The organism is Flavobacteriales bacterium (assembly GCA_026129465.1).
In the GTDB taxonomy this organism is placed as follows: Bacteria; Bacteroidota; Bacteroidia; order Flavobacteriales_F; family PHOS-HE28; genus PHOS-HE28.
Window position 1 is genome coordinate 921,435 of sequence record JAHCIA010000001.1, and the last position, 115,343, is coordinate 1,036,777.

The window sequence follows — 115,343 nt, forward strand, 5'->3', positions numbered from 1 at the left end:
CGGCGGGCCCTACGAAGTGCAGCGCGGCTGGGGCGTGTTCGACGATGTCTTCTGCGCTGGCAACGACAGTGTGTTCACCTTCCTGGAGGACGTGCTCACCGAGGTGATGGACCTCTTCCCCGGGGAGTACATCCACATCGGCGGCGACGAGTGCCCCAAGACCCGTTGGAAGAGCTGCCCCAAGTGCCAGGCCCGCATGAAGGCCGAAGGGCTGAAGGACGAGCACGAGCTGCAGTCGTACTTCATCCGGCGGATCGAGCGGTTCGTGAACAGCAAGGGGCGGAAGATCATCGGCTGGGACGAGATCCTGGAGGGCGGCCTGGCACCCAACGCGGCGGTGATGAGCTGGCGCGGCACCGAAGGCGGCATCGCGGCGGCGCGTGCTGGGCACCACGCGGTGATGAGCCCCGGCAGCCACTGCTACTTCGACCATTACCAGGGCGACCCAGCCAATGAGCGTGTGGCAATCGGTGGCTACACCACGGTGCAGAAGGTATACGGCTACGAGCCCATCCCTGCGGAATTGAAGCCTGGGGAACAGCGCTACATCCTCGGCGCGCAGGGCAACGTGTGGACCGAGTACATCCTTTCACCGGAGCACGTGGAGTACATGGCTGTGCCACGTATGCTGGCGCTGGCCGAAGTATTGTGGACACCCGAGGAGAAACGCGATGAGGCGGACTTCCTCCGGCGGTTGGAGGCGGAGTTCCCGAGGCTGGATGACTTGGATGTCCATGCGAGCAGAGCGGTCTACGAGGTGCGGATCAACCCTTCACAGGGTAGTGCACCTGGGAGGATCAGGATCGAGATGGTATCACCGCTCCAACGACCGATCACCTATTCCATCATCCACGTTCCCGGCACCAGCACATATACGGGTCCGTTCGAGATCGACCGGGAGCGTGTCATTGGTGCCGGCCTGACGGAGCACGAAGGAGGGGAACACCAACACCGCACGATCCGGAGCTTCCATTTCAACATGGCCACCGCAAGGCCGATCACCCTCAGCAGCCCACCGCATGAGCGGTACAGTGGCTATGGCGCCTTCACCTTGGTGGACGGCGTACGCGGCGGTCCTGCACGAGGGGGCAACGAATGGCTGGCCTGGAAAAACGATGTGACCATCACCGTGGACCTTGGCGAAGAGAAGGACATCACACGCATCGGCATTGGTGCGCTGGGCGATACGCACAGCTGGATCCACCTGCCCCGGGAAGTGGTCTTCAGCACCAGCTCGGATGGTACCCTTTTCACCACTGTGGGAACCGCACAGCCCAAGTCGGGCGACAGCGGGAAGGTGGAATTGGTTTCTTCGACGAGGACCAAAGCCCGGTATGTGCGAGCGGAGGTGCGCTCGGCGGGCGCGATCCCCGACGGCCTGCCTGGTGCGGGGCATCCGGCGTGGTTGTTCCTGGATGAGGTGGAAGTGAGGTAAGGCCAGACCTACGCGAACGATGCCGCTGCGACCCACCCTCCTGCTCTTGTACGTGGTCCCACTGGGCCTGTGTGGCCAATTGGGGAACACCATGAAGACCTTCACCCGCGCCGACACCCTGCGCGGCAGCATCGGCCCCGAACGCGCGTGGTGGAATGCGCTTCACTACGATGTGCGCGTGAAGCCCGACTTCGCTTCGCGCGGCATCCAGGGCCATACCACCATCACCTTCGAGGCGATCGATGAAGGAAAGCGCATGCAGATCGATCTGCAACAGCCTTTGGTGGTGGACAGCATCGTGGCGGAGATCAGCACCTTCTGGGACAGTGGCGGTGGTTACAGCACGCCGAAGCTGGACTTTGACCGCGAAGGCGATGTTCTTTGGGTGGACTTCCCGAAGGAACTACCGGCCGATGTGCGCATGCCGGTGCACGTGTACTACCACGGTGTACCCCGTGCCGCGAAGAACCCGCCTTGGGATGGCGGCTGGGTCTGGGCGAAGGACCCGAAAGGCCACCCCTGGATGACCGTGGCCTGCCAGGGACTCGGTGCCAGCGTGTGGTATCCCTGCAAGGACCACCAGAGCGACGAACCCGACAACGGCGCCACCCTGCGCATCACCGTGCCCGACAGCCTGCAAGCCATCGGCAATGGCCGCCTGAAGGGCATCATCAAGCATGGCGATGGCACCAGCACCTGGCATTGGTCCGTCTCCTCCCCCATCAACACCTACAACCTGGTGCCCTACATCGGCAAATACAGCCACTTCGGCGAGGTGTACGATGGGCTGGACGGCCCGCTGGACCTGGACTACTGGGTGATCGCCGGCAACGAGGAGAAAGCGCGGAGGCAGTTCGCGCAGGTACCGGGCATGCTCGCCTGCTTCGAGGAGTGGTTCGGCCCCTTCCCCTTCTACAGCGATGGTTTCAAGCTGGTGGAATCGCCGCATCTGGGCATGGAACACCAGAGCGCCATCGCCTATGGCAACCGCTATGTGAACGGCTACATGGGCCAGGATCTCAGCGGCACCGGCCATGGGCTGCACTGGGACTACATCATCGTGCATGAGAGCGGCCACGAATGGTACGGCAACAACATCACCACGGCCGACATCGCCGACATGTGGGTGCATGAGGGCTTCACCATGTACAGTGAAGTGCTCCATGTGGAATGCACCAAGGGCCTGGAAGCCGCCCGGGAATACGCGCGCGGTGTGCGGCGAAACATCAGCAATGACGGCCCGGTGATCGGCCCCTATGGCGTGAACAAGGAGGGCAGTGGCGACATGTACCCCAAGGGTGCCAACGTGGTGCACATGGTGCGCCGCATCATGGATGACGACACGGCATTCAAGACCATGCTGCGCGATATGAACCGCGACCACCGCCACGGCATCGTCACCAGCGCCATGATCGAGGCATACATGGACCAGCGAGAGACCTTCGACCTGCGCCCGCTCTTCGCCCAATACCTGCGCGATGTGCGGATCCCCATGCTGCAATGGGGCCGCTACAAGGGCCGCGCCTACCTGCGCTGGACCAACACCATCGAAGGATTCAGCATGCCACTGCGGTTCCGGGCCGGGCGCGCCGAAGAGTTCCTGGAGATAACCACCCTCTGGTCCGCGCCCGAGGGTGGCATACGCCGGCGGGACCGCGTGGAGCCCGATCCCGACTGGTACATCGGTGTGGAGCGCATACCGACCAGGACGCTGAAGAAGGAGGTCTCCCTGGCGCCGAAGCGCTACATCAAGGTCAAGCCGTAGCGATCATCGCCTGGCGCAACCGGCTCGCCGCCATGCCCTGTACCTTCCGCTCCACGGCGGGTGTCCAGCCGAGCAATAGCCCGGACAGCCCCAGGGCCTGCCGGCTCCAGCGCCAGAAGTTGAAGCGATCGCGCTGCGTATGGATGAGGCCTTCCTTGAAGGTGAAGTCCGACGTGATGATGTTGTGGACCTTTCGCTTCTTCCTGCCGAAAGTGTAGAAGGCTTCCCAGCGCGCACGACCGCCCTTTTCATTCTCATGTTCCACGGTGAAGCTGATACAGAGATCGGTATCACCGCTCAGCAACATGCGCCACATGGCCCGCACCTCCCCGGCATCCAGATCGGGAAAGACCGGATCACTGAACCGTGCTTCGCCGTGGTAGCAGGCGCCCATCACCGCGTGGTCGCGCTGCGCGAAGGCGGTATAGAAGGTGTGGAGCAGGGACATGATGCGAAGATGACTCCAACACGGGCCATATCCCATAAGGGAAGCCGCGGCACGCTCGGAACCTCCATTCGCCGCCAGGACCTGGCCCTTGTATAGAACGAAAGTTAGGTTGATATGGGCCTTTCGCGTGGATTCCTTTGATAGGCACTTTCATTCACCAAAACCCATATATCATGGCGAACCGCTTCCACCCCAGCCTGCCGGTGCTGCTCATGCATATCTCCGCGGTCGTGGTCCATGGCCAGGTCCAGCATGATCTGATCGACATCAAGGAGTCCATCGTGGGTACCGGCACGAATTACTACGACCTGTATACGGACAACGCAGGGAACTCCTACGCGGTGGGCCTGATCAACGGCACGGTCGTCTTCGGGCCGGACACCCTCATCTATTCCGGCGACAACAACCGGCGGCTGTTCGTGGTGAAGCACGATGCCGATCTGGAACTGATCTGGTACAGGACCATCGGTCCGGTGACCATCTTCAGCGGCGACGGGTACTACGACTTCGCCCGCCATGAGGAGAATGATGAGGTCTTCGTGTCCCTGCAGATCAACAACGACAACCTGGTGATGAGCGGGAGCGATATCGCGGACACCACCGTGACCATGGCCACCAACGCCAAGGTGCTGCGCTTCGGCAACGACGGCACGCTCCTTCATGTGTATCCCATGGTCGCCTCGGCCAAGGTGGATGTCCGCGGGGAGCACCTGTACACCATGGACGGCAACACGAACCAGGTCATCCGAAGGATCCGGCTGGATGACGGTACCCAGGACTGGCAGACCACGCTTGGCAGCTCCTTCAAGGAGCATATCCGGGTGGCCGCTTCCGGGGAATACCTCTACGCGATCGCCAATCCGAACGGGAACACGAACATCATCTCCTGCCAGGGACAGGTGGCGGGGCCGTTGCCGAACGGCATGGGCGTGGTGAAGCTGGATACCGCCGGTGTGTGCCAGTGGGTGAACATTTACGGCCCGTTCAACTTGGGCAGCGCCGGCACGTTCGATTGTGCCAGCGTCAGCATGGCCGATGACCGGCTCTTCGTCCTCGCCCGCAATCCCAATACGATCACTTTCGGCCCCGACGTCTTGCAGGGCGGCGGCAATGCGCAAGGCCATCTGGTGGCCATCGGCAACGACGGATCGGCGTTATGGGGCCGGTCCGTGAACGCCACCACCACCGGCGGCTACATGCTGAAGCCCTATGATGCGGGCAGCTTCCTGCTCTCGATCCACATCAACAGCGCCCAGGTGACCATCGCCGACACCACGATCACCATTCCCTTGGCCCAATCGGCCAATGCGGGGGTCGCCCGCTTCGGCATCAATGGGCAGCGGCTCTTCGCCGATTGCTCCTTCCGCGCATTGGACCCCGCGGCCTGCTGCCGCATGCCCAATGGCCGATACCTCATCGCCGGGCGCAAGACGAACACCACGACATTCGGCAACAGTTGCACCACTTGGACCGGTCTGCCCAATGGCCCCACGTTGGTCAAGGCCACGGAGGTGAGCGCGCTGGAGGATCCACCACCGGTGATCACGCAGAATGGCGCCGACCTCGTGGCCGAGACCTTCGGTGATGGCCCCTACACCTATGTGTGGCGTCGCAACGGGGTCGTCGTCGCCGGGGCCACCGAGGCCGTGTTCACCCCCACACAGAACGGCGGCTACACCGTCACGGTCACCAATCCCTGGGGCTGTAGCGCGCAGAGCGGGATCTTCGACCTGTTGAACGTAGGGACCATGGAGCTCGACCATGAGCATACGCTGTCGCTCTTCCCTGTACCGACGACCGGTATCCTGTTCTTCGCGACACCGATGCGCGCTGGACTTGTAGCCACCGTGCTGGATGGCCATGGCCGCGTGGTGATGCGCCCATCCGTACATGCCGGTTCGATCGATATCAGCCCGCTGGCCGATGGGCTCTACTTCGTGGGAGCAACGATCGATGGGCGGACATACATCCAACGTGTCATGTTCCAACGGTGACAGGGACGCTGAACAACATCCCGCTCAGAACCGAAGCGTGTACTGCAGCACCGGCAGCATCGCCAGTTGGTTGATGGTCTCGATGCGCTGTGTGCGGTTGTTGTAGTACTCGTACACGGGGGTCTGGGCGTTGAGGACGTTCTGCACATCGGCCTTGACCTCATGGCTCACACGGGCGCGGCCCACGCGGTAGGCCACCACCATGTCCACCTTGTGGATGGGGTCGCCCTTCACGCTCCAGGGATCGCCGCTTTCCTTGTGCGTGCCTGCCGCGATGCTGGCCTCCAGATCGATGGGCGTGCGCCACTGGCCGCCCATCACACTGTAGCGGATACCTGTGAGCAGCACCTTGTCCCTGGCTTCGCCGCCAAGTTTCCATTCCCTGCCGGCCAGCGCATTCGCCACGGCGCCCAGGTTGTAGCGTGAGTTGCGCCACACCCCGTCCATCGCCCTGTACTTCGACTCGAAGAGGGACACCGTGGCCAGCGCATGCCAACCGCGGGTGAAGAACTTCTCCAGGCCCAGCTCCAGGCCGGCATTGTAGGCGTCGCCTTCGTTCACCAGTGGCTTGGTGGTGAACCAGCCATCGTAGTTGCCGAGCCAGAAGGCACTGGCAGGGTCGCTGGCCTGGCCGGCAGCCCGGTTCTCCACGGGTTGCCCGTAGAGCCGCTGGTAGTAGGCTTCGGCCTTGAACTGGATGTCCTCGGTGAGCATCTGCTCGTAGCCGAGTACGGCGTGCGCGGCGCGGCTGAGCCCCAGGTCACGATTCGGCTGGAACACCCGGCCGTCGGCATCCACATCCTGCGCCTGATAGGTCATCACGTTCTCGGTGCGGCTGTGGAGCCCGGCGCCGAGCGTGATGGCCCGTGAAGCGTCCACCTGATAGCGCAAGGCCGCGCGCGGTTCCACGCTGGTGGAATTGTTCATGGCATAGTGCAGCACATGCACCCCGCTGGTGATCGAGAGATGCTCGTTCAGCCGCCACTTCCAACTGCTGAAGGCCTGCAGTGTGGTGGCACCGCCGTCGCGGTCCAGCTGCCGGTCCAAGCGCTGGTCCTCGGCGTTCCAACTGTCCACCAGCATGCGGAACTGGTCATGGGAGACGATCACGCCGGAACGCAGCTTGTGCGCCGCGCTGACGCGGGTGTTGAGCGTGCTGGTGAACCGCCAGGTCCAACGGCGCAGATCGTCCACATGGCGCTGTAGCAGGTCCGTTTCGCCCGGCGCATCGGTGGCGTAGTGGTCCGTTTCGCTGCCGTTTCCGCTGAGCGATAGTGTGGTGTAGAGGAAGTTGTTGTCGCTGATGAGCTTGGTGTGCGTGAGGCCCACGATGCCCATGCGCGATCCGAAGTCGGTGCGTGCGAAGGTGGTGTCGCCCGTCACACCCTTGTCCTCCTGCGCGATGCTGCTGCGCCCACCCAGGCCGAAGAGCGAGAAGGTCCCCACCTTCCCCGCAGGCAGTTTCACTTTGAAAGCGGCGTCCTGGTACTTCGGCACACCTTGGAAATCGACGATGCCAGCGCCATCCAGCAGGGCCAGGGAGCTGTAGCGGTAGTTGGCGAGATAGCTTCCACCCTGAACGCCGGTGATCGGTCCTTCGGCGGTGAGGTCCGTGCCGAGCACGCCCACCTTGAGCGTGTATTCGCGCTTGCGGTCGTTGCCGTCACGCAGTTTCATGTCGAAGACGGCGCTGGTGACGTTGCCGTACTCCGCCGCGAAGGCCCCGGTGTAGAAGTCGCTGTTGTCGATCACATCGCTGTTGAGCACATTGATGGGACCGCCGGTGGCGCCATCATCCGAGAAGTGGTTGGGGTTGGGGATCTCCATCCCTTCCAGCCGCCACAGCACGCCTTTGGGCGAATTGCCCCGCACGATGATGGTGTTGTCGCCCGCCGGATCGTTGGCCACACCGGGAAAGGTGCTCACCATGCGGGAGGGGTCGTTGATGCCACCGGCGATGCGCGAGGTCTCCTCCACACTGATCTTGCGGGCGCTCATCACGGCCATGTCGTTGCGCACCTCGCCATGCCCCTTCCTCCCGCTGATCACCACCTCCTGCAACTGGGTCAGCGACTCCTGCATCTTCACGTCGAGCACCAATTCCTTGGCGCTGTTCACAAGCAGGTTGGCCAGGACCTGCTCGTCATAGCCGAGCATGCGCACCTGCAGGGCGATGCGGCCCACAGGGACATGTTGAAGCGCGAAGCGGCCATCCAGATCGGTGGTGGTGCCGACCAGCGGATCGCTGTCCAGCAATACCACCGTGGCGCCGATCAAGGGTTGGCGGGTGTCACCGTCCACGATGGTGCCGCGGACGGTTTGTGTGTGGCCCTGGGCCATCAACAGGCCTGCGGTCAGCATCATGAGGATCGCCAGAGAGGAACGGTGCAGTGACATGGTGAAGGAGTGTGATGGATGGGCATGGGACATAGGCATGCCGCGAAGTGTTACAGACGGATCGGTGGCGTTGTGTTGAGCGGTCATCGGCCGGGATGTTCGGAGGTTGATCCGTGACCGCGGTCAGAAGCGGCCCACCTTCACGCTGAGACCCATGTTGAAGCCGTGCAGCGCGTCCTTCGCCGTGGCGGGCAGGTCCAGGTCGCTGGTGTAGCGGTAGCTGGCACCCACGCCAAGCCGGAGCAGCGGGATCACATTGAACTCCAGTTCGATGCCGGGCTCCAACAGAAAGAAGGCCTGCACGTCCTCGCGGTAGTCGAGCTGCTCGATGCCTTCGGGGAAGCGGCTGTTCCAGGCATAGCCCACGCCACCGGCACCCACGATCAGGGGCAGTGTGATGTGCACCGGTGAGCGGTAGGCGATGACCGGCTCGATCAGCAGGCCAGCGTAGCCCATGTGCAGGTTGCTCTTGCGGCGGAGTTCCTCACCCGAAGCGATCAGGTGCGCATCGTACGCGACGTTCGAGACCGGTGTCACCAGGCCGTGGCCGGCGATGCCTATTGTGACGCGATGGTCGATGAGCCAGCCGCCTCGGGCGCCCACCAGCAGGGCGTCCTGGCCATTGATGCGCGTGTGGTGCGCGGTGGGCGCCCCCCAGCCGCCGTGGTGGAGCTGCTTGTCGCCGCCCAGCAGCGTGCGCATGGGCTGGTCGTCGGTAGGCTGTGCGCTGGCGGGCAGCGCCAGGATCGCCGCGGCGATCAGTGTATGAAGATGCTGTAAGGTCATGGTCGTCACGTTTCGTTTCCCCTGTGACAACCAGCAGTTCCGATACCCCTACGACATGGTGATGGAACGTTTCGTCATGTGAGAGGTAATGCGAGCGTGCGAAGGGCAAGCTTGCGAGGCGATCGACGCTCGCACGCTCGCGACCTAGCTACCCTGTCCCATGCTTCAGAACCGCACCCCCGCTCCCGCCTTCCAGCCCCACCAGCCGTGTACCATGGTGGTGCCCGAGCGCTGCTGGTAAGGCGGTGCGGCCGGTGGCAACGCGCTCAGGTAGTCCCCTGTCTCCGCATCGCGCCAGTCGGTGGCCAGCAGATTGAACACCGGCCCGGCGAAGAGGAAGAAGCGGTCGGAGAAACGCCAGCCCGGTGTGAGACCGATCCGCCCAAGTACGTTCCAGGCGTCCACCCAGGCACGCTGCTCCACCACCTGCTCCGCAGTGATGTCGATGTTGGCGAAGAAGTGTTCCCCGAACCGTGGCTCGAAGCCGATGCCGTAGAGGAAGCCCCAGCGCTCATCGGCGCTCACAGGCGGCGAGTAGCCCAGAATGTTGTGGAACGGGCGTGTACCGGTGCGGATGTGCAGGCTCAGGGGCATCACATCGCCGGTGACCAGATCGAAGCGGTGATAGCCCTTCAAGGAGATGGTGAGCAGGCCCACGGCACCGCCAGCCAGCGTATCGCTGAGGTTGATGAAGCCGACCTGGCCACCCAACGCCCGTCGTGCAAAGTTCAGCGCGCCCACCTGGCCGCCGCTGGCCGTGCCGGGCACCACGTTGGCACCGAAGGAGAACTGCCCGCCTGTGACGTGGCCGGCGTAGTTGAGGCCGAAGCCCACCTGGCCGCCACTCACGGAATCGGGCACCACGTTCGCCCCGAAGGAGAACTGGCCACCCGAGACACTTCGCGCGTAGTTCGCCCCAAAGCCCACCTGTCCGCCACCGACATCGCCCAGTACCACGTTGACGCCGCCGGCGACCTGCCCTCCCCTCACGCTGTGCGCGTAGTTCACCGCACCGGCCACCTGCGCCTTGTCCACCGCGCCTTGCGCCACATTGACACCGCCGGTGATCTGTACACCATCCAGATCGCCCAGCGAGACATTGCCGGTGCCGGATACCTGTGTTCCGCTCATGCCGCGCTTCACCACGTTGACACCACCGGCCACCTGCCACCCCGTGAGGGTATCCCACACGGTGTTCGCGAGTCCAGCCAATTGCAGTCCCTCCAGCGAGCGCATGCTGTGGTTGATGGCCCCGCCGATCTGCACGCCACGTGTATGCCCACCGACCAGGTTGGCCAGGCCACCGACCTGCAGGCCTTTCATGTCATCGCGCAGCATATTGAAACCACCGCCCACTTCCACACCTTCCACGCCTGCCGCGTAGCCGCCGATGATGTTCACGGAGAACCTGTTCACCATGGTCCCCGCGAGCGGGCCGTTGGTGCTGACGCTGGGGATCAGGGACAACTGGAAGGTGCGCCGCTCCGTGAGATCCAGGTTGGCGGCCTGGTCCATGCGCGCAACGGGTACGAGCAGTCGGGTCATGCCGAGATCCTCCACGGCGCACCGCTCGAACGCGCAGATGGTGGCGATCCGCTCCAGGTCCTCGAGGGGCCGCAACGCGATGCGCAAAACAGGACCCTCACGTGGCACATGCACGATGGTGTCACGATAGCCGTGACGGGCGACGAGCAATGGGGTGCGCTCCAGATCGCCCGTGAGTGGAATATGGAAAGCTCCCCGGTCATCGGTGGTGGCGACGCTGGTCCTGCCGGTCTCGAAGACCGTGGCCCCGGCGATCGGGGCATTGGTGCGGGCATCGGTCACATGGCCGCTGGCGGTGAATTTCCGCTTGCGGCCCGCGGCACCGGTGATGATGAGATGGCCGCCGCTTTCCTTCCAGCGCAGGCCAGCGGGCAACAGGCGCTTCAGCACAAGGTCCACCCGCTCATCGTCCGCGTGTATCGTCACGCTGCTGTCGCCCGGCACCGCGGCGGCGTTGTAGCTCAACCTGAACGAGCCCTCCCTGGCGATGAGCGACAGCGCACTGGAGAGACGCACCTGTTCCGCATGGACGGTGACGCGGCGCTGGAGGATGGGTTGGGCGTGGAGGAAGGAAGGGAAGAGGGTGAGAAAGGTGAGGGTAGTGAGAAAGGTGAAGGAGGAGAGAAGTGACCGGCGAGGGAGACGGCTTCGAAGAGCGAGGAGATCGGGCGTATCCGGTCCCGGGGTCCGCAGGGATGACGACCCGGAGTGACAGTACCGCTCAGCACCCATCACCATCGAGCGTATAGGATCCATCCGGCGCGCGTTCCACCTGCAGCGAGAAGGTATCGGCGATCAATCCGAGAATGGTGTCGATGGTCTCGTCATCGAACTCGGCCGTGAGGGTGCAGCGTGCGATGCCGTCGTGTCGCAAGCTGATGCGCACCTTGTAGATGCGTTGAAGCTGATCGGCCACCTGCCGCAGTGTGGCGCCCTCGAACTGCAGCACCCGCAGACCCCAGACCTCGGCCGGTGGTGCGGGCCTGCGCTCCAGGAAGTGGCGCTCCTTGTTGAAGCGGGCGTGTTCACCGGCGCCCAATTCCAAGGTCTCAACACCGGCCTCCACGCGCACACGGCCGCTGCGCACACGCACCTGGACGAACTCGGATGTGTCGTACGCGCTCACCTCGAAGGCGGTGCCCAGCACGGTGACCAGCAGATCACCGGCTTCCACGGTGAAGGGCCGTTGCTCATCGCGCCGCACCTCGAAGTAGGCTTCACCTTCCAAGCGGATCGCGCGGCGCTTGCCCATGCGTTCCTCCATGCGCGAGCCCGGCGACAGCACGCCGCGGCTGTTGTCGGCCAGCAGCAGTTCCACCGCTTCGGCCTGCGCGACATGCTCCACGGCCTTGGGTTGCAGGAACCATCGCGCCGCGAAGACGAGGCCAGCCACCACGGCCGCAGCGGCCAGCCAGCGCGTCCAAGTGCCACTACCTCCTCTGATGGACCGTACGCGTCCCTTCCCTTCCGCCTCGGCAATGCGCGCCTCCACCCTGGCCCAGGCGCGATCCTCCATCAGTCGTGCCCGTGCCTCCGCCGCTGCGCCCAAGGCCCAGGCTCGATCCTCCGCCGCCTTCGCTTTGGCCATGGCTTCCGCACCGGTGGCCCAGGCCCGCATTTCCGCCGCGAAGGCGGTGGATCCCGCATCGGCGGTGATCGACCAGATGCGCTGCATACGCTCCAACTCCTGCGCATTCGTCCGGCTCGCGCCCGCCCAGGCCTCCACTTGACCGCGCTGCCACGGATCGGCCTCCCCGGCAACGTACCGTGCCAGCAGATCGCTATCGATGCCGTGATGATCCATGTATCCTGTTGATGACAACCGACCTTGCGAATACCCCTATCCGCCCCCCTCCCCCAGCCAGAACAGCCAGGGCAGCAGGGACACCAGGTCCTTCAGCTCATGTCTCAGTGTCTTCAGGGCGCTGCCCATCTGGTTCTCCACGGTCTTCACGCTGATACCCAGCCGCGCGGCGATCTCGTGGTACTTCAGCCCTTCGTAGCGGCTCAGCTTGAACACCTTCCTGCGCTCTTCCGGAAGGGCCTCGATCGCGGCCTGCACACGGGCGATGCGCTCAGCGTGCTCGTCCTCGCTCCGCTCCTCCTCTTCCAGCCGATCGTCCACCTCATCGTTCAACACGCGCACCTTGGAGCCGGCCTTCAACACGTTGAGGCAGCGGTTGCGCACCGAAGCGTAGAGGTAGGCCTTCACGCTGGTGGTGATGTTGACCTTCTCGCGATCGAGCCAAAGTCGGAAGAAGAGGTCCTGCACGAGGTCCTCGGCCTTGTCGCTGTCCTTCACATAGCCCATGGCGAAGACGCAGAGCGGCCGGTAGTGCAGGCGGAAAAGCGCCTCGAAGGCGGCACGGTCACCGGCGGCGATGGGTGCGAAGTCCATGGCGATGGGCCGAAAGTAGACCGGCAGCCGCACCAGGTGGCAGGCCCGTGACTACTGCAAATGGAAATAGCCCGCCCTGCTGATCACACTGCCGTCGGACCGCATGAGGTCGATGACGTAGTAGTACACCCCATCGGCGCAGGGCGTGCTGTTGCGGAAATGCCGTCCATCCCAAGGTTTCACCAGCATGTCGCCCTCGTAGACCAGGTTGCCCCAACGGCTCCTGATCTCGGTCATGGCCTTGACGAAGCCACCGGAAGGGAACCAGGTGTCGTTGATGCCATCGCCATTGGGCGAGAATACGTTGGGGATGGTGATCTCGCAGTCCTCCTCCACCACCAATACCATGGCCTCCATGGCGCACCCGTTCGGATCGTGGGCCGTGACCGACAGCGCCATGCCGGTTGTGACCACCACGGACGGCGAGGTGCTACCATTGGACCACAGGATGCTGGAGAAGCCTCCCGGCAGGTTGAAGGTGACCGCACCACCTGTGCAAAGCATCACCTCTTCAGGCAGACTGGGATCCATGGGCACGAAAACAACGAGCGTGTGCTCCGCTGAAGGACCTGCGCAACCTTGGTAGAGCGCCACACAAGCGTACAGGCCCGCGTCATGCACCGTCACGGAGGGAATGTCGATGGCATCGCCTTGAACCGGTCCTGTCGGCGTGGACCACAGGTACGTGAGTGTATCCGACTCGAGGAGGGTCAGTAGGAATGGATCGCCCAGGCAAACGCTTGTTGGACCGGCAAGTATGGGCGCTTCGGGCCGAGGGGTCACAAGGAGGGTCACGGCTTGCGATCCACCCACACAACCATCCTGCTCCTGTTGGACATGGATCACCATGCTCTCCATGCCGGGCATGCTGATGGTGCCGCCTGTTCCGAGCCATTGCGTGAATGCCGCATCGGCGTACCAGACCATGGTGCCCGACCCCGTGGCGGTGAAGACCGCCATATCGCCCTGGCAGACGGTATCACCCCAAGCGATGAGCGGTTCCGGGAACGCGACCTGCGTGATGATGATCGCCGCCGACGTATCCCGGCATCCGAATTCGTTGCTCACCACCACCTGGTAGGTTCCTGCAGCATCGATCCACAGACCACTTTCCGCGCCCGGTCCGGGCAGCCACTCGTAGCTGCCAGCGCCGGGTGCGGCCTGCAGCAGAAGACTGTCCTCCGGGCAAAGCGTGAACGGCCCTGGTGTGAGCAATTCAGCTTCAGCCGGTGCCAGGACCACCTCCACGCTCAATTGTGTGGTGATGCCACATGCCGACACACTGCATGCATAGATGCCCGGCGATGTCACCACTTGTGAAGGCGATGAACCGAAGAGTGGCGCGAGCCATTGGATCACCGAACCGGGTGCCGTCACCACTTGAATGGTCACGGCGTCGCCTGGGAAGCACATCACGGGCGGCACCGCGATATCGATGAAGGGCGTGCCGTAGTTCGAAAGCAGGACGCTATTGCTCGTGACCGGGCAACCTTGCACGATCATCGCCAGGGAATAGGATCCCGCCACATCCGTGGTGAGCGAGGGTCCTTGCCCGAAGATGGGTCCCTGCGGGCCGAACCAAAGGTGGTCCGCACCCTGCACGCTGGTGAAGATGGTGGCCGTTTCTCCAGGACAGATGATCCCGTCCGGAGGGTCGATCAGCAGCACGGGTCCCATGGGTTGTTGCACCACCACCGTGTCCATGTCCGAATACACGCATCCGAAACCGTCTTCCACTTGGGCCGTGACGATGAACATGCCGGCACTCCAGATCTGCACGGTAAGCCCATCGATCGGTTCGAAGGCCGGCCCCTGCCAAGTGAGCTCACCACATCCGGTACAATTGGCCACCACGGTGATGGTGTCTCCATCGCAGACCACCGACGGCCCGCTCAGATCCACCTGGATCGCCAATGGCGGATGCACCACCACGTAGATGCTGTCGATGGCGGAGAAGTACAAAGTGTCCTCACCGCAGGGACTGTTGTCCACCATCACGATGATCTCCAGCGCATACCAGCCCGTACCCTGCGGCACGAACGCGGATTGCTGTGGGCCGCTGTCCGCCACCTGGGTAGGCGGGTCGGGTGCCACGCCCCAATGGATGTGGAGGCCCGGTGGTAGCTCCTCCACCACTTCTCCATCCACGATCCAGGTGGGCACATAAGCGTAGCCGACCGCCTCGTTGACGCAGACGAAGAGCGTGTCGTTCTGGTCCGTATCCTGCTCGAACACGATGTCGATCAGCACCTCGATGCTAGGCATGGGCAGTATGGGATCGTCCACCACCATCACGGGCACCAGGCGCACACAACCGAACTCGTTCATCACGTGGAAGGTGTAGACACCCGTGGTGTCCACCTGGATGGAGTCGTTGAAGATCTGGGCGCCACCGCCAAAGGGCGTGGTCCACCAGAAGGTGGTTCCCGGTGGCATGTTCGTGCCCCACACCCATTGGGTCTGAGGATCGCAGAGATGGATCATCTCCGGCGCGGGTGTGCCGCTGTTCAGCACGATGTCGTCGTGGATCAGTGGGAAAGGCGGCAGGGGGTCCACCTGCACCACGATGGTGTCGGTCCATTGCCAGCAACCGTTCAACGAGGTGATGGTGACCGAATAGGTGCCGCTGGTGGTGACCAGGATGTTGGTGCCCGTGCTGCCCGTGGACCAGAGGTATTGTACTGGCGGCCCCACGAAATGCGGAATTGGGTTGGTCACATGGGGAAACTTCAGCAGCACGCCCAAGGTGGTGCCCTGGCATACACTGATGGTATCCTGACAGACCGTGGAGGTCACAGCGCGGATGCAGGGTTCCAGTGCGGGCCGGTCACAGGCGCCTCCCTCCCGGATCCACCAGTCGTAGGGTTGGCGGCCCTGCACGTAGCCCCTGGCCACGAATCCGTCCATGCCGCCGGCGCCCACGCTCGCCGCGAATGCGCCGTAATCCTGGTCGCCGCAGAGGGCGCCGTTGCCCGTGCCCACCAGGCCGCCGCCGAAGGTGGCCACATCGGCCGTGAAGCCTGGTACCGCGGGGAACACCAGGGTCTGTTGGAATGATCCGCAGAACACCGCGTTCCCTTCCGGCATGAAGGCGATGGCGCCCGCCGCTTTGGCCGATCGTCCGCCGAATTGCTGCGCTTCGGTCAGGGCCAGGCTTCCCAAGGCATGCATGGACACGAACAGATCCTCGGTGCCGGTGGCCATGAAGAGGCCGGCGCCGTTGTACAAGGCGCTCAGTCCGGTGAACTGGCAATCGAACTCCCCGACCACCGCCACAGTGGAGGCACGCACCGCGATGCCCCGCACGGTGACGCCCTCGGCGGATCCCATCGTGCTGTGGCTTGCCAGTTGACCGCTGCTATTCACCGACAACAGATAGTAGGCGTAGGTCTGCGTGGCGGCCACATTCACCGAAGGCGGACCGACGTAGGTCATCTGGCCCTGCAGATCGCCGGTGAGCAGGATCTCACCACCGGGACCGATGGTCATGTCGCGCACATGGTTGAAAACACCGCCGCCGAAACGACGGAACCAGACGTCATTGCCCGCCGCATCCAGCCGAAGCAGGAAGCTGGCATTGATCATCGGGTTGGCGTAGGTCTGGCCGAAGGTGATGTCGTGGCTGAACTGGCCGGTGACGAGGATGTTGCCTCCGGCATCGTGTACCACCTCCACCACGTGGTCATTGGCCGGAGCGGAACCGTGCTTCAACCAGAGCAATGCACCGGCCGGGCTGTAGGTGGCGATGAAAATGTCCGCGCCGGGTTGGCTGGTGCCCGGATCGATCATGCTCGTGAGCGAACTCCCTTCCCATTGCGCGGTGCCCCGGAACTCACCCGCCACCGTCACCCGGCCATCCGCGCCCACGCTCACCCCGCCGGGGCTGTCCGTGCCTGTGGCACCACCGCCTTGCCGGATCCAGATCGGGTCGCCTGTGGTCTTGTCCAGCAGTGCCACGAACATGTCGGCCGTGCCGCCCGCGCTGGTCAGCGCGGTGCCGAACAGATCCGCCTGGCCCATGAACTCACCGGCCACGGCCAGGGTGCCTGCCGCTCCCAATGCCAGCTTCCTGCCCCGGTCGATGCTCGACCCTCCGCCCTGCTTGAACCACAGCACGGCACCTGTGGGCGAAAGGCGCGCCGCGAAGGCATCTATGCCGCCGATGCTCACATAGGACTGCCCACCGAATTGGATCGTGCCACCGAACTCACCCACGACGTAGACCGATCCATCCAGATCCACCTTCACATCGGCCACATGCTCATTGCCCACACCGCCCACATCCTGCACCCAGTAGGGTTGCGCCAGTACCTCGGAGAAGGGGTCCGCCGCCCCGGCCAACATGGCCATCCATGTCAGGACGGTAGATCGTGGGGGCCAACTCATGCGCAGGGATCGGGAATGATCGCCGCATCACATTCCCACGACAAGATATCCCTGAAGGCCGAATCGCTGCCTGGGGATGTCACATGGGGTCATCCCGTGGCGGACAGTAAGGCGCATCGGCACTCGGTACTTGGGACTTTCTGGCACCGCACACGATCCTCACCTGCCACTTCTGCCGGTTCCACCCAACGGATCGATGCTTGAGAAGCCCGAAGTCGTTGTCAGTTGGCCGTTGTCGGTTGTCGGTCTCACGACCCAACGCACGAATACCACGACAGCCAGACAACTGAGAACCGACAACCACCGAGGACACCAACCCTCAACTTCATCAACCTGCAACCCCCAACCGTCCGCTTAACATGGACCTCAACAAATTCACCATCCGCTCCCAGCAGGCCATCCAACAGGCGCAGACCATCGCCACCGGATACGGCCAGCAGATGCTCGAGAACGGCCACCTGCTCAAGGGCATCCTGGAGGTGGACCCCGACGTCACGCCCTTCCTGCTGAAGAAGCTCAACGTCAACGTGCCCGCCATGACGCAGGCGCTCGACCGTATCGTTCAGGGTTATCCCAAAGTGAGCGGTGGACAGATCAGCCTCTCGCGCTACAGTAGCGATGCACTCACCAAGGCGCTGGCCGCGCTGAAGGAGTTCGGCGACGAGTTCGCCAGCGTGGAGCACATGCTGATCGGCATCCTCGACAGCGGCGACACGGTTTCGCAACTGCTGAAGGACAACGGCGTCACCAAGAAGGACCTGATCGCCGCCATCAAGGACCTGCGCAAAGGCAGCAAGGTGACCAGCCAGAGCCAGGAGGAGACCTACAACGCGCTGAACAAGTACGCCAAGAACCTCAACCAGCTCGCCAAGGACAACAAGCTCGATCCCGTGATCGGCCGCGACGAGGAGATCCGCCGCGTGTTGCAGATCCTCAGCCGCCGCACCAAGAACAACCCGATCCTGATCGGCGAGCCCGGCGTGGGCAAGACCGCCATCGCCGAGGGCATCGCGCAACGCATCGTGAGCGGCGACATCCCGGAGGACCTCAAGGGCAAGCAGGTGTACAGCCTGGACATCTCCGCGCTGATCGCCGGCGCGAAGTACAAAGGCGAATTCGAGGAGCGCCTCAAAGCCGTGGTGAAGGAGGTGATCAGCGCTGAGGGCAGCATCATCCTCTTCATCGACGAGATCCACACCCTGGTGGGCGCGGGCGGTGGCGAAGGCGCCATGGACGCCGCCAACATCCTGAAGCCAGCTCTAGCTCGCGGCGAATTGCGCAGCATCGGCGCCACCACGCTCAACGAGTACCAGAAGTACTTCGAGAAGGACAAGGCCCTGGAGCGCCGCTTCCAGAAGGTGATGGTCGATGAACCCTCCCGCGAGGATGCCATCTCCATCCTGCGCGGCCTCAAGGAGAAGTACGAGAGCCACCACAAGGTGCTGATCAAGGATGCGGCGATCATCGCCGCCGTGGAACTGAGCACGCGCTACATCGCCGACCGCTTCCTGCCGGACAAGGCCATCGACCTGATCGACGAGGCCGCCAGCAAACTGCGCATGGAGATCAACTCCAAGCCCGAGGAGCTCGACGAGATCGACCGCCGCATCATGCAGCTGGAGATCGAGCGCGAGGCCATCAAGCGCGAGAACGACGAGGCCAAACTCGCCGAGCTGAACAAGGAGCTTGCGGAGCTCAGCGGCCAGCGCGACGGCTTCAAGGCCCGCTGGGAAAGCGAGCGCGCGCTGGTGGAACGCATCAACAGCGCCAAGGACCAGATCGAGGACCTGAAGCACCAGGCCGCGCAATACGAGCGCGAGGGAGACTTCGGCAAGGTGGCCGAGATCCGCTACGGCCGCATCCAGGAGACCGAGAAGGAACTGGCCGCCGCGAAAGCGGAACTGGTCACGCTCCAGAGCGAGAGCAAAATGATCAAGGAGGAGGTGGACGTGGAGGAGATCGCCGCCGTGGTGAGCCGCTGGACCGGCGTGCCCGTGACGCGCATGCTCGAAGCCGAACGCACCAAACTCCTGAAGCTGGAGGACGAATTGCACAAGCGCGTGATCGGTCAGGACGAAGCCGTGCGCGCCGTGGCTGACGCCGTGCGCCGCAACCGCGCAGGCATGGGCGATGAGAAACGGCCGATCGGCTCCTTCATCTTCCTCGGCACCACCGGCGTGGGCAAGACCGAGCTGGCCAAGGCGCTCAGCGAGATCCTCTTCAACGACGAGCACGCCATGACGCGCATCGACATGAGCGAGTACCAGGAGCGCCACAGCGTGAGCCGCCTCGTGGGCGCGCCTCCGGGCTACGTGGGCTACGATGAAGGCGGCCAGCTCACCGAGGCCGTGCGCCGCAAGCCGTACAGCGTGGTGCTGCTCGACGAGATCGAGAAGGCCCACCCCGACGTGTGGAACATCCTGCTGCAAGTGCTGGACGATGGCCGCCTCACCGACAACAAGGGCCGCGTGGTCAACTTCAAGAACACGCTCATCATCATGACGAGCAACATCGGCTCGCACATCATCCAGGAGAATTTCGAGGGCCTCGAGCGCAAGAACCTCGAAGAGGTGATCGAGAAGACCCAGCGCGAGGTGATGGACCTGCTGCGCAAGACCGTGCGCCCCGAGTTCCTCAACCGCGTGGACGAGCTGATCATGTTCCGTCCGCTGAGCCAGGGGGATGTACGGGAGATCGTGAAGCTGCAGCTGCACCAGTTGCTCGCCAAGCTCGAGGAGAAAGGCTACCTGTTGATCCCGAGTGAAGAGTTGATCGAGCACATCGGCTCAGCAGGCTTCGACCCGCAATTCGGTGCTCGCCCCGTGAAGCGCCTCATCCAGAAAGAACTCCTGAACGAGATGAGCCGTCAGATCATCGCAGGTACATTGGAGCAGGGCGTGGAGCAGGTGATCGATGTCTTCGATGGGAAGATCGTGGTGCGGAAACCCATTGCGGAGAGGGAAAAGGGAAACGGGAAGGCGAGGAAGAGCAAGGCGGAGGTCTGAGCGCGCTGCCCGTATCTTCGTCATGTCATGCACGCCTCAGAGCACAATCTACCGATCTCCATCAGCCAGGTGCTGGCGTGGATCCGGCAATGCTCCACCCAGGAGAAGAAGGTGCTCCTGAGGGAACTTCTCGATGACACGGCAGCCCTGACCATTGCCAGCGAGCCGAGCCTGAGCAAGGATTGGGAGAGCGAGGAGGAGGACCAAGCGTGGGCCGGGCTATGAAAGGCGATGTCGTCGTCATTCCCTTTCCATTCTCGGACTTGACCGGCAGTAAGCGTCGTCCGGCACTCGTTATAGCCGATTGGGGTGGTGATGACGTGATGCTCTGCCAGATAACCAGCCAAGCCAAACGCGACGGGCTGGAAGTGCCGCTGACCGATTTGGACTTCGCATCCGGTCGGCTACCCATCGCCAGCCACATCAGGCCGAATAAAGTGTTCACAGCGGATAGGCGGATCATTCGGTATGTGGCGGGGAAGGTCAACTCGGACAAGTATCGCGAAGTGGCAGCTCGCATCGTCGAGTTGGTTTCTTGATGTGAAGGACATCCACCTCATCCCCAGCGCGCCTGCCTGACGGCAGTCAGGCGCCCCATAGCGCATGATCCAGATGGAACTGCTCAACGAGCTGAGCAGCGCCGATCATCGCGGGCACGCGGGAAACTGGAAAAACCTGCCTCTCCGGTAGGCGCAGGGTCGGCACCCCTTACAACCCTTTCCATGCCGTGTGGCCCAGTATCGCGGAAGCGCTCAGGCACCGATCCCTCCGAGCAACCCGACCTACCTTCAGGCTCGTCCCCAATGCAACGGCCCCTTCTCATGCGCAACGCCCTACTCCTTTCCTGCTGCCTCCTCGCGTCGTTGATGCACGCCCAAGTGCCCATCATCGACTACGACTTCCTGGCCGTGCCACCCAGTGTGCAGGTGAACAAGGTGGTGCCGCTGCCCGATGGCCGGATCCTCGTGGGCGGCTTCTTCATGAACTACGCGGGCAGCGGCAAGAACCATCTGGTGCGGCTGAACAACGATGGCACGGTGGACGCCTCCTGGAACACCAGTGGCGCGGGACCCTCCAACCAGGTGATGGACATCGCCGTGATGAGCGACGGCCGCATCGTGATCGCGGGCAATTTCGTCACCTACAACGGGGTGAACAGCTACTTCATCACGCGCCTGCTGCCCAACGGCGACCGGGATCCCACCTTCAACATACCGCCCAACGCCATCAACGGCGCGGTGCTGGCCATCGATGTCCAGAGCCACAACAAGGTGGTGGCCGTGGGCGAGTTCTTCGTGTGCTACGGGCACAGCATGCCATATATCGCCCGCTTCCTCGTCGATGGGGCGGTGGATCTGGCCTTCGACATCGGCTCAGGCTTCAATGCGGTGACACGCGATGTGCTGGTGCTGCCCGATGACCGCATCCTGGTGGGCGGCGACTTCGGCAGTTACAACGGCAACAGCAGCTGGGGGCTGGCCTTGCTCACGGCTGAGGGGCCCTACGACACCGGCATGGTGATGGACCCCGGCTTCACCGGAGGCTTCGGCACGGTGCGCAAGGTGATGCGCCAGCCCAACGGGAAGATCATCGTGGGAGGCTCCTTCGCCTTCCACAATGGGCAGCCCTCGCATGCCCTGGCACGCATCCACCTGGACGGATCGCGCGATCCCGCGTTCACCTCGCCGTTCTATCCCTTTGCGGGCATCCTCGCACTGGCGGTGGATGATGCGGGCCACGTCTTCGCCGGCGGCGAGTTCACCGACGGGATGTACGACCCCAACGTGCCCGGACCAGGCCGTTTCATCCGTCTGCAGCCCAATGGAACGCGCGACGATGTTGCTTACGACGTGGGTGAAGGACCCGGCCCCGGCCAGGAGCCCACCTCGTTCGTGCGCGACATCGCCATCCAAACTGATGGAAAGGTCCTGTTGGGCGGCTTCTTCGGCAGCTTTCACAACCCAGCCGAGACGCAATACCGCAACCTGATCCGCCTGCACCCGGAGGCCGCCACCGGCATCGACGAAAGCGGCGCGGCGCTCAATCTGCATGTACTGGTGGATACCAACACCGGTGAACTCCTCGTCACCGACCCCTTCGGCACACCCGGCAGCACCCTTCGCCTGCACGATGCCGTTGGACGGCTACTGCTTGAGCGCAGCCTGCCTCCTACTGACGGCGCACCGGTACGCGTCGGCCACGGGCTGCCCGCAGGCACTTACGTGGTGGGTATCACCAACGGAGGGCGACTGGCCCACGCCAGGGTGGTGACGGGTACTTGGTGAGTGTACAGGCTCCCTTCTTCCAGCCTTGGATGCGGTGCATGGAGGTGGTTCATGCGCTGCCACCGACAAGGCAGCAAGCTCATCCGAACGGAACCAGCCGTCGACGTGTTCCAAGCAGCCCACCTATGCGCTTGCTGCCACGAAGTGCATCTCCATCTCCCCCTTGCCCTTCGCCTGCACTTATCCGCGGGGGTGAAGGTGAATGCCTTGGTTGTCGGTTGTCCGTTGCCGGTTGTCAGGCAGCCTGACAACTGGGAACGGACAACTGACAACTCGCTCTTGCGTACATCCTTCAGGAGCCGGTGTGGCCGGTGCGGGTCAGGAAGAAGGGTGGACCTGCGGCGAGAGCCTGCTGGACGGGTAGGCGGGGCAGGTGCGCCTCAAGGTCCTTTCCCGAGAGGGGGGCCGTGGTGCAAGCCAGCAAGAGCCGAAACTTGCTGGATCACCCTTCAGTCCTCGTCCTCCTCCTCGTGGTCCTCTTGCTGATCATACGATCCAGGCGGGACGTCCTTGGCGGGCTCCTCCTGCTCCTGCTCCTCTTCTCCACCTGCCGCTTGCAGCCCATTGAACCAGTCCATCACGGCCTGGTGTTGCGCCGGTGTGAGCCGCGCATGGTCATGCATCCAGGTGTAGTTCTTCGGCGGCATCTCGTCTTCGGCCATCTCCTCCCCGCTTTCCGCGGCCGCCTCGCTGCCCCGGTACTGGTCCCAGCGTGAGAAGTTGAGCACCTCCCGCCCCTCGTCGATGTGGCGCTGCAGCCACCAGTTCACCGGTGTGATGCCCGCGTACCACGGGTATTCCGTCGCGTAGCTGTGGCAGTCGTAGCAGGCGCCCTTCACCCACGCCTGTATATCGGGTGGCGCCTGTTCCATGGCGAAGAGGTCCGCGGCCGGATCCACAGCGGGCACACTGCGGTCGGGGCGGATGAACTGTGCGACGAGCAGCACACCGAGGAGGATCGATAGCAGGCGCTTCAGCATGATCAAGGGTATTGTTGACCAAAGCTCGACCGTCCGGACCGCCGCCATGTATGACAACCGTCAGGCAGGTACACGACCAACCTCTCACGTGTACACCATTGATACGGTCAGGATCGCACCGTACACTTGATGCCCCTTCCCACCGCCCATGCAACCTGTACCGGTCGCCACCGCGGAGCGCATCGGCTCCCTCGATGCCCTGCGTGGCTTCGCGCTGCTGGGCATCCTGTTGATGAACATCCCCTTCTTCGGGCTGCCGCACCAGACCGTGGAGGACCTGACGATCCGCGATGAGTTCAGCGGGCCGGACCACTGGACCTGGTGGATCGTGAACCTCTTCTTCGAGGGCTCCATGCGCGGGCTGTTCTCGCTGCTCTTCGGCGCCAGCATGGTGCTGCTGATCTCGCGCCTGGTGCCGAGAAGCGATACCGTCAGCGCGGCCGACATCTACTACCGCCGCATCATCTGGCTGCTGCTCTTCGGGCTGTTCGACGCCTACATTCTGATGTGGCCGGGCGACATCCTCTTCCGCTATGCCATCGCGGGCCTCTTCCTCTTTCCGCTGCGGAACCTGAAGCCTGTGCACTTGTTCGGCATCGCGGGCACTTTGCTGGTGCTGATGAGCGCCAAGTACAGCTACGACCGCGCCGAGCCTCTGCGCCTGCGCGATAAGGCCGAAACCGTGTCCGCCATCGATACCACCGTGACGCCCTTGACCGAGGACCAGCAAGGCGCCTTGCAGGCCTGGCAAGCCTTCCAGGACAAACAAAGAGTGGAAGCCAAACGTGCCGAAGCCGCCGCTACCGCGCGTCTCACGAAAGGCCCGCTGCCGGTGGTGTTCGCACACCATGCCGGCATCACTTCCTGGCTGCAAAGCACCGAATACTACCGCCATGGCTTCCTCGATGCTTTCGTCTTCATGGTCATCGGCATCGGGCTGTACCACTTGGGCATTTTGCAGGGGCGCAGGCGGAAGCGTTTCTACCTGCTGCTGGCGCTTGCGGGTTATGCGCTGTCGCTTCCGGTCGCCTACTGGATGATGCGCACACAGGTGGAGACGCGTTTCGATCCGGTCGCCTTCGCCGAGCGATTCCCCATCCAGCTATATGACCTCCGGCGGCTGGCCCTCACCTTCGGCCACCTCGGGTTGTTCATGCTGGTGTTCAAGCTGGGCTGGTTCGGCTGGATACAGTCCCTTTTCGCCAAGGTGGGCCGTATGGCCTTCAGCAACTACATGCTGCAGAACTTGCTGGGCAGCGTGCTCTTCTTCGGATACGGCTTCAACCTGTTCGACGAGCTGCCGCGCCACCAGCTCTACTATGTGCTGGCCGGCATCTGGCTGGTGAACATCGTCTTCAGCGTGCTGTGGCTTCGCTGGTATGGTATGGGGCCGCTGGAATGGGTCTGGCGAAGTCTGACGTACTGGAAACGTTTGCCCTTGCGGTAGGACCTTTGTCCGGCATGCCGGTCACCTCCATGATCCGTGCGTCCTGCATCCTTGCGATTCTCGGCCTATGCGTCGCTGCCCTGCACGCACAGGAACCGGAGCGTAAGGGACGATTGGAATTGTGCTGGGGCTGGAACCGCAGCGCCTACACCCGCAGCGACATCCGCTTCCATGGACGCGACCACGACTTCACGCTGCGGCGGGTGCTGGCGCGCGACAGCCCGGAGCCGCTCGGCCTGGACCCCTACCTGAACCCGGTGAAGCTCACCATCCCCCAGACCAACGCCAGCATCGCGTGGTTCTTCCACGATCGCTGGTCGGTGGCCTGGCGCTTCGACCACATGAAGTATGTGCTGGTGCAGGACCAGGAGGTCGCCATCGATGGTGTGATCCACACCGATGTCACCGGCCACGCGGGCACGTATGCGGGCGAGCGCGTCGCCATCACCGAGGACCTGCTGACCTACGAGAACTCCGACGGGCTCAACTACATCAACCTGGAAATCGCCCGCCATGGACGTCTGGCGGAAAGCAGGCGGCACGCTTTGGCCTTGGATGGCACTGCAGCTTTGGCGGTTGGTGCGCTTGTACCCCGCACCGCCGCACGCCTGCTGGGCCGCCCGCTGAACGACCGCTACCACCTGAGCGGCGCCGGTGCCAGCTTGAAACTGGGTGCGGCGGTGGTATACCGCCGCACCTGGACCCTGCGCACCGAAATGCTCGGCGGCTTCATCGCCCTGCCGGACATCCGCCCATCGCGCGACCGCAACGACCGGGCGTCGCACAAATTCTGGTTCACCCAGGCCAACGTGCAGTTCGGCGCCCGGATACGGCTGGTGAAGGCGCGCGTGGTGCCGGTCACCAATTGAGTCCGGCGGCCGCCGCGATCAACCGATCTTGATCTCCTTCGCCTTGCTCTCAGTGGCGGCCTTGGTCTTCTTCAGCGTGAGCTTCAGCACGCCGTCATCGTACTTGGCCTTCAGGCTGTCGGCATCGGTGTTCTCCGGCAGGACGAAGGCCCGGCTGAAGGAGGCGAAGCTCCACTCCTTCCGGGTGTAGCCCTTCTTCTCCTCCTCGTGCTCGGCCTTCCTTTCGCTGCTGATGGTGAGCACACCGTCCTTCAACTGCACCTTCAGGTCGTCCTTCTTGAAGCCCGGCACGGCCAGGTCGATGGCGAAGTGGTCCGTGTTGTCCTGGATGTTCACGGCGGGCATCTTCATCTCCTTGAAGAAGGGACGCTCGAAGAGGCGGGCCGGCATGAAACGGTCATCGTCGAGGAATCCCTCGGGGAAGCCGAAGGCATCATCGTCGAAGAAGCGTGAAAGCAGCGACTTGCGGGTGGGGATCAGGGTTGACATGGCATCAGGTATTGGGGGGTTACTTGACGCGAAATGAGCACGATCGGAAGCCGTTTGGAATGATGCGCGTCAGTCTTCCGCAAGACAGCCGTCAAGGATGCGGGGTTAGCTTCGCCACATGGCCGATCACCGGGATGCGATGGACGCGAACCGCCAGTTGTGGAACGCCCGCGTGGCGCCGCACCTGGCCTCTGCGCTGTACGATGTGGACGGCTTCGTCGCCGGGCGCGGCAGCCTCACCGCCTTGGAATTGGAGTTGCTGGGCGAGGTGCGCGGCAGGCGTGTGCTCCACCTCCAATGCCACTTCGGGCAGGACACGCTGGACCTCGCCCGCCGGGGCGCTGAAATGACCGGGCTGGACATCAGCGACACCGCGATCGACGAGGCCCGGATACTGGCGGACCGCATGGGCCTGCAAGCGAAATGGATCCGCGCCGATGTGCAGGAACGGCAACCGAGCTTGGAGGGCCGCTTCGACATGGTCTTCACCAGCTATGGTGTGCTGGGCTGGCTGCCCGAGCTGGAGGGTTGGGCGGCCAACATCCGCGACTATCTCAAGCCCGGTGGCAAGCTCGTCCTGGTGGAATTCCACCCCATCGTGTGGATGTTCAACGACGACTTCACGCGCATCACCTTTCCCTGGTCGAGCCGCGCACCGATCGTGGAGGAACGCAAGGGCAGCTACGCCGACGTGGAGCGGCCGGGCAACTTCACCTCGCATTGGTGGGACCATGGCCTGGGCGACATCCTGGGTGCCTTGCTCGGGGCGGGCCTGCGCATCGACCGCTATGTGGAACTGGACGGTTCACCACATGACATTTTTCCGCGCAGCGTGAAGGGCGAGGATGGCCTGTACCGCATCGGCGGGCTGGCCGGGACGATCCCCATGGTCTTCGGACTGACGGCCACCGCACCGGAAGCCTGATCGCCGTTTCTTTGCCGCCCCATGGGCAAAAAGAAAAAGATCGAGCACCGCGATTCGAAGATCCACGGCCGCGGCGTGTTCGCCGTCAAGCGCATCAAGAAGGGCGAACCGATCGTGGAGTACAAGGGCCAGCTCATCCGGCACGAAGAGGCCGACGAGCGCTACTACAGCGATGTGGAGACCGGCCACACCTTCCTCTTCACGCTGAACGACAAGTGGATCGTGGACGCCAACGTGGACGGCAACATCGCCAAGTGGATCAACCACAGTTGCGCGCCCAACGCGGTGGCCTTCATACACGGCCACAAGAGCGGCAAGCCGAAGAAGGACCGCGTGATCATCGAGGCCCGCCGCAAGATCGAACCCGGCGAGGAGATCACTTACGACTATGGCTTCGAGTTCGAGGTGCCCTACACGAAGAAGCTGTTGAAGACCTGGGCCTGCCGCTGCGGGGCGCCCAACTGCATCGGCACCATGCTGAAGCCGAAGAAGAAGGCGCGGAAGTAGGCTTACCGGTCGCATGGTCCGCCGGCCAACGGCATGCTCCACCCCGGGCTGGCACAGCCTTTGACAACCGGTGCGCCAAGTACCTTCGCACCATCATGCTTCGCACCCTGGTCCTTCCCCTCCTCCTGCTGTCCTGCACGGCCTTCGCACAATCGGGTCCACCGGCCGACGACGACCCCCGGGCCCGCGCCATCGTGGACAAACTGATGGCCAAGGCCAAGGCCTGGAAGTCCTTCGAGGGCGATTTCACCAGCCGACTGGAAAGCACGCGTGACAAGCTGGACGTGAAACAGAGCGGCACCATGAAGGTGAAGGACAAGCGCTTCCACCTGACCCTGGACAAGAACACGGTGATCAGCGATGGCAAGACCATCTGGACCTACAACCGCGACAACAACGAGGTGACGCTGTCCGACCCCGCCGAAATGGACCAGGAGCTCGACCCGAGCAAGATCTTCACCCAGTACGAGAAGGGGTTCAAGACCCAATTCGTGGAAGAGAAGACCGAGGGCGGCACAGCGATGCAGGTGGTGAAACTTTTCCCCCTGGAGCCGGTGAAGAAGCCCTACCACACGGTGGTGCTGACCGTGGACAAGGCGAAGAACGAGCCGCGCGGTGTGCAGATCCTGTACAAGGACGGCAACAAGGTCACCTACACGCTATCGCGCTTCGTGGCCGACCCGCCACTGCCTGACGCGCTCTTCAACTTCGACAAGAGCAAGTATCCGGGCGTGGAGGTGAACGACATGCGCTGAGCGCCGGGTAATTTGGTGGCATGATCGCCCTGGCCGCCGCCACGCTCCTATTCCTCGTCACCCACAGCCTTTTCGCCTCGGACAAGGCCAAGGCCATCGCGGCTGAGCGACTGCGCCTGGCACGCTGGTACCGGCTGGCCTATTCGCTTTGGTCCTCGCTCACCCTGGCCCTCGTCCTTCTCCTGTGGTGGCCATCGGCACAAGAGCTCCTCTTCGAGGTCTCCATGGCCGTTCGATCCCTGGCCTGGGTCCTGATCCTGCTGGGCGCATCGATCGCCTTGCTGGCCATCACGCGTTTCGGCGCGGCGGGCTTCATCGGTCTGGCGCCCGAACGTGAGGGCGGTCTGGTCCGCACCGGGCTCCACGCGCGGGTGCGGCACCCGATCTACACCGGCATCATCGTCATGCTGTTGGGCTGGTGCCTGGCCTGGCCCGCGATGGGCACCCTGCTCGTGGCCGCGATGATGCTCGCCTATCTTCCCATCGGCATGCGGCTGGAGGAAAGGAAGCTCATCGCGCTGTTCGGTGGGGAATACGAACGCTACCGCCGCGAGGTCCCTGCCCTGTGGCCACGCCTGCTTGCGGGTCGCTGATCATTTCCTTTCCCATGGACCACCCGCCGCGCCCTGCATGCCGGTGAGGTACACATGGTCCGCCAACACGGCCTGCAGGAACTCCATCGCCTTGAGTCCACTTCCCTCGTCGCCCACGATGCGGCGCACCTTGCTGGCGAGTTCCTCCATCAAGGCCCAGCGATCGCCTTGCGTGTTGTGGAGCACATCGCGGACCATCCGGGCCTGCGCATCGCTGAGGCGGATGGCGCCGGGGAAGCGCACCCGGTGTTCGGGCTCCACCTCCGCCATGAGCGTGTCGCGCAGCCGCAACCGCGGCTTGAGGCTCACCACCGTGGTGCCTGCGGCGATGTCGCCCAGCCGCTGTCCCTTGCCGTTGACCAGGATCACCACGAAGCCCAGCAGGTAGAAGCCGTCGATCAGCCGCAGCACCCAGCGCAACAGGTACTGGCCCAGCCGGGGTTTGCCGCCGTCCATGCGCGCCACGCGGATCTTGCGGTGGATCTTGCCGATGCTCTTGCCATCGAGCACCAGTTCGCAGATGAGGTGATAGAAGAAGTATGGCAGGAGGACCAGCAGGAAGAAGACCACCGCCCAGACACCCTCAGGAGCGCCCGAGATGCCCAGGATGAAGATCCAGGTGATGGACCAGGCGAAGATCACCAGCTTGTCGATGACCCACGCCCAGATGCGGTCGCCCAAGGGGGCCACCTCATGGCTGAGCACCACGTTCTGCGCTGATTCGATGCCGACCTCGTCCATATATGACCGTTGCGGGGACGCTCCCGGGGCGAAGATGCGCAATGGCTATGTTTGGCCGTTGCCCCGACCGTACGCATGCGCGAAGCCGCCTTCATCCATCGCAACAAGGCCCGGTGGCAGCGGCTGGAGGAGATGCTCACGGGCCTGCACCGGCTCAGCGGCGATGAAGCGGCCGAGCTCTACATCGCGCTGAACGACGACCTGGGCTACGCGCGCACCTTCTACCCCGCCAGCGACCTGCCTGCCTACCTCAACGGCCTGGCGGTGCGGCTGCACCAGCACATCCACCGCAACGAGCGCACCCCGCGTGGGCGCTTCATCACCTTCTGGCGCCGCGAGGTGCCACTGGCCATGGCCGCCACCCGCCGGGAACTGCTGACAAGCTCCGCCATCTTCATCACCGCCGCGCTCATCGGCGCGCTCTCGGCCATGCACGATCCCACCTTCGTGCGCCTGATCCTGGGCGACCATTATGTGGACATGACCCTGGAGAACATCCGCAACGGCGAACCCATGGCCGTGTATGGCCGCGAAAGCCAGGAGCTCATGTTCCTGGGGATCACGATCAACAACATCCGGGTGGCCATGCTGTGCTTCGCGGCCGGGCTACTGGCGGGCCTGGGCACGGCTTGCATCCTGGTCTTCAACGGCATCATGGTGGGCGCTTTCCAATGGTTCTTCCATGAACAGGGGGTGCTGCGCGAAAGCCTGCTGAGCATCTGGATGCACGGCACGCTGGAGATCGGGGCCATCGTCATCGCCGGTGCGGCCGGACTGGTCCTGGGCAATGGCATGCTCTTCCCCGGCACCTATACCCGCGCGGAGCGATTCCGCCACAACGCCAGGCTGGGCCTGAAGGTGGTGATGGGCCTGGTACCGATCTTCATCATCGCCGGCTTCATCGAGAGTTTCCTCACGCGCCATGCGCTCGCCATGCCCAGCTGGGCGGCAGCGCTCATCATCGGTCTTTCCCTCGCCTTCCTCCTCTGGTACTTCATCCTCCTACCCCACCATGCAGCCCGCACAGCCCATCCTGCTGAGACAGGTCCGTGACTTCGGACAGATCGTGACCGACACCTTCCGCTTCCTGCGCCAGGAGGGGCGGCCGCTCTTCAGCGCCATCGCCGCCACCTGCCTGCCCCTGGCCCTGCTGGCGGGTTTCCTGGTGGGCAAGACCGTGGGCGACTTCCAGCGCATGATCATGGCGGGCGGCTTCGAAGACTTCGACAATTTCGGTCAACTGGGCCTGGCCTTGCTCGGCTATTTCGGGATCATCCTGGTGTATGTGCAGCTCATCGCCATGGTGAACGAATATCTACGTGCCTACCACCTGGGCGAGCACCACGGCATGCGGGCGGGCGACCTGTGGCGGCGCGGCGCATCGCAATGGGGCAGCTACTTCGGCATCACCTTCCTCATCGGTCTGCTGTCGGTGGTGGGCATCATCCTGTGCATCCTGCCCGGCATCTGGATCGGTGTCGCGCTGGTCCTCGCCAATGCCTCGCACGCCATCGAACGCACCGGGGCCACCGGTGGTCTCAAGCGCAGCTTTGCACTGATGAAGGACCGCTGGTGGGAGACCTTCGGCCTGGTCATCGTCGTGACACTGATCCAGAGTGTCATCGCCATGGCGTTGATGCTGCCGTTGACGATCATCTCCTTCGCCGTGGGGATCAACACGGCGATGGATGATGGCGGACCCGATGCGATGCTGGGCTGGTACGGCACCTACATGGCCGTCAGCACCATGGTGCAGACGGGACTGAACATGCTCACCTATCCGATCGTGATCGTGGCGGTCGCCATGAAGTACTTCACCGTCGTGGAGGAGAAGGAAGGCCTGGGCCTGAAGCAGCGGATCGAAGGATTCGACCAGGCCTGAGGCGATGACCCGGTGGTGCCTCCTGTTGCTGGCCGTGGGCGCGTTCCTGACAGGACCCGTTCCGCTGCGCGCGCAAGCACCACCCGACGCGCCTGTGGAACTGCGGTCCTTCGATGGCGGCGAACTGGAGAAGCTGCGGAACGATCCGGCATACCAGTACGAACGCGATCTGCGCCGCGCACCCACACCCTGGGAGCGTTTCAAGGAATGGATGAGGGAATGGCTGCGGCGCATCCTCGGTTCGCGCGCCGGCGGCTGGGTGGCTGAGCACATCATCTACATCATCGTCATCGTGGTGATCGTCTTCGCCGTGGTGATGCTGAGCCGCAGTGGCCTGCAACGCGTGTTCCACGGCGCGCCGCGCGCCCAGGCCCGGGTGCAGGCCGTGGAGGAGGACATCCGTGAACTGGACCTGCGGGCCCTGCTGGGGGAAGCGGAACGATCGGGCGACCTGCGCCGTGCCATACGGTTGCACTATCTGCTGGTGCTGCGCGCGCTGGTGGACCGCGGCCTGCTGGAATGGAGTCCCGACCATACGGACCGCGAGTACGCCGCACAGCTGCAGGATGGTGCGCTGCGTGCGGCCTTCCAGCGCTCGGCACGCGTGTTCCAATGGGTGTGGTACGGTGAACTGCCGCTGGACCGCGCACGCTATGAGGTGCTGCGCGCATCCTTCCAAGGCCTGCACGAAAAGGACGCCGCATGAACCGCACGGAGAAACGGCTGCTCATCGGCCTGGCCGGGCTCATCATCGCCCTGGCCGTATTCGAGGCGTCCATTCCGCGCCCGGTGGACTGGTCGCCCTCCTTCAGCCGCCACCACACCAGGCCCTACGGTGCGAAGCTGGTGTATGAACGCCTCACGGACCTGTTCCCCGCCGTGGTGCCCGTGACGGACCCACCCTACCTGGCCACGCGGCAAAGGCTGCATGCGGGCGAGGCCGATCGTCACCCGGTGAACCACCTCTACATCAACAACGGCTTCCAGGTGGAGCGCGGCCCGGCCGAGAACCTGCTCGCGCTGGTGGAAGCCGGCGATCACCTGCTCATCGCCGCGGAATGGTTCGCGGGAGCGTTCGCCGATACGCTCCACCTGGACACCGATCGCCTCCGCTGGGGCTGGACCGAGGACACCACGGAGATCCGCTTCGTGGGCGAGCCGCGCATCGCGCCCGGCGTGTTCCGCTTCTCCCGCGGCTTCCCCGGTGCGCACTTCACCCGCTACGACAGCAGCCGCACGCGTGTGCTGGCCGTGGATGGCGCATCCAACCCCGTGCTGCTGGAAATGGCGCATGGCGCAGGACGCATCGTGCTGTGCAGCGCGCCACTCGCCTTCACCAACCACAACCTGCTGAAGGACCGCAACGCCACCTTCCTGGCCGGGGCGCTCAGCGTATTGCCGGAGTACCCCGTGCATTGGGACGAGCACCTGAAGGTGGGCCGCATGGAGGCGAGCACGCCCCTGCGTTACATCCTCTCGCAACCCGCGCTGCGCTGGGCCTGGTACCTGGCGCTGGCACTGATCGCCCTGTACATGGTGCTGCACGCCCGCAGGCGCCAGCGCGCGATACCCGTGGTGAAGCCGCCGCGCAACGCCTCGCGCGAACTGCTCGGAAACATCGGACGCCTCTATTGGCACCAGGCCGACCACCAGGACATGGCGCGCCGCATGATCCTCCACTTCAAGGAGGAGGTGAAACTGCGCACACACCTGCGCACCTTCGCCTACGACCAGGCCACCTTCCACCACCTGGCCGCCAAGACCGGTCTGCCGGAGGGCGAAGTGGAGCAACGCCTGCGCATGTTGGAGGGGATCGAAGCGGGGAACCGCATTAACGAGGAACAACTGCTCCGGCTGAGCAACGAACTGCACGACCTACGACAACAGCTATGACGATGACCGAAGACACGAACACACCAGCGGGCAACGGCCCCGAGGAGTTCAAGCCCTCCCTCCCGCTTACCGAGCTGCAACAGGCCACACAACGCCTTCGCGCAGCGATCGCCACGGTGATCGTGGGCCAGGACCATGTGGTGGACCTCTTGCTCACCGCCTTGTTGAGCGACGGCCATGTGCTGATCGAGGGCAATCCGGGGCTGGCCAAGACGCTTACGGCGAAGCTTCTGGCCCGATGCGTGGACACCGGCTTCGCGCGAATCCAGTTCACGCCCGACCTGATGCCCAGCGACCTGATCGGCACCAGCGTCTTCGACCCGCGCACCACCGAGTTCACCTTCCGCCCCGGTCCCATCTTCAGCAACATCGTGCTGGTGGACGAGATCAACCGGGCGCCCGCGAAAACGCAGAGCGCGCTGTTCGAGGCCATGGAGGAACGGCAGATCACCGTGGATGGCCGCACCTGGCCACTGCCTCCACCTTTCATGATCGTGGCCACGCAGAACCCCATCGAACAGGAGGGCACCTACCGCCTGCCGGAGGCGCAACTGGACCGCTTCTTCTTCAAGATCACCGTGGACTACCCTTCGCTGGCCGAGGAGCTACTCATTCTGGAACGCGCCGCGGCACCGGGCGACCTGCTGAAGGTGGACCCCGTGAAGCCGGTGATCACCACCGCGGAACTGGCCCATGCACGAGCGCTCGCCCGCCAGGTGCACGTGGAACCCGCGCTGCTGAAGTACATCGCCACCATCGTGGACCGCACCCGGCACGACGGTGCCTTGATGCTGGGCGCTTCGCCCCGCGCCTCACTCGCGATACTCGCCGCCGCACGCGCCACGGCGGCCATGGACGGACGTGATTTCGTCACCCCCGAGGATGTCCGCTTCGTGGCCGTGCATGTGCTGCGCCACCGTGTGCAACTCACGCCCGAACGCGAGATGGAAGGCCTCACACCGGACCAGGTGATCGACCTGCTGGTGAAAGGCATCGAAGTGCCACGATGATCCCCTTCCTCCGATCGCTCTTCCTCACCCGCCGTGCCTTCCTGGCCGGATGGGCCTGCGTCTTGCTGGCCCTGGTGGGTTGGGTGTGGGCGCCCGCGTTCGTCATCGCCAAGCTGGCACTGCTGCTGCTGGTGCTCGCGTTCGGCGCCGATCTGTTCATGCTCTTCGGACGTCGCACGGGCCTGTCCGCGAAACGACGTACGCTGGAGCGCTGGAGCAATGGCGACCCCAACCCGGTGGACCTGCTCCTGGAAAGCGGCTACGGCACGGACATGCGGGTGCGCATCCTGGACGAACTGCCGATCCAATTGCAGAAGCGCGACCTGGTGCTGGGCGGTCCGCTGCCAGCCTGGGGCCGTGCCACCTACAGCTATACGGTACGCCCCGTGCGGCGCGGCGTATACCGGTACGGTGCCATCCGTGCTTTCGTCACCGGCCCTGTCGGTCTGGCGGAGCGGCGCTTCAGCCTGGCGCAGGACCAGGAGGTGGCGGTCTATCCCAGCTACCTGCAACTGAGGCGCTACGAGCTGCTCGCCATCCACGACCGGCTGGTGATGGCCGGTGTGAAGCGCATCCGCCGTATCGCGCAGCACGCCGAGTTCGAGCGCATCAAGGATTATGTGCCCGGCGATGACCGCCGCACGGTGAACTGGAAGGCGAGCGCGCGCCGCGGCCGCCTGATGGTGAACCAGTACCAGGACGAAAAAGCGCAACAGGTCTTCGCACTGGTGGACGGCGGCCGCGTGATGAAGATGCCCTTCGGCGGCATGAGCCTGCAGGACCACGCGATCAACGCGGCGCTCACCATCAGCAGCATCGCCATGCGCAAGGAGGACAAGGCGGGGCTGATCACTTTCAGCGACAAGGTGCACGACGTGGTGCAGGCTTCCCGCCAGCGCGGACACATGCGCCGCATCATGGAAGTGCTCTACCGTCAGGAGACCGACCACCGCGAGACCGATGTGGAGGCCCTCTTCGCCACCGTGCGCCGCTGGATACACCAACGCAGTCTGCTGCTGCTCTTCACCAATTTCGAGAGCACCATCGCCCTCCACCGCCAACTGCCCTACCTGCAACGTCTCGCACGCCAGCACCTGGTGGTGCCGATCTTCTTCCTCAACACCGAACTGGACGCCGATCTGCGCAGCAAGCCCCTGGACACCGAGGAGGTCTATGTGCGCACCATCATTGAACAAGCGGTGCATGAAAAGCGCCTCATCGCGCGCGAGCTGGAGCGCCATGGCATGCCAGCCATCCTCTGCCGCCCGGAGGACCTCACCGTGAGTGTGATCAACCGCTATCTGGAGATCAAGGCCAGGGGGGTGCTGTAGCAGGCCCATCCCCGATGCCCCTCGTCGCCTTCCAGGACGACCTGTGACATGCGTGAAAAGTCGCTCCGAAGGCGGAAAGCAGAGGGTGGAATGATGATTATGAAAGGTCGAAGGACCGGTCAGAAGGCGTAGCGCAAGGCCACGACCACGTTCCTGCCCGGCGCGCTGATGCCGGAGGAATAAGGCCGGTAGCGCTGGTCGGTGATATTCTCCACTCCGGCGGTGATCTCGAACCCGCGCGTGATGAGATAGCGGCCCCGCAGGTCCACCGCATACCAGGCGGGTGCGTGCGGACGGCCTTGTTCGTCCCGCGCATAGATGGGGAACTTGGCCTGTTCGGTGGGTGGCAGATCATCGAAGGTGAAGCCCCCGCTGAAACGCAGCAGGCCTTGCACCCGCCAACGCCCGCGCTCCCGATCCAGTCCCACGCGGCCGAAGGACGGTGGTGCGTGGCGCAGCGGTACGTCGTCCGGTCCGGCATCGTCCTGTTCCACGCCATCCTGCCAGTTGTAGCGCAAGGTGAAAAGCCAGTCCCGCGCGATGCGGACATCCGCACCGATGAACACGCCGAACACCTTTGCCCGCGCGGCGTTCACGATGGCTTCCACGCGGCTCGGCTCGCCGTCGAAGAGGATGCTGTCGGCGCCATCGAGCGTGAAGGGCCTGCGCACCATGGCATCCTCCAACAACACCGCGTAGCCGCCCACACGCACCCTGGCACGGCTGGCGAAGGTGCGTTCCACGGCGACCTCACCGCTGTACGCGTACTCGGGACGCAGGTCCGGGTCGGGCACCACCACCATGCCCGGCGCACTGTCGAACACCTTTCCCATGTCGTCGATGTTGGGCGCGCGGAAGCCGGTGGAGAGATCGGCGGAGAGCTTCCAGCCTTCACCCGGCCGGTAGGCCGCGCCCAGGTTGCCGGTGAGGGCGCCGGTGCCCAAGGTTGCACTTCTGACGGGATACGGGAACAGGGTGGTGTCGAAGGTGAGATCCAGACCGGCGATGTTGTAGCGCAGGCCGGCGGAAAGGTTGAGCGCTTCCGTCAGATCATGCAGCACGCCCGCGTAGGCTGATGCGGTGTACCAGGTGGAGCCATCCGGGTAGCGGCTGTTGACCGGCAGTTCCGCACCGGTGACGATGCCGTCGTAGAAACCTGTGCTCCCGACCATGTTGTGGACCGTCTCTGCACCATACAGTAGCACGGTGCGCGTGCCGAAGCTCTTCTCCGCATCCAGGTTGGTCCAGAGTCCCTGGACATTCTCCTGCTGGACACGAAGACGGTCGATGCCGAAGTTGCGGTCGTGGCGGCTTTCGGTGTGGTCCTGCCAGGCGATGCGCAATCGGGCCTCGTCGTAAGCGGCACCCCCGGCCTTGTGGCGCACATCCAAGGCGGCCATCATCCAGGTCTGCGGGCCGTAGTACCATTCCGCGCTGCGGGGAAGTCCGTTGGGCCGTAATTCGATCAGACGGTCGTAGCGCGGAATGTCGCTGGTGGTGCTGTAGTAGCCGTTGAGACCGATCTCCCATGCGCTTGCTGGCCGCCATGCCAGCTTGGCCATCGCCATGGCATTGGTATACGCGCTGCCCACCTGGACCCTGGGATCGCTGTTGACGACCATGCTGTCACGGCCATCCACGCGTTCCACATACCACGGGCGCAGGTAGTCGTCCGGGCCATGGCTGCCCGTGCGCAGGTCGCCGAATCCGCTCAGCGAGCCGCTGGCCACGAAAGCGATACGCCGGCCACCGAGGCCATAGTGCAGGTGGGCCGACCTTTCATGGGCCGCACTGCCGTAGCGCATCATGGCGCCGCCCCGTGCCAACTTGGTGGTATCCTGGGAGAACCGCGGTCGCAGCAGGTGGAAGTCCATCACACCCCCGATGGCATCGCTGCCGTAGGTCATGGCGCCGGGGCCGTGCAGCACCTCGGCGCGTTCCAGTGCACTGGCGTCCACGCCGATCACGTTCTGCAGGTTGCCGCCTCGGTATATGGCGTTGTTCATGCGCACGCCGTCCACCACGATCAGCACGCGGTTGGCCGCGAAGCCCCGCAGCATGGGGCTTCCGCCACCCAGTTGGCTGCGTTGCATGAAGACCTCGCCACTGCTTTCGAGCAGGTCGGCCGCTGTACCGGGGTTGTTGAAGGCCACATCGCGCGGCCGCATCACACTCACCTGGCGTGGAACGCGCGTGGCGTCCTGCTCCCAGCGGTGGGCGCTCACCACGAACTCCTCCAGTGCGAAGGGCTGCCGCTCCAGAGCCACGCGGTACGCGGCGGCGATCACCTGTGCGGGAGCAAGCACCTGGGGGCGATAGCCGATCATGCGGAAATGGATGCTGTCCGCCGAGGCGAAGGGTGCGAAAGCTGTGCGCCCCTTGGCGTCCGTGATGGCCGAAACACCGCCGGTGGGATGGTGAAGCGTGGCGGCCTCCAACGGAGCGCGGGTGACCGCATCCACCACGGTGATGGTCTGCGCCACGGCCTGGGGAACCCATAGAGCGAGTACCGCGATGCAGGACGATCGGAGGGAGCGCATGGCCGATCGCGAAGGAACGGCGATCGCGCAGCACCGCCATTCCATGACCAATGTTGCCCCCGGCGATGCCCGGTCCGCTAACTTTGCGGTCCCCGCTGCTCACGATGATCGTCCAGGACCCCGAACGCATCCAGCTGAGCCCGGCCCACAAGGCCCGGCGCATCAACCGCGACCCGCACCTCTATGGCACCTTCGCCGAGATCGGCGCCGGGCAGGAGACCGTGCGCCACTTCTTCCGCTCGGGCTGGGCGTCGCAGACCATCGCCAAGGCGATGAGCGCCTACGACAAGGACTTCAGCAATGCCATCTACGGCCCCGAGCCGGGCAACCGCTTTGTTTGCGAAAGCCGCCTGCAGAACATGCTGCGGCACGAGTACGGCCTCATCGTGGAACGCCTCAGCCGCGCCGACCACCCCGAGAAGAAGTTCTTCTCCTTCGCCAACACGGTGGCCACCAGCACCTTCGAGCGAAAGCACAGCGGCCATGGCTGGCTGGGGGTGCGCTTCCAGACGGCGCCGGACAAGCCCACCAACGACGTCATCATCCACATCCGCCTGCACGATCCCGACATCTCCCTGCAACAGGAGAACATCGGCATCATGGGCGTGAACCTGCTCTACGGCTGCCTGATGCACCACGACAACCCGGACGAGATCATGACCGGGCTGTACGACAACGTGAGCCGACACGTGGTGGAGGTGGACATGATCCAGATGAACGGGCCGGACTTCGAGCAGGTGGACAACCGCCTGCTGAGCCTGCAACTGGTGAAACGCGGCTATACCGACGCGGTGATCTTCGGCCCCGACGGCCAGAACCTGCAGGCCAGCGAAGCCCTCTACCGCAAGAACATCCTCGCCATCCGCGGCAGCTTCAGGCCCGTGACGAAGGTGAACATCGACATGATCATGAACGGCTACAACATGTTCATCAAGGAACATCGCGTGGACCGCCAGAACATGCAGGTGCTCTTCGAGATCACGTTGAACAACCTGCGCTCCGACACCGGCGACGTGGACGAGAAGGACTTCATCGACCGCGCCGACATACTCTGTTCGCTGGGGCAGACCGTGCTCATCAGCAACTACCAGGAGTACTACAAGCTGGTGGAGTACTTCAGCCGCTACACCAAGGCGCGCATGGGCCTGATAATGGGCGTGAACAACCTGATCGACGTGTTCGACGAGCGCTACTACCGCCACCTGAACGGCGGCATGCTGGAGGCCTTCGGCATCCTCTTCACTCGCGACCTGAAGATCTACGTCTACCCCAGCCTTGCGGAGGAACACGGCGAGATCATGACCACGGCGAGCATGCCGGTGCATCCGCGCCTGAAGCCGCTGTACGACTACCTGCTCTTCAACAAGCGCATCACCGACATCGACAGCTACGACCCCCAGGTGCTGCACATCTTCAGCAAGCAGGTGCTGACCATGATCCGCAACGGCGAGGCCGGCTGGGAGGACATGGTGCCGCCCTATGTGGACAACATGATCAAGGACAACCGCCTCTTCGGCTACCAGCCCACGCAGCAGGACAAGCTGGCGCGCCAGGAGAAGGAGGCGGCGAAGGCCTGACAACGGCCATCGCGCACCATCGGCGCGTTCCCCCACGTTACTTCCAGCGGACCCCGCATTCCTTGTCCGATGCGCATCCGCAGCCTGCTGCCCGCACTTCTGATCGGCACCGGATCCCTGGCGGCCCAAGGGCTGGCCGATCGCTTTCCGCCACCACAGGGCTTTGTGCGCGCCGCCGCCGATCAGGCTTCCTTCGCCAACTACCTGCGCCAGCTTCCGCTACGCCCGCAGGGCACGCCCGTGCTGCTGCACAATGGCCGGCCCAAGGCGCGGCAGGACGTGCACGTCGCCGTGGTGGACCTGAGCGTGGGCACCAAGGACCTGCAGCAATGCGCCGACGCCGTCATCCGCCTTCGGGCCGAATACCTCTTCGCCAACGGGCGTGAGCAGGACATCGCCTTTGATCTCACCAACGGCTTCCGGGTACCCTGGCCGCGCTGGAAGCAAGGGGATCGCGTGCGGGTGCAAGGGAACCAATGCACCTGGGTCGCGGGCGGTACCGCGGACGCTTCGCACACCCAACTGCTGCGCTACCTCGACTTCGTGTTCACCTATGCCGGCACGCTGAGCCTGCACCGCGAACTGAAGGCCGCCGCCCACGTGCCCTTGGAAGCGGGCGATGTCTTCATCCAGGGCGGCAGCCCCGGCCATGCGGTGCTGGTGCTGGATGTGGCCCGCCATGCGGATGGCCGCACCGCTTTCCTCCTCGGCCAGAGCTACATGCCCGCACAGGACTTCCATGTGCTGCGCGACCCGCGCGGAACCGGCGCCTGGTATATGCTGGACGAAGGCGAGCGACTCGTCACGCCGGAATGGACTTTCCTTTGGAGCGACCGGCGGCGTTGGGCAGCGCCTTGATCGCTCGCATGGCGATCTTCGCCACGCCATGCGAGCGATCCACATCCATGATGGTCACCGGGGGCCGGTGTATGCTTTGGCCACCGGTGCGGAGGCGGCCACCTTCCTCAGTGGCAGCGGCGATGGATTGGTGGTGCGATGGCGCGTCGGCGAACCCGATGCGGGCGAGGTGCTGGCCAACGTGACCCACGCCGTGTTCAGCCTGCTGCTGCTCCAACATGAAGGACTTCTGCTGATCGGCACGGAAGGCGGCGCGCTGCATGTGACGGACCTGTCCCAGGTGCGTGAGATCCGGCTTTTCGAAGCGCATCGCCGTGGCATCTTCCGCATGCTGCGTTTGCCAGGTGACCGGCTGGCCTGCGCGGGCGGCGATGGGAACCTGAGCGTCTGGACCTTGGGCGGGCCGGGACGCTTGGAGCACCTGCGCACCATCCCCGTGGTGGAGCAGAAACTCCGCGACCTGGCGCTTTCACCCGACGGCGCTTCATTGGCCGTGGCCTGCGGCGATGGCAGCGTGCGCCTGTTCGATACCACGCTGTTCAATGAGGTGCATACCATCGTCGCCCATCCCGCACCCGTTGGAAGCGACCTCCAGGCCGGTGCCACCAGCTTGTGCTTCCACCCGGCCAAACCTGTGCTGCTGAGCGGTGGCAAGGATGGCCACCTGCGGCTGTGGCGATCCGATGCGGGCTTCACGGCCCTGCATGCTTTCCCGGCTCACCAGGGCGGCATCTACCGCATCGCCTTCGCCCCCGCCGGCGAACGCATCGCCACGGCCAGCCGCGACAAGACCGCCAAGGTGTGGGACGCCCGCACACTGGATCCCATCGCCCGGCTGGACCGGCAAGCGGGCGGACATACCCACAGCGTGAACGATGTGCGCTGGGCCGATGGCTTGCTGCTGACCGCCAGTGACGATCGCCGCATCATCGCATGGGCGTAATGGTGTAACAGGGCCAAGGGATGGACGTTGGAATGATCGGAGCTCCTGACCGGAAATGGACGGTGATGAACGTGGATGCACTTCCAATAGATGACGGAGAACGCAGGACATCGCCGTTCATTTCCGTCCATCCATGGTGAAATGGCTTCAGGCGCAAAGTCCGTGTGGGGCTGAGAACCGCTGGACCCGCACACCTCCACCCTGTACCTTCGGCGGCCCATGAAGCAGCGCCTGATAGCACTTTACGCCCAGGAACTCTTCCGGCCGGGCCTGCTCGGGTTCTTCATCAATCCCTTCTTCATCATCCGCCGCGGTCTTTTCCGCGGCATCAGGCACCACGCGCCCGCGCTGAAGGGCCGCATGTTGGATTTCGGCTGTGGCGAAAAGCCCTACCGCGATCTCTTCCAGGTGGACGAGTACATCGGCGTGGACCTGGCCGTGAGCGGGCACGGCACCGAAGGCAGCGAGGTGGACGTGTACTACGACGGCCGCCACATCCCCTTCCCCGATGCGCATTTCGATGCCGTGCTCGCTTCGGAAGTCTTCGAGCACGTCTTCAACCTCGACGAGATCATGGCCGAATTGCACCGGGTGATGAAGCCCGGCGCGCGCATGCTCATCACCGCACCCTTCGGATGGGACGAACACGAGAAGCCATATGACTTCGCCCGCTACACCTGCTTCGCGTGGGACGCCATCCTGCAGCGCCACGGCTTCCGCGTGATCGAGGCCGGCAAGAACGGCCATTATGTGTCCACGGTGACCCAGCTGTGGATCGCCTACCTCTTCCAGCACATCCTGCCCAAGCGCCCCTTCCTGCGCATCCTGCTGAACCCGCTGCTGATCACGCCATGGACGCTGCTGGGGCTGATGACCGGCGCAGTTCTGCCGAAGAACCGGGACTACTACCTGAACAACGTGCTGCTGGTGGAGCGTGTGTAAGCGCGGGCGGCACCCACGGTACTTTCGCACTCCTTTCCCATGCCTTTCCAGCTCGTTTCCGAATTCACCCCCACGGGCGACCAGCCCGAGGCCATCCGCCAGTTGGTGGAGGGGCTCAACGAAGGGGTGCCCGCGCAGACCCTGCTGGGCGTCACCGGCAGCGGCAAGACCTTCACGGTGGCCAACGTCATCGCCCAGGTGGACAGACCCACGCTGGTGCTGAGCCACAACAAGACCCTGGCGGCGCAGCTCTACGGGGAGTTCAAGCACTTCTTCCCGCACGACCGGGTGGAGTACTTCGTGAGCTACTACGACTACTACCAGCCGGAGGCCTACCTGCCCACGACGAACACCTACATCGAGAAGGACCTCTCGATCAACGACGAGATCGAGAAGCTGCGATTGAGCGCCACCGGTGCCTTGCTCAGCGGTCGCCGCAACGTGATCGTGGTGGCCAGTGTGAGTTGCATCTACGGCATCGGCAACCCGGTGGAGTTCCACAAGACCATGGTGGAACTGCGGGTGGGCCAGCGGATCACGCGCAACATGCTGTTGCACCAGTTGGTCACCGCGCTGTACAGCCGCCGCGACCAGGACCCGGCGCGCGGCCACTTCCGCGTGCGCGGCGATGTGGTGGAGGTGTATCTGGCCAATGCCGACGAGGGCATCCGCATCCATTTCTGGGGCGACGAGATCGAACGCATGGAACGCTTCGGGATCCCCGACACGCGCACCATCGAGGTGGAGGAGCAGGTGACGATCTACCCGGCGAACATCTTCGTGACCAGCAAGGACACGATGAACGCCGCGCTGGATGCCATCCGGGAGGACATGGAGAAGCAGGTGGCCTTCTTCAAGGAGATCGGCAAGCACCTGGAAGCGAAACGGCTGGAGGAGCGCGTGCTGTACGATCTGGAGATGATGCGCGAACTGGGCTACTGCAGCGGCATCGAGAACTACAGCCGCTATTTCGACCAGCGCCAGACCGGACAGCGCCCCTTTTGTTTGCTGGACTACTTCCCGGACGACTACCTGATGGTGATCGACGAGAGCCACGTGACGGTGAGCCAGGTGAACGCCATGTACGGCGGGGACAGGAGTCGCAAGCGGAACCTGGTGGAGTATGGCTTCCGCCTGCCCAGCGCCATGGACAACCGGCCGCTGAAATTCGAGGAATTCGAGGGCATGTTCGGCCAGGTGATCTTCGTGAGCGCCACCCCGGCCGACTATGAGCTGGAGCGCAGCGAGGGCGTGGTGGTGGAACAGGTGGTGCGCCCCACCGGCCTGTTGGACCCACCGATCGAAGTGCGCCCCAGCCACGACCAGATCGACGACCTGCTGGACGAGATCCGCCACCGGGCCAAGCGCGACGAACGCGTGCTGGTGACCACCCTCACCAAGCGCATGGCCGAGGAGCTCGACGAGTTCCTGAAGAAGAACGGCGTGAAGTGCAAGTACATCCACAGCGACGTGGAGACCCTGGAGCGCATCGAGATCCTTCGCCAGTTGCGGCTGGGCATGATCGACGTGCTGGTGGGCGTGAACCTGCTGCGCGAAGGGCTGGACCTGCCCGAGGTGAGCCTGGTGGCCGTGCTGGACGCCGACAAGGAGGGCTTTTTGCGCAGCGGCCGGTCATTGACCCAGACCGCCGGCCGCGCGGCCCGCAACGTGAACGGCCTGGTGATCTTCTACGCCGACAAGGTCACCGAAAGCATGCGGCAGACCATCGACGAGACCGAGCGGCGCCGCGCCAAGCAACTGGCCTACAACGCCGAGCATGGCATCACCCCCACGCAGATACGCCGCGACCGGGGCGATGTGATGAAGCAGACCGCCGTGATCGACATCCACGACACGGAGAAGAAGCGCGCCTATTATGTGGAGCCCGAGGAACTGAGCCTGGCGGCCGATCCGGTGATGGCCTACATGACCGCCGACCAGTTGGAGAAGAATGTGCAGTTGTTGGAGAGCCAGATGCGCAAGGCCGCCAGGGAACTGGACTTCATCGCCGCGGCGCAATTGCGAGACGAGCTCTTCGCCATGCGCAAGCTGCTGGAGGAAAGACAGAAGGTCTCCAAGGAACAGCCCTGATCGCGGCGCGGCCCCTGTTCCCACAGGATCTATCTTGGCTCCGTGCCCGGGCCACCTGCAAGGCCGGCGACCTGAACCTTCAAGACCCAGAACGATGATGAAAACCCTACCCTTTTCCCGCCTCCTGGCCCTCGGGCTCGTGCTTCCCTTCACCCTGCATGCCTTCGCGCAGGAATCTTTCGGTGGCATTCCCGCAGTGGAGCGCGTCGGCGCCCAACTCCCGGATGCCCCCCTGGCGGTGATGCCCGCCGTGGATGTGGACGCGTTGCTGGCCGAGGACGAGGCCCGCATCGCCCAAGGCATCAAGGGTCCTTACCGCTTCGGATTCGACCATCAAGTGGAGCTTTCCGTGGAGAACAGCGGCGCCTGGCACACGATGCCCAATGGCGACCGGGTGTGGCGGCTGGCGATCCAGTGCCCGGGTGCCTTGAGCGTGAACTTCGAGTTCCACGATTACTTCCTGCCCGAAGGTGCGGAGGTGTTCGTGTACAACGAATACGAGACGCTCGGCGCCTTCACCATGGCCAGTTCCGGCGGCCAGGAAAGCATGGGCGTGACGCCGATCCCGGGGGAGACCATCACCATCGAGTACATCGAGCCCGCTGCTGTATCGGGCCAGGGCCGTTTGATGATCGGCCAGGTGACGCACGCCTACCGCGACGTCTTCGGCCTCTCCAAGGGCTTCGGCGACAGCGGTGCCTGCAACAACAACGTGAAGTGCCCGATGGGCGATCCCTGGCGCGACCAGATCCGCTCGGTGGCCATCATCGTGGCCGGTGGTGGCATCTGCACGGGACAGATGGTGAACAATTGCGCGCAGGACGCCACGCCCTACTTCCTCACCGCGCGCCACTGCCTGCCCAGCAACCAGAACGTGAACAACTGGGTGTACCGCTTCAACTGGGAAAGCCCCGCCTGCACCCCCTCGCAGAACGGCCCCACCAACCAGACGGTGAGCGGTTCCCAACTGCTGGCCCAGGTGGCCAATGCCGATGCGGCACTGATCCGCTTCAACAACCCGGTACCCGTCGGTTACAATGTGTTCTACAGCGGTTGGGACAAGAGTGGCACGGCGCCCACCAACTCCATCGCCATCCACCACCCCAGCGGCGACGTGAAGAAGATCAGCTTCGACAACAACGCCGCGGTCACGGCCACCTTCGGCGGTGCGCAGTGCTGGCGCATCCTCAACTGGGAGAGCGGCACCACAGAGCCCGGCTCCAGTGGCAGCGGACTTTGGAACCAAGCGGGTCTGTTGGTAGGCCAACTCTACGGCGGCCAGGCCAGCTGCGCCAACAACGTGAACGACTACTACGGCAAGCTGAGCGTGAGCTACCCCTCCTTCCAGCAGTGGCTGGGCAATTGCGGCAACACCCTGTTGGGCTACCCGATCAACGTGGGCATCGATGACCTGGCCGGGACGGACGGCGGCCCGGTGCTGGCACCCAACCCCACGGACGGCTTGGTCACTCTCGCCTGGGACGAACCGCTGAACTCCGCGGGCGTGCTGCTGGTGCGCGATGCCACGGGCCGCGTGCTGCAGGAGCGCAACCTGCCCGGTGGGCTGGACCGCCTGGCGCTGGACCTGCGCAGCTACGCGCCGGGCTTGTACCTGTTGGAGACCCGGCAGGGTGGCCTCAGCGTCACGCAGCGCCTGGTGATCGAGCGCTGAGCGAGCAAAGAATGATGTGAACGGCACCTGTCCAGGGCAACGAAGCCCGGGCAGGTGCCGTCCCACTTCCGGCCCGGGCCGAGGTGCCCGCCTATCTTCACGCCACAAACCGAACCCCATGCACCGCACGTTGCGCAACCTGGCGATCGCGGCCTTCGCGCTTCCCTGCACCACCACCATGGCCCAGCAGGCCTTTGGCGGCCAGCCCTTCGGCCTGATGCCCCATTTGACCGGCCTGCCCGCGCCACCCGTGGTGACCGTGGACCAGCCCACCAGCGGCCACACGCGCGCCCTGTCACTGGACCTTTTGACCGAGGCGATCGAGCATACCATGCCCAACGGCGATCGGCTTTGGCGGCTCTCGCTGCATGCACCAGGTGCCGTGGCGCTGGGCATCTCCTTCGATGCCTTCGAGGTGCCCTATGGCGGTCTTGTCTTCCTCTACAATGAAGCCGGCCAACAACTTGGCGCCTACATGACGGCCAGCTTGGATGGTGCTCCCATCTTGCGCACACCGCGGCTGCCGGGTAACCGCATCACCGTGGAGTACTATGAGCCCCTGGAGGTGCAGGGCGAAGGAGCGATCCGCATCGGAGCGGTGCACCTGCTGGACGCCAACAACGGCCCCGGACGTGCGATGACGGAACAGGAGGACGGCGCGCCCAAGGGTGCCGGTTGCACCGTGACCCCTCCACCCGAAGTGGACATCCTGAGCATCGAATACCAGATCGTCATCGCGCAGGACCCCTTCTGCTGTTTCGACGATTGGGATGACATGTGCCAGGAAGCCTACGATCTGCTCACAGGCGGATGCCCCGCCGTGCCACCTTCCACGGTGGACACCAACAGCCAGGCCTACCTGCTCACCATCCTGGAAGACCCCTACTGCTGCGAGGTGGAGTGGGACGCCATCTGCCAGACCGCCTACGAAGGTTTCGGCGGCACCACGCCTGTGGAATGCGCGGTGGTCCCACCGGCCGAAGTGGATGTGGCGAGCGCGGAATACCTGCTGGTGATCGCGGCCTATCCGGGATGTTGCACCACGGCCTGGACCAGCGAATGCACGGACGCCTACAACGATCTGGTGACGCCGCCCGTGCCCGACCTGGATGCGGCCATCACCTCCATCGTGGACCTTCCCGATCTGGTCTGCGGTGAGGACCATATCGCGCCCCGTGTCACCATCAAGAACAACGGCACCACGGTGATCACCTCCGTGATCGTGATCTATGGCATTGGCGGCCAGGCACCGGCCCTGGATGTCTGGAACGGCTCACTCCTGCCGGGCCAGACCTACAACCACGACCTGCCACCCTACACGGTGCCATCCGCCGAGAATCTACTCACCGTCTCCAGCAATTCCCCCAACGGTCTCCCCGACCAGGTGCCGGACAATGACACGTGGAGCAAGGAGTTCTTCATGAGCTTCCCTTCGGAGAACATGGACCTGCTGCTCACTCCCGACAATTGGGGATCGGATATCACGTGGACGCTGCATTCGGAGGCCGGCACCCTGCTATACAGCGGCGGGCCCTACGCCAACAACCAGAGCGGGCAGACCATGACGATCCCCTTCTGCCTGACGAACGGTTGCTTCACCTTCACCATCAACGACCTTTTCGGCGATGGCATCTGCTGCAGCAGTGGCCAGGGCGAATATGTGATCGTGAACGAGGAGGGCCACGTCTATGCGCAGAGCGACGGCCAGTATGGCTTGCAGAACATCGATGAGATCTGCCTCAGCGCGGTCTCGGTACCGGAAGTGGCGGGCATGGGCGCGCTGGGCGTGTACCCCAATCCCACCGATGGCCTGGTGACGGTGACGCTGGCCGGGCTGGAGGGTCCGGTGGCGCTGCAACTGACCGATGGCACGGGCCGTCTGGTCCGCGAAACGATGCTGCCACAAGCCGCTCCATGGACCACGGTGGATCTGCGCGGACTGGCGCGTGGGGTCTACCTCCTCACCGCGATGCATGCGCAGGGCCGCGTGGCGCAACGCGTGGTGCTGGACCGGTGACGGACGTTCAGTAGCGAAGCAGGTAGTACACCAGCTTCACGTACTCGTTGTTCACCATCAGGAGGCCCTCCTCACTACGCCACCATTGGCGGTGATCGTAACGGTCGCTGGTGGCACCATGCAACAGCACGGTCATGCCTTCCTTCGCGAAGCGCTTGCGGAAAACGCGCCGCACCCGCCTGAGGTGGAACTCCGTGGACACGACGGTGATGGTGTCGTGCCCCAGCATCCAGGCATGCAGGAATATCGCGTTGGATTCCTCCCAGGTGCTGGTGCCCCTTGGCAACAGCTGCACGCGGGCGCTGTCCGCCCCGGCCCGGAGGGCGGCCATGCGGCTGAGCTCCGCCTCGTTCCATGTGAAGCCCGCCGCCTCCAGCACGGTGGGGATGTTCGAGCCCGTGCAGTAGGCCACTGGCGCCAGGCCGCGATCCAGCAGGTGGGCCGCCGCAAGGCCACGCTCCAACGGCGATCCGCCCAGCACATAGATGGCGTCGCATCGCATCTGGGGGTCGGGCGTGATGAGGTGGTCGCCTACCGCGCGCAACAAAGGCCGCCGCACCAGCCAGCAGGTGGTCAGCAACAATAATAGGCCGATGACCGATAGCACCAAGCGGCCAGAGAAACGCTCGCGCAGACCGCTGAGGCGGCCGGCAGGTCCATCATGTTTCATATGGGAAATGTAGTACGGCCTCAATAGGCGCCATGGCGGCGGCGAAGCACCCACTCCAACGCGAGCAGTCCCAGCAGCACGAAGAACAACCACCGCAGGCCGATGAGGTCGCTGAAGCTGGCCTGCACGTAGGAACGCGCCACCAGCCCGGGACGCTCCCTGATCGCCGCTTCCAGCGCTTCCATCGCCTCGGGCGCGAACATCATTCCTCCGGTGCGCACCGCCAGGTCCTCCAACAGACCATGGTCGGCCGCTGTATTGAGTCGCTCCGCCACCAGGCCCTTCACAAGCAGTTCGCCCTTCGCGGTGAAGCGTTGTCCGTCGAATGGGGCGGACGCCTGCCAGGCATAGCGGCCAGGAGGAAGGCGGCCGGCATCCAGGCGATAGGCATTGCCTGCGCGGAGGAAGGCGTAGGGGTAGTCGCGCCCGTCCTCATCGGTGAGCGTGATCGCGGCCTCCGGCGTGTTCACCAGCTCATAGGTGGCATCATAGAGTTCGGCCCGCATGAGGATCCGCTCATTCTCCAGGAATACCGGCGCATGGTCCACGCGGAAGCGGCTCCGATCGGCCTTCAGCGCCAGGTATTGTGCGAGTTTGTGCACGAGCCGGTCGAAGCGTACATGCGAGCCGTTCTGCTGCAGGTCCGCCGAGCGCCAACGCCAAAGACCTTCCCCGGCGAAGACCGCCGTGCGCCTTTCGCCCTGCTGCTGCACCACGAGCAGGGGCTGCTCCGTGCGTACCGCGCCGATCCGTTGGCGCATCATGGCCGTGGCGGAGCGTCCCAGTTCGTACTGGCCAAAAGGCGCCTGCAACGGCGGGAAACGTTCGAAGGCCCGCACCTGGTCCTCGTCCAGCGCGAAGGCCGTGGCGCCGCGGTCCACCAGCGCATGCACATCGCTGTGCGCGGCGCGGCCGCCCATGACGCGCATGCCGGCGCCCTGCGCATTGAAAGCGTTGAGGTCCATGCCCGGCCCCAGGATGAACAGCACCGGAATGCCCTTCTCGCGCGCCCGGGCGAGCAGCCCTTCGACAGGGTGCTTCGGCGATGGCAACCGGTGCAGCACGATGAGATCGAAGGCCTCGGCGCTGCCGGTGAAGTCCGCCGCGAAACGCAGCTCCGAACCGTAACCCTCCATACCACCGAGCGCCAGCCGCAAGGCGCCCAGGTCGGGATGTGGCGCATCGCCAAGCAACAGGATCTTCTGCCGGTCGTCCAGCACGTCGATGTACACGTCCATGCTGTTGTTCAGGTCGGTGTCCTCCCGGTCCAGCGGGCGCACCGTCACCGTGTAGCGCTGCAGGCCGGGTTTCTCCGTGCGGATGGTGAAGGGCAGCTCGGCGATGAAGGGATCACCGGTGATGCGTACCTCCTGCGAGGCGATCTCGCGGCCACTGCTGCTGACCGTCACGCGCGTGGAAGCACCCACCAACCGCCGCGCCTCGATGCGGGCCAGCAGGGGGAAGTCATTGCCGAGATAGCTGATGCGGTTGTGCTCCACGTCCTTCAGCAGCAGGTCCGGCCGCACGGTGGTATCGCCCAGCGCGATGGTGAAAACGGGCACACCAAGGCGCGCTGCCTCCAGGCGCGGATCACGTCCCCGGTTGTGGATGCCATCGCCGGTCAGCACCACGGCGCCCAGATCGGGTCCGCTGAAACGATCGTAGGCTTCGCGCAGCAATTGGCTGATGTCGGTGAGCGCGTCCCCCTGTTCAAAGGACAGACCCTCGCGCACGTGGTCGCCATAGGTGAAGGTGCGCACGAGGAAACGGTCGGAAAGGCGCTCGGCCAGGTCTTCCAAAGCACTGCGGTAGGTGGTGCGCAAACGGGTCGTATCCCCGGCGAAGCGAAGTGAGGAAGAACCGTCGTGCGCGATCACCAGCACCGGCTTGCGCACATCGCGAAGCATGGTACGCACCATGGGTTCCAACAGGAAGAAGGCGATGAGCGCGATGGCCAACGCGCGCACCACCGCCAACCCGCGGGCCAGCCCCGGAGAAAAACCATCCCTGGCTCCCGCGCGCCGATACAGCCACCATGCCAGGGCCACGCCCAGCGCCAGACAAAGCGGCGCCAGCCAGAGGCTGTGGGCGGTGGTGAGGTCCATTGGTCTATTTGGTTGAAGGTTGAGGGCTTGGAGGCTGGAGGTTGAATGCGGGGGGCCGGAACGGGCGACAAAGGTCCGCTATCGACGTGGACAAGCGGCGCGGGATCGTTCACGGAACAACATCCGGCCCCTCAACTGCCCGGCATCCAATGGCAGCATCAGGTCAACATGCCGCCACACACATGCAGTGTCTGGCCGGTGATGTAGGCGCTGAGGTCGCTGCCGAGGAAGACGCAGGCATTGGCCACGTCCGTGGGTGTTCCGCCGCGTTTCAGGGGGATGCCTTCGCGCCATTGCTCCACCACTTTGGGGTCGAGTGCGCCGGTCATCTCCGTTTCGATGAAACCGGGCGCGATGGCGTTGCTGCGGATGTTGCGGCTGCCCAGTTCCAGCGCCACGCTCTTGGTGAAGCCGATGATGCCCGCCTTGCTGGCGGCGTAGTTGGCCTGGCCGGCGTTGCCCTTCACCCCCACCACGCTGCTCATGTTGATGATGCTGCCGCTGCGTTGTTTAAGCATGGTGCGCATCACCGCCTTGGTCATATTGAAGACGCTCTTCAGGTTGGTGGCCATCACGGCATCCCAATCCGCCTCGCTCATGCGCATGAGCAGTTGGTCCTTGGTGATGCCGGCATTGTTCACCAGCACGTCCAGCCGCTCCCATGCGGCCACCACCTGGTCCACCGCGTTCTGGGCCTGGGCGAAGTCGCCCGCGTCGCTCTGGATGGCGAGCACCCTGCGACCATGCTTGGCCGCCAGTTCCGCGGCCAGCGCGCCGGCCTTGTCGGGGCTGCTCACATAGGTGAAGGCCACGTCGGCGCCCTCTTCGAGAAAACGTTCCACGATGCCGCGGCCGATGCCGCGCGAGCCGCCGGTGACGAGGGCGGTCTTGCCATTCAGTAGTGCCATGCGGCGAAGGTAGCGGCGATGGACGAGCCGCGCTTCACACCGGCATCTCCAGCTCCTTCGCAGCGGGCGCATCCGGGAAATGGATCGAGTGGGGCATGCCTCGTGGCGGTGCGATCCACATGTTCATGGGGGTTCCTGAGCATCGGCAGGACAATAGGTTCGCCCGCATACCGTGACCGCCATGACCCGACCGACACGACATACACGATCGCTGGCTTTCATCTGCCTCCTGGCCCTGTCAGGCCCCATGGATGCACAGCACATCATGCCATTGTTGCCAACGCCGGCCGGCGAAAGGCCATTTCCGACCGGCGATGCCGAACGATCGGCGATGCTGACGGCCGAACCGCTGGGTGTGGCCGGCGTGGGTGAACCCGCCATACGCTGGTCAGCGAAGGTCTCACGGGTCGGAGCATTCACCCATGGGCTGCCCGAAGTGGCGGAGATCAAGGCCGCGAAGCAGGCGGAAAGGTCGCGCAACGACCTGCCGGTACCCGAGGGGGAAGCCGGTGTACCGAAAAGCCTTCAGCCCTTGGTGGGGGCCAATTTCGAGGCGAACTGGTCCGTGGCACAGACACCTCCCGACAATTCCATGGCCATCTCGAATGGCGGATCCATCGTCACCGCCAACAACGACGAGGTGCTCTACATGAACACCTCGGGGACCGTGCTCCAGTACTACGCCTGGCACGACTTCTTCAATGATCCGCAGCTCAACGCGAACATCTACGACCCCAAGGTGGTCTACGACAGCCAGGCCGATCGTTTCATCATGACGGTCCTGCATGGAAGCACCGCGGCGAACTCCATCGTGCTGTTGTGCTTCTCCCAGAGCAACAATCCGACCATTGGATGGTGGGTCTACAGTCTTCCGGGCAACGTGCTGCAGAACAATACCTGGTTCGACTACCCCGGGCTGGGTGTTTCCACACATGATGTCTTCATCACCGGCAACATGTTCACTAGCGGGAACAACCAGTTCAACCAGGCCCTGGTATTCCAAGTGGCCAAGGCGCAGGGCTACGTCGGCCAGTCGCTGAACTATCTGTACTGGTCGAACCTGAGCGGCCAACCCTACGCGGCCTTCACCCTGCAGCCGGCCGGTTGGGGGCACCAGGGCAACTCCGGACCTGGCATGCTGTTCGTGAGCAGCAGCGCTGGGGGCGCCAGTACGATCCGCATCTGGCAGATCACCAATGCGGTGGGTTCCAACCCGCAAATGAACGCCTACACCAGCCCGGTACCCGCCTATGCGCCAGGGGCCAACGCCAACCAGATGGGGACCAACGACCTGCTGGACACCGGCGACTCACGCATCCTGGCCGCCTTCTTTCTCGGCGACCGCATCCACTTCGTGCATCACGCGGATATCGGAGGTACGTGGAACGGCATCCGGTACGGGCGCACCAACGTGAACGACCTGCAGACGCAAACGGCCAACTGGGGGAACCAAGGCACAAGCGACCTGGCCTACCCGGCCCTGGCGGCCTTCAGCAACGATGCGAGCGATCCGGGTGTGATGATGGCCTATGTCCGAAGTTCACCGTCGCTCTATCCTGAAGCCAGGGTGGTCTACTGCGATCAGAACCTCACCTTCAGCAACGGGGTCCTGGTGAAGCAGGGCGAAACCTTCGTGAACTTCCAACAAGGCAATATTGAACGCTGGGGGGACTATACCGGCATGGCACGAAGACACAATGCGCCTACACCGAAGGTCTGGATGGCGGCCTGCTACGGTGCCCACGCGCAGGGATCGCTCAACAACACGTGGAAGACCTGGGTGGCCGAGATCGGTTCCATCGGCAATGTCGGCATCGAAGAGACCGGTTCGGGGCCGGGGATGCGTGTGTTCCCCAACCCGGTGACCGACCACTTCCAACTACGATTCATGCTGCAAGAGACCACCGCCTTGCGAGTGGAGATCATCGATGCCCGGGGAGCGATGGTGAAACTGTTGCACGAGGATACCCGCAAACCCGGGGAGTACCTGCTCACCTTCAACCGCGGCGCGCTCACCAGCGGCACCTATCAGCTTGTGGTCCGCGGCACCAACACCATCATCGGCCATGAAACGATCGTTGTGCAATAGCCTGTTGTTGAGTGCCGGTCTTCTGCTGCTGACCTGCGGCCCGGGCAAGCGGGCGAAGCACGACGACGGCGGTGAGGTCCCGCGCGCTCGGGATGGGAGGGGCATCCGGCAGGAGGCCCCGCACCACCATGCGCCCGACCAGGACCGTATCGACAGCCTTAAGGAGGAGAAGCAGCGGGAACGCGATCGGCCCCGCGAACCATAGCGCCAAGCGACCCTGGCGCGGCAGAAGACCTGGCCTTACCCCAGCACCTCCTTCACCTTCGCGCCGATCTGCGCCGGGCTGTCCACCACGTGGATGCCGCATTCGCGCATCACCTTCTTCTTGGCGGCCGCGCTTTCATCGGCACCACTGACGATCGCGCCGGCATGGCCCATGGTGCGTCCCACGGGGGCTGTTTCACCGGCGATGAAGCCGATGACCGGTTTCTTGCAGTGGGCCTTGACCCAATGGGCCGCCTCGATCTCCAAGGCACCGCCGATCTCGCCGATCATGACGATGGCCTTGGTATCAGGATCATTGGCGAAGAGCTTAACGGCTTCCAATGTGGTGGTGCCGATGATGGGATCGCCGCCGATGCCGATGGCCGTGGTGATGCCCAGCCCCGCTTTCACCACCTGGTCGGCCGCTTCGTAGGTGAGGGTGCCGCTCTTGCTCACGATGCCCACCGGGCCCTTCTTGAACACGAAGCCCGGCATGATGCCCACCTTGCACTCGTCGGCGGTGATCACGCCCGGGCAATTGGGGCCCACCAGCACGCAACCCTTGCCATTCAAGTATTCGCGGGCCTGCACCATGTCCTTCACGGGAATGCCCTCGGTGATGCACACGACCACCTTGATCCCCGCCTCGGCCGCCTCCATGATCGCATCCGCAGCAAAGGCGGGCGGAACGAAGATGATGCTCACATCAGCGCCGGTCTTCGCCACGGCCTCGCTCACCGTCTCGAAGACGGGCCTGTCCAGATGCTTCTGCCCGCCCTTGCCGGGCGTGACGCCGCCCACCACGTTGGTGCCGTACTCGATCATCTGCGTGGCGTGGAAGGTGCCCTCGCTGCCGGTGAAGCCCTGCACGATGACCTTGGAGTTCTTGTTGACGAGGACGCTCATGCTGGATGAAGTTGGGAAGTTGAGCCGTTGGAGCCTGCCTGCCGAAGGTCAGGGTTGAAGGTTGGTGGTGCGACAATTGACCCGTTGGCGGGCGGCGAAAATAGCCCATGCGCGGAAAGCGCCTGCCAAGGGTCCGTGCGAAGCGGATCACAGGTCCCTGCGTAGCACCAATGACCGCCGGTAGGCCAGCACAAAGGCCAGCGCACCGCCCATGAGCACCGCGCCCACCACGTAGGGCCCGCGGAAGTGCCAGCCATAGAGCAAGCCACCCAGGGTGGGACCGGCGATGCGCGCCAGCGACATGAAGCTCTGGTTCATGCCCAGCACCTGGCCCTGCTCCTTCTCGGTGGCATGGCGGCTCAGCTGCGAAGTGAGGCTGGGCATGAGGCAGCCGTTGGCCAGGGCCAGCAGCGCCATGGGCAGCAGGGCCCAGGGCAGGAAGGGGTCGATGGGCATGAAGGGGATGATGGCCAGACCCAGCGCGGCCAGCACACAGCCGTACACCATGAGCCGCTCCTCGCCGAAGGTGCGCGCCAGCCAGCCCACCATGGTGCCCTGCACCAGCGCGGAGGAGAAACCGATGAAGGCGAACATGTATCCGATGTGCGCCTCGGAGAGACCGTATCGCTGCTCCCACAGCAGGGCCACGGTCACCTGCATCATGCTGAACGCGCTGATGTAGATGAAGCTCGTGAGGAAGAGGTCGCGGAAGCGGGCATTGCGCAGGGCCTGCAGCGTCTGGGTCACGGGCTTCATGCGCACCTTGGCGGCGGTATCCCGCTCGCGCAACGATTCAGGCAGGAAGAGCAGCACCAGCATCAGGTTCAGCGCGCTGAGGGCCATGGCGCTGTAGCCCACGGCGTCCATGCCGAAGTGCTCCTTGATGAGCCCCCCGGCGGGTGGACCGAAGATGAAGCCCAGCCCGAAGGCCGCGCCGATCAGTCCCAGGGTCTTGGCGCGGCGTTCCACGGGCGTCACGTCCGTGATGTAGGCCTGCGAGGCGGCGATGTTGGCCGAGCCGATCCCCGCGAGCATGCGCGCCGCGAAGAGCAGCGCCAGGCTGTGCGCGTTGGCCAGCAGCAGGAAGGCCAGCATGGTGATGGCCACCGTGAAGGCGATCACCGGGCGGCGGCCGTAGCGATCGCTCAACGAGCCCCAGAAGGGCGAGAAGATGAAATTCATCAGCGCATAGAGCGCCATCACCAGGCCCACCTCGAAGGAGGAGGCGCCCAGTTCCACCGCATAGGTGGGCAGGATGGGGATCACCAGCCCGAAGCCGAGCAGGTCGATGAAGACCGTGAGAAAGAGGATGGCCAGACGGGAACCCATGGGGGCCTGAGCAACGGCAGGCGGCGCGAAAGTAGCCGGAGGCTCAGACGGCGCGCTCTTCAGCGGCGACCATGGGCCGGGATACATGTGTGCCCTGGCGCACGTAGGGCCGGATGATCAGGCGGATGGTGTTCTTCCAACTGAGGTACTTCCACGCCCAGTTCACCAGCACCATGATGCGGTTGCGGAAGTGGACCAGCTGCACCACGTGCACGAACATCCACAAGGCCCAGGCGAACCAGCCGCCGAAGCTTCGGCCACCCATCTCCACCACCGCTTTGGCCCGGCCGATGACGGCCATGCTGCCCTTGTTGCGGTAGGTGAATGGCAGCGGTTCCCGGCCTTCCGCACGGCGCAACAGATTCCGCAGGAGATGCCGCCCCTGCTGGATCGCCACCGTGGCCACCTGCGGATGTCCCTTGGGCCAGTCCGGCGGCTCCTCCATCAGCGCGATGTCGCCCAAGGCATAGATGTCCGGATGGCCCGCCAGCTGGTTGGTGCGGTCCACCATGAAACGGTTGGCGCGTTCGTTCACCGCGCGCTCCAGCCCGGGGATGAGCACCCCTTTCACCCCGGCGGCCCAGATCACCGTGTTCGTTTCCAGCACGCCGCCGTCATCGAGCGCGATGTGGTCGTCGTCGCCACCGGTGACACGCTTGTTGAGCATCACCTCCACGCCCAGTTCGTCCAGGTACTTCAGGGCATTGGCGCTGCTCTTCTCGCTGAAGTTCTTCAGCACGCGATCGTTGCTGTCGATGAGCACGATGCGCATGAGCGTGCTGTCCATCTCGCGGTACTCGCGTTTCAACACCGTACGCCGGATCTCCGCCAGGGCACCGGCCAATTCAACGCCCGTGGGTCCGGCCCCCACGATCACGAAGTTGAGGCAGCGACGCAGGTCCTGCTCCTCCCGCAAGGTGATGGCGCGCTCGAACTCCTGCAGGAAATCACTGCGGATGTCCAGGGCCTGGCTGATGGTCTTCAACTGCATGGCCACCTCGGCCATCTGTGCGTTGCCGAAGAAGTTGGTGGTGCTGCCCGTGGCGAGCACGAGGATGTCGTACTGGAAGGACCCCACGTTCGTTTCCACGCGCTTCTCCTCCGCCACCACGCGCCGCACTTCGGCCATGCGGAAGGCCACGTTGGGCATGGGTCCCACCGAGCGGCGGAAGGGATGCGCTATGCTGTCCGCACCCAGGCTGGCGGTGGCCACCTGGTAGAGCAGCGGCTGGAAACAGTGGTGGTTCTGCCGGTCCAGCAGCAGCACCTTGTAGGGCTTGTTGGCCAGACCCTGGACCAGCTCCAGGCCGGCGAAACCGCCCCCCACCACCACCACCGTGGGATAGGGCAGACCGTCGTAGCGGGCTTTGTCGTTGCTCATCGTCGCGATGTCGCTCGGGGGTGCAAAGATCCGGAACTTCGCGCGCCGTGGACCATCGACACAACGACACCATCGCCGCCATCGCCACGCCGCCGGGCATGGGCGCCATCGCCGTGTTGCGCCTCTCCGGGCCGGAAGCCTTCGTGGTGCTGGGGAAGGTGGCTCCCGGCCTGTCCGGGTCCGTGGAAGAGCGAAAGGCCCACTTCGCGCATTTCCAGGATGAGGAGGGCCGCATCGACGAGGGTCTGGTGACCTGCTTCCGCGGGCCGCGCAGCTATACCGGCGAGGACGTGGTGGAGGTGGGCGTGCATGGCTCGCCGTACGTGCAGCAGCGCATGCTGGAAGCCTTGCTCACGGCCGGTGCGCGGCTGGCGGAACCCGGCGAATTCACGCGGCGCGCCTTTCTGAACCGCAAGCTGGACCTGAGCCAGGCCGAGGCCGTGGCCGACCTGATCGCCAGCCAGAGTGCCGCCCAACACCGGCTGGCCATGCGGCAACTGCGTGGTGGCTTCGGACGTGGCATCGAAGCGCTTCGGCAGCGCCTGATCGACTTCTCCGCCCTGGTGGAACTGGAGCTCGACTTCTCGGAAGAGGACGTGGAGTTCGCCAAACGGCCGGAACTGATCGCCCTGATCGATGAGATAGCGCGCATGTGCACCGCGCTGATCGAGAGCTTCCGCTACGGCAATGCGGTGAAGCAGGGTGTGCCGGTGGCCATCGTGGGCCCGCCCAACAGCGGCAAGAGCACCCTGCTCAACGCGCTATTGCAGGAGGATCGTGCCATCGTGAGCGAGATACCCGGCACCACGCGCGACACCGTGGAGGAGACGATCACCCTGGACGGGGTCCTGTTCCGATTCATCGATACCGCCGGCATCCGCCGCACGGAGGACACCGTGGAACGCCTGGGCATCGAGCGCAGCCACCGCAAGGCCCGCGAGGCCGAGGTCGTGCTGCTGCTGGGCGACTCGTCCGTGCTGTCCGAAGGCGCCCTGCGCACCGAGGCCGACCTGCTGCGGCAACGGATCAAGGCCGAGATCGGTGAAGGCTACATCCCCGAGGTGATCCCCGTGATGAACAAGGCCGACCTGCGCGCCGCCAGCGGCAACGGCACGATCGCCATCAGCGCGAAGACCGGCGCCGGCCTGGACATGCTGAGACAGCGCTTGGTGGAACATGTGAGCGCCATGCGCAGTGGCCCGGGCGACCTGGTGGTGACCAATGTGCGCCATGTGGACGCGCTGACAAAGGCACGCGCGGCGCTGTTCGATGCCCACAAGGCGATCATGGCCGGTGCCAGCGGCGAACTACTGGCGGTAGATCTGCGCCGCGCCCAGCACCACCTGGGCGAGATCACCGGCCGGATCACCACGGACGATCTGCTCGGCAGCATCTTCGGGCGCTTCTGCATCGGGAAGTGAGCGCCTCGCAGCGGGCATCGCGCCTCCTGCGTCCTCACCGCTCCCACCCTTTTACATGCGCCGCCACCCGCGAATGCGGTGATCACCGTAGCGGATCACGGTGACTGCCGCATGACATGGCCTCCGCCACCAGGCCTGCTTTGCGAAAACCTTCCCAAGTGCCCACCCACGCACCCCAGAAGGGACTCCGGGATCGCCTGTTGCCCCTTTTGATCGCGATTGCCCTCCTTGGCCTGATGGCGCTCGCTGCCACGGCCCAGGACGATGGCCAGGTGTTCCGCGTGATCGACATGCGCGACGAGGCCAACCGGACCGACCACATCAACGCATGGTTGGACCTGGCGCCGGACGGTCGCACGCTGGCGGTCGCGCCCGTGCAATCTTTCCCCTTCAGGCTCTGGGACACCCAGGAGGAGCGCATCACCCGCACGCTGGACGTGGGCAACTGGTACGCCGGTTCGCGCGCCGAATTCACCTCCACCGGCCGCTACCTGTTGCTGCAGCAGCTCTTCTACCTGGACTTCTCCGTGAACAAGGACCGTCCGGTGAAGCATGAACTGGTGGAAGTGGCCAGCGGCAAGGTGGTGCTCTCCTTCGATGAACTGCACGCCGCGGCCGTGACGCCCGACGAGACCGCCATGATCGTGATGATGCGCGATGGCGCCTACCGGGTGGACATCGCATCGGGCAGGCGCGACAAACTGCCCTTGGAACGCACGGGCTATGCCCTGGCCTTGAGCAACGATGGGAAGCGCCTCGCGGTATCGCACAAGCCGACCAAGGCCGAGCTGGAGGCGATGCCCTCGGTGCGCAACGACAAGGACGCCATCAAGCGCGGGCTGAAGGATGGCCGCATCGTGGTGGTGTACGACCTGGGCACACTGAAGCCCATGTACACCCTGGGCGAGTTGTTCGACAAGGTCTTCCGGCTGGAATACAGCCCGGATGGGAAGGACCTGTGGATCCATGCCAAGCCGAACAGCTACCGCACCAGCAGCAAGAATATCAACCAGAGCTACCTGAGCGTGGCCGACGCGGTGAGCGGCGAGATGCGGCGCACCTCCTTCCCATCGCTCTCGCCCTACGAACCCGACTTCCGCGCGAGCCCGGACGGCAAGCTCCTCGCCATCGCCAGCCAGGGCAACAAGTTCATGGAGGTGCATCTCTACGACCGCGCCACCGGGCGCATGGTGGACCGCTTCGTGGTGAGTTTCCGGCTTTTCGAAAAGAGCGCCAGCACCAACACGGTCACCTCCACGGATGCCCGAATGAGCTTCTGTTTCCTGCCGGACAGCCGCCGCATGCTGATCGTGGCCGGCAACCGCCTGATCGAATGGACCTACAAGCCATGAGGAAGCTGCTGCCCCTGATGATGCTCCTGCTGGCCGTGGACACCATGGCCCAGAAGCGCGAGTACATCGACGACAAGGACGAGATCCAGCGGCGCGCCATCGCCGAGTTGGATACCGCCATGCAAGGCCCCGAGGGCTTCCTCTACAAGGCCGTGATCAAGGAGGACCTCACCGGGCGGTTCAAACTGCAGGTGAGCCTGAGCGACAAGGGCGACATCCGCAGCGTGCAGGTGCTGGACCGCGAAGGCGGCGACATCCGCTCGCAGAACCGCTTCAAGGACCTGGTGCACCAGGCACGCTTCAGCACTTTCAAGACCCCCAAAGGCAAGCAGTACCGCATCGAGCACACGTTCGACCTCGATGCCCTGAGGAACTGAGCCACGCATACCCACACCAAACCACCCACACATGAAGAAGCGAACGACCATCAGCATCGCCGTGCTGCTATGTATCACGGCCATTCATGCCCAGAAGGACATGTCCATCCTCTGGGAGACCAAACTCGGCCACCAGACCGAATTCACCGGCACCGGCACCGAGGAGCGCGGCTACAGCTACGCCGCCACGGACAAGGAGATCACCGTGTTCGACAACAAGACGGGGCAGGCGCGCTGGAACAACAAGTTCAAGGAACTGGCGCCCAAGCTGAGCAAGATCGACGAGCTCATCCCCTTCTGGGAAAGCGACTGCCTCTTCCTCTTCGACCGGAAGATGGGAAAGGACCAGATCGTGGTGGTGGACATGGCCACCGGCAAGGCGCTCTGGAACACGGACAAGTACCAGAACCTGGTGGAGGAAAGCATCGTGTACGTGCCCGAGAAGGACGGCTTCGCCATCGCCCTGAAGGACCGCCTGGTATGGGTGATGGCCAAGACCGGCGAGGAGAAGTGGAGCACCGACAAGTTCAAGGGCTCGGTGGGCCGCTACGCCGTGACCAGGGATGGCAAGCTGGTGATGGTGAACTTCATGCCCACCGGCCTCGGCGCGCTGTTCACCGGTTTCAAGAACCAGATCGCCAAGGTCGACCTGGCCACCGGCAACATCCTCTGGGAGAACACCTACATCGGCCGCCCGGAACGCAAGGTCATCAGCGGTGAGTTCCTCTATGCCCTGGACATCCAGGACGACAAGGTCTTCCTGCGCATGAACGGCATGCAGGTGTACGACCTGAACACGGGTGCCAACGTGTACAGCGCCGCCTTCGACTTCACGCCCGATGGGCTGGTCTCCGCCCCGGCCGGTGCGCGCAAGTTCGGCGTGTACCACGCCGTGGCCGAACCGGTGATCCTGGGCGACGACATGTACATCCTGGACATGAGCAACAAGAAGAGCCAGTATGTGAAGAAGTACGACCGCAACAGCGGCAAGCTGCTGTGGACGAGCCCGGAGATCCGCGGCGGTGCACGGGCCATTCCCAACATGTACGTGGTGGGCGACAAGGTGCTGCTGCAGATCGGCGGCAACGTGGAGGTGCAGCACTACATCTACCAGCGCAAACCCGACGGCCAGGGCGGCTGGACGATCTACCAGGAATGGAAGATCTACCAGCGCAACGTGAAGCCCAACGGCATCCAGGCCTTCAACACGGGCGACGGCAGCTTCGCCTGGGAGAGCGAGCGCTTCAAGAAGGGCATCACCAACGCCATCCTGGTGGGCGACAATTTCGTGGTGAGCAGCGGCAAGGAGATGTACAGCCTGGATCCCGTCAACGGCGCTGAGAAGTTCACCGTGCCCGTGGCCAAGGGCGGCGTGGGCCTGGCCCAGGAGATCCGCACCTACAAGGACAAGGTGGTGGTGATCGGCGACAAGGGTGTGAGCACCTTCAACATGGACACCGGCGAGCCCGTGGCCAGTGGCAAATACAAGAAGAGCGACATCGAGGACATGCATGAGGACCGCCTGATCCTGAAGACGGAGAAGAGCGACATCGCCTGTTTCGACCTCGACGACTGCACCTTCAAGGAGTTCAAGGCGCGCACCGGCGCCACCACCACCATGAGCACCGACGGCAACTTCGTGTACGTGTACGACAAGAAGAACGTCACCAAGGTGGGTACCCGGTAGGTTCACGCCCATCGGGGAAAGCGCGGGTCGTGCCTTCGGGTGCGGCCCGCGTCCGCTTTGGTGCCGGGCCATGGCGCACCTTTGCCGCCATGCCACCGGTACCGCTCCTCTCCGCCTGCTACTTCGGCAGCGTGGAGCACTACGCCCTGCTGGCCAGGCATCCCCGCGTGGTCATCGATACCGGCGAGCATTACGTGCGCCAGAGCTACCGCACCCGCACCGGCATCGTGGGACCCAACGGACCGCAGGACCTGAGCCTGCAGGTCGAGCATGGCCAGGGGCGCAAGCTGCCCATGCGCGAGGTGCGCCTGTCCACCGCGGAGACCTGGCCACAGCAGCATCTGCACGCCCTCCGCAGCGCGTACGGCAAGGCGCCGTGGTGCATCCACTACATCGAGGACATCGAAGCTGTGCTGCTCGCGGGGTACGAAAGGCTGGTGGACCTTGACCTCGCGACCATGCGTTCAGGCCTGAAATGGCTGGGGCTTCGCACCGAACTGGTGATCTCGGACACCTATTGCGAAGTGGCCGATCCGCCGCTGGACCGGACCGACCTGCGCACCACGCTGCACCCCAAGAAGCCACTGCCACCGCAGGTTCCGGCCATCGGGCCCTACCCCCAGACCTTCGCCGACCGGCATGGCTTCATGCCCCGCCGCAGCATCATCGACCTGGTGATGAACACCGGCCCTGAGGCGTTGAAGTTCCTTGTCCAACCTTGAAGTCCTTGTGCCTGAACGGGAGGATGTCTTCCTTTGCGGCCACTTTTCACCATTACCAAACCGAACGATGAAAACCCCATTCCTATTCGCGCTGTGCACCGCAGTGCTGTTGACCGCCTGCGGCGGTGGCGCTTCCACCCCATCTGATGTGGCCTCCAAATTCCTGGACCACACCAACAAGATGGAGTTCAAGGAGGCGAAGAAATACGCCACCAAGGCCACAGGCGAAGTACTGGACATGATCGGCGGCATGGCCGCCATGATGCCCAAGGAGGACCCCAAGAGCTTCAAGATCCTCAGCGAGAAGATCGACGGCGACAAGGCCACGGTGACCTACCGCACCGACGGCAAGGAGGAGGATGAGACGCTGAACCTCGTGAAGGAGGACGGCAAGTGGCTCGTGAACATGAGCAAGGAGGACATGAACAAGGAGGAAAGTGGCGACATGGACTTCGGTGAGGAGGACGGCGGCGAATGGGAATACGAAGAGGAGACGGAAGAGGCCGCCGCCGAATAAGGACGGATCTTCACGATCGCATCAGGACCCCGGGGCGGCTTTGGCCGGTCCGGGGTTCTTCATTGCTGGTGGTTCAGCACCACATCGAACCAACGCGGATCCATCAGATGCGCGAACCGGAAGGGACTCAGCCGGTCCTCCACAACGCCATCGAGGATGTCCAGATCGTACTCGTCGCGCAGGATGCGCCACACCAGTTCGGAGCAATAGATGTGCGTGCTGTCCTGCCGGTCGAATTGGTGGTCGAAGGGCACTTGCTGGCGCAGGTAATGGCGCGCCTTGCGGGAGATGCCGGTCCTGTCGTGGTCGGTGCGCAGCCGGGAGACGATCACGCTGCCCGGCTTGCTCTGCCGCACGAACACCGGCAACCGATGGGCCTGCATGCCATCGAAGTCGCTCACATTGTTGGAAACGGAGTGCACCACCCACAGTTCACCGTCGCGTTCGGCGATCACCCCACAGTGCGAGATATCGAAAGGTTCGGCGAGGAGCCTGGCGATCATGTCGCTCACCAGTCCGTGCCCGCGCCGCAGGATGATGTCACCGTCCTGGAGCAGGGCCACCTCCTCCACGGAAAGTGCATAGCGCTCACCGTTGGGCCGCAAGCCTTCCGTGTCGCCGGTCCACCAAAGTGCACCGCCCCACCACACCAGCACCAAGGCGGGCAGGGCGATGAACAGGGTGCGGGGGCGGCGGGACATGGCTTGGCGAAATTACGGCCCCACCCCAAGCAGCGAAGGCCCCGGTGAGGGGGCCCTGCTGCTTGGTGTTCGCCGGTGTGGCTCAGACCAGGTCGAGGTCCACGCTCACGGGCACCGGGTTGCTCACGATGTCGAACACGGGCGACATGGTGGTGTAGCGCACCAGTTCCTTGCGCTGGTCCTCCGTGAGGTCGCCCGTGATGCGGAACTGCACGGTGATGTTCTGGTATCCGCTGCGGATGCCGGGGTCCATGCCCAGCATGCCGCGCACGTTCCAATCGCCCTTCAGGGTGGACTCCACCGAATCGATGGCGATGCCGTGGGCCGCGGCGTGCAGCACCATGGTGGTGGTCATGCAGCCGGCCAGCGCGTGCAGCACGAATTCCACGGGGTTGGGGCCTTCGTTCCCGCCCAGCAGGATGGGGGGCTCACCGTTGTCCAGTTCCCAGGCCTTCGCGCGGGTGGTGTCCTCCTGCATGCCGCCGTAGAAGTCCTGGATCACGCTGCGGTTGTGGCCACCCTTCACCCACTTGTTGCGTACGCGCCACTCGAACTCGGCGGTCTCCGGGCGGTTCTGGAAGCCTTCCACCGCTTTGGTGATATCCTCCATCCTGAACCCGTTCACTTCTTTCATCATCGTTTCCATGGTCTTGGTGTTCTGTTGTTTGGTTTGTTATTCAGAACGCCCCGCCACTTGCAGCGGCCATGCCATGGCCCGATCCCGCTGGGGATCAGTATCTTGCCAACAAGCGAGCACCTGCGGATCCCCGCGGATCCTCGCCGATCCACGAGATCTCGTCACGAATGGCCGTGGATCACGCCCTGCCGATGGCCACCAAGAGCACCACCACCTCCGAACGGAAACTTCCCTCCCTGCTCATCGCGCTGAAGATGATCATGGAGGGTACCGCGCCGCACACGGGCAAGCCCTTCTTCCGCTCGCTGGTGCGCAACCTGGCCGAAGTGCTCGATGTGCATGGTGTGTGGGTCACCAACTACATCGAAGCGGAACACAGCTTCGATTCGATCGCCTTCTGGTTGAACGGGAAGATGGTCGACCACTTCAAGTTCCACATTCCAGGAACACCGTGCGAGGGCGTGGTGGACCGGTCCGACATCGTGCACATTCCCGAGCGCCTGTTGGAATTGTACCCGAGCGACCGGGACCTTCCCCTACCCTCGGTGAGCTACATGGGCATCGCCCTGCGCGATGAGGACGGCAAGCTGCTGGGGCACCTGGCCATGCTGGACGACCGGCCCATGGCGGAGATCCCCGAGGTCTTCGCCATCTTCCGGATCTTCGCATCGCGCGCCACCGCCGAATTGATCCGCGCCCGCAGCCAGAAGCGCCAGGAGGAAACGGCCGCGAAGCTCGAGCGGCTGGTGGACGGCAGCATGGACGCCATCCTGGAACTGGATGCCGGGCTGCGGATCGTGCACGCGAACCGGGCGGCGCAGCAGTTGTTCGAGGCCAGGGATGAAGCCGCCTTGCTGGGCAGCCCACTCACCCAATTGCTGGAGCCGGACTCCCTGCGCAAGGTGCAGCGTACCGCCGCCAACCTGGAGGCCGCCCCCGGCACCGTTTCAAACACCTTCATCCAGGGACACATCCGCGGGAAGTCCAGCAAGGGATCCGCTTTCACCGGCGAGGCCACCATGTGCCGCTATGCACTGGATGGCCGACCCTTCCTGGCGATCTACATCCGCAACGTGAACGAGCGTCTGGCCCAGGAGGAGAAGTTGAAAGAGCTTGGTTTGGAGACCACGCTGCTGCGCGAGCGCATCGCCCTGCAGGACCTGGGCGGGATCATCGGTGAAAGCCCGGGGATCAAGCGCTGCCTCGAGCAGGTGATGCAGGTGGGTCCCACACAGGGCACGGTGTTGATCACCGGCGAGACCGGCACCGGCAAGGAACTGTTCGCCAAGGCGGTGCATCAGGCCAGTCCGCGGAGCGACAAGGCGCTGGTGAACCTGAACTGCGCGGCCCTCCCCACCGAGCTGATCGAAAGCGAGCTCTTCGGCCACGTGAAGGGTGCCTTTACCGGAGCGCTCACCGCGCGCGAAGGCCGCTTCAGCCTGGCCAACGGCGGCACCATCTTCCTGGACGAGATCGGCGAACTGCCGTTGGCGCTCCAGGCCAAACTGCTGCGTGTGTTGCAGGAGGGCGAGTTCGAGCCGCTGGGCAGTTCGCGCACCGTGAAGGTGGACGTGCGCGTGATCGCCGCCACCAACCGCGACCTGCCCACCGAGGTGGCCGCAGGACGTTTCCGCGAAGACCTCTACTACCGCCTCAACGTCTTCCCCATCGCGGTACCACCACTGCGCGACCGCGGCACTGATGTGCTGCTGATCGCCGAGGCCATGCTGGACAAACTCGCCAAACGGCACCACCGCGCGCGCCCGGTACTCGGCGAGATGGAACGCCAGCAACTGCTCAACTACCCCTGGCCCGGCAACGTGCGCGAACTGCAGAACGTGATCGAACGGGCCCTGATCACCAGCACCGAGGGCACTCTCGGCCTGGCACGTACGCTTGGCCCCACCCGGTCCGCGAACGCATCGCCGGCAGAGGAACAACGCATCCTCACCGAACAGGAATTGGAAGCGTTGCAGGCCGACAACATCCGGCGGGCGCTGGCCGCATGCAAAGGCCGGGTGAGCGGCCGGGATGGCGCCGCCGCACTGCTGGGCATCCCGCCCACCACATTGGCCTCAAGGCTTCGGAAGATGGGCATCGCCTGAGCTTCTTGACCTGGATCAAGTGCGTCACGCTGGTGGTCATGGCACCTTCGCGGCATGGCCGCAGACCTCACCATACCCGTCTGGGTGGACCGCCAGGAATTCCCGTTCATGTCGCGCACGTTCCATCATCCTGAAGGACGCCTGAACTACGTGGACGAAGGCCGGGGACCCGTGATCCTCTTCGTCCATGGCACACCGGACTGGAGCTTCGGTTTCCGGCACCTGATCAAGGCCTTCTCCCCCACCCACCGTTGTGTGGCCATCGACCATCTGGGCTTCGGGCTGAGCGACAAACCCGCTGGTGCGGACTACACCGTGGCCGCTCACGCCCGGCGCCTGCAAGCCCTCATCGATCACCTGGGGTTGAAGGACATCACCCTCGTGGTCACCGACTTCGGCGGCGGCATCGGTCTGCAGCATGCGTTGGAACATCCGGAGAACGTGAAGGGCATCGTGTTGTACAACACCTGGATGTGGCCGCTGGGGGACGACAAGCGTTTCGCGCGACCCGCCCGAATGATGCGGGGCTGGCTGGGCCGCCTGCTTTACCTGCGCTTCGGCTTCAGCGTCAACGTGATGATGCCCGGCGCCTACGGCGACAGGAAGAAGCTCACGCCCGCGCTGCACGCGCAGTACAAGCGGGTCTTTCCGGATGCCGTATCACGCCAGCCCTTGCATGTTCTGGTCAAGGAGTTGCCCGATGCCGGCCCCTACTGGGCGCAGCAATGGGATCGCGTCCGCAGACTTCGCCCGATACCCACCCTGCTCTGCTGGGGCCTGAAGGACCGCTTCTTCCCGGCGGACCTGCTGGAGCGCTGGAGACAGGCGCTGCCACAAGCCGAGGTGGACGTCTTTCCGGAGGCCGGACACTTCGTGCATGAGGAAGCGCACGAGGAACTCGCCGATGCGATGCGTCGCTGGGCAGGTAGATCGGCGGCCACGGGTCCATTCGCGCACGGAGCGTACCTTGCACCCACGAACGCCGCACGGCACGCATGACCCGGATCCCCTGACCGCTCCAAGCGGAGGATGTGACGACGGGGCGGCAGGCGCGGACCAACAACGTTCGTCACGGTACATGGCCACATTCGAGAAGCGCGAGAAGGAAAAGAAACGCCAGCAGAAGCAGGAGGAGAAGAAACGCAAGAAGGAGGAACGCAAGGCCAACAAGTCCGGCGGCGGGCTGGAGAACATGATGGCCTACGTGGACGAGTTCGGACGCATCACCGACACGCCACCCGACCCCACCAAGCGCGTGGAGATCGACGCCTCCCAGATCGAGCTCGGCGTTCCCAAGCGCCCCGAGGAAGAGGCCCCATCCGAGTACCATGGCAAGGTCGACTTCTTCGACACCTCGAAAGGCTTCGGATTCATCCGCGAGCAGGGCACCCAGGAGCGCTTCTTCGTCCACGTCACCGGATTGCTGGATGACATCCAGGAAGGCGACAAGGTCGTCTTCGAGGTGGAGCGCGGCCCCAAGGGGCTGAACGCCGTGCGCGTGAAGAAGGGCTGATCCGCCAGGTCTCCTCCAATACCGGTCCTTCAAGCGTGACCCGTTCCGCGCTGCATGAATGATCGGCGGCCGTTGAGTCGTCCGTCCCAGAGAGATATACCCAGGCTGGCCTAGGTGGATCGGGCCCATGAGGGTCAGGTCGGGCACCGTTGTTCGACCCATGGAAGGCCATTGCACAGTGGGCAGCCCCGCCTACCTTCGATAACCGGAGATGGCATAGGTCATCCCGGCACGTTTCTTGGCCCGATACAGCGATCATTCCATCATGCGCCGACCACTGCTCCTCTGGATGCTCGGGATCTGTTCCGCATCCTCCACACCACTCCAGACCCTTCAAGCACAGGCACCGTCCGCCTGGGAAGCCAATCCCGGCGGCACCATCGCGTGGATGCGCACCACCAGCGCCGGCGACCTGCTGGTATGCACCAGTGAGGGACTGAAAGGCATCGACCCCGCCACCGGCGCCATCCAGTGGACGGTGAAGGAACTGGCGAACGCGCCCGAGAGCGGGTACGAGGAGATCGCCAACACACCCTTCGTGGCCGTGGCACCGGCTTCCGGCAGCGGTGAACTGATGATCATCGAGCCGTTCGGGGGGAGCATCCTCTTCAGCAGCACGGCCAGCGGGATCGGCCACATCGCCAGCAAGTACTTCCTCTACGCCAACAACGCCATCGTTCTTGTGGGCCAGAGCGCGGACAAGAAGGCGGTGATGGCCTGTGTGGACATGGCCTCCGGCAAGGTGCGATGGACCAAGGACGATTCTTTCAGCAAACTCACGTCCTGCACCAGCGCCGGCAAGGATGCCATCCTGCTCAGCACCCTCTTCTTCGCCTACAAGCTGGACGCCAACACAGGCGCCGAGCTGTGGAAGCAAAGCCCCGATCCGAAGTTCGCCAGCATGTCCGGATTGATGGGTGCGCTCGATAAAGGCGGCGCCAACCTCGGCGGGCCCATGGCCCAGACGCAGGGCGCGTTCATCACCACTCCGCACGCACCGGAGCTCTGTTTCATGGCCCTGCAGCAGACCAAGCAGAGCCAGAAGACCGATGCAGCGGGCAAGACCACCACGACCATCACCTACACCACCTTCCTCAACGCCTTCAAGATCACCGATGGCAGCTATGCGTGGGCCCAACCGCTGCAGTTCCAGCAGCCGATGGGCGCCCTCGTGCCGCTGAAGCAAGGCTTGCTCGTGGGCGCAGGCGACAACAACAAAGCGGAGCTGCTGGACTACCGCAGCGGTAAAGGACTCTGGGGCAAGAACGGCAAGGGCATCACCGTCACTGGGCCCTTGAGTGGCGCTGTGGAAGTGGGCGACAAGACCCTGCTCACCTCGGGCGGCAAGGACGGCGTGGCCATGCTGGTGGATGCCAACGGCACCGACCGCTGGGCGAAGAAGCTGAAGCTCGATGGCACCATCCAGCGGGTGAGCCTGCTGCCCAACGCCCTGCTGATCGCCAGCAGCGATGAGGCCGATGTCGTTGACATCGCCACTGGCGCTTCGCGGCTGGGCAAACCCTTCAAGGGCGGGGCCGGCACCGTGGCGGCCACCACCAACGACCTCTACCTATTCAACACCAAGGACCGTCTGCTCTACCGCATGCCCCTGAGCGGCGGCAACGCCTCTGCCATCAGCAGCACCCCGCTGGAATTCGAGGGAAAAGAGAACGCGAATGCGGTTGAAGTGAACGACCACGGCATCCTGGTGAGCAGCGAACAGAACATCGCACTCTTCGGCACGGACGGTGGCCTGAAGTACAAGAAGTACTTCCCCGCACCACGGGAGAGCGGCCTCACCCGTGCACTGCTCTATGCCAACGCCGTGCGCGCAGCCTACTACACAGCGGCCTTCGGCTATACCAGCGCCGCCTTCGGTGCGGTCAGCAACAGCATCCAGGTCACCGATCCCTCCTCCGCCGCCGGCAAGGACATCACCGGCCAGGTCTCCAACATCTACGGCGATGCCTCAGTGATGGCATTGGACTACACCAAGCAGTTCATGCAACGGGCCAATGCGCGCTTCAAGGCCACGGCCAGCACCAGCGCCGTGCAGTACATCCTCAGCGATGCCGGCAAGCGCGAATTCGTGCTGATGCGCGTGAACAAGAAGGACGGCTCCTTGGGCGATACCATCATGCTGGGCAAGGACAAGACCCCGGTATACGAGGTGGATGGCTTCGACAATGCCGTCTACTTGGTGAGCGGTGCCAAGGTGGTGGGGTACCGTTGACCGGCGCTCCCCCCTGCCTTCATCCGCGCCGTCTGTGAACAACCTTAGGCGGGTGTGCCAGACATCAGCGGATAACATCCCTGCGGACTACTTTCGGCTCCGATGGCAGAAAAGATCGACATCGAAGTATCCCGCAACGAGGACCACAACAAGCTCCTCGTCTCCGCCCTGCACGCCCGCTTGAAGAAGGTGCACCTCGGCGGCGGCGAGAAGCGCATCGCCGACCACAAAGCCAAGGGCAAGATGACCGCCCGCGAGCGCATCGACGCCCTGCTCGACCCCAAGAGCCCGCGCATCGAGATCGGCGCCTTCGCGGCCGACGGCATGTACACCGAACACGGCGGTGCGCCGAGTGCAGGTGTGGTGGTGATGATCGGCTACGTGAGCAAGCGCCAGTGCATCGTGGTGGCCAACGACGCCACCGTGAAGGCCGGCGCCTGGTTCCCCATGACGGGCAAGAAGAACCTGCGCGCGCAGGAGATCGCCATCGAGAACCGCCTGCCCATCATCTACCTCGTGGATAGCGCCGGCGTGTACCTGCCCATGCAGGACGAGATCTTCCCCGACAAGGAGCACTTCGGCAGGATCTTTCGCAACAACGCGGTGATGAGCTCCATGGGCATCACGCAGATCGCCGCCGTCATGGGCAGCTGCGTGGCGGGCGGCGCCTACCTGCCCATCATGAGCGACGAGGCCCTCATCGTGGAGAAGACCGGCAGCATCTTCCTCGCCGGCAGCTACCTGGTAAAAGCCGCCATCGGTGAGGACATCGACAACGAGACCCTCGGCGGCGCCACCACGCACAGCGAGATCAGCGGCGTCACCGACTACAAGTGCAAGGACGATGCGGATTGCCTCAAGAAGATCCGCGCCATCGTGGACAAGCTCGGCAAGCCGAAGGATGCGGGCTTCAGCCGGGAGAAAGCCGCGGCGCCCAAGAGCGACCCGAAGGAGATCTACGGCATCATTCCCACCGAGCGCGCCAAGCCCTACGACATGCGCGAGGTCATCGCGCGACTGGTCGACGGCAGCGAGTACACCGAGTACAAGGAAGGCTACGGCCAGAGCATCCTCACCGCCTACGCCCGCATCGACGGCTGGGCCGTGGGCATCGTGGCCAACCAGCGCAAGGTGGTGAAGAGCAAAAAGGGCGAGATGCAGTTCGGCGGCGTCATCTACAGCGACAGCGCCGACAAGGCCACGCGCTTCATCGCCAACTGCAACCAGAAGAACATCCCGCTGGTCTTCCTGCAGGACGTCACCGGCTTCATGGTGGGCAGCCGCAGCGAGCACGGCGGCATCATCAAGGACGGCGCGAAACTGGTGAACGCCGTAAGCAACAGCGTGGTGCCCAAGTTCACCGTGATCGTGGGCAACAGCTACGGCGCCGGCAACTACGCCATGTGCGGCAAAGCCTACGACCCGCGCCTCATCGTGGGCTGGCCCAGCGCGCAAGTAGCGGTGATGGGCGGCGACCAGGCCAGCAAGGTGATGCTCCAGATCGAAGTGGCCGCGCTGAAAGGCAAGGGCGAGACCATCACCCCCGAGAAGGAAGCCGAACTGCTCAACCGCATCCGCAGCAAGTACGAGGAGACCATCAGCCCGTATTACGCGGCAAGCAGGCTGTGGCTGGATGCGGTGATCGATCCGCTGGAGACAAGGACGTGGATCTCGATGGGGATCGAGGCGGCGAGCCAGGCCCCGGCGACAAGGGAGTTCAATATGGGGGTCCTGCAAACCTGAATAACTGAACTCCAAGAAATGGACTGGTTCAAATACAGAAGGCCGAACAAAGAGGAGATAATCATGCTGATCGGCGGTTCGATCGTAGTCCTTGTCGTACGGTACATCTTCAGCTTGATGGCTAAGACAGGGCAGCCGTGATAAATCGGCAACCACTGCAAACGTGCACCTGGATCAGCATGGGCATCGAAGCGGCGAGCCAGGCACCGGCGACGCGGTAGTTCCATATGGGGGTTCTTCAAACCTGACGCGAGAGCACGCCTGCCGGAGGCAGGGCCGGGGTGGATACCACGCACGCGGCCACCTTGGACCTGCCTACCGGCAGACCGGATATGGAGGACTACGGCGGGCCCTACGCCGAATTGCTTTACGCGGAGTTCGACTCCGTGGGACGCTACCGCCCCACCGTATTGGAAGCACGATCGGCCGGGCAGGCTGATCTGCTGTTGAAGGTGATGTGGAGCGATGAGCCCGGAATCGCCCCCCTCCACCGCGAAGTACCTGCGCCCCGGCCTTCGCGTACCTTTAACGTTCCGACCACTGTACCATGGCCCACCACTACTCCACCTGCCTGGCGCTCGCACTGACCACCCTCACTGCGCATGCCCAGATCACCGTTACCAACAGCGTGTTCCCGGTGATCGGTGATACCTTGTATTACGCATTCGGCAACCAGCCCAACGCCATCAACGCGGTGCTCACCCCGCCGGGTGGGGGCCAGGTCTGGGACCTTTCGGGCCTGCAAGCCGATAGCACCTGGCAGGCCATTTACCACGACCCGGCCACCGGCATGGGCGCTGCCGACTTTCCGGGTGCGGCCCTGATGCTTGCCCCGGCGGACGCGATGCCCGGCCAGGAGGACTACCTGAGCGTTTCCGGTACGCAGGTGAGCCACATGGGCTCCCACGGCAGTGATCCGATCCAGCTCGGCTCTTCGTGGACCGTGCATTGGAACCCGCCGATACCGGAGAGCTGGGCACCGGTCAACTTCTTCGATATCCAACAGTCGAGCTGTTCGTCCATCACCCACTTCCTGCCCGACGAAATGCCGCCCGGCTGGACCGACCAATATCCCACCGTTGATTCGATGCGGGTGCGCGGCATGGTCACCACCCTTAGTACAGTGGATGCCTGGGGTACCACGACCATACCGGGAGGCAGCTACGCGGTGCTGCGGGTCAAGCGCACCCGGTACACCACAAACTGGCTCGATGCGAAGGTCAACCCCATCGGCTGGATCGATGTGACCGATATGGCCATTGCCCAATTCGGTATGGGCGCCGTGCTCACTACGGATACCAACCGTACCTTCCATTTCATCAACGATCAATCCAAGGAGACGATCGCCATTGTCACGTATTATGAAGATGTCCTGGGGAATCCCCCCCCCTACGTCTTGAACGTGCAGTACAAGGTGGCGGACTTCGCCACGGCAACAGGCAGCGCATCGGCAACGGCCGATCGGGTGCGCGTTTACCCGAACCCGGCTACCGATCGGATCCAGATCCAAGCCCCCTGCCTGGGGCACGGCATGGTCGAGCTGTTCGTTGTGGATGCACTGGGGCGGCAGGTCATGCATCGCCGGGGTGCAACCGGTGCCGATGGCTTCCCCCTCGAGCTGGACATCACCAGCCTGGAGGCGGGCATGTATGGCGGTCTGATCAACCGCGATACCGGAGATCCGCTGCCGTTCCAGTTCGTGAAGCGGTGAGCACAGGGGGCGTGCCCCATGTCAGGCCGATCAACTCGGCAGGATCTCTCGCCGATGATCCTGCGGAGAATGCCGCCCATATTCTCCGCAACATCTGCGGCGATGGGCCGCACCAGGCCCTGCTGGCGTAGTGGTGCATTCCATGTCGGCTTGCGCCATACCCTTCGCCAGGTCCACCAGGATCCCACTACCGCGGTGATGGATCCTTCGGCCCCCTCGCCTTGGACGCGATCTGGCGGATGGCGCCGAGGTGATAGGCGGTGTGCGCCACGCTGCCGATCATGCCGCTGAGTTCCATGTTCCGCACATCGCGCGGTGTATGCAACGTTTTCTCCCAGCGCAGCACTTCGTGGCGCAGACCGTTCCGGATCTCCTGCCAGCGGTCCTCGTCAACCCTGCCGATCCGCCAAGCGTCCTGCCAGTGCGCGTCGGCGAATGGATCGCCGCTCTCGGTGGCCCAACGGTTCATCAGGGAGAGGCCGTAGCGGACGTGCATGGCATGCGCGGCGATGGTGGCGCCGCCCTGCGCGGCATCGGATGCTTCGGCGGCGGTGAGTCCGTCCAGTGAGGCCAGCAATCCGGGGTCGCTGGTGTTGAGGATGAAGGCGCCGCCCTGCGGGGCTCCCAAGGTGAGTTCAGCGAAGAGACCGGCGAGGATGCCTGCGATCGAGGTGGTGTCCATAGCCGACCAAGCTATGGTGGTTCGGACCAACAGGCGCAAGACTTGTGCCCTGCTGGTACAAGGAGTCCAACATCCATCACGGGTTCTCCGCCAGCCACTCCTTGATCTTCAGGAGGTGTTGCTGCTTCACCGGTTCGCGTTCCGCGCGGCTGGTGGAGGTGAAGTACTGATGGGCGGACAAGAAGCGCACCTGGAGTTCGTTCCATTCGCGTTCGTCCTTCACGATGCCGTAGTGCCTGAACTCCCAGAACAGGGTGGTGCCGATGCGGAAGAAGTCCGAGCGGCCCAGGTAGTCCAGGTCGGCATCGCAGAGGATCTCGGCCAGCAGGTCGTCCGGCCGCTGAGGGATCTTCGTGGCCATGATCATGCCGCACACCCGGTCGATGGCCCCGTGGTCGTATCCGAACATCGGCAAGGCCTCGCGGGCGAGCACGCATCCGGCCGCTTCATGGTCGTGGTCCTGCAGGAGGAAGCCGGAGTCGTGGTACAGCGCGGCCGTACGCAGCAGGTCCATGTCCTCCTCCCCGAGTCCGTGGTGCATGCCCAACTCCACGGCGGAACGGTACACGTCCAGCGTATGGCTGAAGTTGTGGTAGGTCCGCTCCTTCGGCAGACCATGGCGCAGTTTCGACAGGATGAATATCTCCGCAGCGGGTTGATCCACAGGTTCAAGGTAGGCGATCGCACCGCCGCAGCGGTCTCAGAGCCTGGCCAGGCTGTCCATCAACTCCTGCTTCTTGCGGCGCGAAACGGCCACGTTGGCCCCGTCGCTCATGATCACCTCGCCGCCTTCGCCCCGGATGTACTTCTTCACATGCCGCACATTGATGAGGTGGGCGTGGTGCACGCGGATGAAGTCCTGCACGCCCAGCATGTCCTCGAATTCCTTCAAGGTCCTGGAGATCACCAGGCGCTTGCCGTCCTTCTGGTGCACCACGGTGTAGTTGCTGGCCGATTCGCAGTAGATGATATCGTCCGTGTCGATCATCTCCAGGCCTTCGGCCACGGGCAGCGCGATGCGTTTGTCGCTGTTCGCCGACAGCATGAGGTTCTTCATCAACACCATGAACTGATCGGGGTGTTGTGGCATCCGCATGGCCTGCCTCAGCTTGTCCAGCGCGGCCTGGAGCTCATCGGGGTCCACGGGCTTGAGCAGGAAATCGAGCGCGCTGAAACGGATGGCCTTCAGGGCGTACCCTTCGTGGGCGGTGGTGAAGATGACGTGCGGGCGGTCCGGGCCGATGGCCTGCAGCAGGTCGAATCCCGTGCGGTCGCCGAGTTCCACATCCAGGAAGAGGACCGTGGGACGCTCGCGGTTCAAGAGTTCCACGCCTTCCATCACGTTGGTGGCCATGCCCAGCAGGGCGATCTCCGGGAACCGCCGCTGCAGCAGGCCGGAGAGCGCGTCGCGGCAATGCTGCTCATCGTCCACGATCACCGCGGTGCTGTTCCGTGCCATCGTCGGGGCCATGCACCAAAGTAGGCCGAAATCCCCACGTGGGGGGTGGCGCCATGCCGGCGGCCCTCAAGCCTTGATCAATGGCATGTCCACCACCACCCGGGTGCCCAGGGGCAGCTGCTCGTAGCGGAAGCCCGCCCGGCCACCGTACTGCTGGCGCAGCAGATCGAGGCGGCTGCGCGTGATGGCCGTGCCCAGGGAGGTCTTCTTCATGCCCTGCACCTGTGGAGCGGCGCTGGTCTTCCTCGCCGCGTGAAGCCCGACACCATCGTCCTCGATGGACCAGACCAACTGTTCGCCCTGCAGTTCCACCTGCACCGCGATGCGCCCCGGACCCTCCTTGTGGGCGATGCCATGCCAGATGGCGTTCTCCACCAGGGGCTGCACCACCAGCGGAGGCACCATCACCCGTTCCGGGTCGATGTCCTCATGCACCACGATGGTGAAGTCGAACTTGCCCTGCATGCGTCTGCGCTCCAGCTCCATGTAGCCGCGCAGGGTATCCAGGTCGTCCTGCAGGGGCACCTCGCTGTGGCGGCTGTTCTCCAGCACCCCGCGCATCACGCCGGCGAACTTGGCGAGGTAGTAGGAAGCGCCATCGGCGTCGTTGCTCTGCACGAAGGCGTTGATGGAGTTCAGGGCGTTGAAGATGAAATGCGGGTTCATCTGGGAGCGCAGGATGCTGGTCCGCAGTTCGGCGGCCTCCTTCTCGAAGCGCTCGCGGCGGCGCTTGCGATCGGTGCGGAACCAGATGCCACCACCGGAAAGCAGCAGCAGGGCGCCCGCCATGAAGCTGTTGCGCACCACCTTCTGCCGGCGGATCTCCTGTGCCGCGATCGCGTCCTTCTTCTCCTGTTCGGCTCGAAGCATGGCCTCCTTCAGGTCGAAGTCGTGCTGGATCTTCTGCTTCACCAGGGCGGTCTTGTTCTCATCGTTGAGGATCTCGTCGTGGATCTCCAGGTATTGCTCGAGCATCTCCAGGGCATCGGCCGGGCGCTTCAGCAACTTGAATACTTCGTACAGGTTCGAATAGCTGTTCATGGTGCGCGATCGATCACCGACCGCCAGGGCCATGTCGAGCGAACGCCTGCCGAGCGCTACGGCACGGACCGCATCGCCACGCTTGGCATGGGCGAGTGAAGCGCCCTTCAACGCCGACACGATCGCGGGTTCGTTCCGCGACTCCTCTCCCAGCGCCAGGGAACGCTCGTAGAGCGGGATGGCCTCCGCCACATGCCCCTGTGAGACGAGGTTGTCCGCCAGGATCCGGGCCGCATAGAGGATCTCCCGCTTGTCGCCGATGCGCTCGGCGACGAGCAGTGCACGGCGGACCTGCCCATCCGCTTCCTCGTACTCGCCCATCATGTTGTGCGCCAAGGCGATGGATGTCCGGATGTGCGCCTCCGCTCGATCTTCCGACGACCCCGAGATCTCCAGCGCCCGGTTGAAGAACTGCAGGGCATTGTAGGGTTCCTTCATCTGGAAATAGCTCCCCCCGATGTTGGCCAGCACGATGATCTCGCGCCGGACGTCCCCTGTCTCGCGGCTGAGCACCAGGGCATGCTGGTAGTGGTCAATGGCGCCGCTGTGGTCCCCCTGCCTGGCCTTCAGACGTGCCCGCGTGTTCTCCGCCGCGATCATGAACTCGTGCTGACCCCAGTGCGACGCCGAGTCGTACATCATCCTCCCCAGTGAGGCCACGCTGTCTTCTCCCAGCGCTCGCGGGTTCTCCCAGATGAACGCGTTGAGCGCGTTGAGGCGCACCGTGTCCGGGTGTGTCCCGTCCTGCCATGTCGACCAAAGCGAGTCCAGATGGTCCTGTCCATGCGCGGTGGTGGCGAAGACGATGAGGAGCAGGGTGGCCTTTCTCATCCGAAGCAGCCAATGGATCCAAGAAGCGCTCACGCGATGGTGGTGCCAAAGATCAGCTGGGTGGTCGTACGAAGCTAAGCCCATCCGTTCCGTGCGAGGCCCATGGACCACCGATCGCGAAGCCCTGGATGCCTTGGGCGATCGACCAGGTGGTTCGGCCAGCCTCCCGCCAGTTGATCGGGGCATGCCGCCACTTGCTCATTGGTGCTGGCCCCGGCGTGGTGGTGCGGTGAGATTTGGTCAACTGAACCAGGACCGCCATGATGATGAAGCTCCCCATCCGGATCCAGAGGCACATCCTGTGCGCTGGTGCGATCATTGCGAGCCATGGCATCCATGCCCAAGGGCCGGGAGCGACCTGCCTGTGGTCGCTGGATACCACGGCCACCGCGAACAGGCCGCTGAGCATCGCCCTGGCAGGCGACCTGGCCTGTGTGGCGAACTTCCTGGCCAACACCCTGCAGGTGTTCGACATCAGCACGCCGGGCGATCCGGTGCTGGTGGGGTCGGCGACCACGGCGAACGGCCCCGCCAGCGTGGAGGTCATTGGCCCACATGCCTACGTGGTGGCCCAGAACGCGAACAGGCTCCAGGTATTCGACCTCTCCGATCCGGCCAGCCCCGTGCTCATGGGCGAAGCCAACACGGACGCACAGCCCGTGGCCGTGGCGGTGGATGCCGGCATGGCGTACGTGATCAACCAGGTGACCCGCACGCTCCAGGTCTTTGATGTGGGCGACCCTGCCGCGCCAGCGCTGACGGGGTCCATCACCACCGCGAGCGGTCCACGGACCATCGCGCGCGGCGCGCCCTTCCAGTTGGTGGTGGTCTGCACCGCGAGCGACACCCTGCAGGTCTTCGAGGTGAGCGACCCCGCCGTTCCCGTCCTGGAAGGAAGCACCTCCACCGGCGACCAGCCCACTGGGCTCTCGGTCTCGGGCACACACGCCTTTGTGTCCTGCACCAGCGACAATTCCCTGGAGGTCTATGATCTCGCCGACCCCACCACGCCCATCCTGGTGGGCAGCACGAACACCGGTGCGAACACGGGGCCTGGCGCATTGGTCGTTTCAGGCGGGAACTGCTTCGTCTGCTACCAGGTCACCTCCCAGATCCAGGTCTTCGATGCGGGTACTCCGGCCTCGCTGGTCGCCGGTGGATCGGCTGGCACAGGTACGTCGCCTTCCGCCGTGGCGGCCACCATGGCGCATGTGTTCGTGCTGAACGCCAATGCCAACACGATGCAGGTCCTGGCGCTCGCGGGCGAGGGCGATAGCTGCGACGACGGGGATCCCGATACGGGCGACGATGCGTTCGATGCGAACTGCGACTGTGTGGGCGTGGCCCTTGACTGCGAAGGTGTGCTGGGCGGGCCGGCGATGCCCGGCGCGGCCTGCGACGACGGGAACCCCGCCACGGGGAACGATGTGTACGGATCCAACTGCATCTGCGCCGGACAGCTCATCGACTGCACGGGCGTGGCCGGTGGTGGTGCCCTGCCCGGAACGCCTTGCGACGATGGGGATCCCGACACCGGTGGTGACCACTACAACGCGAACTGCGAATGTGTGGGCTACCTGCAGGATTGCTCCGGGATCCCCGGCGGTGTGGCCCTGCCGGGAACGCCCTGCGATGATGGGAACCCGGCCACGCAGCTCGATGTCTATGGCCCGGACTGCATCTGTGCCGGGCTGCTGGTGGATTGTGCGGGCGTACCTGGTGGCACGGCCCTTCCTGGTTCGCCCTGCAACGATGGGAACATCTGCACGATCGCGGATGTCTGGACGACCTCCTGCACCTGTGCCGGACAACCCTTCACGGCCGGACCGATCACCGGCCCACCCACGGCGGAGACCTACAGCGAAGTGACCTTCACGGTCCCTGCGGTGTCAGGCGCCTCCAGCTATGCTTGGGTCCTTCCTCCTGGCTGGGCCACCAACGACTTCGATATGGACAACAGCTTCACCGCCACGACCGGCGCCGCTGCTGGTCCCACCGAGCTCTGTGCAACGGTACACCTGGGCACCTGCCCGGAGACGAGTTGCACAACGGTCAATGTCGTCGTCATCAGCGGTGTGGAGGAACAGGACATGGGGAATTGGCTCTCGGTATGGCCCAACCCGTCCGATGGCATGTTCCAGTTGTCCATTTCCGGTGTGGACCAGCGACCGCTCGAGTTGAACGTGCTGGATGCCGTCGGACGATCGATCCGCTCGTCGGTCACGGAACCAGGCCAGTCCACCGCCACCATCGATCTGCAGGGTGCCGCGCCGGGCGCCTACTTCCTTGTCGCCACACGGCCCGGGGCACGGCAGGTGGTGAAGCTGTTCATCGCACGATGAGTCCAAGCATCCCCAAGTCGCCATCACAAGCACCTGCACCCACCATGTTCCGCGCCACATACGAACGACCCCGGCTGCTCGCGCGCATGATCCAGACCATCGCACTGGCCGTGGCTTGTTCCGGGCTGCATGCCCAGAACCGCCCCCAGCGCTCCAACCTGGGCGCGGCAGGAGGCTCCGTGATACACACGGCGAATGGCAGGAGCTTCTACCTGCAACAGTCCGTGGGGCAGGCCAGCGTGGCGGGTTCAAGGCTCGCTGACGGGCGCTACTACAACCAGGGATTCGTGCAGCCTTTCCACAAGGCGGTGCAGGGTCTGCCCTCCACGGACCTGGACGCATTGCTGTTCCCGAATCCGTTCACCGACCAGTTCACCATCGCCTTCGCCCAGGAACCGGCCCTCCCCGTGAACGTGCTGGTGTACAACATCACCGGGCAGGTGGTGTACGCGGCGGAACATGCGCCACAGCGTTCGCTCCTGATCCAGCCCGGTCCCTTCGCCGCAGGGGCGTACGTGGTGCATGTCCTGGTCGGCCATCGGCGCTTCTCCGGCCACCTCCAGCGCTTCCAGTGAACCGGCCGGCACACATCAACAAACAACGGATGCCATGATCACCCCACGCCACCTTCTGGTCTTCCTGCTGGCCACCGCCGCGTTGCACACCAGCGGCCAGCAGGCCTACCTGCTCACCGGCATGACCCGTTCGGAATTCCTGTACAAGGATTCGCAAGGCCGTTCCCTGGATGGCATGCATCCGCAGGTGGGCCTCTCACTCGCGGGTGGTCTGCGCCAGGCGTTCAGGCCGCTCAATCCCGCATGGTTCTTCAATGTCGGCGTGGTGTATGCGCATTATGGCATGCGTGGCACCAGCCCGGATATTCATCGCCGCTACTACGAATGGCGCACCACCTACCTGGGGATCAACCTGGGCGTGGAACGCGACCTGTTCACCGTGAAACTGCCGAACAGGGATGGCAAGGGCCTGACCTTCATGCTCGGCGCCGCGGCCGCCCCGGAGTTCCTCGTCAAGGGTGCGCAGACGATCGACCACGAGGTGTATGACCTGCACGGCGTGGAGCAGTTCGATGCCCCCTTCCTCTTCCTGCGCGGCATCGCCGGCTTCAACTTCTGCGTCACCAACCGCACGGCGATCGCGGCGCACTATGCCTTTGCCCACGGCCGCCGGTTCCCGGGTAGAGCACCGACGGACGATGAACGGCTGGCCTTCCGGACGCACAGCATCGCCTTCGGCGTGCAGATCAGCTTCCCCAGTTGCAAGTACTGCCTCTCCAAACTGGGCAAACACTAAAGGAACCAGTACCATGAGAACCACGATCCTCCTCGGCATCCTGTTGTGCGCCACCCTGCAAGGCCTCGCACAATCGCACGGGATCAGCTACCAGGCCATCATCCTCAGCCGTGCCGACAACACCACCGAGATACCGGGCGTGGATGTCGCCGGCGGGAGCTACCTGCCCGATCAGGCCCTGGCCCTGCGCTTCACCATCATCGACCAGAACGGGGCGATCGAGTACCAGGAGACGCACAGCACCACCACCGACCTCTACGGCCTGGTCTCCCTGATCATCGGCCACGGCACGGTGACCAGCGAGAGTCCCGATGTGTTCGAGGAGATCGATTGGGACGGCACGCCGAAGGACCTGCTGGTGGAGGTGAACATCCCCTCGCCGCATGGCCAGGGCGAATACATGGAATTCAGCATCCAGGAACTCGTCTTCGCACCGTACGCGTTCCACCGCAACATCACCGCCACCGGCAGCCTCACCGTCGATGGGGCCAGCATCCTGAACAATTCCCTGGTGGTGGCCAACGGCAGCCCGACACACCTGACGGGCGACCTGGTCGTGGACGGTTCCGCCTTGTTCAATGGCACCGTCACACTGTCCCAATGCCTCTATCTCCAGGATTGCCTGTGGGTGCAGGGCACCACCGACCTGAACAATGGCCTCCGCGTGAACTTCGGCACCCCGAGCAGCCTGTCCGGCACCTTGGATGTGGGTGGCGCGGCGGATCTGAACAGCAGCCTGGATGTACATGGGGCGACCCGGTTGGAGCACACCCTCGAGGTGGATGGGACCACCAGCTTGAACAGCACCCTGGACGTGGATGGCGGAACCACGCTGAACAGCACATTGGACGTGGATGGCTCCACCACCTTGAACCACACCCTCGATGTGGACGGTGCCACCACCTTGAACAACACGCTGGACGTGGATGGCGCCACAACGCTGCACAGCACGCTGGAAGTGGATGGCGCTTCGGTGATCCACAACACACTTGACGTAGAGGGGCGCACCACGATCACGGCGAGCCTCTCCGGCGACGACGATGACTTCGGCGCCTACCCCTTGCGTGTGCAGGGTGGGCAGCACGGCGTGGCGATCCAGGTGAACGCGACGGACATGAACGGCAGCACCAACTTCATCACCTTCTTCGACGGCAGCGGCACGGCAAGGGGCAGGATCGAGGGGCAGAACACGGGCGAGGTCATGCTGTCGGCTCCTTACATCTATGAGAATTCGGTGTTCGCGGTCGAACTCGGACTGGCGATCGCCGATCTGGTCGCCGCATCCACTTCATCCACCATCTGCCTTGGGCTGGGTGGGTGTGTCACGGCACCGGTGCCTTCCCTGGTGATCGCCGCCATCATCAAGGTGGGCGTGGCCACGGCCAAGCCCATCGCCTACAACATATTCGCGCTGTCCAACCTGGGTGTCACTTACGAGTCGGGGTCGGCGGACTATGCGGAATGGTTGGAACGCCTCGACCCCGCGGAACCCATGGGCTTCGGAGATGTCGTGGCGATGAACGGCGGACGGATCAGCAAGAGGACCGGCGGTGCCGAGCGCTACATGGTGATCTCCTACAAACCGGCCGTGCTGGGCAACTCGCCCGAGCCGGGCACGGAACACCTCTTTGAAAAAGTGTGCTTCATGGGGCAGGTGCCCGTGAAGGTGATGGGACCGGTGAACGTGGGCGACTACATCCTGCCCAGCGGCTTCGGCAACGGGTACGGCAGGGCGGTCGCGCCCGGCCGGATGACCCTGGCCGACCATCCGAACATCGTGGGCCGGGCCTGGAGCGCCTCCCAGGATCCGATAGGTGGCTACGTGAATGTGGCCATCGGCATGGGCAACAACGCGGATCTGACGGACAAGCTGATCGACCAACAGGCGCAACTCGATGAACTGCGCGCGGAGGTGATGGCCATCCGGAATGAAATGAAAGGGATCGCCACGGTCGCCGGCGCCCGGGGGGCGAACGCCGATCCAGCGGCCCATCCGCCCACATCCTCCTTCCAGACCACGGTCACCGCCGAGGAACTGCACCCGCCCATCGAGCGTGAAGCCGTCCTGGAAGCCATCGAAATGGTGCGGTCATACGCGAAGGAGACCGGCTTGGACCTGAATGAACATCCGTTCTTCATCAACCTGCAACATGACCCCGTGGCCCGCGAGGCATTCATCGACCAGGTCCTGGTCATGGCCGAGGCGCAACGCCAGCGCATGATCATGATCGATCGCGGGCATGGGTACAAATAGGTGGGTCCGGTTTCCCTGGTTCCTGAAGACCCTGTGCCATCCATGAAGAAGCCCCGGCTTTCGCCGGGGCTTCCATGTTCTCAGGTGAGGGGAGACCTCAGGCCCGGGTCACGTTGACCGCGTTGGGACCCTTGGGGCTTTGCTCCACATCGAAGGTGACCTTGTCACCCTCCTGGAGGTTGTCCCTTGTCCCGGTCTTGTGCACGAAAAGGTCCTTGCCACCCTCGTCCGGGGTGATGAAACCGAAACCTTTCTCCGTGTTGAAGAACTTCACTGTACCGCTCGGCATGTTACTGCTTGTAATGTGCCCCGATCGAAGCGGGGCCTGTTGATCCCTGGCAAAAGCGCCGGGGTCTTGAAGGATGTAAAGATACGCCTTCCGCATCAGGGGCCGACGATCCGGACCTGCGTTGCCCGTGAGGAATGCGCATCGATAACGTGGCCCGGAGCCCTTGACGAACGGTTCATTCCGACCCATTCCCCATGTGCAAGCCCGGTTAGCTTTGACAGCCTCCAACACCCACCACCATGGACCTCACCACCGTGAATTTCCTTGCTGTGATCGTTGCCACGCTCGCCGCCTTCGCTTTGGGCGCCGTGTGGTACACCGCCCTCTTCGGCAAACGCTGGATGAAGGAGGTCGGCTTTTCGGAAGAACAGTTGAAACAGGGCGCCAACCTGGGCCGCATCTACGGCACCTGCCTGTTGCTCACCTTCGTGATGGGTCTTGGACTGGCCTTCATCTGGCACCAGGAGGACCCCGCGAGCCTCACCTGGCAAGTGGGCCTCTACCACGGCCTGCTCATCGGCCTGTTCTTCGTGGCCCCCAGCACTGGCATCAACTATCTGTACCAGCGCAAGAGCTTCGCCCTCTGGCTCATCGACGCGGGTTACCAGGTGGTCTTCCTCGGCATCATGGGCGCCGTCATCGGCGCGTGGCGGTAAGGCCGGCATAGCGATGGAACGCGCCCTACTCTTCAGCCAACTCGAACGGCACGGCAACGTTTTCCGCGCGCTGCTCACGGGCATGCCGCCTGAGGAGATCGTTTGGCGGCCGGCACCGGAGAAATGGTGCGCGCTGGAGATCGTGCGCCACCTGCACGATGAGGAACGCGAGGACTTTCGCGCCAGGCTTCGATCCACGCTTGACGACCCCACGGCACCCTGGCCGAAGATCGATCCGGCCGCCTGGGTAAACGAACGCGACTACATGGGACAGGACTTCGATGCCACGCTGAGCGGCTTCCTGGATGAAAGGACCCTTTCGGTGGAATGGCTGCGTGGCCTGGATGATGCGCCATGGGGCAATGCCTACCTCCACCCCAAGGTGGGTCCGGTGAGTTGCGAGCTGCTGCTTACCAACTGGGTGGCGCACGACCTGCACCACTTCCGCCAACTCAACAACCTCCGCTACGCCTACCTGAAAGCACACACCACCGTGCCGCTGGACTATGCGGGCACCTGGTGAATCGTTCCTGAACACGAAAAATGCCTACACCCCATCACCCATGAGTCCCACCCTGCGCAACATCCTCGCGGTCATCATCGGCATCGCGGCCTGCATGTTCCTGAACGGCATGCTGCTGGGCCTGATGATGAAGGTCATCGCTCCTCCCGCCGGCTTCGACCCGAATGACGTGGCCACCTACCACCTGCTCCATGGCAAGCACTTCCTGCCACCTTTCATCGCGCATGCGGTGCCTTCACTCGTCGGTGGCTTCATCGCGGCCTTCATCGCCGCCACGCGCAAGATGACCTTCGCGCTGGTGGTGGGCGCCGTGCATCTGCTCGGCGGCATCGTGGCGGCCTTCATGATCCCAGCGCCGGTGTGGTTCATCGTGCTTGACCTGGTGGTGGCCTACCTGCCCATGGCCTGGATCGGGGGGTGTCTGGCCACGCGCCAGTGAAAGGGTCTGCCGGTGGGCATCATACGAAGGCAGTATCACGCCTTCACGATCCGGAAGTTGAACATCGGCGTGCGGATGGCGCCCCACAGACGGACCCAGATGGGCAGGACCTGTTCACTGCCGCGCGCGGTGGTGATATCGCCCAGATCGATCATGTCCGCGTCGGCCCAACCGAACCAGCGCAGCAATGCGCGCACCTCGTCCTTCGCGTCGGCATCGTTGCCGCTGAGGAAGATGTTCGTGCGTTCGGGCAGCAGGCCGGGGTCCACCATCAGTGCCGCCGTGAGGGTGTTCAGCGATTTTACCACGCGCACCTTCGGGAATGCCATTTGGATCCGCTCCCCCAGGGAGTCGTCATTGCAGACGAACAGCGTGGGCGGCATGCCCTTCGAGAAATCCAGCGGATTGCTGATGTCCAGCAGCACCTTGGTGCCGAGGTTCGCCGCGCCCGCGAGTTTCAGCGCTTCCAACGAACCGGACCCGTTTGTGGCGTTCACCACCAGTACACCATGCGCGGCCGCCTCCGCATGGGTGCCCAGCTTCACGGTACCGTGGTCCTTGTGCCATTCCGCGAACGGTGCGCCGCCCATGGCACTCTTCTCCGTGTTCGCCAGGGTGGCCCTGGGGTCGCGCGTGCCGATCATCACGTCGTGGCCCAATGAGGCGAGTTTCGCCGCGATGGTGCGGCCAACGCCGCCGGTGCCGAGGATGCCGATCTTCATGGTATGGTCAGGTTGAAGGGTTGAAAAGTTGAGCGGTTGGAGGTTGATGGCCCCATCCGGTCAGGACAAAGCTCACCTCGTCACCAACGCCAATCAAGGGCTGTCACGAAGGATAGTGGGCCACCCGGATGACGGGAATACCGGGGCACGCAACGGATCCGAGAACGTTAATTTTCGCTCATGCTCATCGACGGCAAGGAACACCGGATCCGGATGCGTGGCAGGGAGTACCACTGCGCGTTGGACGTGACCATGGACTATATCGGCGGCAAGTGGAAGGCCATCGTGCTGTGGTACCTGCGCAACGGCACCAAGCGCTTCAGCGAGCTGGACCGCCACATTCCGGGGATCACGGAAAAAATGCTCTCCCTGCAACTCCGCCAATTGGAGAAGGACGGCTTGGTGAAGCGGACCATACATCCCGAGGTGCCGCCACGTGTGGAATATGAGCTCACGGAAGAAGGCCGCACGCTGCTACCCCTGCTGGAGGAGATCGCCAAGTGGGGCCGCTTGATGGGCGCCAGGCATGGTCGTGTGGAAGAGGTGCCCACCCGGCCACGGGGCGCGCGCAGGTCGGGACCACGATAGCGGCACCGGACCTATCGCTTCGCAAGCAGCCCCTCCTCTTCCAGCCGCTCCCTGATCCAGTCAAGCGCTTCGCCTTCCTCCCGGAAGAGCCGCGTGGGGAAGGTCTGCGGATTGTAGTTGTAGTAGATCTCGGACATCGAAGTGCCCAGCTCGTCCTGCGTCACGATGGCCAGCGCCACCAGCTGCGAATTGGCGTTGGTACGTCCGAAGTAGTCGACCTCCATCACTCTCAGATCGCCCAGGGTGCCGGGCTGGAACACACCGAGCATGGCGCAGCGTTCGCCGGTGAGTTCATCGCGGCGCAACTGCACTTCCATGAGACCCGCCACATCCAGCTCAACGCCTTCGCGATAGCGTACCTCGATCAAGCGGCCCTCCATGGTGAGGGACATATCGGCGAGCCGTGTGATGATGTGCTCCGGCATGCCGGTGAAACTACTCCGCGATCCACGCCAGTGCCAACTGTTCATCACTTAGCTCCGAAGCGCGAACCATTCGTCACGTGACCGGGTGCCGGATGCCCCGGTTACATTCGCTCTCCACGACCACCTCGAACGATCCATGAACAAGACATTGCTCCTTTTCACCCTGCTCCATGCGGGCGTGTCCTTCGGCCAGGAGAACCCCTCCGATGAAGCGCTCTGGTTGCGCTATCCCGCCATTTCGCCCGATGGCCGCGAGATCGTTCTCTGCTACCAAGGAGATCTCTGGAAGGTGCCCACCACGGGCGGTGCGGCCATGCTGCTCACCACGCACGAGGCGTACGACCACAGCCCGGTCTGGTCGCGCGATGGCAAATGGATCGCCTTCGCCAGCAACCGGTACGGCAACGACGATGTGTTCGTCATGCCAGCCGGCGGCGGTGCGGCCACCCGGCTTACCTGGCACAGCGCCTTCGAGGTCCCCAGCGACTTCACACCCGATGGCGGCGCGGTGATCTTCGGTGCGCCTCGGCAGGACGACCACCGCAACCAGCAGTTCCCCAGTCCCGGACTGGGAGAGTTGTACCGTGTGCCGATCGCCGGCGGCAAGGTCACCCGCGTGATGGGCACCGTGGCCGAGCGTGCACGGTACAATGCGGACGGCAGCCTGATCGTGTTCCAAGACTGGAAAGGCTACGAGGACGACCACCGCAAGCACCACACCTCCAGCGTGACACGCGACGTGTGGACCTTCGCGCCGGCCAGCGGCCAGTACCGCCAGCTCAGCACTTTCGCCGGAGAGGACCGCGACCCGGTCTTCAGCCCTGATGGCCGCACGGTGTATTACCTCAGCGAGGAGAGCGGCAGCTTCAACGTGCACAGCATGCCCGTGGGCGGCGGTGCCAGCACGCAACTGACCCGCTTCCAGCACCACCCCGTGCGCCACCTGAGCACCAGCGCCGATGGCACCTTGTGCTTCAACCACCACGGCACCCTGTACACCCTGCGTCCCGGTGCGCAGCCCGTGAAGGTCACCGTGCGCATCGCCATGGACCAGCGCCACAACCCCGTGCGTACCGTGAAGGTCGGCGGCGATGCCAGCGAATTCGCCGTGTCTCCCAACGGCAAGGAGGTGGCATTCATCCACCGTGGGGAAGTATTCGTGACCAGTGTGGCCGAGGGCACCACCCGCCGTATCACCGACACGCCCGAGCAGGAACGCGACGTGAGCTTCAGCCCCGATGGCCGCACCCTGCTGTACGCCACGGAAAGGGGCGGCAGCTGGGACCTCTACACCACCAACATCGTGCGCAAGGAGGAGCCCTATTTCTTCAACGCCACCGTGCTGAAGGAGGAGCCGATGCTGGCCACGGCCGCCGAGGAATTCCAACCGGCCTGGAGCCCCGACGGCAAGGAGGTGGCCTACTTGGAGGAGCGCACCACACTGCGGGTGTACGATGTCGCGGCGAAGAAGAGCCGCACCGTGCTGCCCGGCGATCGTGAATACAGCTATGCCGACGGCGACCAGCATTTCGAATGGAGCCCTGACGGGAAGTGGTTGCTCACGCAGTTCCTGAATCCTTCCCAATGGATCTCGCAGAGCGGTTTGATCAAGGCCGATGGCAGCGGCGAGTTGATCGACCTGAGCCGCAGCGGCTATGGCCATTATGCCGCGCGCTGGGCCGTGGATGGCCAGGTGGTGCTGACCTACAGCAGCCGGGACGGCATGAAGAACCACGCCAGCTGGGGTGGGCAGATGGACGCCTACGCCACCTGGCTCACGCAGGAAGCCTTCGATCGCTTCAAGCTGAGCAAGGAGGAATTCGACCTGTTGAAGGAGGAGGAAAAGAAGAAGGAGGGGGACAAGGACAAGAAGGATGAGAAGTCCACCTCCACCAAGACCGCGGCGGACAAGGACAAGAAGGTGGCCCCCCTGAAGATCGAACTGGACCGGATCGAGGACAGGCGGGTGCGCCTGACGCAGCATTCCTCCGCGCTGTCCGGCGCCGTGCTGAGCAAGGACGGAGAAAAGCTCTACTACCTGGCCCGATTCGAGAAGGGCTTCGACCTGTGGCAGACCGAGCTGCGCACCAAGGAGACCAAGATCATCCACAAGATGAACGCGGAAGGCGCCGGTGGGCTGGTGCTGGACAAGGAGGGCAAGAACCTCTTCTTCATGTCCAACGGTGGCATCCAGCGCTACGACCTGGAGAAGAACGAACAGAAAGGCGTCGGTATCAATGGCGAGATGCGACTGGACGAGTCGAAGGAGCGCGCTTACCTCTTCGAGCATGTGTGGCGACAGGTGCTGAAGAAGTTCTACGATCCCAAATTGCATGGCGTGGACTGGAACTTCTACAAGGCCGAATACATGCGCATGCTGCCACACCTGGACAACAACTACGACTTCGCCGAACTGCTCAGCGAGATGCTCGGAGAACTCAATGCCTCGCATACCGGTTCGGGTTATCGCAAGAGCGATCCCGTGGGCGATGCGACCGCTTCACTCGGACTGTTCTATGACGATGCGTTCACCGGCAACGGCCTGCGCATCTCAGAAGTGATGGAACGGGGCCCCTGCGTGAAGGAGGGCTCGAAGATCAAGGCGGGCCACGTGATCGAGAAGATCGATGGCGTGACCATCGCGGGCGACATGACACCGGAGCGCCTGCTGAACCGCAAGGCCGGCAAGCCCACGCTGCTGGGCCTGCACGACCCGAGGAACAACCAGCGCTGGGAGGAAACGGTGAAGCCGATCTCCCGTGGCGAGGAAGGTGAATTGCTCTACCAGCGCTGGGTGGACCGGTGCGCGTTCCTGGTGGACAGCCTCAGCGGCGGGCGCGTGGGCTACGTGCATGTGCGCGGCATGGACGACCGCAGCTACCGCAAGGTGTACGAGGACGTGCTGGGCAAGCACTACGGCAAGGACGCGCTGGTGGTGGATACGCGCTTCAACGGCGGCGGTTGGCTGCACGACGACCTGGCCACCTTCCTCGGCGGGGTCAAGTACATGCGCATCGAGCCGCGTGGCCAGCACCTGGGCGATGAGCCCCAGTTCAAGTGGAAGCGCCCAAGCGCCGTGGTGATGAGCGAGAGCAACTACAGCGATGCGCACCTCTTCCCCGTGGCCTATCGTGCGCTGGGCGTGGGCAAGCTGGTGGGCATGCCCGTGGCCGGCACCGGCACAGCCGTCTGGTGGGAAGGCTTGCAGAACGGCATGTACTTCGGCATCCCGCAGGTGGGCATGATCGACAACGCTGGCAACTTCATGGAGAACACCCAGCTGGAACCCGATGTGCTGCAGCCACTCGATCCCGCGCTGGTCCTGAAAGGCCGCGACCAGCAACTGGAGGCCGCCGTGAAACTGCTGCTGGACAAGCTCGGCCGTTGAGCCATGCGCCTCGTCGCGCTCACGGCCTTCGCCCTGTTGATGTTCGCGGCCAACTCCCTGTTGTGCCGCATGGCGCTGCACGGCGGGAACGTGGACGCCGCGTCCTTCTCCTTGATGCGTCTGGCCTCCGGCGCAGCGATGCTCATGCTCATCGCCCGGTCGCGCACCAAGGACCCACGACCTTCCCGTGGCGACTGGCGTTCGGCCTTCCAGCTTTTTCTCTATGCTGTCCCATTCTCCTTCGCCTACCTCGGCCTCACCACCGGCACCGGGGCGCTCATCCTCTTTGGCGCGGTGCAACTCACCATGCTCACGGCAGCATGGGTGGGCGGTGAAAGGCCATCCACGATCCAATGGACCGGTGTGGTGCTCGCCTTGGGCGGACTGGTGTACCTGCTGCTGCCCGGGCTGACGGCACCACCATGGCGCGAAGCATCCTTGATGGCGGTCGCCGGTGTGGCCTGGGGTTTCTACTCGCTGCGGGGCCGAAGTGGCGGTGATCCCATCGCACGCAACGCCGGGAACTTTCTGCGCACCGTGCCCATGGCCCTGGTCGTGCTGTTGCTGTGGTGGCCCGATCTTCGTGTCGATGGGCGCGGCGTGGCCCTCGCGGTCGCCTCGGGCGCTTTGGCATCGGCCATCGGCTATGCCGCCTGGTACGCGGCGCTCAAGCATCTCACCGCCACTCATGCCTCCGTGCTCCAACTGAACGTGCCGGTCATCGCGGCGGTACTGGGACTGCTGCTGCTGGAGGAAACGCTGACGTGGCGGCTTGTGCTGGCCGCATCGCTGGTGTTGGGCGGCGTGGCATTGGCCGTGCTGCGGCGCCGGTGAGTGCCGGGATCGACAATTCTTAACATCCGAGCGGCCGGAACGAACAACACGTTCGTTTCATTTGTAACTGTTCCGCACGTCACCATCACCATGCCCTTCCACCCCACCGACCCCCACGCCTCAATCGGCTTCTGGACGGGCATCGCCACCCAGCACTACTACACCCGCGTGCTCAACGCCCTGCGGAAGCACGACCTGGAGAAGTGGTTCTACGTGCTGGTGATGATCCACGAGGCGGATGGCGATCTGAGCCAGCAGGACCTCGCCGATGCGTTGTTGCTGGACAAGGTCACCATCACCCGCGCGGTGGACCACCTCAGCAAGCTGGGCTATGTTCAGCGCGTGGACTGCCCGCAGGACCGCCGCAAGTACCATCTGCGCACCCTGCCCAAGGCGCGCGCCGTGGTGAAGGATATCCGCATCGCTTTCCATGCCATCAACGACCTGGCCTTCGCTGGTATGAGCGCCGCGGAACGCAAGCGCTTCCGGGCCGACCTGGCACGCATCAACGCCAACCTCGCGGAACCGGAAGGGCGGAAGATGCGCATCACCTATTCCAAGAGATCGCCCCGATGAGGATACGACCGGAACTTCCGCGTCTGCTGCTGGCCACCGGTCTGTCGCCGCTTCTGCTGGCCTGCGGAAGCGGAGGTGACGAAATCGTTCCCGAACGTCCCCCGATGACCGTGCAGACCGTGGTGCTCCAGCCCCGCCCGCTGGACCACGTACTGATCGCCACGGGCACCCTGCTGGCCAATGAGGAGGTCGAACTCGTGTGTGAGACGGCCGGCCGGGTGACCCACATCGGTTTCGAGGAAGGTGCCACCGTGGCGGCCGGGCAGGTGTTGCTGCGCATCAACGACGACGACCTGCAGGCCGAACTGCGGCAGGTGGAGGCCAACCTGCGACTCGCCCGCGACGACGAGCAGCGCAAGGAGCAACTGATGGCGGTGAGCGGCATCAGCCGTGAGGCCTTCGACGCCAGCCACGCCGCACGCGTCGCGCTGGAGGCCCAGGCCGATGTGCTCAAGGCACGTATCGCACGCACCGTGATGCGTGCTCCATTCCGCGGGGCCGTGGGTCTGCGACAGGTGAGCCCCGGCGCCTACCTCGCACCCGGCACGTCCATCGCACACCTGCGGCAGCTCTCCCCCATCAAGATCGAATTCGCCCTGCCCGAACGCAGCGGCCGCGGCATCAAGCCCGGCGCACGCGTCACCTTCACGCTGGAAGGCGACCACACCGTGTACGAGGCGCAGGTCTATGCCGTGGAGCCCGGTGTGGACGCCACCAACCGCACGGTGCAGGTGCGGGCCCGCCATCCGAACACCGATGGCAGGCTCGTGCCGGGCGCCTTCGCCCGCGTGGAGGTCGCCTTGGAGCGCATACCCGACGCGCTCACCGTACCCACCGAGGCGCTCATGCCCGACATACAGGGCCAGAAGGTCTTCGTGCTGCGCAACGGCAGGGTGACCAGCCAGCGCGTGGACGTGGGCATCCGTCTGCCCAAGGCCGTGCAACTTAGCAACGGCGCCCAACCCGGCGATACCGTGCTGGTCACAGGCCTGCTCGCCGTGCGCGAAGGCATGCCCGTGCGCGCCATACCCATGGGCGACCAGCCGCCACTGAACGGGGAACCTGAGGAAGCGGCCGAGCCACGATGAACATCGGCAACATCAGCATCGACCGGCCGGTGCTCGCATCGGTGATCAGCATCGTGATCGTGCTGTTCGGCGCCGTGGGCTTCACCTACCTCGGCGTGCGCGAGTTCCCCAGCGTGGACCCGCCGGTGGTGACGGTGACCACCAATTACACGGGCGCCAACGCGGACATCATGGAGAGCCAGGTGACCGAGGTGCTGGAGGAGAGCATCAACGGCATCGAGGGCATCCGCACCCTGAACAGCATCAGCGGCGACGGGCGGAGCACCATCACCGTGGAGTTCGAACTGGACGTGGACATGGAGGCCGCGGCCAACGACGTGCGCGACCGCGTGGCGCGTGCCGTGCGCAGCCTGCCGCCCGATGTGGACCCGCCCATCGTGGTGAAGAGCGATGCGGATGCCAACCCCATCCTTTCCATGACCATCCAGAGCGACCAACGCAGCCTGCTGGAGCTCTCTGAGATCGCCAACAACCACTTCAAGGAGCGGTTGCAGACCATCCCCGGCATCAGCGAGATCCGGATCTGGGGTGAGAAGAAGTTCAGCATGAAGCTGCTGCTGGACCCGGTGAAGATGGCCGGGCACGGCATCACACCCGGCGATGTGCGCGAGGCCCTGCTGCGCGAGAACGTGGAGCTGCCCAGTGGCCGCGTGGAGGGCTACCGCACCGAGCTCACCATCCGCACCATGGGGCGCCTGGTGACCGAGGACGAATTCGACGCCATGATCATCCGCGAGGATGCCGGGCGCGTGATACGCCTGCGCGACATCGGCGAAGCGCGGCTGCTGCCGGAGAACGAACGCACGCTGCTGCGCGGCATCGGCGGCGTGCCCCAGGTGGCCGTGGCCGTCACGCCCCAGCCGGGCAGCAACTACATCGCCATCGCCGACGCGTTCCACAAGCGCGCGGCACAGATCAAGGCAGAGCTGCCCGATGACCTCCGCTACGTGATGGCCATGGACACCACCGTGGGCATCCGCAAGGCCATCGACGAAGTGCAGAGCACCATCCTCATGGCCTTCGGGCTGGTGGTGCTCGTCATCTTCCTCTTCCTGCGGAACTGGCGCACCACGCTGATCCCCGTGGTCACCATCCCAATCTCGCTGATCGGCTCCTTCTTCATCATGTACGTGGCCGGCTTCAGCATCAACATCCTCACCCTGTTGGGCATCGTGCTGGCCACGGGCATCGTGGTGGACGATGCCATCGTGGTGCTGGAAAACATCTACCGCCGGATCGAGGATGGCGAGGACCCGATCAAGGCCGGGCACAAAGGCATCCAGGAGATCGTCTTCGCCGTGATCGCCACCACCGTGGTGTTGGTGGCGGTGTTCCTGCCGATCGTCTTCCTGCAAGGGCTGACGGGGCGCCTGTTCCGCGAGTTCGGCATCGTCGTGAGCGGCGCGGTGATCATCTCCTCGCTCGTGTCGCTCACCCTCACCCCGATGCTCAGCGCGCGCTTCCTGAAGAAGGAGAAGCGCCGTAGCCGATTCTTCGAGGTGAGCGAGCGCTTCTTCGAGCGGTTGAGCGCGGCCTATGGGCTATCGCTGGAACGCTTCCTGGCCAAGCGGGGGATCGCCCTCGGCATCATGGCCGTGAGCGTGCTGATGATCTTCGGCTTCGGGTCGCAGCTCCAGAGCGAACTGGCGCCCATGGAGGACAAGAGCCGCTTCAACGTGATGAGCACCGCGCCCGAGGGTACCAGCTTCGAGCTGATGCGGGACTACCTCACCGACATCATCGAAACGGTGGACACCCTGCCGGAGCGCAACGCCATCCTCAGTGTCACCAGTCCCGGTTTCGGCGGCAGCATCAGCACCAACAGTGGCTTCGTGCGGGTGAACTTCGTGGAGCCCTCCCAGCGTTCGCGCTCACAGTCCGAGCTGGCCGACATGATCACCGGCTGGGTGCAGCGGCACAACCTGGCCCGCACCTTCATCATCCAGGAGCCCACCATCGGCGGCGGGAGGCGCAGCGGCCTGCCCGTGGAGTTCGTCATCCTGGCGCCGGACTTTGAGCGGCTGCGCGAGGTGATCCCCCGTTTCATGGAACGTGTGGAGAGCGACCCCGTGTTCCGCGTGAGCGACATCAACCTGAAGTTCACCAAGCCGGAGCTCAACATCGAGATCGATCGCGACCGTGCGCGGGCATTGGGCGTCAGCGTGCGCGACATCGCCGAGACGCTCCAACTCTATTACAGCGGCACACGCTTCGGCTACTTCATCTACAAGGGCAAGCAGTACCAGGTGATCGGCCAGGCCGCGCGCAACGATCGCGACGAGCCGCTGGACCTGAGCAGCGCCTACGTGCGCAACGACAAGAGCGAACTCGTGCAGCTGGACAACCTGGTGCGCATGAGCACCAGCAGCATGCCCCCGCAACTCTACCGCTACAACCGCTACGTGAGCGCCACGGTGAGCGCCGATCCCGCGCCCGGCTATACCATCGGCGATGGCATCGCGGCCATGGACCGCATCGCGGACGAAGTGCTGGACGAGACCTTCAGCACCGCACTCGCCGGGGTGAGCAAGGAGTTCGCCGAGAGCAGCAGCAGCCTGCTCTTCGCCTTCGTGATGGCGCTGGTCCTCGTGTTCCTCATGCTCGCTGCGCAGTTCGAGAGCTGGACCGACCCGCTCATCGTGATGTTCACCGTGCCGCTGGCCCTGGCCGGCGCGGTGCTGAGCCTTTGGCTGGGCGATCACACGCTCAACATCTTCAGCCAGATCGGCGTCATCGTGCTTATCGGCCTGGTCACCAAGAACGGCATCCTCATCGTGGAGTTCGCCAACCAGAAGCGCCGCGCGGGCATGGACAAGCTGCAGGCGCTGGTGGAGGCCTCGCAGCAGCGCTTCCGCCCGATCCTGATGACCAGCCTGGCCACGATCCTCGGCGCACTGCCCATCGCGCTGGGCCTGGGCGCCGCCGCCAAGAGCCGCGTGCCCATGGGTATCGTCATCATCGGCGGCTTGATCTTCGCGCTGGTGCTGACGCTGTACGTGGTGCCGGCACTGTACAGCTATTTGAGTTCGGAGAAGGGGGTGAAGAATGGTGAAGGAGGTGAGGGAGGTGAGGGAGGTGAGGGAGGTGAAGGAGGTAATGGAGGTGAAGGAGGTAATGGGGGTGGCAGCGATAACGTCAGCGTGCACACGGATCGATCATCCTTATCACCATGAGGACCTTCTTCGCTTCTTCACTCCTTCTCTTTCTTACCAGTGTTTCCGCGCAGGACCTCCTCACGGCCGAGCAGGCGCTCAACATCGCCCTGGAACACAACCACGGCATCCGCCTGGCCAAGCTGTCGCTGAAGAGCGCCGAGTTGATGAACACCGCTGGCGAGGCCGGCATGCTGCCCACCATCGATGCCATAGGCATGTACGACGGTGATCGCAGTGCCACGCGGCAGACCTTCTTCAGCGGCGAGGTGCGCGAGGTGGACGACGCCAATTCACGCGTGCTGAGCGGCGCGGTGCAGTTGAACTGGACCGTGTTCGACGGCCTCACCATGTTCGCCACCAAGGACCGGCTGGCCGCGCTGGAAGAGATCGAGCGCAACCTGTTGAAGCAGCAGGTGGAGGCGACCGTGTACGAGGTGATGGCCATGTACTACCAGGCCGTTCAGCTGCGCAAGGCGATCGTCGTGCAGCGCGAAGGGCTGCGCACCGGTCGCGAACGCTTGATGATCGCCGAAACGGGCGAGCGCATCGGCAGCACCAGTGGCCTGCAGGTGGTGCAGGCGCGGCTGGACCTGAGCACCGACAGCGCCGCCCTGCTCGACCTGCGCATGCAGGAGGCCACCACGCAGCATCGCCTCAATCTCCTGCTGGGCCGCGATCCGGCAACGCCCTTCACCACGGAAACCGAGATCCCCGCAGCGGAGGAACTCGACCTCGCCGCCCTTCAGCGCGATGCACGCGGCGCCAACAGCAGCCTGATGCAGGCCCGCCAACAACAACTCGCTGCGGACCTCGCCGTGAAGGAACTGCGCGGTGCGCTCTTCCCGCGCGTCGATGTCTTCGGCAACTACGCATACCGACGCAGCCAGAGCGATGTGGGCTTCCTGTTGAGCAACCGCGCCATCGGTCCCGACTACGGCGTGCGGGTCAGCGTGCCCATCTTCCGGGGTGGGCAGGCCTCACGCGCCACCGAGGCCGCCAAGCTGGGTCGTGAGCAGGCCGCCATCACCACCGAGGAGACACAACTGTTGGTGGAACAACAACTCCTCGATGCCTGGACACTGTACAGCACCGCCCGCACCCGCGTGGCCCTGGAGCAGGACAACCTGCAAGGCACCCAGACCCAGGTGGACGTGGCGCTGGAGAGCTACCGCCTGGGTGTGATCACCGCCGTGGAACTCCGCGATGTGCAGCAGGGCCTGATCGATGCAGAGAACCGCCTGCTGCTCGCACAGTACGAGGCGAAGCTGGCGGAGCTGCAGTTGAAGTGGCTGGCGGGGAGGTTGGTGTGATAAGCATCCTGTTGGCCAGGTCCCGGTCGCCCCGTCCACAGTGTGCAACCCTGTACCGTGGTGCAGCGATCTTCGCCCCATGCCCCGCCTCCACCCCATCACCGCCGCCGATCTCCCGCACATTCACGCAGGCTTGGGTGATCCCCGCGTGACCCGCCACTACGGGGTGCATTACGACAGCCTGGAGGCCACGCAGGCACAGATGGACTGGTACGCCGCCTTGGAACGCGACGGCACCGGCCAATGGTGGGGCATCCGCGATGAGGACGGCACCTTCCTCGGCACCATCGGCTTCAACGGGCTGCAAAGCGACCACCGCAAAGCCGAGATCGGTTTCTGGCTGCTGCACGCGCATTGGGGCAAGGGCATCATCGGCCAGGTGATGCCGCAGGCGCTGGCACACGGCTTCACGCAGTTGGGCCTGCACCGCATCGAAGCCATCGTGGAAAGTGGGAATGCTGCCAGCAGCAGGGTGCTCCAGCGGCATGGCTTCAACCACGAAGGCACCCTGCGCGAAACCGAATGGAAGCACGAGCGCTGGATCGACCTGGAGGTGTGGGCGTTGGTCGGGGCGTGAGCGACTGGCGCAACCCCGAAGGCGGCTACGACCGGGCTGTGGAGGCGAACACGCGCATGAAGGAGCTGATCATGAACGAGGGCTACGCGCAACTGGCCAACTATGGCGCGCAGGGCCGCGCCTTCCAACATAGCATCCCCACACCGGAGCACTACCTGCCGCTGCTCTACATCCTGGGCCTGAAGGATCGCTGGGAGCCCGTGAAGCTCTTCAACGACCGCACGGTGATGGGCAGCATCGCGATGACGAGCGTGATGGTGGGATAGATGGGATCGGTCGTTCGGATGATCATGCATGGTCAGCTGGTTTATTTTGCTCCATGCGCGAGGCTTCGGGAGCATCCATCGTCCTCACCATCCTCATCCTGCTGCTCACGCTGGTGGCCACCATCGGCGGCATCACGGTGGATGGTCTTTACCGCGACAACGAATTCGTATGGCTGGCCTGGTGGGTGAACGACCGGGTGACGTTGTACATCGGCATGCCTTTGCTGGCAGGGTCCTTCGTCGCTACGATGCGCGGCATTCCGAGTGGGCGGCTGCTCTGGCTGGGCATGTTGTGGTATCTGGTGTACAACTATGCCTTCTACCTCTTTGGCGCTGCCTTCAATGCACACTTCCTGCTGTATGTGGCGCTGTTCATCCTGCCCACGTTGGCGCTGATCGCCGGGCTGATGGAACTTGACATCTCCGCGATCCGCGCGAGCATGCCGTCGCGAACGACACAGCGCTTCGTGGGTGGATACATGATGACATGGGGTCTGATGCTCGGCACGATATGGGCCACACAGGCCGCGGCCTACCTGTTCGATGGTACCCTGCCCGATCTGCTGGCCATCACCGGTGGTGAGACCCACCTGATCGCCGCCCTGGACCTTTCCTTGGTGGTGCCCTCCTTTCTGCTGGCAGGCTGGTGGCTTTGGCGCGGGAACCCTTGGGGTGTGGTGGCGGGCGTCATCGCCAATGTGAAAGGCTCCGTGTACTGCGTGGTGCTGGCCTGGGGCGCGCATGCCGGCGAGCAGGCAGGATACCCCGGTGGGGAACTCCTGCCGTTGTGGAGTGCCCTGGTCGTGCTGGGGGTCCTGGCGATCGTGGCCCTGCTGAGGCCGCTTCGACGGCCATCCCACAGGAGGCGGTGAACACCCTCAGTGGAAGAACTGCATCACCTTGCTCCAAAGCTTGCGCGTCACCAGCAGCGGCGGGGCCTTCAGGCCATTGATGCCCCAGGAGGCCCGCACCTCGCGGTTGGCCTTCAGGATGTGCTTCACGCTGCCGTTGCTCATGCCACCCAGCCGGAAGCGCACCAGCACCTCGCGCAGGTGCACCGTGGGCACTTGGTGCTTGTAGAGGAAGCGCAGCAGGATCTCGTAGTCGGCCCCGATGCGCAGATCGGTGTTGAAGTGGCCGAAACGGTCGTACACGCTCTTGCGGATGAAGGTCCCCACGTGCGGAGGCATCCAGCCCTTGCGGAAGTTCTCCCGATGGTAGGTGCCGCTGAGCCAGGTGCGATGCACCTTGAAGATGTCCTTCTCATCCACCATGATGATGTCGCCATAGACGGCATCGGCGTGGGAGCGTTGGAAGGCGGCCACCACCTGCGCGATGGTCGCGGGTGTCATCAGCAGATCACCGGCATTCACGAAGCCGATGGCCTCCCCCGTGGCCAGCCGAAGGCCCTTGTTCATGGCGTCGTAGATCCCGGTGTCGGGCTCGCTCACGAGGATGTCGATACCGCGCCTGCCCGGTGCCGCGCGATAGTCCTCCAGGATCTCCACCGTGCCATCGGTACTGGCCCCGTCGATCACGATCAGTTCGATGTCCGGATGTGTCTGCGCCAGGATGCTGTCCAGCGTTTCGCGGATCACGGGCGCCACGTTGCGGCAGACGGTGATGAGGGTCGTTCTCAAGTTGGATGTTGAACGTTGGGGCCGATGGAGGATGGCGTACTACTCAATGACCCTTTCGCGCACCGCCACCGCCGGATTCCCCTGATAGATCGTGTAAGGCTCGAGGTCCTTGCTGGCCATGCTGCCGGCGGCCAGCACGCTGTGGCTCTTCAATGTGACCCCGAGGGTCACGATAGCCCCTGCCCCCACCCAGCAGCCATCCTCCAAGACCACCGGGGCGGTGTAGGTGGGGTAATCGACCTTCTTGTAATCATGGCTCCCTTGTATGATCATGGCCCCCTGGCTGATGACCACATTGCTGCCGATGGTGAGTCGGTCCAGGTTGTCCAACCACGCCCGCTGGCCGATCCAGCTGTGGTCGCCGATGGTGAGCTTCCATGGGAACTTGATGTTCACCCCGGGATGGATGACCACGCCCTTCCCCACCTGGGCGCCGAACAGCCGGAGCAGCGCAGGCTTGGGCGAACGGAAAGGGAAACAGGGGTTGAGGAAGAAGAGTGCGTTGGTGAAATACCACAGCGTGCGCTTCACCAGTCCCGCCCCGGGATCGAATGTCCTCGAGTTGTCGAAACGGGAGAGATCGACGGTGGGGCGGGTCATGGACGGAACAAGCTCAGGTAGTGCGCGCGAAGGGGTTCCGCCGCCAAAGATCGCCGGCCCAGCGCGAACGCGCCTTGGCACAGGGCGATGAATTCATCCTCCCCCATGTCCACCAACGACCGCAAGACCTTCTCGAAGCGCTCGGGCTTGTCCAGGGGCAGGTCCCAGCCCGCCTGCTGAGGCTCCAGACCCTTCCAAGGGGTGCGGTCACTGATCAGCAGCGGCCGGCCTGCGCTCAGCGCCTCCAGCATCGTGTGGCCGAAGTTCTCGCCCACACTGGGCATGAAGAGCACATGGGCAGCGGCCAGCACCTCGGGCACCTGTTCCGGTGCGATCTCGCCATGCCATTCCACCTTGACCTGTGGCAGCAGGGCCGCGATGGCCGCCTGGCATCGCCGCCAGTGGTCCTCGTGATACACGGTGCCATACAGGTCGAACCGCACATCGCCCTGGACCTTGGCCAACCGCTGGATCGCGAAAAGCGTGTTCTTTTCCTGCGCGATACGGCCCACGCTCGCCAAACGCAACGTACCGGCGCGTTTGGTGATGGGTGCGGGTGCTTCGCGTTCCTGTACGCGGCCCAGGTTGGGCACCAGGTGTACCACGGCATCGCCACCGATCCAGCGCTTCACATCGGCCACCTCCTCCGCATTGGTGGCCTGGAACTCCACGCCCTTGAAGCAGCCAGTGGCACGCATCGCCAGCAACACCAGTCGTTTCAGCAGGTTCTTCTGGCGCATGACACCGCTGGCCAGCATGCCGCGCACGGCCACGATGCGCCGTTGCTTCGATCCGCGCAGCAGCCACAAGGGCAGCATGGTGCTCCACCGTGACCATAGGCCATTGATGTGGATGGCATCCCATGGGCGCTCCTGCAGCAGGGTCTTCCATCGCGCCCGGCTCCGGCCTTCCGGCGAGGCGTACCAGACACGCTCTCCCTTGTCCTGCACGGTCCATCGGTCCTTCGGGAGTTCGGCTGGAGACGTGGTGGCCGTGTAGTCACGATCGCCGGTCACGATGTGGAAGTCCACGTCCCCATGCAGATGGTCCACGAGGTTCACCAGACTACGCACCGGGCCACCCGCCTTGTAGAAAGGCTTGTACCAGTCGATGAAGACGAGCACCTGTGGCTTCATGTGCGGGGTGCTTGGACAATGCCGATCGCGGTATCGGCCCAGGCATCGGGGTTCCACGCTCGGCCGAGCTGGGCGCTTCGCCGGCCCATGTCGCGCAGTTCCGCATCGCTGCGGCGCACCATCGCCCGCAGGGCATCGCGCAGCCCATACTTGTCGCCCGCCTTGTAGCGGAAGCCGTTGATGCCCTCCTCCAGGAAACGTTCGGCGGCGCCCACCGCATCGCTGAGCACCAGCGGCAGGCCGGCGCAGGCATGTTCGTGCACCACCACGCCCCATGGCTCATACAAACTGGGCAGGACGAACACGCCACTCTCCGCCACCACATCACGCATCTCCGCCGCCTGCTTGAATCCCAGATGCCGGATGCGCGGATGCCGGCCGGATGGGGAGTCCATCACCTGTTGATGCTGTTCGCCGGTGCCGGCCAGCCAGAGTTCCCAGTCGCCGGCTTCGCCCTGGTCGCACAGCAAAGCGAAAGCATCGCAGAGCGTCTGCTGGCCCTTGGTGGGGATGTAACGGGCCACGCACAGGAAACGGTGCGGCCAGGACGTTGCACGCTCCGCAAGAAGGCGCTCGCCGAGTGGTGCGAAGAGACCGGTGTCCGCCGAATAGAAGCCTGTGCGGATGCGATCGCCAGGAATGCCCAACATGCGCGCGTAGTGCCGCTGGGGGCCACCGGTGACCCAGGCATGGCTGAAGGTGCCACGCAGCCAGCTTCGCGACAGCAGCACATGCGCCCATTGCCGGACATCACCGCGCCAGGCGGTGTCGCAGATCATCACCGTGGGCACGCCGCGCTGCCGCATGGCACGGCACACACGCAGATAGCCTTTGTCCACCCAGCCGCTGGTGATGACGATGTCGGGCGACAATTCCTCCGCCAGGCCCATCAAGGCCGGATCGTCCAGCCCACTGCGCACATGAGCCTCGATGGGGCTGTCCTGCCCGAAGGCGAAGGGTGCCTCGGCGTTCACCGGCCAGCGGACCAGGACCACACGAACACCGCGTGAGGCCAGCGCCTCCAGGCAGGCGATCACATAGGGTGCGGCCTCGGTGTAGAGGATCAGCGCATTCATCGGCGGCAAAGATGGCGGTCCATCGCCACCATGTGCCCTCAGAGTTCCTCGTCGTAGCCGAACACCTCCTTCTTGGTGAGTTCGCGCACGGGCCCCAGCCGCTCCAAGGTCTTGAAATCAAGGTTGGCGCGCTTGCCGATGACCAGGTAGGTGTAGTGGCGCCCTTTGATCTCGCGGTCGAAGAAGTCCTTCATGTCCTGCAGACCGATGCCCGGGATGCGCTCGTAGTTGGTGCGCCGGATGTCGCGGTCCAGGCCCAGCCGCCGCATGCTCTCCCAGGTCCAGTAGATCCTGTCGCGCGTGATGCGTCCGCTTTCGATCACTTTCAGCGCGGAGAGCTTGGCGCCCTCGTACTGGTCGGCGGCCATGGGCATGTCGTCCAGCAGGGCCAACAGCGCGTCCACCGCGTCGTTCAACTTGTCGGCCTGGGTGCCGATCATGGCCCGCACGTAGTGCGCGTCCTCACCACGCGATGGCGTGATGTAGCTGGCGTTCGCGCTGTAGGCCAGCGCCTTCGCCTCACGGATCTCCTGGAACACGATGCTGGAAAGTCCGGACCCGAAGTATTCGTTGAACAGGGCGGCGTAAGGCAGCACGTCCACATCGAATGGCCGCGCCTTGCTCACGAGCATCATCTCGGTCTGCACCATGTCATGGTCCAGGAAGAGCACCGTATTGGTGGTGGTCTCCAATTCGGTATAGACACGCGGCGCAGGGATCTCCTTCAACGCAGCGGGCACGCGATGCGCCTTGTCCAGCAGGGTCTTCACCTCCTTGATGGGCTTGCGGCCGTAGTAGAAGACGCGGTGCTTGTGCGTGGTGAGCGCCTGGATGCGGCGGGTCAGGTCCGCGGCGGGGATCGCCCGCATGGCCTCCACGCTCAGCGCATCGGTCAGGGGCGAACGCTCGCCGTAGCGGGCGTAGCTGAACATGGCGGTGCCCAGGATGAAGCCTTTGTTCTTGAGACGATCCTGACGCTCCTTGGCGATGTCGTTGATCAGCTCGGCCAGGGCTTCCTCGTTCGGCCTGGCATCGGCGAGCAATTGCTCCAGCAGTTCCACGCCACGGGCCAGGTTCTTCTCCAGCCCGCTCAGCGAAATGGTGGTCCGGTCCTCGCCCACGTTCACATCGATGCGCAGGCCCAGGTGGAAGAGTTCCTTCTTCAGATCGGCGGGGCCGAGGCGGGAGGTGCCGAGGTAGGGCAGGTACTCCACGGCGAGGCGCAAGGCCGCGTCGTGGTCGGTGCCCATGTCCACGATGTAATGCAGCGAGAAGAGGTCGTTGCTGGTATTGGCCACGGCGGCCAGGGGAACGCCGCCGCGCAGGTCGGCACGCGCGATGGACTTCCCGAAGTCCACGAAGACCGGGGCGATGCGTGCACTGGGGGTGGCTTCCCATTGTGCCCGCCAGGCGCTCACGGCCTCGCGTTCGATGGGTACGGGGGTGATCTTCGGCTTGGGCACCTTGTGCGCGTCCTTGTTCTCGCCGGTGCGCTTGAAGACGACCACGTGGCCCTTGCCGAGGCTGCGCCGGGCGAAGTCCATCACCTGCTGCCTGGTCACGCGCGCCATGCGGTCGTGCAGGTCCAGGATCTCCTTCCATTCGCGATGCGTGGTGAAAGCCTCGGTCATGGCCGAGGCGCGTGCCCGGTTCTCATCGCTCCAGGAGCGCACCCGGCGCTGGCGCAGGTCGTTCACCACGGCTTCCATCAGGCGGTCATCGAAATCACCGCGCGCCAGGCGGTCCACCTGGGCCAGCAGCAGATCGCGCACCTGCTCCAGGTCCTGGCCCTGCTTGGGGTTGCCGCTCACCATGAACTGGCCATGGTCCTGCATGGAACGTGCGAAGGCCACGGCGTTCAGCACCTTCTGCGCCTGCACCAGGTCCAGATCGAAGAGGCCGGCGCGGCCATTGGACAACATGCCCGCGACCAATCCTCCGATCACCTCGTCCTCGCTGCCCTTGCCTTTCAGCCGCCAGCCGATGTCCACCCAGCCGGCCATGGGACCGAACACTTCGCGCTCCTCCGGCAGTACCAGGGCCTCCTCCGGTTCGAACTGGAAGTGGGGCACATCCTTCGGCCGCCAAGCGCCGAAATGCTTGTCGATGAGGGCGATCGTGCGGTCGAAGTCCAGATCGCCAGCCATGATGATGGCCATGTTGTTGGGCACGTAGTGCGCATTGAAATAGGCATGGATCTTCACCATGCTGGGGTTCTTCAGGTGTTCACCGGTGCCGATGGTGGTCTGCGTGCCGTAGGGGTGCTTGCGGAAAAGCGTCCTGCTCATGGCCTCTAAGGCGCTACGCCGGTCGTTGTCCTGGCTCCGGTTGAACTCCTCGTAGACGGTCTCCAACTCGGTGTGGAAGAGACGCAGGACCAATTCGTTGAATCGCTCGGCCTCCACCATCATCCACTTCTCCATCTCATCGCTGGGGATGTCGTTGATGTAGACCGTCTGTTCCACCGAAGTGTAGGCGTTGGTGCCGCGTGCGCCGATGGAGGAGATCATCTTGTCGTACTCGCTGGGGATGGCCAGGCGGGCGGCCAGGCCGGAGAGGCTGTCGATGCCGGCGTAGATCCTGTCGCGCTCGGTCTCATCGCGTGTGGCACGGCGCTGTTCATACAGTTCGGAGATGCGATCGAGCAGCACGCGCTCCTGCTCCCAGTCGCTGGTGCCGTAGCGGCTTGTTCCCTTGAAGAGCATGTGCTCCAGATAGTGCGCCAGCCCCGTGGCATCGGCGGGGTCGTGCTTGCTACCGGCGCGTACCGCGATGTTGGTCTGGATGCGCGGAGCGTCCTCATTGCGGCTCAGGTACACGGTGAGCCCGTTGTCCAGCTTGTAGATCCGCACGCCGATGGGATCGCCGGGCACGGAGGTGTAGGCATATTGGTTCTGGGCGATGGCGAAAAGGGTCATCGGGGCGGTCAGGAGGGATAGCAGGGTTCGTGCGTACATGATGGGAGCGTATCGGAGAGCGGGCAAGTTCAGCGACGGGAGGCGTATCTCCAAGCCGGCCGCTGTACAGGAGAACGCGGAAGAGGGGAGCGCCGGTTCATTTGATGCGGATGCGGTAGAAATGTGACGCGCGCTTGCCGTGGGTGAGGCGTTGGCGCATGCGGCGTGTCCAGAGCATGACCAGGGGCAGCCCCAGCAGTACGGGCCAGGCCAGCCGGAAAGCGCTCTCCCGGGGGATCGGCAGATGCATCATGCTGAATGCGGCGAGCAAAAAGGCCCAGGCCAGGATCATGCCCTGTCCGTGGCCGTGGAGCCAGTCATGCTTATCGTGGCTGCTTTTGAAGAAGCGGTAGAACTGCATGGAGACGAGCAGGAGGCCCACGGCCCCCAGCAAGGGCAGCAGCGGATCGGCCTTCTGCCCCTTCTGTGCCAGCATCAGGTCGGTGATCCCCCAGAAAAAGGCCCCGGTGTAGAGCACGCCCATGCCACCGTGGAGCAGCTTGTCCGGGCGGCGGGGCTTCAGGCCCTGATGCAGCCGCTTCAGGTAGAGCGAACGCCATGCTCCGAAGGCCAGATGTGCGACGAGCAACGCGAGCAACGCGGTCTTGGGATCGCCCAGGTGATAGGCCGCCATGGCGGAGATGGGCACCAGTGCCACGCAACCGGCCAGGAACGCGATGCCCGCCACACGGTGCGTGCGCTCCCCCTTCTTCACCATCACCGCCAGAGGCACTACGGCGAGTGCCGCCAAGGCCAGTTTGAAGTGGACCTGGATCAAAGTGGCGGGACCGGGAATGTCCATGAGGAGGGCGATCATCGATCACGTTGATGAAGGTAGCGATAGGGCCCTTCCGCAGGGATGAAATAGCGGCCGTCCAGCCGGTCCAACGGCAGGTCCATGGTCCAAGGCATCAGGTACAGACCGGTGGTCCGCTCGATCCCGCTGGCATGATCGGCGGAAACCGCGGTCACCTGCTGCTCCCTGCCCTCCAGCGCCGAGACGAGCAGGGTCTCGAAGGGCAGCGCCCAAGTGACGCCGATACCGCGCCGGGACAATTCATCCGGAGGAACAATGGCTTTGGTCACGCCCAGCTCGCGTTGATCATGCACCAGCCTTTCGATGGCGGCATAGCGCTCACCCACGGGGCGCGAGGCGAAGGAGATGACCCGGAATTGGACGAAGAGCACCAGTGCGAAACCCAAGAACGCGGCAACACGCGTCCGCGGATGACGTCGCGCCACTTCATGCATCAGCGGCAGGGCGATCAGCGCCGCGAGCGGAAGGAAGTTCTTCTCCATCATCATGGCCGTTTCGCCCTGTTGGTAGGTGACGATGTTGAGCATGACGAGACCGACCGAGCCCGCACCCACGACGATGGCCAGGTGCCACGCCCGCCGGCCGAGCAGAACAACGATGGTCAAGGCCAGCAGCGCCCAGGCCGGGAGATAGAGGGCCGTATCCCGCCAACTGTGCCGTACCAGGAAGTCCAGCGCGGGCGAAGCGGACCAGGAAGCCGGATCGCCCCAACCCTTGAGCGCGGCATCGTACAGCCCGCTTTCGTAGCCCGAAGGCGGGAGCAAGGACCGGCCAACGATGCCCCACAGCAGCGCCACACCGGCCAGGGCCACACACGCGATGCGCACGGATGGATGCGTGAGCGCGAGTACCAACAACACATACCCGGCCACCAGGAAACCGAGCGGATGCACCAGCAGTACCATCAAGAGCGCGGCCATGGCGAGGGCCATGGAACCTCTTGTGCCTTGCACCAAGGGCCCCGCCACCACGGCGGCCAACAGGAAAGGGTAGCTGGTGAGGTAGTTGGCCTCGAGCACGATGCCGTAGAAGGTGAGCCTTGTGCAGAGCACCGCCGCCATGGCCGCCGCCGCTGCCACCCAAGGCACCCGAAGCATGTGGGCCGCCAGCGCATAGATGGACCAGGACACCAGCACGTGCATGGCGCTCGCCGTGGCCAGAAGCATAGGAAGCGGCGCGCCCATGAGCCGGAACAGCTTCACCACCAACTGCGGCAGCACCGCCGTGTAGCGATGCGCCTCCACCTCCACGCCTCCGTTCTGCACCCACTTGAAGATCTGCAGCGCCGAATCCACATGCACGACCCGCTCGCGCCAGTGCAGGAGCGCCAGGATGAACAGCCCCAGGAAGAGCAAGTGACCCAGCATCATCCAGGCCCGCAGGCGTGCTATGCCCGCTTCAGCGATCACGGCCGCACGATGATCAGGCGCGTGCGCAGAAGCCGGCCATCGCGGGTCATGGCTTCCACCGTGTAGGCACCGGACGGCAGATCCACGTCGATGGTGTTCTGACCCGGGACCGTCATACCGCGATGGGCCTCACGCCCCAAGCCGTCCCACAAGCGAACGGAAGACAGGACGGCATCGGTGGAAAGGGTGAAGCGGCCGGTGGTGGGGTTGGGGTGCAGGCGGAGAGTCTCCCCTTGCACCATGGACTCCGTTGTGGACAAGGGATCGAATCCTGATATCACTGTCTCCGTGGCCGTTTGCCCATTCACGTTCGTCCGTACCAGAAAGACATCCGCTCCGCCAACTCCGTAAGAATAGGTGTGACCGCCGCAGATGAATCCATCGTCGAGCTCGTCCAGTCCGAAACCCTCATCATCCTCCAGACCGCCGAAAGTCCGGCCGAACACGAAGTCCCCGTCAGGCGCATTGCGCATCAGGAACATGTCCTTGCCGCCGCCGCCGGAGGTCTTCGTGTAGCCGATGGTGATGAAGTCGCCATTGTCCAGCAATCGGTGTTCGCGACTCTCCTGGTCGTTGATCTGGCCCCAGTTGCGCGACCACAAAACGGCGCCATCCGCATCGAGACGGACATGCCAGGCTTCGTGGAAAGGCGATTGGCTACGGGTGGTGCCCACGAAGGAGAATCCTCCATCGGGCATGGGCAGGATGTCGTGGATCAGATCCAGACTGTCGCCACCATAGGACTCGAGCCACAGCAGGGTGGCGGCGGCATCATAGCGTGCCACGAAGCCATCGCGATGGCCCTCCCCGGTGGGGAAAGATCCCGCCATGACGTATCCGCCATCATCCAACGGATGTACCGTGCGCGCTTCATGTTCGCCCGATCCTCCGATCGTCCTTTCCCAAAGCACATCGCCCGATGCGTTCGTTCGCAGCATCCAGGCGTTGCCGCCGGGATCGGGGCCGTTGTAGGTCTGACCTGCGATGAGGAAGCCACCGTCGGGCATCACCCTCACCTGGTGGAAGAGATCCCAATCAGACCCGCCATAGGTCCGCTGCCAAAGCTCCTGTCCCTCGTCATTGGCCAGAACGAGCATACCATCATAGCCGCCCGCAGCACCCACCTCCTTGAAACCAGCGATGATGGGATCGCCACTGGAAGTGATGCGCATGTCGCGCGCCTGCTCCAAACCCGCACCGCCGATGGTGGCGGACCATTGCTTCGCGCCCAACCCGTCCACGCCCAGCAGGTAGATGTCCGAGGAGCCCTGCCCGAAACTGCCGGTGTTGCCCACGGCGATGAATCGGTCCTGCGCCACGGCCCGGAATGCCACGCTGAAGTCATCCGCCAACGCGCCATAAGTCCTGCGCCAAGTGTCCTGTCCCTGCATCATGCCAGGCCAGGCGACCACCATGCCTATGCCGATCATCGCGCCCCCCTTCTGAACCTTCTTCCACATGCGTCGTTCGTTATCGGCCGCCGCAAGGGGCGGCTCTACCTTCGCATCCCATGTCCCCCGCAGCGGTCCGCAATTTCGTCATCTTTCTCGTGGTGCTGGTCCTGATCGACCTGTACGCCTACAAGGGCCTCAACGTGGCGCTGGGCAACCACAGCCTCACCATCCGCCGCCTGGTCCGCTTTCTCTATTGGATCGTGTCATTGGGCATCCTTGCGCTGATCGTGTACAGCGCCATCGCCATGCAGGACCCTCAGGCCCGGCGCGACCACAGCTGGGCTTTCTCGCTGGTGGCGCTCTTCCTGCTCTTCTTCCTGCCGAAACTGGTGATGGTGGTGTTCCATGGCTTGGACGACCTGCTGCATCTGGGACGCTGGCTGTGGTCCAAAGTGCTGCCCGGCACCATCAATCAGCCGGGCGAGGGCATCTCCCGCTTGCGCTTCCTCAGCCAACTCGGGCTCATCCTCGCGGCCATCCCCTTCACCGGTGTGCTGTACGGTGTCACCAAAGGCCGTCGCAATTTCAATGTGGCGCGGGTGCCCGTTCGAAGCGGGCGGCTACCCCACGCCTTCGACGGACTGCGGGTGGTGCAGATCAGCGATACCCATCTGGGCAGCTACGGCGGCGACCTCACGCTGGTGCGGCATGGCATCGACCTCATCAACGCGGAAAAGCCCGATCTGATCCTCTTCACCGGTGACCTGGTGAACGACTACGCGGACGAGGCCGAGCCTTTCATCGGCGAATTCGCACGGCTGGAAGCGCGACTGGGCAAGTACTCCGTGCTGGGCAACCACGATTACAGCGACTACCCGCGCTGGCCCAGCCAGGAGGCCAAGGCCGAGAATCTGGCGCGGCTGAAGCGCATCCACGCGGAAATGGGCTTCCGGCTGCTCCTGGATGAACACGAGGAGATCCAGGCGGGCGGCGACCGCATCGGCCTGCTGGGCGTGCAGAACTGGGGGCACCGCTTCCAGCAATACGGCGATCTGGCACAAGCCATCTCCGGCACGGAGCATCTGCCATTCCGTATTCTGCTCAGCCACGATCCCACGCATTGGGAGCACCAGGTCCAGGGCACGGGCATCGACCTCACCCTGAGCGGCCACACGCACGGCGCGCAGCTTGGCGTGAAGATCGGCGGCAACCAGTACAGCCCGGCGCAATGGGTGTACAAGCACTGGGCGGGCCTCTATGCCGAAGGCGGCCAGCAACTCTACGTGAACCGGGGCTTCGGCTTCATCGGCTTCCCAGGAAGGGTCGGCATGCCCCCGGAGATCACGGTGCTGGAGTTGCGGCGGGCGTGATCACCTAAGGGAACACTTTCGCCGCCTCCACCACGCTCCTGTCCAACTGCGCCAGATCCAACCCGGTGTGGATCCCGCGTGACTCCAGGTCGCGCACAAACAGTTCCATCTGCAGGTTGCCCACCAATTCATCCTCGGCCATGGGGCAGCCGCCGTATCCCTTGATGGCCCCATCGAATCGGCGGCAACCACCATCCCATGCGGCCTGGGTCTTGGCCATCCAGTTGTCAGGCCGGCAATGCAGGTGCGCGCCGAATTCGGTCTCCGGCATCGCGGGGACCAGCGCGCTGAACATGCCGGTGATGTCCTCCGGCTTCGCCACGCCCACCGTATCGCTGAGGGCGATGATGCGCACGCCAAGCTCCTTCACGAGACGCTCGGTCCAATGCAGGGCCACCGCCGTGTTCCACGGGTCGCCATAGGGATTGCCGAATGCCATGCTGATGTAGACCACCAGATCCTTGCCGGCGGCCTGTGTCATTTCCGCGATGCGCGCGATGCGGCCCCAGCTGCCTTCAATGCTGGTGTTGGTGTTGCGCTGCTGGAAGGTCCCACTGATGCTGAATGGATAGCCCAGATAGTGGACGCTCTCCTGCTTCACGGCCTCCTCGGCGCCGCGCTCGTTGGCCACGATCACCAGCAGCTTGCTGCGCGATCCGCCGCGATCGATGCGCGCGAGCACCTCGGCCGTATCCGCCAGCTGCGGGATGGCCTTGGGACTCACGAAGCTGCCGATGTCGATGGTGTCGAAGCCCACCTTCAACAGTTCGTTGAGGTAGCGCACCTTCATGTCCGTGGGAATGAACGTGGCGATACCCTGCATGGCATCCCGTGGGCATTCGATGAGCTTCACCCTTTCCATCGGACATAGGCTTGGTTGATGCGCTTCACCAGGGCAGGGCCTTCGTAGATCAAGCCCGTGTAGACCTGGACCAGGTCGGCGCCGGCATCAAGTTTCTCCAAGGCGGCTTCGGCGGAATCGATGCCCCCCACCGCGATGATGACCAAGGGCTTTGGCAAGCGTTCCCGCAGATAGCGGACCACCTCCGTGCTGCGCTGGCGCACCGGCGCACCGCTAACACCTCCAGGCCCCATGGCATCAACTTCCGCCCTCGGGGTCTTCAGGCCGTCGCGCGAGATGGTGGTGTTGGTGGCGATCACCCCGGCGATGCCGCTCTCCTTCACCACGGCACAGACGTCATCAAGCTGGGCTTCGCTGAGGTCGGGCGCGATCTTGAGGAGGATGGGCTTGGAATGCATCGGTGACCTGTACTTGGTGACTGGCGAATGGGTGCCACCATTCGCCAACAGCTCTCCTGCCTTGTTCTTCAGCGCCGACAGTATCCCCAACAACGGCCCCTTCTCCTGCAGCTCCCGCAATCCTGCCGTATTCGGGCTGCTCACGTTCACCACGAAATAGTCCACCACGGGATACAGCGCCTCGAAGCACTTCACGTAATCCTCCACGGCCCGCTCATTGGGCGTCGCCTTGTTCTTGCCGATGTTGCCACCCACGATGGTGCCCGGCCTGCGCATGCGCAACCGTTCCACGGCATCCCGCACCCCGCCATTGTTGAAGCCCATGCGGTTGATCAGCGCGCGGTCCGCAGGCAGACGGAACAGGCGGGGCTTGTCGTTGCCGGGCTGTGGCTCTGGCGTGAGGGTGCCGATCTCGATGAAGCCGAAGCCGATGGCGGACATGGCGCCCACATGCCTGGCATCCTTGTCCATGCCGGCGGCCAGGCCCACAGGGGAGGGGAACCTCAGGCCCATCACTTCCACGGCGGCCTTCACCGGGGGTTTGGCGGCGCCCACGAGCTTCAACAGTCCGGGCGCCTTGGCGGCGATCTCCAGCAGGCGAAAGGTGGCATGGTGCGCCCGTTCGGGAGGCATGCTGAAGAGCAGCGGGCGCAGCAGCTTGTACATCGGCGTCAAAGGTAACCGGCGTCCGCACCGGCCTATCTTGGCTTCGCTGATGAAGGACGCTTCGCCGGACAAACACACGGCCACCCGGCTTGCCCAATGCCCCAACTGTGGGCAGGCCTGGGGTGCGCATGACCAATTCTGTTCCTCCTGCGGACAGTCGACCAAGGAGATCCACCGCCCCGCCACCGCATTGTTGCGCGACCTCGTTTCCGTGGAGTTGGGCTGGGACGCCAAGCTTTGGACCACATTGCGCCGCCTGCTGTTCAAACCGGGCGCCTTGGCACTGGACCTCATGGAAGGCCGGCGACGCGGGCAGGTGCCTCCGGTACGTCTTTACCTCTTCATCAGCGTCATTTATTTCCTGCTGCTCAACTTCAGCATCCACCGCGAGTTCGACCGGATCGGCCGCGAGCGCTTCGGTACCGACCAGCGGGTCCTGCAGGACGAGGACACACTCACCATCTCAGGCGTTCGCCTCTCCGTGGGCGATGCGCATCTGTACCGCAGCATGACCGATGCACAACTCGATTCCGTGATCGTGTCACGCGGACGCACGCCCGGCACGATCGAAAGGGCCATGCTGCGCCGCGCCGCGCGATTCAGCGATCTGCAGGGCATCGAGCACGCCTTCGCGCTCATGATCCAGAACCTGTCCTACCTGCTCTTCCTGCTCATGCCCACCATGGGCGCCCTGTTCTGGCTGTTCTTCCGCAAGCGACGCCCCTACTACATCGACCACCTGTTCCTCGCGGTGCACCTGCATTGCTTCTTCTTCCTCGTACAGTCGTTCTTCATCGTGGTCGATCTGCTGCTGCCCTTCACCATCATGGGCATCGGCTTCCTGTGGTTGCTGGTGCATCTGCCTCTGGCGGTGAAACGCGCCTATGGCATGCGGTGGCCTGCCACGATCGCACGCGGCTGGCTGGTGCTCATCCTGCAGGGGCTGCTGGTCATGGGCGCCTTTCTGGCCGCCGTGGTGGTGGCCATCTTCCGGATGTGAAGGTGTCAGGGCAGGTCCCAGCGAAGGCCCACGAAGCCGCGCCGTCCCTGCAGGGGCGCGTACATGTAGGCCGTGTCGAAGGTGTGGCCATGCGGATTCGTCACAGGGTCGTCCACGTCGTGGTCGAAGGGATCGAAGGGGCGCATCAGCGGATCGCGCGGCACGAAGTCGAGCAGGTTCCGCACACCACCGAAGATCTCCAAACGCTCACCGATGCGATGCCGCACCTGCACCGTCAGCAGCGCGTACCACGGCGAATGGCCGGGACGGGGGTCTTGGGGCAGGGTGGGCAGCCGCATGGGCCCGTACCATTGGCCGGTGAGGTCGAGCGTGATGCGCTTCGGCAGGTCGTGCGAAGCGGTGAAAGTGCCAGACCATGCGGGGGCGAAGAATTGCGTTTCACGCCGGCCTCCCGATACAGTGAAGACCTCCATCCAGGTGGCAC

The 115,343-nt window shown here is 64.1% G+C and carries 96 protein-coding genes (2 of these 96 cut by a window edge); 59 read left to right on the plus strand and 37 right to left on the minus strand.

Annotated elements, in window-relative coordinates:
• Window positions 1–1,435 carry the 3' portion of a family 20 glycosylhydrolase gene (locus KIT10_03865; protein ID MCW5898386.1) on the plus strand. It extends 818 nt beyond the left edge of the window, so 1,435 of the gene's 2,253 nt are visible here — the last part of the coding sequence; the start codon falls outside the window, past its left edge; the stop codon is at window positions 1,433–1,435.
• Between the two features lie 19 nt (window positions 1,436–1,454).
• On the plus strand, window positions 1,455–3,200 hold the full coding sequence (locus KIT10_03870; GenBank protein MCW5898387.1) for a M1 family metallopeptidase: 1,746 nt from the start codon (window positions 1,455–1,457) through the stop codon (window positions 3,198–3,200).
• Here the strand turns inward: KIT10_03870 and KIT10_03875 are convergent.
• Complete coding sequence (locus KIT10_03875) at window positions 3,190–3,648, minus strand: nuclear transport factor 2 family protein (GenBank protein ID MCW5898388.1); 459 nt, start codon at window positions 3,646–3,648, stop codon at window positions 3,190–3,192. The genes KIT10_03870 and KIT10_03875 overlap by 11 nt on opposite strands.
• Before the next feature lie 173 nt (window positions 3,649–3,821).
• Between KIT10_03875 and KIT10_03880 the strand changes: the two genes are divergently transcribed.
• The gene (locus KIT10_03880) at window positions 3,822–5,642 is read left to right on the plus strand and encodes a T9SS type A sorting domain-containing protein (GenBank protein ID MCW5898389.1); all 1,821 of its coding nucleotides are present in this window, start codon (window positions 3,822–3,824) and stop codon (window positions 5,640–5,642) included.
• Window positions 5,643–5,666: 24 nt separating this feature from the next.
• Here KIT10_03880 and KIT10_03885 read toward each other — a convergent pair whose 3' ends face one another.
• The 6 genes from KIT10_03885 to KIT10_03910 all read right to left on the minus strand — a co-directional run bounded on the left by KIT10_03885 (window position 5,667) and on the right by KIT10_03910 (window position 17,118).
• Window positions 5,667–8,039 (minus strand): TonB-dependent receptor, encoded by a 2,373-nt coding sequence (locus KIT10_03885; protein ID MCW5898390.1) that lies wholly within the window; start codon window positions 8,037–8,039, stop codon window positions 5,667–5,669.
• A gap of 123 nt (window positions 8,040–8,162) precedes the next feature.
• Window positions 8,163–8,825 carry a hypothetical protein gene (locus KIT10_03890; protein ID MCW5898391.1) on the minus strand — a complete coding sequence of 221 codons (663 nt, stop codon included), beginning with the start codon at window positions 8,823–8,825 and terminating at the stop codon, window positions 8,163–8,165.
• A 165-nt stretch (window positions 8,826–8,990) separates the two neighbouring features.
• Window positions 8,991–10,886, minus strand: coding sequence for a hypothetical protein (locus KIT10_03895; protein MCW5898392.1), 1,896 nt, complete (start codon window positions 10,884–10,886; stop codon window positions 8,991–8,993).
• 205 nt (window positions 10,887–11,091) lie between these two features.
• A complete protein-coding gene (locus KIT10_03900; GenBank protein ID MCW5898393.1) occupies window positions 11,092–12,174 on the minus strand; it encodes a FecR domain-containing protein in 1,083 nt (360 codons plus the stop codon).
• Between the two features lie 36 nt (window positions 12,175–12,210).
• Window positions 12,211–12,768, minus strand: coding sequence for an RNA polymerase sigma-70 factor (locus KIT10_03905; protein MCW5898394.1), 558 nt, complete (start codon window positions 12,766–12,768; stop codon window positions 12,211–12,213).
• 51 nt (window positions 12,769–12,819) lie between these two features.
• A complete protein-coding gene (locus tag KIT10_03910) occupies window positions 12,820–17,118 on the minus strand; it encodes a gliding motility-associated C-terminal domain-containing protein (GenBank protein ID MCW5898395.1) in 4,299 nt (1,432 codons plus the stop codon).
• Window positions 17,119–17,513: 395 nt separating this feature from the next.
• Here KIT10_03910 and clpB point away from each other — a divergent pair, with 395 nt between their 5' ends.
• The 4 genes from clpB (at window position 17,514) to KIT10_03930 (ending at window position 22,444) form a co-directional block, all read left to right on the plus strand.
• On the plus strand, window positions 17,514–20,159 hold the full coding sequence (gene clpB / locus KIT10_03915; GenBank protein MCW5898396.1) for an ATP-dependent chaperone ClpB: 2,646 nt from the start codon (window positions 17,514–17,516) through the stop codon (window positions 20,157–20,159).
• Between the two features lie 27 nt (window positions 20,160–20,186).
• Window positions 20,187–20,384, plus strand: coding sequence for a hypothetical protein (locus KIT10_03920; GenBank protein ID MCW5898397.1), 198 nt, complete (start codon window positions 20,187–20,189; stop codon window positions 20,382–20,384).
• Window positions 20,381–20,698 carry a type II toxin-antitoxin system PemK/MazF family toxin gene (locus KIT10_03925; GenBank protein MCW5898398.1) on the plus strand — a complete coding sequence of 106 codons (318 nt, stop codon included), beginning with the start codon at window positions 20,381–20,383 and terminating at the stop codon, window positions 20,696–20,698. Before KIT10_03920 ends, KIT10_03925 begins: the two co-directional genes overlap by 4 nt.
• Before the next feature lie 282 nt (window positions 20,699–20,980).
• The gene (locus KIT10_03930; GenBank protein MCW5898399.1) at window positions 20,981–22,444 is read left to right on the plus strand and encodes a delta-60 repeat domain-containing protein; all 1,464 of its coding nucleotides are present in this window, start codon (window positions 20,981–20,983) and stop codon (window positions 22,442–22,444) included.
• 449 nt (window positions 22,445–22,893) lie between these two features.
• On the opposite strand, the gene KIT10_03935 is transcribed toward KIT10_03930, so the two are convergent.
• Window positions 22,894–23,424, minus strand: coding sequence for a heme-binding domain-containing protein (locus KIT10_03935; protein ID MCW5898400.1), 531 nt, complete (start codon window positions 23,422–23,424; stop codon window positions 22,894–22,896).
• 148 nt (window positions 23,425–23,572) lie between these two features.
• Here KIT10_03935 and KIT10_03940 point away from each other — a divergent pair, with 148 nt between their 5' ends.
• Both KIT10_03940 and KIT10_03945 read left to right on the plus strand, forming a co-directional pair.
• Window positions 23,573–24,871: a DUF418 domain-containing protein gene (locus tag KIT10_03940; protein ID MCW5898401.1), complete on the plus strand. Its 1,299-nt coding sequence runs from the start codon at window positions 23,573–23,575 to the stop codon at window positions 24,869–24,871.
• A 14-nt stretch (window positions 24,872–24,885) separates the two neighbouring features.
• Window positions 24,886–25,740, plus strand: a complete 855-nt coding sequence (locus KIT10_03945; protein ID MCW5898402.1) for a hypothetical protein — start codon at window positions 24,886–24,888, stop codon at window positions 25,738–25,740.
• Between the two features lie 18 nt (window positions 25,741–25,758).
• Here the strand turns inward: KIT10_03945 and KIT10_03950 are convergent, their stop codons facing one another.
• Window positions 25,759–26,229, minus strand: a complete 471-nt coding sequence (locus tag KIT10_03950; protein MCW5898403.1) for an Hsp20/alpha crystallin family protein — start codon at window positions 26,227–26,229, stop codon at window positions 25,759–25,761.
• 118 nt (window positions 26,230–26,347) lie between these two features.
• Between KIT10_03950 and KIT10_03955 the strand changes: the two genes are divergently transcribed.
• The 4 genes from KIT10_03955 (at window position 26,348) to KIT10_03970 (ending at window position 29,009) form a co-directional block, all read left to right on the plus strand.
• Window positions 26,348–27,154, plus strand: a complete 807-nt coding sequence (locus tag KIT10_03955; protein MCW5898404.1) for a class I SAM-dependent methyltransferase — start codon at window positions 26,348–26,350, stop codon at window positions 27,152–27,154.
• 21 nt (window positions 27,155–27,175) lie between these two features.
• Window positions 27,176–27,661, plus strand: coding sequence for an SET domain-containing protein-lysine N-methyltransferase (locus KIT10_03960; protein ID MCW5898405.1), 486 nt, complete (start codon window positions 27,176–27,178; stop codon window positions 27,659–27,661).
• Window positions 27,662–27,756: 95 nt separating this feature from the next.
• Complete coding sequence (locus KIT10_03965; GenBank protein MCW5898406.1) at window positions 27,757–28,416, plus strand: outer membrane lipoprotein carrier protein LolA; 660 nt, start codon at window positions 27,757–27,759, stop codon at window positions 28,414–28,416.
• Between the two features lie 20 nt (window positions 28,417–28,436).
• Window positions 28,437–29,009, plus strand: coding sequence for an isoprenylcysteine carboxylmethyltransferase family protein (locus tag KIT10_03970; GenBank protein ID MCW5898407.1), 573 nt, complete (start codon window positions 28,437–28,439; stop codon window positions 29,007–29,009).
• Here the strand turns inward: KIT10_03970 and KIT10_03975 are convergent, their stop codons facing one another.
• Window positions 29,010–29,750, minus strand: coding sequence for an RDD family protein (locus KIT10_03975; GenBank protein MCW5898408.1), 741 nt, complete (start codon window positions 29,748–29,750; stop codon window positions 29,010–29,012).
• A gap of 75 nt (window positions 29,751–29,825) precedes the next feature.
• Here KIT10_03975 and KIT10_03980 point away from each other — a divergent pair, with 75 nt between their 5' ends.
• From KIT10_03980 to KIT10_04005, 6 genes are read left to right on the plus strand one after another with little or no spacing between them, the layout of a single operon-like run.
• Entirely contained in the window at window positions 29,826–30,803 is a 978-nt protein-coding gene (locus KIT10_03980; protein ID MCW5898409.1) for a stage II sporulation protein M, read from the plus strand.
• A complete protein-coding gene (locus tag KIT10_03985; GenBank protein ID MCW5898410.1) occupies window positions 30,763–31,632 on the plus strand; it encodes a hypothetical protein in 870 nt (289 codons plus the stop codon). Before KIT10_03980 ends, KIT10_03985 begins: the two co-directional genes overlap by 41 nt.
• Window positions 31,633–31,636: 4 nt before the next feature.
• Complete coding sequence (locus KIT10_03990) at window positions 31,637–32,338, plus strand: DUF4129 domain-containing protein (protein ID MCW5898411.1); 702 nt, start codon at window positions 31,637–31,639, stop codon at window positions 32,336–32,338.
• Complete coding sequence (locus KIT10_03995; GenBank protein MCW5898412.1) at window positions 32,335–33,525, plus strand: hypothetical protein; 1,191 nt, start codon at window positions 32,335–32,337, stop codon at window positions 33,523–33,525. Before KIT10_03990 ends, KIT10_03995 begins: the two co-directional genes overlap by 4 nt.
• On the plus strand, window positions 33,522–34,535 hold the full coding sequence (locus KIT10_04000; protein ID MCW5898413.1) for a MoxR family ATPase: 1,014 nt from the start codon (window positions 33,522–33,524) through the stop codon (window positions 34,533–34,535). The genes KIT10_03995 and KIT10_04000 overlap by 4 nt, the downstream gene beginning before the upstream one ends.
• Window positions 34,532–35,866 (plus strand): DUF58 domain-containing protein, encoded by a 1,335-nt coding sequence (locus tag KIT10_04005; GenBank protein MCW5898414.1) that lies wholly within the window; start codon window positions 34,532–34,534, stop codon window positions 35,864–35,866. Before KIT10_04000 ends, KIT10_04005 begins: the two co-directional genes overlap by 4 nt.
• A gap of 119 nt (window positions 35,867–35,985) precedes the next feature.
• Here the strand turns inward: KIT10_04005 and KIT10_04010 are convergent, their stop codons facing one another.
• Window positions 35,986–38,406: a TonB-dependent receptor gene (locus tag KIT10_04010; GenBank protein ID MCW5898415.1), complete on the minus strand. Its 2,421-nt coding sequence runs from the start codon at window positions 38,404–38,406 to the stop codon at window positions 35,986–35,988.
• A gap of 104 nt (window positions 38,407–38,510) precedes the next feature.
• On the opposite strand from KIT10_04010, the gene KIT10_04015 reads away from it, so the two are divergent.
• From KIT10_04015 to KIT10_04045, 7 genes are all read left to right on the plus strand, one after another.
• Entirely contained in the window at window positions 38,511–39,983 is a 1,473-nt protein-coding gene (locus tag KIT10_04015) for a TonB-dependent receptor (protein MCW5898416.1), read from the plus strand.
• Window positions 39,984–40,052: 69 nt separating this feature from the next.
• Entirely contained in the window at window positions 40,053–40,841 is a 789-nt protein-coding gene (locus KIT10_04020; protein MCW5898417.1) for a DUF4846 domain-containing protein, read from the plus strand.
• A 28-nt stretch (window positions 40,842–40,869) separates the two neighbouring features.
• On the plus strand, window positions 40,870–41,784 hold the full coding sequence (locus KIT10_04025) for a hypothetical protein (GenBank protein ID MCW5898418.1): 915 nt from the start codon (window positions 40,870–40,872) through the stop codon (window positions 41,782–41,784).
• Between the two features lie 219 nt (window positions 41,785–42,003).
• Window positions 42,004–42,726, plus strand: a complete 723-nt coding sequence (locus tag KIT10_04030) for a class I SAM-dependent methyltransferase (GenBank protein ID MCW5898419.1) — start codon at window positions 42,004–42,006, stop codon at window positions 42,724–42,726.
• A 39-nt stretch (window positions 42,727–42,765) separates the two neighbouring features.
• Entirely contained in the window at window positions 42,766–44,817 is a 2,052-nt protein-coding gene (uvrB, locus tag KIT10_04035; GenBank protein ID MCW5898420.1) for an excinuclease ABC subunit UvrB, read from the plus strand.
• Window positions 44,818–44,911: 94 nt separating this feature from the next.
• Window positions 44,912–46,489 carry a trypsin-like peptidase domain-containing protein gene (locus KIT10_04040; protein MCW5898421.1) on the plus strand — a complete coding sequence of 526 codons (1,578 nt, stop codon included), beginning with the start codon at window positions 44,912–44,914 and terminating at the stop codon, window positions 46,487–46,489.
• A 118-nt stretch (window positions 46,490–46,607) separates the two neighbouring features.
• A complete protein-coding gene (locus KIT10_04045; protein MCW5898422.1) occupies window positions 46,608–48,506 on the plus strand; it encodes a T9SS type A sorting domain-containing protein in 1,899 nt (632 codons plus the stop codon).
• 7 nt (window positions 48,507–48,513) lie between these two features.
• Here the strand turns inward: KIT10_04045 and KIT10_04050 are convergent, their stop codons facing one another.
• The 3 genes from KIT10_04050 to fabG form a co-directional block, all read right to left on the minus strand.
• Window positions 48,514–49,176 (minus strand): YdcF family protein, encoded by a 663-nt coding sequence (locus KIT10_04050; protein MCW5898423.1) that lies wholly within the window; start codon window positions 49,174–49,176, stop codon window positions 48,514–48,516.
• A 20-nt stretch (window positions 49,177–49,196) separates the two neighbouring features.
• Window positions 49,197–51,281 (minus strand): VWA domain-containing protein, encoded by a 2,085-nt coding sequence (locus KIT10_04055; GenBank protein ID MCW5898424.1) that lies wholly within the window; start codon window positions 51,279–51,281, stop codon window positions 49,197–49,199.
• A gap of 158 nt (window positions 51,282–51,439) precedes the next feature.
• Complete coding sequence (gene fabG, locus KIT10_04060) at window positions 51,440–52,189, minus strand: 3-oxoacyl-[acyl-carrier-protein] reductase (protein ID MCW5898425.1); 750 nt, start codon at window positions 52,187–52,189, stop codon at window positions 51,440–51,442.
• Window positions 52,190–52,520: 331 nt separating this feature from the next.
• On the opposite strand from fabG, the gene KIT10_04065 reads away from it, so the two are divergent.
• Entirely contained in the window at window positions 52,521–54,278 is a 1,758-nt protein-coding gene (locus KIT10_04065; GenBank protein MCW5898426.1) for a T9SS type A sorting domain-containing protein, read from the plus strand.
• Complete coding sequence (locus KIT10_04070; protein ID MCW5898427.1) at window positions 54,256–54,483, plus strand: hypothetical protein; 228 nt, start codon at window positions 54,256–54,258, stop codon at window positions 54,481–54,483. The genes KIT10_04065 and KIT10_04070 overlap by 23 nt, the downstream gene beginning before the upstream one ends.
• Before the next feature lie 35 nt (window positions 54,484–54,518).
• Here KIT10_04070 and sucD read toward each other — a convergent pair whose 3' ends face one another.
• The 3 genes from sucD to KIT10_04085 all read right to left on the minus strand — a co-directional run bounded on the left by sucD (window position 54,519) and on the right by KIT10_04085 (window position 58,098).
• Window positions 54,519–55,388: a succinate--CoA ligase subunit alpha gene (sucD, locus tag KIT10_04075; protein ID MCW5898428.1), complete on the minus strand. Its 870-nt coding sequence runs from the start codon at window positions 55,386–55,388 to the stop codon at window positions 54,519–54,521.
• A gap of 147 nt (window positions 55,389–55,535) precedes the next feature.
• On the minus strand, window positions 55,536–56,717 hold the full coding sequence (locus tag KIT10_04080) for an MFS transporter (GenBank protein ID MCW5898429.1): 1,182 nt from the start codon (window positions 56,715–56,717) through the stop codon (window positions 55,536–55,538).
• Window positions 56,718–56,760: 43 nt separating this feature from the next.
• Entirely contained in the window at window positions 56,761–58,098 is a 1,338-nt protein-coding gene (locus tag KIT10_04085; GenBank protein ID MCW5898430.1) for an NAD(P)/FAD-dependent oxidoreductase, read from the minus strand.
• Window positions 58,099–58,145: 47 nt separating this feature from the next.
• Between KIT10_04085 and mnmE the strand changes: the two genes are divergently transcribed.
• The 6 genes from mnmE (at window position 58,146) to KIT10_04115 (ending at window position 64,174) form a co-directional block, all read left to right on the plus strand.
• Window positions 58,146–59,519, plus strand: coding sequence for a tRNA uridine-5-carboxymethylaminomethyl(34) synthesis GTPase MnmE (gene mnmE, locus KIT10_04090; protein ID MCW5898431.1), 1,374 nt, complete (start codon window positions 58,146–58,148; stop codon window positions 59,517–59,519).
• 236 nt (window positions 59,520–59,755) lie between these two features.
• On the plus strand, window positions 59,756–60,871 hold the full coding sequence (locus KIT10_04095; GenBank protein ID MCW5898432.1) for a WD40 repeat domain-containing protein: 1,116 nt from the start codon (window positions 59,756–59,758) through the stop codon (window positions 60,869–60,871).
• The gene (locus KIT10_04100) at window positions 60,868–61,248 is read left to right on the plus strand and encodes a hypothetical protein (GenBank protein MCW5898433.1); all 381 of its coding nucleotides are present in this window, start codon (window positions 60,868–60,870) and stop codon (window positions 61,246–61,248) included. Before KIT10_04095 ends, KIT10_04100 begins: the two co-directional genes overlap by 4 nt.
• Window positions 61,249–61,279: 31 nt before the next feature.
• Window positions 61,280–62,935: a PQQ-binding-like beta-propeller repeat protein gene (locus KIT10_04105; protein ID MCW5898434.1), complete on the plus strand. Its 1,656-nt coding sequence runs from the start codon at window positions 61,280–61,282 to the stop codon at window positions 62,933–62,935.
• Between the two features lie 89 nt (window positions 62,936–63,024).
• Window positions 63,025–63,657, plus strand: coding sequence for a WbqC family protein (locus KIT10_04110; protein MCW5898435.1), 633 nt, complete (start codon window positions 63,025–63,027; stop codon window positions 63,655–63,657).
• Window positions 63,658–63,724: 67 nt separating this feature from the next.
• Window positions 63,725–64,174 carry a DUF4878 domain-containing protein gene (locus KIT10_04115; GenBank protein ID MCW5898436.1) on the plus strand — a complete coding sequence of 150 codons (450 nt, stop codon included), beginning with the start codon at window positions 63,725–63,727 and terminating at the stop codon, window positions 64,172–64,174.
• A gap of 59 nt (window positions 64,175–64,233) precedes the next feature.
• Here KIT10_04115 and KIT10_04120 read toward each other — a convergent pair whose 3' ends face one another.
• Window positions 64,234–64,875, minus strand: a complete 642-nt coding sequence (locus KIT10_04120; GenBank protein ID MCW5898437.1) for a hypothetical protein — start codon at window positions 64,873–64,875, stop codon at window positions 64,234–64,236.
• 82 nt (window positions 64,876–64,957) lie between these two features.
• Window positions 64,958–65,512, minus strand: coding sequence for an OsmC family protein (locus KIT10_04125; GenBank protein MCW5898438.1), 555 nt, complete (start codon window positions 65,510–65,512; stop codon window positions 64,958–64,960).
• 167 nt (window positions 65,513–65,679) lie between these two features.
• Between KIT10_04125 and KIT10_04130 the strand changes: the two genes are divergently transcribed.
• The 6 genes from KIT10_04130 to KIT10_04155 all read left to right on the plus strand — a co-directional run bounded on the left by KIT10_04130 (window position 65,680) and on the right by KIT10_04155 (window position 74,817).
• Complete coding sequence (locus KIT10_04130; GenBank protein ID MCW5898439.1) at window positions 65,680–67,617, plus strand: sigma 54-interacting transcriptional regulator; 1,938 nt, start codon at window positions 65,680–65,682, stop codon at window positions 67,615–67,617.
• Window positions 67,618–67,671: 54 nt separating this feature from the next.
• Complete coding sequence (locus KIT10_04135; GenBank protein ID MCW5898440.1) at window positions 67,672–68,616, plus strand: alpha/beta fold hydrolase; 945 nt, start codon at window positions 67,672–67,674, stop codon at window positions 68,614–68,616.
• 79 nt (window positions 68,617–68,695) lie between these two features.
• Entirely contained in the window at window positions 68,696–69,130 is a 435-nt protein-coding gene (locus KIT10_04140) for a cold shock domain-containing protein (protein MCW5898441.1), read from the plus strand.
• Window positions 69,131–69,395: 265 nt separating this feature from the next.
• Window positions 69,396–71,363, plus strand: coding sequence for a PQQ-binding-like beta-propeller repeat protein (locus tag KIT10_04145; GenBank protein ID MCW5898442.1), 1,968 nt, complete (start codon window positions 69,396–69,398; stop codon window positions 71,361–71,363).
• A gap of 114 nt (window positions 71,364–71,477) precedes the next feature.
• Window positions 71,478–73,106, plus strand: a complete 1,629-nt coding sequence (locus tag KIT10_04150; protein ID MCW5898443.1) for an acyl-CoA carboxylase subunit beta — start codon at window positions 71,478–71,480, stop codon at window positions 73,104–73,106.
• 628 nt (window positions 73,107–73,734) lie between these two features.
• Window positions 73,735–74,817, plus strand: coding sequence for a T9SS type A sorting domain-containing protein (locus KIT10_04155; protein MCW5898444.1), 1,083 nt, complete (start codon window positions 73,735–73,737; stop codon window positions 74,815–74,817).
• 187 nt (window positions 74,818–75,004) lie between these two features.
• On the opposite strand, the gene KIT10_04160 is transcribed toward KIT10_04155, so the two are convergent.
• From KIT10_04160 to KIT10_04175, 4 genes are all read right to left on the minus strand, one after another.
• Window positions 75,005–75,499, minus strand: a complete 495-nt coding sequence (locus tag KIT10_04160) for a hypothetical protein (protein MCW5898445.1) — start codon at window positions 75,497–75,499, stop codon at window positions 75,005–75,007.
• Between the two features lie 76 nt (window positions 75,500–75,575).
• Entirely contained in the window at window positions 75,576–76,163 is a 588-nt protein-coding gene (locus KIT10_04165) for an HD domain-containing protein (protein MCW5898446.1), read from the minus strand.
• Between the two features lie 36 nt (window positions 76,164–76,199).
• Window positions 76,200–76,970: a response regulator transcription factor gene (locus tag KIT10_04170; GenBank protein ID MCW5898447.1), complete on the minus strand. Its 771-nt coding sequence runs from the start codon at window positions 76,968–76,970 to the stop codon at window positions 76,200–76,202.
• Between the two features lie 54 nt (window positions 76,971–77,024).
• Window positions 77,025–78,830 carry a tetratricopeptide repeat protein gene (locus tag KIT10_04175; GenBank protein ID MCW5898448.1) on the minus strand — a complete coding sequence of 602 codons (1,806 nt, stop codon included), beginning with the start codon at window positions 78,828–78,830 and terminating at the stop codon, window positions 77,025–77,027.
• 260 nt (window positions 78,831–79,090) lie between these two features.
• Here KIT10_04175 and KIT10_04180 point away from each other — a divergent pair, with 260 nt between their 5' ends.
• The 4 genes from KIT10_04180 to KIT10_04195 are packed head-to-tail and all read left to right on the plus strand — an operon-like array spanning window position 79,091 to window position 84,737.
• Window positions 79,091–81,172: a hypothetical protein gene (locus tag KIT10_04180; protein MCW5898449.1), complete on the plus strand. Its 2,082-nt coding sequence runs from the start codon at window positions 79,091–79,093 to the stop codon at window positions 81,170–81,172.
• A 44-nt stretch (window positions 81,173–81,216) separates the two neighbouring features.
• Window positions 81,217–81,747, plus strand: coding sequence for a T9SS type A sorting domain-containing protein (locus KIT10_04185; GenBank protein MCW5898450.1), 531 nt, complete (start codon window positions 81,217–81,219; stop codon window positions 81,745–81,747).
• Between the two features lie 34 nt (window positions 81,748–81,781).
• Window positions 81,782–82,483, plus strand: a complete 702-nt coding sequence (locus tag KIT10_04190) for a hypothetical protein (GenBank protein ID MCW5898451.1) — start codon at window positions 81,782–81,784, stop codon at window positions 82,481–82,483.
• Window positions 82,484–82,496: 13 nt separating this feature from the next.
• On the plus strand, window positions 82,497–84,737 hold the full coding sequence (locus KIT10_04195; GenBank protein MCW5898452.1) for a hypothetical protein: 2,241 nt from the start codon (window positions 82,497–82,499) through the stop codon (window positions 84,735–84,737).
• Between the two features lie 97 nt (window positions 84,738–84,834).
• Here the strand turns inward: KIT10_04195 and KIT10_04200 are convergent, their stop codons facing one another.
• Window positions 84,835–85,026 carry a cold-shock protein gene (locus KIT10_04200; protein ID MCW5898453.1) on the minus strand — a complete coding sequence of 64 codons (192 nt, stop codon included), beginning with the start codon at window positions 85,024–85,026 and terminating at the stop codon, window positions 84,835–84,837.
• A gap of 239 nt (window positions 85,027–85,265) precedes the next feature.
• Between KIT10_04200 and KIT10_04205 the strand changes: the two genes are divergently transcribed.
• Genes KIT10_04205 through KIT10_04215 form a run of 3 tightly spaced genes read left to right on the plus strand, consistent with a single transcriptional unit; the run spans window position 85,266 to window position 86,644 of the window.
• On the plus strand, window positions 85,266–85,682 hold the full coding sequence (locus KIT10_04205; GenBank protein MCW5898454.1) for a DUF1761 domain-containing protein: 417 nt from the start codon (window positions 85,266–85,268) through the stop codon (window positions 85,680–85,682).
• Between the two features lie 13 nt (window positions 85,683–85,695).
• On the plus strand, window positions 85,696–86,205 hold the full coding sequence (locus KIT10_04210) for a DinB family protein (protein ID MCW5898455.1): 510 nt from the start codon (window positions 85,696–85,698) through the stop codon (window positions 86,203–86,205).
• 40 nt (window positions 86,206–86,245) lie between these two features.
• The gene (locus KIT10_04215; protein ID MCW5898456.1) at window positions 86,246–86,644 is read left to right on the plus strand and encodes a hypothetical protein; all 399 of its coding nucleotides are present in this window, start codon (window positions 86,246–86,248) and stop codon (window positions 86,642–86,644) included.
• Between the two features lie 35 nt (window positions 86,645–86,679).
• Here the strand turns inward: KIT10_04215 and KIT10_04220 are convergent, their stop codons facing one another.
• On the minus strand, window positions 86,680–87,366 hold the full coding sequence (locus tag KIT10_04220; GenBank protein MCW5898457.1) for an NAD(P)-binding domain-containing protein: 687 nt from the start codon (window positions 87,364–87,366) through the stop codon (window positions 86,680–86,682).
• A 180-nt stretch (window positions 87,367–87,546) separates the two neighbouring features.
• Here KIT10_04220 and KIT10_04225 point away from each other — a divergent pair, with 180 nt between their 5' ends.
• A complete protein-coding gene (locus tag KIT10_04225; protein MCW5898458.1) occupies window positions 87,547–87,954 on the plus strand; it encodes a helix-turn-helix transcriptional regulator in 408 nt (135 codons plus the stop codon).
• Between the two features lie 11 nt (window positions 87,955–87,965).
• Here KIT10_04225 and KIT10_04230 read toward each other — a convergent pair whose 3' ends face one another.
• A complete protein-coding gene (locus KIT10_04230) occupies window positions 87,966–88,379 on the minus strand; it encodes a hypothetical protein (GenBank protein MCW5898459.1) in 414 nt (137 codons plus the stop codon).
• Between the two features lie 136 nt (window positions 88,380–88,515).
• Here KIT10_04230 and KIT10_04235 point away from each other — a divergent pair, with 136 nt between their 5' ends.
• From KIT10_04235 to KIT10_04275, 9 genes are all read left to right on the plus strand, one after another.
• Entirely contained in the window at window positions 88,516–91,767 is a 3,252-nt protein-coding gene (locus tag KIT10_04235; GenBank protein MCW5898460.1) for a PD40 domain-containing protein, read from the plus strand.
• Between the two features lie 3 nt (window positions 91,768–91,770).
• Entirely contained in the window at window positions 91,771–92,601 is an 831-nt protein-coding gene (locus KIT10_04240) for a DMT family transporter (protein ID MCW5898461.1), read from the plus strand.
• Window positions 92,602–92,691: 90 nt separating this feature from the next.
• On the plus strand, window positions 92,692–93,177 hold the full coding sequence (locus tag KIT10_04245; GenBank protein ID MCW5898462.1) for a MarR family transcriptional regulator: 486 nt from the start codon (window positions 92,692–92,694) through the stop codon (window positions 93,175–93,177).
• A gap of 104 nt (window positions 93,178–93,281) precedes the next feature.
• Window positions 93,282–94,265: an efflux RND transporter periplasmic adaptor subunit gene (locus KIT10_04250; GenBank protein ID MCW5898463.1), complete on the plus strand. Its 984-nt coding sequence runs from the start codon at window positions 93,282–93,284 to the stop codon at window positions 94,263–94,265.
• Window positions 94,262–97,438, plus strand: a complete 3,177-nt coding sequence (locus KIT10_04255; GenBank protein MCW5898464.1) for an efflux RND transporter permease subunit — start codon at window positions 94,262–94,264, stop codon at window positions 97,436–97,438. The genes KIT10_04250 and KIT10_04255 overlap by 4 nt, the downstream gene beginning before the upstream one ends.
• The gene (locus tag KIT10_04260) at window positions 97,435–98,730 is read left to right on the plus strand and encodes a TolC family protein (protein ID MCW5898465.1); all 1,296 of its coding nucleotides are present in this window, start codon (window positions 97,435–97,437) and stop codon (window positions 98,728–98,730) included. Before KIT10_04255 ends, KIT10_04260 begins: the two co-directional genes overlap by 4 nt.
• A gap of 79 nt (window positions 98,731–98,809) precedes the next feature.
• On the plus strand, window positions 98,810–99,307 hold the full coding sequence (locus KIT10_04265; protein ID MCW5898466.1) for a GNAT family N-acetyltransferase: 498 nt from the start codon (window positions 98,810–98,812) through the stop codon (window positions 99,305–99,307).
• Window positions 99,304–99,573, plus strand: a complete 270-nt coding sequence (locus tag KIT10_04270; protein ID MCW5898467.1) for a hypothetical protein — start codon at window positions 99,304–99,306, stop codon at window positions 99,571–99,573. The genes KIT10_04265 and KIT10_04270 overlap by 4 nt, the downstream gene beginning before the upstream one ends.
• A gap of 53 nt (window positions 99,574–99,626) precedes the next feature.
• Window positions 99,627–100,445, plus strand: a complete 819-nt coding sequence (locus tag KIT10_04275; protein MCW5898468.1) for a hypothetical protein — start codon at window positions 99,627–99,629, stop codon at window positions 100,443–100,445.
• Window positions 100,446–100,451: 6 nt separating this feature from the next.
• Here the strand turns inward: KIT10_04275 and KIT10_04280 are convergent, their stop codons facing one another.
• The 8 genes from KIT10_04280 to KIT10_04315 form a co-directional block, all read right to left on the minus strand.
• Window positions 100,452–101,213: a glycosyltransferase gene (locus KIT10_04280; protein MCW5898469.1), complete on the minus strand. Its 762-nt coding sequence runs from the start codon at window positions 101,211–101,213 to the stop codon at window positions 100,452–100,454.
• Window positions 101,214–101,252: 39 nt separating this feature from the next.
• Window positions 101,253–101,813, minus strand: a complete 561-nt coding sequence (locus tag KIT10_04285; protein ID MCW5898470.1) for a WcaF family extracellular polysaccharide biosynthesis acetyltransferase — start codon at window positions 101,811–101,813, stop codon at window positions 101,253–101,255.
• Window positions 101,810–102,949, minus strand: a complete 1,140-nt coding sequence (locus KIT10_04290; GenBank protein MCW5898471.1) for a glycosyltransferase family 4 protein — start codon at window positions 102,947–102,949, stop codon at window positions 101,810–101,812. The genes KIT10_04285 and KIT10_04290 overlap by 4 nt, the downstream gene beginning before the upstream one ends.
• Complete coding sequence (locus KIT10_04295) at window positions 102,946–104,025, minus strand: glycosyltransferase family 4 protein (protein MCW5898472.1); 1,080 nt, start codon at window positions 104,023–104,025, stop codon at window positions 102,946–102,948. Before KIT10_04295 ends, KIT10_04290 begins: the two co-directional genes overlap by 4 nt.
• A 38-nt stretch (window positions 104,026–104,063) precedes the next feature.
• The gene (locus KIT10_04300; GenBank protein MCW5898473.1) at window positions 104,064–106,982 is read right to left on the minus strand and encodes an insulinase family protein; all 2,919 of its coding nucleotides are present in this window, start codon (window positions 106,980–106,982) and stop codon (window positions 104,064–104,066) included.
• Between the two features lie 97 nt (window positions 106,983–107,079).
• Window positions 107,080–107,799 (minus strand): hypothetical protein, encoded by a 720-nt coding sequence (locus tag KIT10_04305; GenBank protein ID MCW5898474.1) that lies wholly within the window; start codon window positions 107,797–107,799, stop codon window positions 107,080–107,082.
• A complete protein-coding gene (locus KIT10_04310) occupies window positions 107,796–109,208 on the minus strand; it encodes a hypothetical protein (protein ID MCW5898475.1) in 1,413 nt (470 codons plus the stop codon). Before KIT10_04310 ends, KIT10_04305 begins: the two co-directional genes overlap by 4 nt.
• Window positions 109,205–110,668 (minus strand): T9SS type A sorting domain-containing protein, encoded by a 1,464-nt coding sequence (locus tag KIT10_04315; GenBank protein MCW5898476.1) that lies wholly within the window; start codon window positions 110,666–110,668, stop codon window positions 109,205–109,207. Before KIT10_04315 ends, KIT10_04310 begins: the two co-directional genes overlap by 4 nt.
• Before the next feature lie 50 nt (window positions 110,669–110,718).
• Between KIT10_04315 and KIT10_04320 the strand changes: the two genes are divergently transcribed.
• The gene (locus tag KIT10_04320) at window positions 110,719–111,972 is read left to right on the plus strand and encodes a metallophosphoesterase (GenBank protein ID MCW5898477.1); all 1,254 of its coding nucleotides are present in this window, start codon (window positions 110,719–110,721) and stop codon (window positions 111,970–111,972) included.
• Window positions 111,973–111,976: 4 nt separating this feature from the next.
• Here KIT10_04320 and KIT10_04325 read toward each other — a convergent pair whose 3' ends face one another.
• The gene (locus tag KIT10_04325; protein MCW5898478.1) at window positions 111,977–112,834 is read right to left on the minus strand and encodes a hydroxymethylglutaryl-CoA lyase; all 858 of its coding nucleotides are present in this window, start codon (window positions 112,832–112,834) and stop codon (window positions 111,977–111,979) included.
• The gene (locus KIT10_04330) at window positions 112,822–113,898 is read right to left on the minus strand and encodes a quinone-dependent dihydroorotate dehydrogenase (GenBank protein ID MCW5898479.1); all 1,077 of its coding nucleotides are present in this window, start codon (window positions 113,896–113,898) and stop codon (window positions 112,822–112,824) included. The genes KIT10_04325 and KIT10_04330 overlap by 13 nt, the downstream gene beginning before the upstream one ends.
• 49 nt (window positions 113,899–113,947) lie before the next feature.
• Between KIT10_04330 and KIT10_04335 the strand changes: the two genes are divergently transcribed.
• Entirely contained in the window at window positions 113,948–114,898 is a 951-nt protein-coding gene (locus KIT10_04335) for a DUF3667 domain-containing protein (GenBank protein MCW5898480.1), read from the plus strand.
• Window positions 114,899–114,903: 5 nt separating this feature from the next.
• Here KIT10_04335 and KIT10_04340 read toward each other — a convergent pair whose 3' ends face one another.
• A protein-coding gene (locus KIT10_04340) for a TonB-dependent receptor (GenBank protein MCW5898481.1) crosses the window boundary here: on the minus strand, window positions 114,904–115,343 show its final stretch. 1,780 nt of this gene lie beyond the right edge of the window; 440 of the gene's 2,220 nt are visible here — the last part of the coding sequence; its start codon lies off the right edge, out of view; its stop codon occupies window positions 114,904–114,906.

Excerpts from the sequence above, each read along its gene's own strand:
- KIT10_04315 (MCW5898476.1), bottom strand. The coding sequence starts at position 110,668 with ATGTGGAAGAAGGTTCAGAAGGGGGGCGCGATGATCGGCATAGGCATG.
- KIT10_03905 (MCW5898394.1), bottom strand. The coding sequence starts at position 12,768 with ATGGACTTCGCACCCATCGCCGCCGGTGACCGTGCCGCCTTCGAGGCG.
- KIT10_04010 (MCW5898415.1), bottom strand. The coding sequence starts at position 38,406 with ATGCGCTCCCTCCGATCGTCCTGCATCGCGGTACTCGCTCTATGGGTT.
- KIT10_04030 (MCW5898419.1), top strand. The coding sequence starts at position 42,004 with ATGAAGCAGCGCCTGATAGCACTTTACGCCCAGGAACTCTTCCGGCCG.
- KIT10_04235 (MCW5898460.1), top strand. The coding sequence starts at position 88,516 with ATGAACAAGACATTGCTCCTTTTCACCCTGCTCCATGCGGGCGTGTCC.
- KIT10_04265 (MCW5898466.1), top strand. The coding sequence starts at position 98,810 with ATGCCCCGCCTCCACCCCATCACCGCCGCCGATCTCCCGCACATTCAC.
- KIT10_04140 (MCW5898441.1), top strand. The coding sequence starts at position 68,696 with ATGGCCACATTCGAGAAGCGCGAGAAGGAAAAGAAACGCCAGCAGAAG.
- KIT10_03955 (MCW5898404.1), top strand. The coding sequence starts at position 26,348 with ATGGCCGATCACCGGGATGCGATGGACGCGAACCGCCAGTTGTGGAAC.
- KIT10_04145 (MCW5898442.1), top strand. The coding sequence starts at position 69,396 with ATGCGCCGACCACTGCTCCTCTGGATGCTCGGGATCTGTTCCGCATCC.
- KIT10_04260 (MCW5898465.1), top strand. The coding sequence starts at position 97,435 with ATGAGGACCTTCTTCGCTTCTTCACTCCTTCTCTTTCTTACCAGTGTT.
- KIT10_04275 (MCW5898468.1), top strand. The coding sequence starts at position 99,627 with ATGCGCGAGGCTTCGGGAGCATCCATCGTCCTCACCATCCTCATCCTG.
- KIT10_04335 (MCW5898480.1), top strand. The coding sequence starts at position 113,948 with ATGAAGGACGCTTCGCCGGACAAACACACGGCCACCCGGCTTGCCCAA.
- KIT10_03890 (MCW5898391.1), bottom strand. The coding sequence starts at position 8,825 with ATGACCTTACAGCATCTTCATACACTGATCGCCGCGGCGATCCTGGCG.
- KIT10_04295 (MCW5898472.1), bottom strand. The coding sequence starts at position 104,025 with ATGAATGCGCTGATCCTCTACACCGAGGCCGCACCCTATGTGATCGCC.
- KIT10_04200 (MCW5898453.1), bottom strand. The coding sequence starts at position 85,026 with ATGCCGAGCGGTACAGTGAAGTTCTTCAACACGGAGAAAGGTTTCGGT.
- KIT10_03985 (MCW5898410.1), top strand. The coding sequence starts at position 30,763 with ATGCAGCCCGCACAGCCCATCCTGCTGAGACAGGTCCGTGACTTCGGA.
- KIT10_04230 (MCW5898459.1), bottom strand. The coding sequence starts at position 88,379 with ATGCCGGAGCACATCATCACACGGCTCGCCGATATGTCCCTCACCATG.
- KIT10_04120 (MCW5898437.1), bottom strand. The coding sequence starts at position 64,875 with ATGTCCCGCCGCCCCCGCACCCTGTTCATCGCCCTGCCCGCCTTGGTG.
- KIT10_03940 (MCW5898401.1), top strand. The coding sequence starts at position 23,573 with ATGCAACCTGTACCGGTCGCCACCGCGGAGCGCATCGGCTCCCTCGAT.
- clpB (MCW5898396.1), top strand. The coding sequence starts at position 17,514 with ATGGACCTCAACAAATTCACCATCCGCTCCCAGCAGGCCATCCAACAG.
- KIT10_04000 (MCW5898413.1), top strand. The coding sequence starts at position 33,522 with ATGACGATGACCGAAGACACGAACACACCAGCGGGCAACGGCCCCGAG.
- KIT10_04180 (MCW5898449.1), top strand. The coding sequence starts at position 79,091 with ATGATGATGAAGCTCCCCATCCGGATCCAGAGGCACATCCTGTGCGCT.
- KIT10_04015 (MCW5898416.1), top strand. The coding sequence starts at position 38,511 with ATGATCGTCCAGGACCCCGAACGCATCCAGCTGAGCCCGGCCCACAAG.
- KIT10_04065 (MCW5898426.1), top strand. The coding sequence starts at position 52,521 with ATGCTGACGGCCGAACCGCTGGGTGTGGCCGGCGTGGGTGAACCCGCC.
- KIT10_04195 (MCW5898452.1), top strand. The coding sequence starts at position 82,497 with ATGAGAACCACGATCCTCCTCGGCATCCTGTTGTGCGCCACCCTGCAA.
- uvrB (MCW5898420.1), top strand. The coding sequence starts at position 42,766 with ATGCCTTTCCAGCTCGTTTCCGAATTCACCCCCACGGGCGACCAGCCC.
- KIT10_03945 (MCW5898402.1), top strand. The coding sequence starts at position 24,886 with ATGCCGGTCACCTCCATGATCCGTGCGTCCTGCATCCTTGCGATTCTC.
- KIT10_04130 (MCW5898439.1), top strand. The coding sequence starts at position 65,680 with ATGGCCGTGGATCACGCCCTGCCGATGGCCACCAAGAGCACCACCACC.
- KIT10_03910 (MCW5898395.1), bottom strand. The coding sequence starts at position 17,118 with ATGGCCATGTTGGCCGGGGCGGCGGACCCCTTCTCCGAGGTACTGGCG.
- KIT10_03970 (MCW5898407.1), top strand. The coding sequence starts at position 28,437 with ATGATCGCCCTGGCCGCCGCCACGCTCCTATTCCTCGTCACCCACAGC.
- KIT10_04100 (MCW5898433.1), top strand. The coding sequence starts at position 60,868 with ATGAGGAAGCTGCTGCCCCTGATGATGCTCCTGCTGGCCGTGGACACC.
- KIT10_04205 (MCW5898454.1), top strand. The coding sequence starts at position 85,266 with ATGGACCTCACCACCGTGAATTTCCTTGCTGTGATCGTTGCCACGCTC.
- KIT10_04215 (MCW5898456.1), top strand. The coding sequence starts at position 86,246 with ATGAGTCCCACCCTGCGCAACATCCTCGCGGTCATCATCGGCATCGCG.
- KIT10_04050 (MCW5898423.1), bottom strand. The coding sequence starts at position 49,176 with ATGAAACATGATGGACCTGCCGGCCGCCTCAGCGGTCTGCGCGAGCGT.
- KIT10_04125 (MCW5898438.1), bottom strand. The coding sequence starts at position 65,512 with ATGATGAAAGAAGTGAACGGGTTCAGGATGGAGGATATCACCAAAGCG.
- KIT10_03875 (MCW5898388.1), bottom strand. The coding sequence starts at position 3,648 with ATGTCCCTGCTCCACACCTTCTATACCGCCTTCGCGCAGCGCGACCAC.
- KIT10_03960 (MCW5898405.1), top strand. The coding sequence starts at position 27,176 with ATGGGCAAAAAGAAAAAGATCGAGCACCGCGATTCGAAGATCCACGGC.
- KIT10_04225 (MCW5898458.1), top strand. The coding sequence starts at position 87,547 with ATGCTCATCGACGGCAAGGAACACCGGATCCGGATGCGTGGCAGGGAG.
- fabG (MCW5898425.1), bottom strand. The coding sequence starts at position 52,189 with ATGGCACTACTGAATGGCAAGACCGCCCTCGTCACCGGCGGCTCGCGC.
- KIT10_04115 (MCW5898436.1), top strand. The coding sequence starts at position 63,725 with ATGAAAACCCCATTCCTATTCGCGCTGTGCACCGCAGTGCTGTTGACC.
- KIT10_04255 (MCW5898464.1), top strand. The coding sequence starts at position 94,262 with ATGAACATCGGCAACATCAGCATCGACCGGCCGGTGCTCGCATCGGTG.
- KIT10_04245 (MCW5898462.1), top strand. The coding sequence starts at position 92,692 with ATGCCCTTCCACCCCACCGACCCCCACGCCTCAATCGGCTTCTGGACG.
- KIT10_04160 (MCW5898445.1), bottom strand. The coding sequence starts at position 75,499 with ATGGACACCACCTCGATCGCAGGCATCCTCGCCGGTCTCTTCGCTGAA.
- KIT10_03995 (MCW5898412.1), top strand. The coding sequence starts at position 32,335 with ATGAACCGCACGGAGAAACGGCTGCTCATCGGCCTGGCCGGGCTCATC.
- KIT10_04325 (MCW5898478.1), bottom strand. The coding sequence starts at position 112,834 with ATGGAAAGGGTGAAGCTCATCGAATGCCCACGGGATGCCATGCAGGGT.
- KIT10_04210 (MCW5898455.1), top strand. The coding sequence starts at position 85,696 with ATGGAACGCGCCCTACTCTTCAGCCAACTCGAACGGCACGGCAACGTT.
- KIT10_04190 (MCW5898451.1), top strand. The coding sequence starts at position 81,782 with ATGATCACCCCACGCCACCTTCTGGTCTTCCTGCTGGCCACCGCCGCG.
- KIT10_04330 (MCW5898479.1), bottom strand. The coding sequence starts at position 113,898 with ATGTACAAGCTGCTGCGCCCGCTGCTCTTCAGCATGCCTCCCGAACGG.
- KIT10_04105 (MCW5898434.1), top strand. The coding sequence starts at position 61,280 with ATGAAGAAGCGAACGACCATCAGCATCGCCGTGCTGCTATGTATCACG.
- KIT10_04085 (MCW5898430.1), bottom strand. The coding sequence starts at position 58,098 with ATGAGCAACGACAAAGCCCGCTACGACGGTCTGCCCTATCCCACGGTG.
- KIT10_03975 (MCW5898408.1), bottom strand. The coding sequence starts at position 29,750 with ATGGACGAGGTCGGCATCGAATCAGCGCAGAACGTGGTGCTCAGCCAT.
- KIT10_04220 (MCW5898457.1), bottom strand. The coding sequence starts at position 87,366 with ATGAAGATCGGCATCCTCGGCACCGGCGGCGTTGGCCGCACCATCGCG.
- KIT10_04040 (MCW5898421.1), top strand. The coding sequence starts at position 44,912 with ATGATGAAAACCCTACCCTTTTCCCGCCTCCTGGCCCTCGGGCTCGTG.
- KIT10_04300 (MCW5898473.1), bottom strand. The coding sequence starts at position 106,982 with ATGTACGCACGAACCCTGCTATCCCTCCTGACCGCCCCGATGACCCTT.
- KIT10_03900 (MCW5898393.1), bottom strand. The coding sequence starts at position 12,174 with ATGGATCATCACGGCATCGATAGCGATCTGCTGGCACGGTACGTTGCC.
- KIT10_04110 (MCW5898435.1), top strand. The coding sequence starts at position 63,025 with ATGCCACCGGTACCGCTCCTCTCCGCCTGCTACTTCGGCAGCGTGGAG.
- KIT10_03920 (MCW5898397.1), top strand. The coding sequence starts at position 20,187 with ATGCACGCCTCAGAGCACAATCTACCGATCTCCATCAGCCAGGTGCTG.
- sucD (MCW5898428.1), bottom strand. The coding sequence starts at position 55,388 with ATGAGCGTCCTCGTCAACAAGAACTCCAAGGTCATCGTGCAGGGCTTC.
- KIT10_04170 (MCW5898447.1), bottom strand. The coding sequence starts at position 76,970 with ATGGCCCCGACGATGGCACGGAACAGCACCGCGGTGATCGTGGACGAT.
- KIT10_04285 (MCW5898470.1), bottom strand. The coding sequence starts at position 101,813 with ATGACCCGCCCCACCGTCGATCTCTCCCGTTTCGACAACTCGAGGACA.
- KIT10_04320 (MCW5898477.1), top strand. The coding sequence starts at position 110,719 with ATGTCCCCCGCAGCGGTCCGCAATTTCGTCATCTTTCTCGTGGTGCTG.
- KIT10_03870 (MCW5898387.1), top strand. The coding sequence starts at position 1,455 with ATGCCGCTGCGACCCACCCTCCTGCTCTTGTACGTGGTCCCACTGGGC.
- KIT10_03885 (MCW5898390.1), bottom strand. The coding sequence starts at position 8,039 with ATGTCACTGCACCGTTCCTCTCTGGCGATCCTCATGATGCTGACCGCA.
- KIT10_04185 (MCW5898450.1), top strand. The coding sequence starts at position 81,217 with ATGTTCCGCGCCACATACGAACGACCCCGGCTGCTCGCGCGCATGATC.
- KIT10_04290 (MCW5898471.1), bottom strand. The coding sequence starts at position 102,949 with ATGAAGCCACAGGTGCTCGTCTTCATCGACTGGTACAAGCCTTTCTAC.
- KIT10_04135 (MCW5898440.1), top strand. The coding sequence starts at position 67,672 with ATGGCCGCAGACCTCACCATACCCGTCTGGGTGGACCGCCAGGAATTC.
- KIT10_03935 (MCW5898400.1), bottom strand. The coding sequence starts at position 23,424 with ATGCTGAAGCGCCTGCTATCGATCCTCCTCGGTGTGCTGCTCGTCGCA.
- KIT10_04045 (MCW5898422.1), top strand. The coding sequence starts at position 46,608 with ATGCACCGCACGTTGCGCAACCTGGCGATCGCGGCCTTCGCGCTTCCC.
- KIT10_04055 (MCW5898424.1), bottom strand. The coding sequence starts at position 51,281 with ATGGACCTCACCACCGCCCACAGCCTCTGGCTGGCGCCGCTTTGTCTG.
- KIT10_03880 (MCW5898389.1), top strand. The coding sequence starts at position 3,822 with ATGGCGAACCGCTTCCACCCCAGCCTGCCGGTGCTGCTCATGCATATC.
- KIT10_04305 (MCW5898474.1), bottom strand. The coding sequence starts at position 107,799 with ATGATCGCCCTCCTCATGGACATTCCCGGTCCCGCCACTTTGATCCAG.
- KIT10_04070 (MCW5898427.1), top strand. The coding sequence starts at position 54,256 with ATGAAACGATCGTTGTGCAATAGCCTGTTGTTGAGTGCCGGTCTTCTG.
- KIT10_04240 (MCW5898461.1), top strand. The coding sequence starts at position 91,771 with ATGCGCCTCGTCGCGCTCACGGCCTTCGCCCTGTTGATGTTCGCGGCC.
- KIT10_03990 (MCW5898411.1), top strand. The coding sequence starts at position 31,637 with ATGACCCGGTGGTGCCTCCTGTTGCTGGCCGTGGGCGCGTTCCTGACA.
- KIT10_03930 (MCW5898399.1), top strand. The coding sequence starts at position 20,981 with ATGCGCAACGCCCTACTCCTTTCCTGCTGCCTCCTCGCGTCGTTGATG.
- KIT10_04175 (MCW5898448.1), bottom strand. The coding sequence starts at position 78,830 with ATGAGAAAGGCCACCCTGCTCCTCATCGTCTTCGCCACCACCGCGCAT.
- KIT10_04020 (MCW5898417.1), top strand. The coding sequence starts at position 40,053 with ATGCGCATCCGCAGCCTGCTGCCCGCACTTCTGATCGGCACCGGATCC.
- KIT10_04025 (MCW5898418.1), top strand. The coding sequence starts at position 40,870 with ATGCGAGCGATCCACATCCATGATGGTCACCGGGGGCCGGTGTATGCT.
- KIT10_04095 (MCW5898432.1), top strand. The coding sequence starts at position 59,756 with ATGGCGCTCGCTGCCACGGCCCAGGACGATGGCCAGGTGTTCCGCGTG.
- KIT10_03950 (MCW5898403.1), bottom strand. The coding sequence starts at position 26,229 with ATGTCAACCCTGATCCCCACCCGCAAGTCGCTGCTTTCACGCTTCTTC.
- KIT10_03925 (MCW5898398.1), top strand. The coding sequence starts at position 20,381 with ATGAAAGGCGATGTCGTCGTCATTCCCTTTCCATTCTCGGACTTGACC.
- KIT10_04250 (MCW5898463.1), top strand. The coding sequence starts at position 93,282 with ATGACCGTGCAGACCGTGGTGCTCCAGCCCCGCCCGCTGGACCACGTA.
- KIT10_04080 (MCW5898429.1), bottom strand. The coding sequence starts at position 56,717 with ATGGGTTCCCGTCTGGCCATCCTCTTTCTCACGGTCTTCATCGACCTG.
- KIT10_04005 (MCW5898414.1), top strand. The coding sequence starts at position 34,532 with ATGATCCCCTTCCTCCGATCGCTCTTCCTCACCCGCCGTGCCTTCCTG.
- KIT10_03980 (MCW5898409.1), top strand. The coding sequence starts at position 29,826 with ATGCGCGAAGCCGCCTTCATCCATCGCAACAAGGCCCGGTGGCAGCGG.
- KIT10_03965 (MCW5898406.1), top strand. The coding sequence starts at position 27,757 with ATGCTTCGCACCCTGGTCCTTCCCCTCCTCCTGCTGTCCTGCACGGCC.